The organism is Pseudomonas sp. LD120 (genome assembly GCF_009861525.1).
GTDB lineage: Bacteria > Pseudomonadota > Gammaproteobacteria > Pseudomonadales > Pseudomonadaceae > Aquipseudomonas.
The window spans coordinates 1,881,819-1,997,161 of the sequence record NZ_WVHL01000005.1 but is presented as its reverse complement, the minus strand read 5'-3'; the positions used below and the strand labels follow the sequence as shown (position 1 = coordinate 1,997,161).

Sequence of the window (115,343 nt, the reverse complement as noted above, 5' to 3'; positions counted from 1 at the left end):
TAACAGGACATTCTTGCCCTTGTCGCGAAAATATTCGGCGATCCGCGTGCAGTACATGGCCGCCCGCAGACGCATCAGCGGCGCATCGTCCGCAGGCGACGCGACCACCACCGATCGCTTGAGCCCCTCTTCACCCAGAATATGTTCGATGAACTCCTTGACCTCGCGGCCCCGTTCACCGATCAGCCCAACCACGATGATGTCGGCCTCAGTGAAGCGCGTCATCATGCCCAGCAGCACACTCTTACCCACGCCGGTACCAGCGAACAGGCCAAGCCGCTGACCACGCCCCACCGTCAACAAACCGTTGATGCTGCGGATTCCCACATCCAGCGGCCGGCTGATGGGGTCGCGCTTAAGGGGGTTGATGGTGGGGCCGTCCATCGGCACCCAGTCTTCGGCGCGCATGCTGCCCTTACCGTCCAATGCCCGCCCGGCGCCATCCAGTACTCGTCCGAGCATGCCCATGCCCATGGGCAAGCGCCCGGTGTCCGCCAGCGGTACTACGCGAGCACCGGGGGCAATCCCGGCCACACTGCCCACTGGCATCAGGAACACCTTGCTTCCGGAGAAGCCCATGACTTCCGCCTCAACCTGGACTGGGTGGTAGCTGTCGTCGTTGATCACCATGCAGCGAGTGCCCATGGCGGCCCGCAATCCCTCAGCCTCAAGGGTCAGGCCGACCATGCGCAACAGGCGACCTTCAAGAATCGGCTGATTAGCCAATTTGACGGCCTCGGCATAACCGCCGAGGCGCTTGCCGAAACTGGTGCGTTCAAGGCGCATCGCTGGGGTCCAGAAGCTCGTCGGTCGACGCGCCCGAAGGGGCAGCAGGATCAGCCGCAGCCGTTTCCGAGGCTGGGGTGCGCGGACCAAGATCCAGATTCAAGTCCGCAGCGGCCGGGTGCAGCGACTGTTCGTGCAATTGCTCAAAAAGCTGGTCCATGGCCTGGGTAATCCGGGTTTCCATACTGGCGTCAATGCGACTGTGCTCAGTTTCGACCCGACACCCCCCTGGCAGCAGCGCTTCATCCTCGACGATGCGCCAGCTTTCCTCATGACGGTCGCGCAGGCTCTTAACCTGCTGGAAATCCTGCGGATTGATGTACAAACGCACATTGCCGACCCCTAAAGGGAGCAGCTTGAGCGCTTCACGCATGACGTGTTCGATCTGGCTGGAATCCATCACCAGCTCACGCTGGACCACTTGGCGAGTGATATGCTTGACCAGGTCCACCAGGGTCTTTTCAATCTCGCTGTCCTGCTCGGCAATCGGTTCGAACAGGTTGCCCATCAGCGACTCCAGCGCCTGCAACTTGGCACTCAGAGCAACTTCTGCTTCCTGGCGGACCTTGAGCGTAGTGCTGTGAAAGCCTTCCTTCTCACCGGTGGCGAAACCTTCGTTATAGGCTTCCTGACGAATGCTCTCGAGCTCCTCAAGGGTCAGCGGCTGGACTTCCTCCAGCGGCACCTCCTCGATTTCTTCCGGCACGCCTTCCGGCTCGGGCTCAGGTTCAGGCTCAGGCGGCGCGGGATCAAAGCTGGGCAGAGTCCAGACATCAAACTCCTCAACGTCCCGAGCGCGAATCACTTCGCCTTGGGACTCATCACTGCTGGACGACATAAAGCGACCTTAGATCATTTCTTCGCCGCCCTTCCCGCCGAGAACGATTTCTCCGGCTTCGGCCATACGGCGGGCAATGGTGAGGATTTCCTTCTGCGCGGTTTCCACGTCGCTGACGCGCACCGGGCCCTTGGCTTCCAGATCGTCGCGCAACAGCTCCGCCGCACGCTTGGACATGTTCTTGAAAATCTTTTCCTTGACCCCTTCGTCCGAGCCTTTAAGGGCCAGAACCAGTACGTCGGAAGACACTTCGCGCAACAGGGCCTGGATACCACGATCATCGACATCGGCCAGGTTATTGAAGACGAACATCAAGTCTTCGATCTGACCGGACAGGTCCTCGTCGACTTCGCGGATCGAGTCCATCAACTGGCCTTCGATCGAACTGTCGAGGAAGTTCATGATGTCGGCCGCGCGCTTGATACCGCCCAGGGTGGTACGGGAAGCGTTGGAGTTGCCGGAGAATTGCTTCTCGAGAATCTGGTTCAGCTCTTTCAGGGCCGCCGGCTGCACGGTATTGAGCGAGGACACCCGCAAAATGATGTCCAGACGCGCCTTGTGGTCGAAGTTACCCAACACTTCACCGGCCTGATCCGGATCGAGATACGCCACCACGATGGCCTGGATCTGCGGGTGCTCATAGCGAATCACGTCGGCCACGGCCCGCGGCTCCATCCACTTCAGGCTGTCGAGGCCACTGGTGTTGCCACCCAGCAGGATACGGTCGATCAGGCCATTGGCCTTGTCTTCGCCCAGCGCCTGAGTGAGCATTTTGCGCACGTAATCGTCAGACCCTACGCCCAGGCTGGTCTGGTCGCCGACGATGTCAACGAACTCGCTCATGACCTGCTCGACCTGCTCACGATGCACGTTGCCCATTTGCGCCATGGCCACACCCACACGCTGAACCTCTTTAGGCCCCATGTGGCGCAACACTTGCGCAGCGTCGGTGGAACCCAGGGACAGCAGCAGAATTGCGGCTTTGTCGACCCGGGTCAGTTTGGCGGTAGCGGCTCGGTTATCACTCATCTGCGTTAATCCACTCTTTCACGACCTGAGCCACACGACCCGGGTCTTCAGCCACCAGACTCTTGATTGCGTTCAACTGAGCGTCATAACCCTCGCTCGGGCTCGGCAGCAGAATGCTTTGCGGACCACCGAGACTGACCCGATCATTGCCCAACTCACCATCCAGACCGCCCATGCCACCCAACTCGACATCGCTGCCAAGCCCCGCCAACTGCTTGTCCTTACCGCCGCCGGTGATGTTATTGAGCACCGGACGCAGAACGCCAAACACCAGCACCAGGATGAACAGCACACCCAGAACTTGCTTGACGATGTCCCAGAACCAGGGCTGCGAGTAGAACGGGATGTCGGCGATCACGTCCCCACGCTCAGCAGAGAACGGCACGTTGATCACACTGACGCTGTCACCGCGGCTGGCATCGAAACCCACCGCGTCCTGTACCAAGCGGGTGAAACGCGCCAGCTCGTCGGCGCTCCATGGAGCCCGGCTGGTTTCACCATTGGCCGGGTTGATCTTGACCTGATCGTCCACCACCACCGCGACAGACAGGCGATTCAGACGCCCTTGTTGCTGCTTGGTATGGCTGATGGAACGATCCAGCTCGAAATTCTTGGTGGATTGTTGACGCTTGTCCGCCGGGTAAGGCGCCAACATCGGCTGACCGGTAGCCGGATCCATGACCTGTTGACCGTTGGCGTCAAGCAAGGGCTGCCCCGGTTGCACCATGCCCGCAGCGGCGGTAGCACCACCGGTGGTTTGTGGCGCCGAAGCCGGCGATGGCGGCTGATTGCTCAAGGCCCCCGGCACGCCTTGCGGCCCGTTGCTGCTGGAACGCTGCTCATTGACCGACTGCTCGCTGCGCAGCGCTGGCTGATCAGGGTTGAACTGCTCGGAAGTGGACTCCACCGCACTGAAGTCGACATCCGCCGAAACTTCGGCCTTGTAGCGGTCGTTACCCAGCACCGGTTGCAGAATGTTGTGCACCCGCTGAGTCAGCATGCTTTCCAGACGACGGCTGTAATCAAATTGCTTGCCCGCCATGGTCAGCGCAGAGTTTTCCGCCTGATCGGAGAGCAGATTGCCTTTCTGGTCGACCACGGTGACCTGGGACTTGCTCAACTCAGGAACGCTGGTTGCCACCAGATTGACGATGGCCATGACCTGGCCTGGTTCCAGGGAGCGGCCGGAGTACAGTTCCACCAAGACCGAGGCGCTGGGCTTGCGCTCGTCACGGACAAATACCGAGCTTTTCGGAATGGCCAGGTGCACTCGGGCGCCCTTGACGTTGTTCAGGCTGGAGATAGTCCGCGCCAGTTCGCCTTCCAGGCCACGACGGTAACGGGTCGCCTCCATGAACTGACTGGTGCCCAGCCCCTGCTCTTTATCGAGAATTTCGAAACCGACGTTGCCGTCACTCGGCGCCACGCCCGCGGCCGCCAACTTCATGCGGGCACGGGACAAGTCATCTGCCTTGACCAACAAAGCTCCGGAGTTGGGCTCAACGGTGTAAGGAATATCCGCAGCCGCGAGAGTTTCCATGACCTGCTTGGCATCCATCCCTGCCAGGCTGCCATACAGCGGCCGGTAATCAGGTTGCTGGGACCACAGCACCACGGCAAAACCTATCGCCACGCTAGCGGCCAGCCCCACCAGCAGGCCGACCTGACGCAGCATGGTCATCTGGGACAGGTTTTCCAGGAAGGACAAACCGAACAGCGGCGGTTTACCGTCTATCGGGGTGGCCTTGGCCGGTACGTTATCGGCGACTGCTTCTGCCATGACTCAATCTCGTCCTTAAACCGGCATCTGCATGATGTCTTGATACGCTTGGACCAGTTTGTTACGCACCTGGGTCAAGGCTTGAAAAGACACGCTGGCCTTTTGCGAGGAAATCATTACATCCGTCAGATCGACACCGCTTTTGCCGATCTCGAAGGCGCTGGCCAACTGATTGGACGCTTGCTGAGTGTCACTGACCTTATTCACCGCCTGACCAAGCATGTCAGCGAAGCTGCTGCCGCTGACTTGCGCCGCTGGGGCGGATTTGGGTTGCGACATGGCCTCCATTTGCATGGCTCGCATGTCCAGCATCAACCGATTGAATTCAACACCTTGGCTCATGGTCTACTCTCTCTGACGACCCGCATTTTTTTGACACTCACTCCGCGGTTAGTGAGGTGTTAGCAACAAGGGTGCCAGCTCCATGGCCCAACTCGACAAAAGCCCCTCCCGGGCTTCGCGAACGATCAATCAAGTAGCAAATAGATAAGCCTCAACGTCCATCCCCGCATCGCGCATCTGCGCCAACTTGTAGCGCAAAGTACGCGGACTGATCCCCAAACGCTCCGCGGCCTCCTTACGCCGGCCGCGCTCGGCGCGCAAGGTATCGATAATCATCTGGAACTCCCTACGCCGCAGATCGTCGCCCAGACCGCCGGTCTCTTGGGCGCCCGAGTCAACTTCAGCCTGCGCGCCACGAGGCACCGCCAGCGCCGGCAGAGGCGCGCAGGCCACAGGCCCGGCCAGACAGAAATCTTCCGGCCGAATCAAACCACCCTGCTGCAGGATCAGCGCTCGCTGCAACGCGTTATCCAACTCGCGAACATTACCCGGCCAGGGATAAGCCAACAGGCACGCCTGAGCCTCCGCCGACAGTCTGGCGGCAGCATGCTTCATTTTATTGACGTGTTTGGCCAGCAAGCGCTCAGCCAGCGGCAGAATATCGGCGGTGCGCTCGCGCAGCGGACGCCATGCCAACGGGAACACCGACAGCCGGTAATACAAATCCTCGCGAAAACGCCCTGCCGCCACTTCCGCCGCCAGATCGCGGTTGGTGGTAGCCACCACTCGGATGTCCAAAGCGATCGGCTTGCGCGCGCCCACCCGCTCAACCTCACGCTCCTGCAAGACCCGCAACAACTTTGCCTGCAAGCCCAAGGGCATCTCGGAAATCTCGTCCAGCAAAATGGTGCCGCCATCGGCCTGTTCGAATTTGCCAGGCTGCGCGGCAATGGCGCCAGTAAAAGCCCCCTTCTCATGGCCAAACAGGGTGGCCTCGAGCATGTTGTCAGGAATCGCCGCACAATTGATGGCGATAAACGGCTGGCTGGTTCGATGGGAATGCTGATGAATGTAACGGGCGAGCACTTCCTTGCCGGTACCGGACTCACCAGAAATCAACACCGTGGAATCACTGCGAGCCACCCGCGCCGCCAACTCCAGCAACTGCGCACTGGCCGGCTCGAAAGCCACCGGCCCTTCATTCTCTTGCGCCCCCAAAGACCCCAGGGCATGACGCGCCACCAACTCAAGCAAGGCCTTGGGCTCAAAAGGCTTGACCAGGTAATCGGCCGCACCTTGACGCATGGCATCAACAGCCCGCTCGACCGCGCCATGGGCAGTCATCAACAACACCGGCAACTGCGGCTGACGAGCGCGCAACAGGCACAGCAACTGATGACCGTCCATGCCCGGCATATTGACGTCACTGACCACCAGGCTGAATGACTCACCGGCCACCGCCTCCAGCGCATCTTCCGCACTAGCGACAGCCTTGTAGTCATGACCCGCCAACAGCAGGGTATCCGCCAGGGCCTCACGCAATGCGCGATCGTCTTCGACCAGTAGAACCTTGATTGCCATGCCCCTCATTCCTCCCCAGTAGCACTGGAGAACAACGGCAAGCTCACCAGCGCACAAGTACCGCGCCCAGGACGCGAGCGCAGCGACAATTCTCCCTGATGGGCACGCGCCACCGCCTTGACCACTGCCAGGCCGAGCCCGGTTCCATTGGCCTTGGTGGTGAAAAATGGCTCGCCAAGACGCTCCAGGAGCGCAGCATCGATTCCGCCACCACTGTCGCTCACACAAAGCCGCAGGGTATCGCCCCGGGTGTAGAGATGGATCTTCAGGCGCGCCGCCCCAGAACTGGCCTGGACAGCGTTCTCGATCAGATTGAGCAAGGCGCCAACCAGGGTGTCGCGGTTACACAACAACTCCCCCTGATGGCTATCGCACTGCCAGCGCACGGCAACATCCTGGACATGGGTCAGGGCAGCGGCCTGCAACGATTGCAGAAGGGATTTAGGCGTCAGACGATCGGTCAGTGGCAATTCGCCGCGTGCGAACACCAGCATGTCCCGCACCTGATGCTCAAGCTCATGCAGACGCTCCTTGAGTCGCCCAGCAAATCGTTGATGAGTGGCCGCCGGCAATTCTTGCTCGGTGAGATGGCTGGCATAGAGCAACGCTGCCGACAAAGGCGTACGAATCTGATGCGCCAGGGAAGCGACCATCTTGCCCAGAGACGACAGCCGCTCATGACGGGCCAGTTGGTCTTGCAGGTGACGGGTTTCCGTCAAATCATTGAGCAGCACCAACTGCCCAGGCTCGGCGTCCAGCGAACGAGTGGAGATCGACAGACGCCGACCATCACGCAAGGAGACTTCATGACCGTCATCTTCACGGGGAGCAAAGCTTCGGGCAATGATGTTGCGCCACAGTTCACCTTCCAGCGGCAACCCCAGCAACTCGCAGGCCGCCGGGTTGGCTTCAATGACAATGCCTTGACCATCAATCACGATCACCCCACCTGGCAGCAGGTCGAGCAGGTTTTGCAGACGATTGGCCAGACGCTCTTTTTCAGCTAGCTCCTGCATCCGCTGGGCGCTGACCACCGCCAACTCGCCCTTGAGCTCGGTGACTCGGGCTTCAAGCATGCTGTAGGAGTCAGTAAGTTGGCTCGACATCTGGTTGAACAAGGCAAAGGCCTGCTCAAGGCCTAGCCGACTTGCCTGCTCTACGGACGGCGATTGCCCCTGAACAACAGGGGCAGGAGACATCTGGGCGGCTTGGGGCATTGTGCTCTCTCGCTTGGCTGACCGTCAGTTAAACGGAACGTTACAAGAGCCAAAGCAATACCCGTGCCTAAAAAAAACACTTTTTTTTTCAAAGCCTTGAAAAACCGGCGTCAATCCTCCGCCTGCTCATCCCCTTCACGGCGGCTCATGCCGTACTTGCGCATCTTCTCCACCAGAGTGGTGCGACGAATCCGCAAACGCTCGGCAGCCCGCGCCACGATGCCATTGGCATCATCCAGCGCCTGCTGGATCAGACCCTGCTCAAGACTACCAAGGTAGTCTTTCAAATCCAGGCCTTCCGGCGGCAGCATGGCAGTAGCGGCGAAGTCCGGCGCATGACCATTGATCGCGACGCGCTCTTCCAGATCACTGCGCAGACTGTCTACCAACTGCTCATCTTCATCATCGACGTAGCGGAATTTCTTCGGCAGCTCGACCACGCCAATAACCCCGTAGGGATGCATGATCGCCATGCGCTCGACCAAATTGGCCAGCTCACGGACGTTACCCGGCCAGCCGTGCCGGCACAGCGACATGATCGCAGCGGAGTTGAAACGGATCGAACCACGCTTCTCGTGTTCCATTCGCGAAATAAGCTCATTCATCAGCAGCGGAATGTCTTCCACCCGCTCACGCAACGGTGCCATCTCGATAGGGAACACGTTTAGGCGGTAGTACAAATCCTCACGGAAACTGCCCACCTCAATCATGCTCTCCAGGTTTTTGTGGGTCGCTGCGATGATGCGCACGTCAACCCCCTGGGTCTTGTTACTGCCCACGCGCTCAAAGGTGCGCTCCTGCAGCACACGCAGCAACTTGACCTGCATCGGCAGCGGCATATCACCAATTTCGTCGAGAAACAGGGTGCCGCCATTGGCCAGCTCGAAGCGCCCGGCGCGACTGGTGATGGCCCCGGTGAAGGCGCCCTTTTCGTGACCGAACAGTTCACTCTCTAGCAACTCGGCAGGAATTGCCCCGCAATTGACCGGAACAAAAGGCGCGTCGCGGCGCTTGGAGTGGTAGTGCAGGTTACGTGCGACGACTTCCTTACCAGTCCCCGACTCCCCGAGAATCAGCACGCTCGCATCGGTATCTGCCACCTGCTGCATCATCTGCCGCACATGCTGAATTGCGCGACTGGTGCCTACCAGGCTACGAAATAGATTGGGCTCGCGGTGACGGCCACGCTCGCGAGCCTGATCGTACATTTCACGATAGACCTGAGCACGGTGCAGAGAATCAAGCAGCTTGCTGTAGCTAGGCGGCATTTCCAGCGTGGAAAGCACGCGCCGCCGCTGATCTTCAGGCAGGTCAATGGAAGAATTTTCGCCCATTAACAAAACCGGAAGGAACTCATCCCAGGTTGAGAGTGTCTTTAACAAGCCCAGAAGCGTACTAGGAGCACTTACCGTCCCGATGAGGACGCAAATCACTTCACGACTTGACGACAAAGAGCCGACAGCCTGCTGCCAGTCATGGCTGCCGCAGGGTAAATTTTCCTCGCCGAGAAAATTTAAAATCACCGCCAAGTCGCGGCGGCGGACGCTATCGTCATCGATCAGCAGAATTTTGGTTTCACGCCACATGCAATAGCAACTTCCCTAGTCAACTCAAATGCCCAGAATGAGGGGCAAGCTAGACGCGCTTGTAGGCATTTTCTACCTTTTAGACGCCTGAAATCTGAAAACAGCCACTAGTTAAGTCAAAAAAGCGTGCACAGTCAAATTTATGGCGCGCAAGGTTCGGATTAACTCAACATTAACCGAACAGATGGTAAACCTTTGCTGCGTTCTGTGCCTGCTGGATCTGCGACATCTCGTCGACTATTGCCTGACGCTCGCCTGTCGCCACCTCAAGCAGCTGCCGATAAACCCCCAACAACCCCTCAAGATTGTCCCGCAACGCAACCTCGTCCACCTGCGCCTCGCTGAGCACATCCTCCATGCATGAACGGCACGCCAGATCCAACTCACCAATGGCTTGCCAGTTGCGCTCGGCCAAAGCACCCACCAAAGCCTCGCGAGTTTCTTCAATGCGTTGCAGGACTGCACTCATGGTGTTCCTCCTTAAAACTGTGGACCTGGAGCAGCAATGGCGTCCCAGCCCTCTTTGACCGTACGCAACAGATCAGAAACCTCATCGAGAATCTTCGGATCCGTCTTGATATTAGCCTCGGCCAGACGCTTCATCATGTAGGTATACAGGCCGTCCAGATCCCCTAGGGTATCCGGAGAGTTTTCAAGATCCAGTCCCTCACGCAAGCCGCCGACAATGCCAATGGCCTTGCTGATAAAGACGCCTTTGTTGGCGACATCCTTGCGCTCCATCGCGCCCTTGGCCTGAGCGATACGATCCAGGCCACCCTCCATCAGCATCTGCACCAGGCGATGAGGACTGGCTTCGGAGGTCTGCGCCTGCGCACCGATCTTCTGGTACTGCCGAAGGGCTAACATCGGATTCATGTGATACCTCTTCAAAACTCAAGGGTTCGTATATGCAATGTATCGACGTAACGTCAAAAAACTTTAGATCAAATGCAAAAGCCCGGAGCGCTTGAAAACACTGCCGGGCTTTTGGCGCAGGCTGGATGTTAGCCTTTTTTCTGTGCGTTCAACGCTTCGAACATCGACGTGATATTACTGGCGGTGGCCTTTAACTTACCCACCAGACTATCCATATCGTTGTACTTCTTGGTCAGCACGGCAGTCAGAGTGGCCACTCGACGATCAAGAGCCTCCTGCTGATCACTAAGCTTTTTCTTGGTGATGTCCAGAGCCTTGGTCCGAGTGGTCAGAATCCCCTCGGTCATCGAACCTACGCCCTGGGTAAATGGCTTGATGGCGGAAGTCATGCGCTCCAACAGCCCAGGATTGACGCCATCGCCGGTAAACAACTTCTGAACTTCGCCACCGAGCTTTTTATCGGTCATGGCCGCCGTAAACTTCTTGTCGTCGAAATCCAGCGCACCGGTCTTCTGGTTGGTGGTGATCCCCAACTGAGCCAAAACAGTCAACTTGTCGCCAGCCCCCACTTCCGACAACGGCGCACGAATGGCCGCCAAGATCGAGCGAGGCAGTGCGTCACCGGTTAATTGAGCCGGAATCGTAGGGTTGCCACTGTCATCCAAAGAAGGCTTGGTCAGCGCCGAAACACCGTTGGCCACAGCGTTATAAGCATCGACGAACTTCTGGATCGACGTTTTAAGGCCTTCGGTGTTGGTAGCGACAGTCACAGTGATCGGCTTGTCGGTCACAGCCACCAAGTTGAGCTTAAGACCGGAAATTGCCTGCGTAACGGTATTGGTTTTACTCGTCAGCCCCATACCATCGACTTTGAACTCCGCATCCTGGGCCAAGCCACCGATGTTGCCCGATGCCGCCGCACCGCTTCCCATCGTTTGAGAGCCATCAATCTCCAACCCGGCAATACCGCTGACAGAGATATCAGAACCCGCACCAGTCTTCTCCGAACCGATCACCAGCCGCGCCCCAAAGGAGTCGGTCACGATGTTGGCACTGATACCGGACATGGCCATCTTGGAGTCGGCATTGATCGCATCGCGCACCGACTGCAGCGTCGCATTGGCGCCAACAGTCAGCGGATAATTAATGCCATTTTGAGTGATGTTCAACGTACCACTCGGAATGGCACTGGTATTTCCCCCGGCAAAAGCCGCACTGGCCACTTTTGACGAAGTTGCAAGCTTAGTGACCTCAATAGAGTACTTGCCGGCCACCGCATAGTTGTCTGCCGTGGCGTCGACGACCTTACTGTCACTGGAGGTGGCAGAAAAGCCGGAAAAGGACGGATTGACAGCACTTCCCAGCCCAGCAGCCGACATAGTGCTCTGAAAGGTCGACAACAGCGATTGCAAGGTTCCGATCCCGGAGATACTCGCGCTGTTGTTGGTGGTTGCACGGTCGATCTGACCCTGCTTGGCCGCTTTGTCAGCCGCAACCAACGCCTTGACGATAGCACCGGTATCGAGGCCGGAACCCAGACCAGTACCCGGTAGAATTGGACTTGCCATGTGTCTCTCCCTTCAGTGTGCCGCCAGTCTTTTGACCGCTAGAGCGCCCAAAACAACACAGCAACAATTTTCATGCCAGGTATCAGACCTTGGCACTGAACAGCAAACTGCTAGCGTCATTCAAACTGTTAGCCAATCTCAGCACTTCTTCGTTGGGGATCTGCCGAACCACCTCTCCCGAATCACTGGCAATCACTTTGACCACAACCTGACCGGAAGGCTCGTCAATCGAGAACTCCAGATTGCGCTTGACCGATTGGACAAACTTCTCTATCTCCTGCACGGCCATCTTCAGCTTTTCCTGCTCGGTATGCGTTTCTTTCTTTTCTTCCGGCCTGGCCGAGTTCGAAACAGCAGGAACCACCTCTCGAGGCTTCTCCGCAGGCTTATCGGCAACAGGCGTCGCTGACTTGGCCGCTGGATAAGACAAGTTCAGCTTCACGCTCATATCCATGTCCATCACCTCTTAAAGTAAAAAAGCGAGAGAGCACGACCAGCGCACTCCCCCGCCAAAGCTTAGCCAGCTATTACTGAAGCAGTTTCAGTACAGCGGATGGCAGTTGGTTGGCCTGGGCCAGAACTGCGGTCGAAGCCTGTTGCAGAGTCTGCTGCTTGGTCAGCTGGGCAGTTTCAGCAGCGAAGTCGGTATCTTGTACACGACCCAGTGCAGCACTGGCGTTTTCGTTGATGTTCTGCAGGTTGGAGATGGTGCTGGTCAGACGGTTCTGGGCAGCACCGAGGTCGGCACGGCTGGAGTTGATGGTCTGCAGCGCTTTGTCGATCGCGTCGATCGCAGCTTTGCTGTTGGTTTCCGACATGGCGCTGTCGGTGGCGCTGATGCTGATGGTAGCAGAACCCACGCTCAGGGTCGCAGCATCGAAGCCACTAGCCAGGGTGATGGTGATCTGGTTGGTAGCACCAGTATTGGAACCAACCTGGAAGGTCATGGTGCCAGCGGTACCGTCGATCAGGTTCTTGCCGTTCAGGTTGGTCGACTTGGCGATACGAGTCAGCTCGTCGGACATCTGAGCGAATTCTTTGTCCAGAGCGGTGCGGTCAGCAGTACCGTTGGAGTCGTTTCGCGACTGAACGGCCAGTTCACGCATACGCTGCAGGATGTTGGTGGATTCTTGCATCGCGCCTTCAGCGGTCTGGGCGATGGAGATACCGTCGTTGGCGTTCTTGATCGCCATGGTCTGACCACGGATCTGCGAAGTCATACGGGTAGCGATCTGCAGGCCGGCGGCGTCGTCTTTTGCACTGTTGATTTTCAGGCCGGAAGACAGGCGAGTCATCGAAGTCGACAGAGCGTCGGAAGCGCGGTTCAGGTTCTTCTGAACGTTCAACGACGTGACGTTAGTGTTTACTGTTAAAGCCATGACGAATTCCTCGTTGGTTGGGTACTGCGGCTTCCGGCCCTGGCAACCGCCGGGTAATGGCCTAGAGAACCTTCGTAATAGTTATCGTCGCCAATGCAAGTTGCTTTAGGGCTTTTTCAAAAATATTTGCCATCACCCTGCCACCCCTTGGAAAACAAGGGCTTAAACCCTTGCCCAACTAAAAAATGACGCCAGAAAAACCCCACCAGAATCCGCTAGATGTGCCTGTTCCTCAATCTCCAACTACCATGGACAGCCACTCCACCAGCTCATACTCCAGGTAGTCGGCCAGGCCCAGCCAGTCCTGCGCCTCCTGACATTTGAGCATCAGACTCAGCAACCCAGCCCAGTCCTGCTGAACCGCCAGAGGGGCAGCATCGACCAGGCCTTGCACCGGGCCGAACAGCTCGATCATGTTCACCGCCGCCTCGACATCCCGTCCCAGGCGGAACAGATCGGCAACCTCCCGGGCACGTGCAATCAAAGACTCAAGCCGGCTCATTGAACAAAATCCTCATGAAAGGTAGTCCCTGCGATCATTGCGCCGCTGCGACTGGTATTGAAAAACCTGACCTCGGGCTGACTCTGGATGTAGCGCTCCAACTCGCACAGGTAGCTGCGGAAATTGAGCTGGGTCTTGACTCGCTGCCCATTGCCATCCAACACCCAATGCTTGGCGGCCTTGAGTTGCGGCCCCAGGTCGCCGTCTTGCCAGCCGGCATGGGTTCGATCCATCGGAAACGCAAAATCCGCACCGAACAACGTGATCCGCCGCCCTCCCATCTTCACCGCCAGGTCCACCGCGGGATGGATTACGCTACCTCCTGCATGCAACTGCGCCTTAGGCCATCGCTGACGCATAGGCGCAAACACCGGGCTGGCCGAGTAAGCGACGTAACGCGGCCCTTGCCAGCCTTCAAGCACCAGCGGGTCCGCCAGAGGCATATACACCAGGATCGTGTTGGCACTTCCCTGAGCCGGAAGATGCCGACTGGAAATACGCTGATCGACACTCACCACCACATCAGGTTGAATACCGTGGCGCTGCAGGGGCTGATAAGCGGTGTCGACACAGATCAGCAACGGTCGTTGCGGGCGCTCGCGTAACGCCCGCAAGGTTGCAAAATGCGGCTCCAGGCTCGGACCGGTCGCGATCACAAAAACCTCGCGCCCGCTATCGCGGCCAAACAACTCGGCGACATCGGCATCAGCCCGCACCCAAGGCTCAACGGCAGCCAGGCGCTCGGCGACACTCGCCTCCTCGGTGAACAGGCGGTTGTTGAACGACACATGAGTCTCACTGACCAATCGATCGCGGATCTTCGCGTTGTAGTCATCGGCCAGCACCAACTCGGCCGGCAGGGCAAAGAACGGCAGCTGAATCTCCGACAGGTCGCCGGCATAGAGCAGCTCGACCCGCGGATCGACCAGCCAGAACTGCTGATCGAGCAACTGCAGCACCAGCTTGAACAGCGCGCCATTGAGGATGTGCACGTACAGGCGCTTCAGCCCCGGCCGCTGGAGCAACACCCGTTGCAGATCCCCCAAGCCACAGCCGTAAAGATGCAGGACCGGCGCCTCAGGCAGGCTGGCGGCCTGGGTATGCGCCTCACGGGTACGATCATGACGACTGGTGAGCTGAATACCTGCAATGCTCAGGGTCGAGCCCAGCCCCTCAACCAGATCGGCCTGCAGCGCACCACTGTCCTCAGCCAACAGCCGCTCCAGCAGCACCGGCCAGCGCTCGCCCAAGATCCGGGCATTGTGTTCCAAGCTTTCGCTCATGCTGCCTCGCTTATCACTCGCGCAAAAAAATAGCGCTCAAGATTACACCTTGAGCGCTATGTGTGTTGCCGCAGCAGAAACTCAGGCGCGATAGATAATCGCCGACCCCCAGGACAAACCGACCCCGAAACCGCTCACGGCGACGCGCTTCCAGCTGGAGTCAAACATGTGTTTTTCCAGCAGCAACGGAATACTCGACGAAACAGTATTACCGGTTTCCACCATGTCCTTGATGAACTTGTCCGGATCCCCCTCGAAACGCCGGGCCACGGCATCGACAATCGCCGCACTGCCCTGGTGAATGCAGAACGCATCGATATCGTCAGGTTGCAAATCTGACTCGGCGAGCAATTCGTGCAGATGCGCTGGCACCTTGAGCAGAGCGAAATTGAATACCTGGCGACCGTTCATGAAAAACACACCATCGGTGACTTTCAAGTGCGGCGCACCGGAGCCATCTGTACCGAATTTGGCCTTGCCCAACTGCCAGGTGGCGTCCTCGCCCAGCCAGGTGGCAGTGGCGGCATCGCCGAACAGCATGGTGGTGTTGCGGTCTTCGGGATCGACGATCTTCGAGTAGGGATCGGCGGTGACCAACAGGCCGTTCTTCAGGCCCGCAGCTTCCATGAAGCCCTTGATCGCATAGATTCCGTAGACATACCCGGAACAGCCCAGGGAGATATCGAAAGCAGCGACGGTGGTTGGCAGGCCCAATTTGTCCTGCACGATCGCGGCGGTGTGGGGCAACCCTTCCTCGTCACCGTTCTGGGTGACCACGATCAATACGTCGATGGCTTCGCGCTTGAGATCCGGGTTACTGGCGAACAGGGCATTGACTGCTTCGACACACAGATCGGAAGTCTCTTGCCCGGCGTCTTTGCGCGGCAGAAAAGCAGAACCGATCTTGCCCAGGATGAATTCTTCATCCTTGGCGAATTTTGCACCTTGTGCGTAATTGTCCACGCCGGCTACAGGCACGTAGCTCGCAATGCTTTTTATGCCAATCATTACGGCTTCCCAATAATAAACAGCTCAATACCCCCGCCCAGTCACTGAGCAGGGGCTGCCGAAAAACACAGATACTTGCGCCAATGCAGCGACAACGGGAAGAACCAAGGGCTATCACTGGACCTGTCACGCAGGGCTGGCGCCATCTTCCCGGGCAATACAATACAGTGAAGATGCACGTTATGACTCACAGGTCACGCCATTTTGCCGAATGAGTCCAACAAAGACCTATTCGACGAATGCCCAATTCAATGGCGTACCACGCTTCAGCGGCCGCCGCGCACGACGCCCAATCAGCGCGTCGTAGTGCTTGGGGGCCAAACCCAACCCGGGGCGAATGGCCCGCACGTTGTCGGCGCTGAACAGCTCTCCGGCCTGCATGTCACAGGTGACATACAAGGATCGGCGGTAGACCAACGACGCGTGTTCAGCCTGGGTGGCGCCATAATGCACCTGCCCCATGGCCTGCCAGGCCCGCTCGGTCTCCACCACCAGGCTGGCCAATTCCTCCGGTTCCAGGGAGAAACTGGCGTCGACCCCACCCGCTGAGCGATCCAGGGTGAAGTGTTTCTCGATCACGCTAGCTCCCAGCGCCACCGCGGCGACCGAAACGCCCACTCCCATGCTGTGATCAGACAACCCCACTTCACAGCCAAACAACTGACGCATGTGAGGAATGGTCATTAGATTGCTGTTGGCCGGCGACGCCGGATAAGTGCTGGTGCATTTGAGCAGCACCAGATCCCGGCAGCCGGCCTGCCTGGCAGCCTGCACGCTTTCATCGAGCTCGGCGATGCTGGCCATGCCGGTGGAGATGATCAGCGGCTTGCCGGTGGCGGCGACCCGGCGAATCAGCGGCAGGTCGGTGTTTTCAAAACTGGCGATCTTGTAGGCCGGAACGTCGAGGCTCTCGAGAAAGTCCACCGCGCTCTCGTCGAACGGCGTGGAAAACGCCAGCATGCCCAGCTCCCTCGCCCGAGCGAAGATCGGCTCGTGCCACTCCCATGGCGTATGGGCACGCTGGTACAGGTCATACAAAGACGACCCGGCCCAGAGACTGCCTGGGTCCTTGATGAAAAACTCCCCCTGATCCAGGTCCAGGGTCATGGTGTCGGCGGTGTAGGTCTGTAACTTCAGGGCATGGGCACCGGCCCTGGCTGCGGCCTCGACAATCTGCAGGGCCACATCCAGCGACTGATTATGGTTGCCGCTCATCTCGGCGATGATCAACGGCGCCGCACCCGCGCCCACGCAGCGCGAGCCGATCTTGAAACTAGTCATCCAGATGTTCCTTCAACACACGGGTGAATTCACAGGGTGCCTGGCAATAGCCGGCCCGGCGAAACAATGTCAGCGAAACCTGATTCTCTGCCAGCACCCGAGCCCCCAGGCGCTGCACATCGGGCCAATGGCGCATCAGCCAAGCCTCGCCCTGCTCCAGCAATGCCCGCCCCCAACCTAGCCCCAAGTGTTCGGCAAACAGGTAGATCGACACATCCGCCTGAATGCCTTGGCGGTCATAGCGCAGCCCCCCCACGGCACCTGCGGCTGTTTCCGCTATCAGCAACAGCCGCTGCGGATCATTCACAGCGGCCTCCAGCCAGCGCACATGGTCCGGCCACTCAAGCGCCTCAGGCTGCTGGGACCAACGCCTGACAGGCTCAGCATTGCGCCCCTCGAACAGCAGCCGGGCATCCTCCACAGTCGCCGGACGCAAGCGCAGTACCGCAGTGAACAACGCCGCCGCCACTCGCTGCACGCCCCGACCATCCACCAACTCGCGGGCCCGGCGAGACAGGCTATGCCGCAGCCCCGGATTGCCCAGCAACAGGCTCAGGGCCTGGCGCACCTGCTCCACGCTGGCCTGCTCACAGGCCCCCAGGTACAAGTGGGCACCCGCCTCGGCCAGCAACCGGGCATTGGCCTCCTGGTTAGCGGCCACGGTGATGCACAGCGTAGGCACGCCCAATACCGCCCGCTCCCAGCTGGTGCCGCCTCCCGCGCCCAGGCACAGGTCGGCCTCGGCCAACAGCCCGGCAAAATCCTTCACATAGCTGTGCAGTCGCCAGTGCGGCCGTTCGGCAGCCAGGGCCTGCATGGCCTGCCAGTCCGGGTTGCCGCTGCCGGCGACGAAGTCCACCTGCAGATCGTGAAAATCCAGCAGTGCCAACATGGCCTTGTGGGTCTGACCGGCGGCATCGAAGCCGCCGAAGTTCACTAGCACCCGCCGCGGCTGGGGGCGAATCGGCACTGCGGGGCGTCGGAACTCTTCACGCAGCAGGGCAAAATGCGGGCCGAACAGGGTCCGGCAGCGCTCGTCGTACAACCCGGCATAGGCCTGGGCGCCGCCGCTGAAATTCTGGTCCAGCAACAGGTCCACGGCGTGCCTGCGGTTGGCCAGGTCGTCGATGGCGGCGATCCTGGGCGCCCACTGCCGAGCCGCACTCTGCCATTGATGATCAAGGCCGTAATGGTCCACCAGCACCCAATCGAAGGCTGCTTGAGTGGCCAGTGCCAGCTGCAACGCGGCGATGTCCGCCTGCCAGGGCAAGGGCGCCTCGATCCCCAATTCGGGATGCTCGCCGGCATAGCGTTCCGGCAATTCGAAAGTCTGGAACCCCTCGGCCTGCAACGCCTCCAGGCGATGCCCGGACAGACGTCGACAAGCAAATGCCACTTCAGCGCCCTGGCGGCGCAGTTCCTGGGCCAGAGTCAGGCAGCGAGCCACATGGCCACTGCCGATGGCCGGCGAAGCGTCGGCGCGGATCAGCACCCTCACTCCAGCTCCCCCCCGGCCTTGAGCGCGGCATACAGGTATTCGGCGCGCCGCCAGTCCTCTTCGGTATCGATGTCCTGCACCAGATGCCGGGGCAGGATCACTGGCAGGCTGCGAGGCGAGAACAGCACCTCGCCCTCCAGCCAGGCCTGGCTCCGGCCCCAATAGAACTGCGCCGCATCCTGATAGGCAGGCGGCAGATCCTGGGAGCGACTTTGACAAAATTGCGGATACAGTGCATCGAGCGCCCCTTGCTCATCGAGGATCAAAGCCCGCTGCACGGGAAAGCCGAAACCGCACACTGAAAAGGCAAAGCTCTTGTCCGGGTGTTGCATCAACATCTCCAGCCCCTGACGCAAGTAACGCTCCTGCAGCAAGGGCGCAGTTGCATAGATGCAACAGGCGTACTGGTATTCCCGCCCCTGTTGTCGCAACGCCTGCAAGGCATGGACAATCACCGCCGCGGTGCCGGTAAAGTCATCGGCCAGAGAGGGAGGTCGGATAAAAGGCACCTCAGCACCACAGGCGACAGCCAACTCCGCGATTTCATGATCGTCGGTACTGACCACCACTCGCTGGAACAACCCTGAACTCAGCGCCTTGTCGATGGAACGGGCGAGCATGGGTACGCCCTCGAACGGCTTGAGATTCTTGCGTGGCAGACGTTTGCTGCCACCACGGGCGGGGATGATCGCAACACAACTCACACACCAGACTCCAAACCATCTACCCAGATTTTGGGTAGAAAGTAGGCACATACTGCAGAAGTTTCGCTGCATCGCCCGTAATACCCGGCAGGAGCTTTCATGAACAACTCTCAGCCCAAAATTCGTTGTAAATGTGCCACCACTTCATCCTGTAGCTCATCAGTCAGTTCTGGAAAAAGTGGCAAACTGATGGCTTCCAGGAAATAGCGCTCGGCCTCAGGAAAGTCACCCTCGGCAAACCCTTGCTCTTTGTAGTAAGGCTGTAAATGCACCGGAATGTAGTGCAGGTTCACCCCTAATCCCGCCGAACGCAGCGCATCGAAAACTTGCTTCTGCGTCAGCTTTATGCAGGTCAAATCGAGACGCACCACATACAAATGCCAAGCTGATTCAGCCCCGCTCTGCACCACCGGCAAGGTCAGCGGCAGGTCCATCAGCAAGCCCTGATAACGCGCCGCCAACTCTCGACGCCGCGCCACAAACTCATCCAGCCTAGCGACCTGCGAAAGCCCAAGTGCCGCATGCAGGTCGGTCATCCGATAATTGAAGCCCAGCTCCAGTTGCTGGTAATACCACAGGCCTTTATCCGAGACCTGCATCAGTGCCGGATCGCCGGTAATGCCATGACTGCGCAAACGTCGCAGTCGTTCGGCGAACTCCGGTCGGTTGGTAAGCACCATCCCGCCTTCGCCACTGGTGATGATTTTCACCGGATGAAAACTAAAGATGGTCATCGCGGCATGAGCACCGCAACCTACTGGGCGCCCAAGATAGGAAGCGCCTACGGCATGCGCCGCATCTTCGATCAAGACAAAACCATAGCGCTCGGAAAGCTGAGCAATAAATTGCAAATCGGCACTCTGTCCAGCGAATGCGACAACTACAACCACCTTCGGCAAAGTACCGCTCAACTCAGCTGCTGCCAGCTTCTGCTCCAACAAGTCTGCATCCATATTCCAGGTATGGGGATTGATATCGACAAAGTCCACGCTCGCACCGCAGTAACGGGCACAGTTGGCCGAGGCGACAAAAGTATTGGGACTCGTCCACAGAGAGTCCCCTTGCCCCAGACCGGCAGTCAGGCAAGCAATATGCAGTGCCGCCGTTGCGTTGCACACTGCAACCGCATACTCGGCCTGACAGTAGTCGGCCAAAGCCTGCTCGAAGCGCTCAATGGTTGGCCCCTGGGTCAACCAGGGAGACTTAAGCACTTCCACCACTGCGTCAATGTCAGACTGATTGATGCTTTGACACCCATACGGAATACGATAAGGAGTCATTGCAACGCCCCTCCGCACACAGATGAGCTCAAGCGGCGAAACGCAAAGCAGACAATCAGTTGACTGTTGAGCATGCTTATATCCCTTAAGACAGCGATCAGTTAGCGAGCATCTGCAACCAATCCACCCTTTGCCCCGCACTGAGAGCAAAGCCCTTACCGCTCAACGCCAGGTTCTGGTTATAGGCAATATCCTGGGCAAAGCGCGCCGCCCATTTGTCTTGCAGCGCCGCAGCCGCCTGTGGATGTTGCGGCAACGTCCCCGGATGCTGCACCTGGGCCTGGGGCGTCAATACTGTGAGGTAGCCGGCATCAGCCACTTTCAGGCACAGGTCGACATCGGCGAAGGCCTGGTCGAAATGCTCTTCGTCCAGCCCGCCCACCGCCTCGAACAGCGCTTTGCCGATCATCAGACAGGCACCGGACACCGCTGAATAATTCTTCTCCACCCACAGGCTGTTCATGTAGCCCGCTGCATCCTTGGCTTCACCCGCAAAGGCCGAACCCAGGTGGCCGTCGAAGCCCAGGATCAGCCCGGCCTGGGTGGTCACACCGTTTTCGTTCACCAGTTTGGCACCGACGATCCCGACTTCCGGACGCTGGGCCTGGTTGAGCAGGCTCTCGATCCAATTGGCGTTGACCACCTCAGCATCGGCCGCAAGCAGCACCAGGTACTCGCCCCGTGCTTCCCGGCAAGCCATGTTGAACAAGGCCGAAGCGCTCAGGCGTTGGCCGCTGCGCAACACACGAAAGCGCTCGCCGCGACCTTCAAGGCTGGTCAGCCAGCTGTCGAGCTCGGCACTCTGGTTGTGGTTTTCGGCGATCAGCACTTCATAGCGCTGGTAGCGGGTGCGCTGCAGGACGCTGACCAGGCAGCGTTGTAACTCGGCGAAATTGTCCTCACTGGGCAGAATGATCGACACCAGCGGCCGCTCGGCGTGCTGATACTCGATCTGGTAGGTGCCCGGTTGCGCCGAGCCTACCTGAGCGCGATAGCCTCGTGCGGCCAGGTGCCGGGTCAGCACCTGCCGCTCTTCGGTCTCCGCCTTGTCTCCAGGGGCCTGACAAATCAGCAGGGGCTCGGCCAGGTGGGCCAGGCCGGCCAGGCCGCCGTCCTGGATCAGGCGCAGCAGCAGGTCCAGCTCCAGCGCCTGCTTGAGTTCACGGGAGAAACCACCGACCCGCAGCACCGTCTCGCGGTCCAGCAGCCAATGCCGGGCCATCAGCGCCGGCGTGCCTTGCAATTGATCGAGGTTGACCCCGGGGCGGAACACTGAAGTCAAGGTGGCATCGGCACGGCGCTGGATCTCGTCCATGGCCACGGCCCGAATGCCTTCGGCACCGAGCAATTCCAGGCTCGCCCGCAGCAGGCCGCTGGCGGTGAACTGATCACCGGACTCGGCCAACAGCACCCAGTCGGCGCGAGACTGGGCCATGGCCTGATTGATGCGCTCGACGTAGTTGTTTTCCGTGACCTTGACGAAGTGCAAGGTGTCCTGGGCCGTGGTGGTGGCCGGCAGCTCGCCCGTGGTGAACACCACCAGCTTGAACGCCTTGTAATGACCGGCCAGCAGACTGTCGAGCGTGGCCTGCAACTTGACCAGGTCAGCGTCCAGGTCCAGCAACAGGATCTGCACCTGCGGACCACCGGCATGACGGGCCAGGTGCGCAGCGATGGCACTCAACTGTGCCGGCTCCGGAGCACGGGCCTCGAGCCATTTGAGCAAGCGTCCCGACTCGGTCGCATCGAACAGGGCACGACTGTCTGCCCCCGGTACCGACGCCAGGCGCTCGGCCCAGGCCTGCAGCTTGCGCGCTTCCTCGGGCTCGTCGCTGCCCAGCATCGACTCGGCCAGGCGCTTGACCACCTCGCGGTTGAACAGGTTCAGGGTCAACGCTTCCCACAACCGGGCGCGCAGGCTCTCTGGCGTGTCGTTGGGATGGACCCGCATCAACTCTTCCTGACGCAGCAACACGCCCTCCAGCTCTTTGAGCTGCAGGCGCCCAGTGGGCATGGCGTGCATGAGGAATTCCAACTCGGTCAGCAGATCGAACATCGGCTGGTTGTAGAAGGGCATCTCGACGAACTGCTCGGGACCGAAGGAGCGCACCGGCGCGGCCCCGACCTCGACCCAGGCCGAACGGAAGATCGCCGTGCCCTTGAGGGAACGTCCGCTGAGCAGGCAGTCGGCCATGGCAGTGAAACTGTCCAGGGCGATCTGCTTCACCTGCTCGGGGTCCCGACCACTGAAACCGGTGGGCAGCGAGGCGAGGAACTCGGCGAACGCCTCACGCTGGGCCACCGATTGCGCGTCCTTGTAGGTCAGCACCGTCAGCACATTGGTGTTGTGCTCCGAGGCCCCGTAGTTGGCCTCACGCACGGCAAACGGAATCGGCAGGATCCGCGCCTTGGCACAGGCCAGCAGGAAGAAGGAGTGACCGATTTCCTGCCATTCGAAACTCACTCCCGGCGGCAGCAGCTCATACCACTGGCGCAGCAGGTCGGTGCGGGTTACCGCATAGAACGGCGGCAGGAAATGCCCCATGAAGTTCATCACCCGATCCTGGGCATCATCGGCGTCATAGTCCTCCATGACCCGGCGATCACGGCGGTAGTAATTGGTTTCCGAAGCCCGGGCCAGATACATCATCCCGTAGCCATGGCACAGCCCGTAGTCGGGACGGGCCTCAAGAAACTCCAGGGAGCTGGTCAGCGCATCATGGAGGAGAAAATCGTCATCGGCAGCGAACGCCATGTAGGGCGTGGTCACCAGGCTCATGCCATAGGTCAGCTTGTCCTGCAGGCCCTTGTAGCTGAACTGCGGCAGATGCCGGTAGTCGACCTGGGGATAGAGCTGCGCCAGTGACTCATCCGCCTCCAGCGACGAATCCAGTACCAGGATCGAGCACGGATAGGTGCTGTAATACTGCAAGGTGCGCCGCATGAACGCTTTGCGATTGTGGGACAACAGCACCAGGGTGAACCGCTCACTCAACGCTGCTTTGTCATTCATTGCTTTGTCTCCAACCCACATAGGTACTTCCCCACAACCGGCCAAACGCCTTGAACCTGCAACCATTGATTATTAACGAACCCGACGCAGGTAACCGTCCGGCGCCACGGTGATCAGCAGCTTGTTCTGCATCTGGTAGTCGATCTCGAAATCGCGGTTCTCCTCCAGATAGGCCCAGACTGCGGTTTTCGGGTTGTCACCCGGGCCCCAGGGACGATCCGGGAAGAAGCTTTCCGGCATGTCCTCGACCACGGTGTCCATGACCACGCAGTAGCTGTCCACCGACACCAGCGGCGCATACAGACGCAGCTCTTCGAGCACGTGCTCGTGGGTATGGTTGGAGTCCAGGACCAGGATCACCTTCTTGCCGGCAGCGGCGGCCCGTACCTGCTCGGCGATGGCCGGGTCGATGCTCGAACCTTCGATCATGCGGATCCGCTTGCTCATCGGATGCTGCTCGATGGCTTCGCGGTTGTGCGGGCGGATATCCAGGTCGATGCCCAGCACTTCGCCATGGCCCTGCAACTCCAGCAGCGAGGCGTAGTAGATGATCGAGCCGCCGTGGGCGATGCCGCATTCGATCACCAGGTCCGGCTTGACCTGCCAGATGATCTCCTGCATCGCCATCATGTCCTGGGGCAGCTGGATGATCGGCCGGCCCATCCAGGAAAAGTGATAGCTGTATTTGTGGGTCGCGGACTCGTTGAAAAAGTCACGGGCCAGGCCCTTGAGTTTCTCATCCTGGCCCTGGGCGCTGATCTGCGCCTGGCATTCTTGTTCAAAGGCTTGAATGACGTTGTGCTCGGTCATGTTCGGTTCTCAATGGCAAATTAGCTGAACGAAGCGCTGTCGACGGCGTGATAGACATAACGGCCGTCGGTCATGCGCTTGATTTCTTCGAGGTAGTTGGAATTCATCACAAACAGGTTGGCGCCTGCCGGCAGTGCCTCCATGGCTTCTTGTGGCGATGACACACGCATGCCACTGAGCGGCAGGTACCGGCCCTGTTTGGCCGGGTTGATATCGACGACCTGATCCACCGCCACACCCGCGCGTTGCAGGAACAGCGAATAGATCACGCCCTTGGACGACGCGCCCCAGATCCCGGCAGCGGTGTGCGGCGCCGAGCCGATGATGCGTTTGGCGCACTCGATGCTGGCGGTGAAATCCGCCGGCATCTGCAAGGGCTGGATCGGCGCCGGCAACGACGACGTCAAGCTGCCCAGGTCCGCCACCACATACAGGTACTGGCCGCCAAACAGGTGCCCGGCCTCATGCACGGTGCCGAACATGCGCTGCAGGTCCTCGAGGCGGAAGTAGTTGACGTGCTCATAGAACACGTCGAACCAGGCGCGATGCTCGAGAATCCAGTCGAAACACGGCACTTCGATATAGATCTGCCCGCCCTGGTTGGCATCGGCAATCTCTGCCAGAAAGGCCAGCGGATCGGCAATATGCTCCAGCACATGACGCAGCACGATGGCCTCGGCAGCCAGCCCCAGGCCACGGGTGAAAGGCGCCTTGATCACCTCGGGGTTGGTGCCCTCGTAGGCCGGGTCGATCCCAGTGATGGCATAGCCCTCACTGCGCAGCAATTCAAGGAAATAGCCCTTGCCGCAACCGACCTCGATCAGCTCACGCCCCTTGAAGTGCTGGGCGATGATGCCCTCCACATCCATCAGGTGCTGCTGGAACTGCACCGAATGGGCCTGTTCGTTCTGGTAGTCGCTGTCGTAGCTGAGCTTGTCGGCATCGAAGGCCTGATTGAAGATCAACCCGCTCTTGAGATCCTGCACCAGCACGATGTCCGCTGCAGCCGAGGCGCGAGCACTCTGGGCATCGGCGAAGGTACGGTTCTGCAACACCGGCAAGTCGGCGACCCGATACAACTCATGCGCCATGTTCGGCTCCTGTTATTTGCAACAAGCGCTGGTTCAAGCCCCAGAACGCCATGGGTTCGTAGTCCGGGTACGGGTAGTGCCCCAGGTTCAGGCGCATCGCCGAACCGCGCTGGGCGATGCGCTGCTCCACCAGGGAACGCACGGCGATCGGCCGGCCGCTGGAGCAATTGACCACCCCGGAAAACGTCCGCTGGCGCAGCAGTGCCGCGAGGTAGCCGGCCGCTTCCTCGATGGCCAGGTAGTCCCGCAACTGCTCGCCGCCGGACATGTCGAACACTTCATCACCGGCGTCGATGGCCCGATCCAGTGCCGCCAGCAGGCTCTTGGGATTCTGTCCTGGGCCATGCAGGTAGAACAGCCGCGCCCATTGCAAGCTGAAGGGCAACTGCTGCTGCAGGGCTTGTAGAAACAAATGCAGGCTGTGCTTGGCCAAGCCGTAGGGATTGCCTGGACGAGCCTCGGTCTGCTCTGTCAAAGGTCCGCTCTGCATGCCGTACTCGAAGCAGGTGCCGGTGACCAGCACCTGGCTCACCCCCGCCTCGACCACCGCCTTGATAAAGCGATAATCGGCCATCAGGTTGTGCTCCAGGTGAAACAGCGCCTGGTAGTTCGGCAATCCGGGCCAGGCCAGGTGGGCCAAGGCATCGACCCCGTCCACCAGGGCCGCGACATCCAGCTGCGGGTCATGCACATCCAGCGCGCGAAACTCCACCGCGTCGAACCAGGGCATCTGCCGCGCCTTGTCCGCATCCCGCGCCACCGCACGTACGCGGCATCCCCTGGACAACAACGCCGCGACCAGATGCCGGCCGACAAACCCCGTGGCGCCGGTAACCAGGAGTGTCATGCCGCTCAAAGGAGCGTCAACTCGGGCACGGCGATCACGAAACGCCCGCCCCATTGCCGCACCTGGGCCAGTTGCTCGCTGACTTCGCCCAACAGGTTCCAGGGCAACACCAGCACATAGTCCGGCTGCTCCTGGTCGATGCGCTCGGGTGCCACCACCGGGATGCGACTGCCAGGCAGGAACTTGCCCTGCTTGTGCGGGCTGGCGTCGGCGACCCAGGCCAGCAAGTCGGCCTTGACCCCAGCGTAGTTGAGCAAGGTATTGCCCTTGGCTGCCGCGCCGTAGCCCACCACGCGCTTGCCTTCGGCCTTGGCCTGAAGCAGGAAGCGCAGCAACTCGTGCTTGATCCGCTGCGCGGCTGGCGCCAGGGTCTGGTAGTACTCGGGCGTGTTCACCCCGGCTTGCTGTTCCAACAGCAACTGCTGCGCCACGCCGTCTTGCACCGGCCGGCGCAAGCCGTCGATGCGCTGCACGAAGACCCGCAGAGAACCGCCATGGGTGGCCAGGGTCTGGACGTCAAAGACTTCCAGGCCGTTGCGCTGGCACAGGCTCAGGACCGCGGTCAGCGACAGGTAGGAATAGTGTTCGTGGTACAGGGTGTCGAACTGCTGTCCCGCCATCAGGGTCAGCAATTGGGGAAACTCGAAAGTCGCCACCCCTGTCGGTTTGAGCAACGTAGCGAAACCGCAGAGGAAATCGTTGATGTCCGGCACATGAGCCAGCACATTGTTGGCCGCCATCAAGTCCGCGGCCCAGCCCTCCTCCAGCAATTGCGCGGCGGTGCCACGGCCGAAGAACAGCTCGCGGATCTGCAAGCCCTTGTCCCGCGCCGCCTGGGCGGTGCTGCGGGTCGGCTCGACCCCCAGGCAAGGGATGTCACGCTGGGCCACGTACTGCAACAGGTAGCCGTCGTTGGCCGCCACTTCCACCACCCGACTGCGGGCATCCAGGCCGAAACGCTCGACCATCTGCGCCACGTAGTCCCGGGCATGCTGCAACCAGGTGCTGGAGAACGAGCTGAAATAAGCGTAGTCGGCGTCGAACAGGTGATCAGCGCGAGTGTAATCCTCGGTCTGCACCAGCCAGCATTGCTGACAGACCTGGACCTTGAGCGGCACCCATTGCTCAGCCTGATCCAACTGCCCTGCACGCAGGTAGGCATTGGATGGCGGCGAGGTGCCCAGGTCGATCAGGGGCAGACTCAGGCCAGCGCCACAACCGCGGCAATTCATAGAGAAACTCCAGCGAATGCGTCATCGAGCAAGGGATGGCTGGCATCCCGGGTCGACAGATTATTGACAGGCAACGGCCAGTTGATCGCCAGCCGCGGGTCCAGCACCGACAACCCGGCCTCGTGCTCCGGGGCATAGTCGGCGCTGTGCAGGTAGAGCAACTCGGCGTCGTCGCTCAGGGCCTGGAAGCCATGGGCGAAACCCGCCGGCAGCAACAGGCTGCGCCCATCGCCGCCACGCAGGTGCTCGGCATGCCAATGCAAAAAGGTCGGCGACTCGGGGCGCAGGTCCACCGCGACATCCCAGACTTCACCGCGCAAGCAACTGATGAGTTTGGCCTCGGGCCGCGCTGCGGTCTGATAGTGCAGGCCGCGCACACTGCCACGCTCGCGCGTGCAGGAATGATTGATCTGACGGATGTGAAAGGGCTGGCCAAAGGCACTCAGGCTGCCTTCGCAGAACAACCGGGAGAAATGCCCGCGCTGATCTTCGAAGCGTTTATGGCGTACCTCATACAACCCGGGCATCGGCAGAGCCAGGACCTGGAACTCGCTCACAGCGCCCCCCGATACAGGTTCAACTGCCCAAGGGTCACGGCACGCATGTCGGCACCGCTTTTCCAAGCCAAGTGCCAGTCCAGGGTTTGCGCCAGGCATTGCTGCAAAGTCCAGCGAGGCTTCCAGCCGAGCGTCTGGCGAGCACGACTGCTGTCCAGCCGCAACAGACCCGCTTCATGCAGTTCACTGGGCTCGATCCGCAGGCCCGGGGCCTCGGGCCAGTGCCGGGCCAGCAGCTCCACTACCTCACCGACGCTGCACATGTCTTGCTCGCCGGGACCGAAGTTCCAGGCCCCGGCGTATTGCGGGCCGCTCACGTACAGGCCGGCCGCCAGTTGCAGGTAACCGGCCAGAGGCTCCAGGGCGTGCTGCCAGGGACGTACCGCCTGGGGATAACGCAAGGTCACCGGCTCGTCGGCCGACCAGGCCTTGAGCACGTCAGGGATCAGGCGCTCGGGGGCGAAATCGCCACCGCCCAGCACGTTGCCGGCCCGGGCCGTGGCCAGGGCCAGGCCGTGCTCGGCATAACGCTCGGCAGCAAAGAAGGATGAGGCATAGGACTGGGCCAGCAACTCGCAACATGCCTTGCTGCTACTGTAGGGATCATGCCCCCCCAAGGGTTCATTCTCCCGATAGGGCCACAGCCACTCCTGATTGGCGTAGACCTTGTCGGTGGTCACCAGGACACAGGCACGTACCCCACCGACCTGACGAATCGCCTCCAACAGGTTCAGGGTGCCCATGACATTGCTCGAGTAGGTCCCCAACGGATCACGATAGCCCTCACGCACCAGCGGCTGGGCCGCCAGGTGCAGGACGATTTCCGGCTGTACCTGGGCGATCAGCTCCAGCAGGCGGCCCAAATCCCGCAGGTCGCCACGATGATCGTCGACGCCTTCGGCCACCCGGGCCAGTTCGAACAGGCTCGGCTCGGTCTCAGGATCCAGGGCGAATCCGCTGACCTGGGCCCCCAGGCTTTGCAGCCACAGGCTCAGCCAACTGCCCTTGAAACCGGTATGGCCGGTCAGCAGGACCCGCTTGCCACGCCAGAATTCCTGGCTCAGTCCCATTGCTTCCACGGGGCCTCCCCGCTTTGCCAAAGCTGCTCCAAATGATTCTTGTCCCGCAGGGTATCCATGGACTGCCAGAATCCCGAATGCTCGTAGGCGCTCAGTTGCTGATCCTTGGCCAACTGGATCAGCGGCTCGGCCTCCCAGGTGGTGCTATCGTCATCGATGTAGGACAGCACCTTAGGCGACAACACGAAGAACCCGCCGTTGATCCAGCCACCGTCGCCACGGGGTTTCTCGGTGAAGCCCAGGACCTGGTCGCCATCGCGATCCAGGGCGCCATAGCGGCCCGGGGGCTGCACGGCCGTGACCGTGGCCAGCTTGCCGTGGGACCTGTGGAAATCCACCAATGCACCGATATCCAGATCGGAGACGCCATCGCCATAGGTGAAGCAGAAGGCCTCGTCTTCCTGCAGGTAACGTCCGGCCCGGCGCAACCGTCCGCCGGTCATGGTTTCCTCGCCGGTGTCGATCAGCGTCACGCTCCACGGCTCGCTGTAATTCTGATGCACGTCCATGCGATTGTTGCGCATGTCGAAGGTCACATCCGAAGTGTGCAGAAAATAGTTGGCGAAGAAATCCTTGATCGCGTAGCCCTTGTAGCCCAGGCAAATCACGAAGTCATGAATTCCGTGGGCGGAATACTGCTTCATGATGTGCCAAAGAATTGGCTTGCCACCGATCTCGATCATGGGCTTGGGCTTGAGGTGGGACTCTTCGCTGATTCGCGTACCCAGTCCACCTGCCAGAATTACTGCCTTCATCGCTGTCCTCTTGCTCTTCGTGGGCCAGGCCAGCCCTTTCAGGACCGACGCGGCGCCAGATGCAGATCATTCATCGCAACCAAAGGGTCCCTTGCACCGCGCCGCAGTGAAGGATTTATGGCGATTTGCCGAGGACTTGCAGGAAGTGCGCCAATTGCGTGCGCGGCGCCCGCAGGCGCCACGCAAGACAGCAAGAGCCCCCCCCCGGACGGAGGGTCGCCCAACGTACCGGCCAACGACGATGGCAGTCGCCGGCCCGGGGAACGATCAGTCCGCCAACCACCCCCACATCCAGTGGCGCAGGTTGTCGTCGCGCAGCATGAAGTCGCGATGCACCGCCTCTCGCAACTCATCCCCCATGCGGTAGCTGGCTGCCGGGTCGGACAGGTGCATGCGGATCGCCTGCAACCATTCCTCGGTGCTGTTGCTGCGGACCTTGGTGCAAGGCAGGAAACCGCGATAGGCCTCGGTGTCGGTGCAGATCACCGGGTAACCGCAGGCACCGTATTCCAGGAGCCGCAGGTTGCTCTTGCAGTCGTTGAAGATATGAAACTCCAGCGGCGCCAGCGCCAGATCCAGGTTCAGGCTGGCCAGCTTGAATGGATAGTTTTGCAGGCTGGTGACCGAGTGGAACTCGTGCACGTAGGGACGCAGAGCATCGGGGCACATGCCGAAGAACACCCAATCGACCTCACTGGCCAACTCGCGCACCACCTCGGCGATGATTTCCAGGTCGCCGGTATGGCTGGTGCCTCCACCCCAACCCACGCGCGGCTTGTTGGAGGTCCCGCGACGGCTGGCCAGGTTAACCCAGGGCTCCATCGGCAGCATGTTGGGCACCACGCGAATGTCGCTGTGCATGCTCGACAGGGCATCGGCCAGGGGCTGGGTGGTCACCACCACGCGATCGCACAAACCGATGCCTTCGCGCAGCATCTGCTCGGTGTTCACCGGTTTGTTCCGGGCGTGGGTATTTTTCTTCGGCGCACTGACGATGTAGTCGTCGAGCTCGAAGACCCGCAGGGCGCTGGAATATTTTTTCATCCGCAGAATGTCACCGGCCGCCCCTTCACTGTAGCGGCACTGCAGGATGATGGTATCCGGCGACAAGCGCTCGATGTCCACCGTGGACGGCGACTCGTAGGCCACCCGGGCAATCGCCCTCCCCGCCTCCTCCAGTGCCGCCAGGGGACCTGTCACCCGGTAATGCCCGACCGCGGAACTGTTGACCGGCAAGCCGAGGATCAAGGGCAAGGCGCGACTGCAGAACGGATTCCAGTTGTTGCGCAAGGACGGCTCCAGACTGAAGCTGGAGTAGCCCAGACTCAGGGCCGGGTTATAGGCCGGATCACGAGCGATCTTCGCCATCCACTGCTGGTAGAAGCGCTCCTGCTCGGCCTCTCGGGCCAACTGCCGCTCACCGTCGTCAGCGGCTGGCGACGCTGGCCGCAGCATCAGGGTGGCGTGAGGCGTCCAGACCACCAGATAGCCATTGCGGTCGACCCGCAGGCACAGGTCAGTCGCACCCAACTCGTCGGCGAAGGCCCGCTCATCCAGGCCTCCCAGGCTGTCGAAGACCTCCTTGCGCACCATCAGGCAATCGTCACTGACCGCACTCCAGTTCTGCACCACTTGCAGGCGCTGCATGTAGCCCCGGGCGTCCATGGCTTCGCCGACAAAGGGCGAACTCACGGGCCCGGCCATGCCCAGCACCTGGCCGGCGTGGAGAATGGAGCCATCGGCGGCCAAAATCCGCGCGCCCACCACCCCCACCTCCGGACGCTGGGCCTGATTGAGCAATTCATCCAGCCAGTCGCCGCTACAGATCAGCGCCCCCGGGCTGAGCAGTAACAGGTAGTCGCCATGTGCCTGGCGCGCCGCGCTATTGATCAGCGCAGCCTGGCTGTGAGGACCGGCATAAGGCAGAACCCGCAGCATCGCCCCCCCCAACTGGGCCATGGCCCTCAGCCAGTCAGCCATGGCCGGGTCGCGACTGCCAGCATCCACCAGCACAATTTCGTAGTGGTTGTAGGCCGTCTGCTCGATCAGGCTTTCAACGCAGCGCTGCAGGGTCGCCAGGGAGTCTCCGCACGGCAGGATGATCGACACCAACGGCCGGCTGCCATGCAGGTAGTCGATGCGATTGAGCAGCGGCAGGTCATCGTGAACAATCCGGTGTTCCACACCGATCCGCTGCAGATGCGCCGTCACCAGCCCTTCACTGGCCTCGATCACCTGGGGGCGGGACAACCACTGGGCGAAGCTGAACTCGGACTCCAACTGGATATCGGCAATGTGCTCGATGGTCCCGGGCCCGGCCGCCTCCACCATCCGCCAGAGAAGATCATGGGGCGCCAGTTCGCCATGGAGCGGATCGAACCCGCCTTCGGCCATGAAACGCTCGCGAGAAAAAGCCAGGGCACGGCCGACATAGGGATAGGAACGCATCAGGTCGAGGTTGAAGTCAGGCTTGAACACCGGCTCCGACGACTCACCCTCTACCAGCGCGCCTTCATCGCTGTAGGCACAGAGCATGGCCGGGGTATTGGCAATGCGCTCGGCAAGGATCAACAGTGCCGACGCCTGCAGGCGATCACCAGCCTGCAGCAGATAGAACCAGTCGCCACCTTCCAACTGCGGCAGCAGCTCATTGAGCTGCTGCACCCAGTCGCCTCGCAGAGACTGATGCAGAACCCGATCACGCACCGACTCTTCGCCTACCGACAACACCAGCACTGCGGCAGGCGCGAACAACTGCCCCTCAATGCTGTCCAGAGTCCGGGCAAGCGCCTCGCCATCGCCCTCAAAGTCAAGGACCACCGGCACCAGCTGCACCCGCCGCGGCCAGCTGTCGATGCGCTGAGACATCAGCCGCCGCTCCACTGCTGAGAACTTGCGTACCGACAGCCACTCCCGATAGAAATCCTCGTAACTGATGCTCTCGCCACCGACCCGGCCATCGACCACGGTACTGCGGTTGCCCAGCACCCGAGTCACGCACAGCTCCTGCCAGTTGCGCGGCTGCTCGGCCTCCCGGGCCATATCGACATACCGTACCCAGCCTGCCGCTGGCGCCGACTCGCCGCTGCGGGCGGCCAGCATCTGCACCAGCCACTCCCACTCACTGCGTGCCTGCTTGAGCATTTCCGGGGTAGCGCTCAGGCGCCCAGGGTACAGGCGTTCGCAACTGAGCACTGTCACCAGCGCCGCGAGATTGCCACGGCGCATCAGACAGATGAACAGAGCGAAATCCAGCAGCGCGACAAAACCCGCGCCCTCCTGGATCAATGCCGGCAGCAGTTCCAGCACATCAGCACGACGCATCAGCGCCGAGCTGAAGTTGCCAAGGAAATTGCGCGGCGTGCTCTCGAAGATCGCCAGCATGTCCTCGCCCTTGAGCACGGCATCGTTGTAGGTGAAACGGCAGTTGTCGAGCCGTGGCGGCAGGATGAAGTTCCCAGCGTCACTGAATACCCGTAGCGCGCACACCAGATTGATATCCGGGTTGTCGATCAACACCGGCGCCTGTAGGGCGATGCAGGGTGCAAACAGCCGATCGTCGTCGCACAACACCTTGATCAGTTCGCCACGCGCCTCTTCGACACAGCGCAGAACGTTCTTCTGCAACCCCAGGCGTTGTGGGTTGCGCAGATAACGCACAGGGTGCGCAGGCTCGGCGACGGCTTCAACGATACGCTGGATCTGATCGTCGGCGCTGTCGTCGCAAACGACGATTTCCAGTGGCTGATAGGTCTGTGCCAAGGCACTGTCCAGGGCCTGGCTGAAGAAACGCGGGTTGAAGGCGGGGATGACGATACTGACTAGGGGCGCTGGGTTCACGACTGGAAACTCTCGAGCGGCGAGCCCCGACCTGGGAGGCCGGGGCTGCGAAACCGCTTAGAAAAAGACGGTTGGTTGCTCGACGCGAGGTTCGAACGCCACGCAATCAGACCTTATTGAACAGGCCCAACTGGGCAATCTTGCTGAAGGCCAACTGCGAGGCCTGCAACATGGTCTGTTGCAGGGTCAGACGGGTCATGACTTCGGCCGGATCGGAGTCACTGATGGCAGAGCGAGTGGTGACGTTGGCCGCCGCCAGGCTTTCGTTGATTTCGTTCTGGGTCGCCAAAGCCGAACCACGACCACCGATGGAGCTGATGCCGATGGACAGCTGATCAATACCACTGGCCAGGTTGGCCATCCCCGAAGCGAGGTCGGCCACCTGCTTCTGGGTCGCCAGCACGTTTCCGTCAGTGGGTGTGTTCAACGCGTTTTTCAACTGGTTCACGGTGTCCAGGATGTTCTGGGTTTCGTGAGTGTTGACCGCCACACTGAACTGATCATTAGCGCCAGGCGTGCCATTGAGGGTGAAGCTCACGCCCGCCGCGGTGGCAACGTTGCCCGCCAGCGTCCCCGAAGACACCGGCTTGCTGTCTGCCGTCAGCGGCGCAGCATACAGATCAAAATCGGTGGCACTGGTGAACTTGAGGATCGCCGAGCCGCTAGGGAAGGTCGAGTTGTAAGCCACCGGATCCGTCACGCTGGTGTTGCTGACCAGCGTGGTCGTCGGGTTGCCCGGGCTACGCGCAACGTTGAACGAGTCTGGCTTGGACGCCAGGCTAAAGGCATGCCCAGGCAGCACAACGTTAGGATCCTCGCCGGCCGCCAGGTTGATATTCAAGTTCAGATCGACGCCCCGAAAGCTCACGGTCTGATTCGGCGTGGTTCCGAACACGCCACCTTGACTGGCCTCGGCTGTCACGTCGTTACCGCCGGCATCGGTGATCTTCAACTGAGTGCCTGTGACGAACGACACGGTGTAGGGCTCACCGCTACGGAACTGGCTGTTATAGCTGCCACTGTTGCTCATCTGCCCGTTGGACAGGGAAACCCGCCCGTCGTCCACCGCCGGCGCAGTCAGGGTGACTTCACTGCGGCTGGTGTTGAGCGCCTGCTGGAACACATCCCAACCGGTGCTGTTGGCCGCCATCATCATGGTGTCGCCCACCGGCAGCTTCAGGCTGCTCTGGTCTCCGTTGTAGCTGTAGGTGCCATCAGAGTTGCGGCTAAATGGTGGAACGTCATCCTTGGAGCCGCCGAAGAGGTACTTGCCGTTTTCGTCCTGAGAGTTCATCAGGCTCAGCAACTGCTCTTCGATCTGCCCCAGTTCGGCCGCATTGGCCTGCCGGTCGGCATCGGTGTAACCGGCGCTGCCGGCGCCGACGGCCAATTGCTTGGCCCGATCCAGGACGTTGTTGATGCTGGTCATCACCGACTCGGCCTGCCCCAGAGAAGCCTTGATCGAGTTGCTGTTGGCCTTGTACTGATCAAGCAAAGAAGCCTGCTGACCCAATTGCAGCAGGCGGGCAGCGCCCACCGGATCGTCGGCGGCAGTCTTGACCCGGACCAGACTGCTGGCCTCTTCGCTGCTCTTGACCACGTTAGCGAAGTTTTTCTGGTAGTTGGCAGCCGAAGACTCGTAAAACTGGGCGGTGGAAATGCGCATGGGTTACGACTCCTTAAAGGCTGTTGATCAGCGTGCTGAAAGTTTCCTGCGCAGCCTTGATGATCTGCGAAGACGCGGTGTAGTACTGCTGGAACTTGACTAGGTTGCCGGTTTCTTCATCCAGGTCGACACCGGAAAGTGAGTCACGGGCCCCCTTGGCATTGGCCAGGATGGCGCCGTTGGCGGCACTGTCGAGTCCCGACTGGCTGGCCTTGGCACCGACGTTCTCGATCAGCTTGCCGTAGGCGTCCACCAAGGTGATGCCCTTGCTGGCAGAGCCGGTATCGACCGTTTGCTTGGTCTGCAGACCCGACAGGACCAGGCCGTTGCGGTTATCCGAGGAGCCGGCGCCATTCACTGAAATATTCATGCTGTCACCTGCGTTAGGCGATCCGGCAATGGTCATTTCTACAGCGAAGGTTTTGTTCACCGGCGGGGTGCCGCCATCGGTAATCGGGTTACCGCTGGCGTCGAGCATGTTGATCTGCAAGTTCAGGGTATTGCTCTGCCCCGGCACGATCGCGCCACTGCCCATTTTGACGCCCTTGGCGTCGTAGTAATCGTAGGTCTGGCTGCCACCGGATGCGGCGTTGAACACCACTTTGACTGGACCGGAGTTTTTGATCGCCGTCTGCATCTCCAACTTGCCCGCAGCGTCGGTGTTATCAATCGGCACACTCAGCGATGGCTGAGCCGAAATGCTCAGGGAACTCTTGACCCCGGCACCGATCTCGGCCTTCAACGGCGCGGCCAGCGCCAGACGCTTGGCGTCGGTCATCTCGGTCTGAATGGTGGTTGCGGCATTACGGGTCGGGATGATCTTGAAACTGTCACCGGCGGCCACCGTACCATTGAGGTTCAGCGAAAAGCCGTCGACCACTGGCGCCGGGCTGGTCGTGGTGCTGAAAGTGCCCATGTCCTTGCCGTCGGAACGCTTGATGCTGTAGTCCGTGGCACTGCTGAACGTCACCGTGTAATCGTTGGTGCTCAGCTTGCCAGTGTCCTTGATGGTCACATCGAAGTTGCCCGAGCCCGCGCTGTTGGCGGTACTGGCCAGACTGCGCTGACTGATCATCCTGAGGCTGTTGATGTCGTTGAACAGGTTGCCGCCGAACTCACCATTCTTGTCGATGCCTTGGGCCATCTGACTGTTCATTTGATCGGCAACTACCAGGGCCACGCGCCCCAGCTCATTCATCGCGGGGTCCAGCACTTCGCTGCGATAGCGCAGCAAGCCGCCGATCTCGCCCCCAGTGGTGACATTGGTGATATCAACGGTGGTGGCACCGCGATTGAGCTGCAACATGGAGCGGGTCGGATCGTTCTTGCCCTGCACCACTTCCAGGCTATTGGCGGAGTTACCCATCACCAGCGGCTGACCACTGCCCAAGTACAAATCTAGGCTAGAGCCACGCTCCGAGACCTGAACCCCGATAAAGGTCGACAGCTGACGCACGGTTTCGTTACGCGCATCCAGCAAATCGTTGGGCATGCCGTTGCCGTTGGTCGACAGCTCGGAAATCTTCTGGTTGAGCTGGGCCACGGTATTGGCCAGCTTGTTGACCTGCTCGGCCATACTCGCCAGGTTGCCATTGATGTCGGTGTTCTGCTGGTTGAGCTGGCTGGACACCGAGTTGAAACGGTTGCTCAGGGCCTGAGTATCACTGAGCAGCAACTGCCGAGAGGCTTCGTCGGTGGGTTTGGCGTTAAGGTTCTGCAACGAGGCAAAAAACTTGGTCAGGGCCCCGGTCATGCCGGTGCCGCTGTCCGACAGCAACTTGTCGACTGGGGTGATCTGCCCTTTATAGGCCGCTACGTCGCTGTTGAGCGAGGTGGCGGTGCGCAACTGGGCATCAAGGAAACTGTTGTACACCCGACGCACGTCCGCCAGGGTGGTACCGGTGCCGATGAAGACATTGCCGAACTGGCTGGAAGCCTTGGTGCCCTGCACGGTCTGCTGGCGTGAATACCCAGAGGTGTCGGCGTTGGCAATGTTGTTGCCCGTGGTCACCAACGACGTTTGGCTGGCGGCCAGCCCCGACATCCCGATATTGAGCAAACTCATGATTCAGACCTTATAAATTCGTGGAAACGCTCGCCGCAGCGTAGTTCTGGTAACTCTTCATCTGCTTGGCTATCTGCGAAATCTTGCTAGCGTAATCCGGATCTGTTGCATACCCGGCTTTTTGCAACTCGCGAACAAACTGTTCTGGTTTATCGGCCACTTTCAGCACTTCTTGATAGCGATTATTGCTCTGCAGCAAGGTCACCAAATCGTGGAAGCTGTCCTGATAGGAGTCGTAGGAACGGAACGCCGCCGTCTCCTTGACCATTTGCCCATTGCGGAACTCGCTGGTAATCGCCCGGGCCTGCGCACCCTGCCAATTCCTGCTGGCCTTGATGCCGAACAGGTTGTGACTGCTGCTGCCGTCCTGCTGGCGCATGACCGACTTGCCCCAGCCGGTCTCCAAGGCGGCCTGAGCCACCAGGTAGCGCGGATCGATACCAATACGCTCAGCCGCCTGCCGCGCCATCGGCAGCATAGTGGCCACAAAATCATCAGCAGAACTGAAGGCTCGCTTGGGCGGCGCCAGGGGGGGCTGAGCCACCGCGCGGCCATGGATCTGCAGCTTGTCTTGAGCAGCGGCATAACCCTGGTTGACTCGCCACTCACCACGCAGCACGGCATCGGCGGCGGGCGTGTTACGAGTCGGCGCGACATTCTGGGTGGAAGCGTCAACCCCCAAGGCGGCCGATGGCACGATGCCGGTCAACAGGCGATCGGTGAGTTTGCTCGGCAATGACAGGCGCCGCTGATTGAGCAGCGCCATATCGTTGTGGGCTAGCGTGGTGCGCAACGGGTCCGGGGCACGGGAAGCCCACATCGGTCGCTGGCCATTGAGACGACTCAAAGGGCCGTCCTGGGCAGCAGTGCCGGCGGCAATCGGCGTCGGCACTGGCGCTGGCGCTGGCGCTGGCGCCGGCTCAGACGCTGCAGCACCCGGGTGAGCCGGCTTGTTCTTCATCATCTGGCGCATCAGCACATTGGCCAGGCCGATACCACCACCTTCACGAGACAGGGATACCGCAAGCTGCTGATCGTACATGTCTTGGTACTGCTTGGCGGCCGGGGTATTGAGCGGGTTGTCCTGGCCGATGACATCGGTGGCCTTGCGCATGGACTTGAGCATCTCATTGAGGAACAGCGACTCGAACTCCTGCGCCACCTTGCGCACATTGGCCTCGCCATTCTTGTCGCCGACTTTAAGCTGCTGCAGACGGTTGAGGTCGGAGTAGGCCCCGGAGTCAGCGCTACCGATCAAACCGCTCTTATGAATATCCATCGCCGCTACCTCAGATCACGATCAGGTCGGCTTGCAAAGCGCCGGCCTGTTTCAAGGCTTCGAGAATCGCCATCAAGTCGCCTGGCGCGGCCCCCACCTGATTCACCGCACGAACAATTTCATCCAAGGTGGTGCCCGGCCCGAACTTGAACATCGGCTTGGCTTCCTGCTGAGCGTTGACACGCGAACGAGGCACCACTGCCGTCTGCCCGTTGGACAGAGGACCAGGCTGGCTGACGATCGGGTCTTCGGTGATGGTCACGGTCAAGCTGCCGTGAGTGACCGCTGCAGGCGACACCTTGACGTTCTGGCCGATGACGATGGTGCCGGTCCGCGAGTTGATGATGACCTTGGCCACTGCCTGCCCCGGATCGACTTCCAGATTCTCCAGGATCGACAAGTAATCCACACGCTGGCTTGGGTCCAGGGGCGCAGTCACTCGAATCGACCCACCGTCGATGGCCTGAGCCACGCCCGGGCCAAGCATGTCGTTGATCTTGTCGACGATGCGCTTGGCCGTAGTGAAGTCGGAACGGTTGAGGTTCAGGGTCAGGCTGTTGCCTTGATTGAAGCCACTGGGCACGGCCCGCTCCACCGAGGCGCCGCCGGGAATACGCCCAGCCGAGGGCACGTTGACGGTAATTTTCGAACCGTCGCGCCCTTCGGCATCGAACCCCCCCACCACCAGGTTGCCCTGGGCAATGGCGTAGACGTTGCCGTCGATCCCCTTGAGCGGAGTCAACAGCAAAGTACCGCCACGCAGACTCTTGGAGTTACCAATAGAGGAAACCGTGATGTCCACTACCTGCCCCGGCTTGGCAAAGGCCGGCAGGTCAGCACTCACCGACACCGCTGCCACGTTTTTCAACTGTACGTTGCCAGAGCCGGCCGGCACCTTGATACCGAACTGCGACAGCATGTTGTTGAAGGTCTGCAAGGTGAACGGTGTCTGAGTGGTCTGGTCACCGGTGCCATTGAGCCCCACCACCAGGCCGTAGCCGATCAGCTGGTTGGAACGCACGCCGGAAATACTGGCAATGTCCTTCAACCGCTCGGCCTGTACGCCGAGGGAAGTGGACAGCAACAACGCGGCCGCCATCAGGTGCTTGAAGTTAAACATGAGGCTTCTCATCACCTAGAAAGGGAACAGCGGACTGAGGAAGAAACGATCGAACCAGCCAGGCTGGTTGGCATCGGCAAAGGTGCCGGTGCCCGAATAGGTGATGCGCGCATCCGCCACCCGGGTCGAGGACACGGTGTTGTCAGTAGCGATATCGTCCGCCCTGACCAGACCGGCAATTCGCACCAGTTCATCGCCGGTATTGAGGGTCATCCACTTCTCGCCACGCACCGCGATGATGCCGTTGGGCAGCACATCGGCCACGGTCACGGTAATCGAGCCAGTCAAACTGTTGCTCTGAGCGGCCTTGCTGTCGCCCTTGGTGGCGCGGTTGCCACTGTAGCCGGCATTCAACGTCAGGTCGCCATCGCTCAACGGATTGTTGGTGTTGGGCACAGCACCAAACAGCGAGGTCAGGCCGATGCTGTTGGAGCTGGTCTTGGTCAGCGCCGAGTTGGCACCTTTACTGGCCGCGGTACGCTCGTTCAGGGTGATGGTAATGATGTCACCGACCCGGAATGCCTTGCGGTCGCTGTACAGGTTCTGCTCAAAACCCGCCTGATAGATCGAGCCGTTGTTGGACGCGGAAGGCAGCGGCGTGCGCGGCAACACTGGCGCGTAGTAAGGGTCATTGGGCTTGGGCGGCGGGGCGACACAGCCTGCCAGCACGGCACTCCCACTCAGCGCTAAAACACACATAAACCGATTCATGACCCTTCCTCACGATGTTGCAGGCGCGCCATTTGAACAGCGCGACGCCCTCAAGACTTGTTTACAGCTTCTGCGTTATGAACGAGAGCATCTGATCGGCGGTGGAGATCACCTTGGAGTTCATCTCGTACGCACGCTGAGTGGTGATCATGTTGACCATTTCCTCAACAGTGCTGACGTTGGACGCTTCCAGGGTGTTCTGCAGCGTGGTGCCGAAGCCGTTAAGGCCCGGAGTGCCGATTTGCGGCGCGCCACTGGCGGCGGTTTCCAGGAACAGGTTATTGCCCTGGGACTGCAGGCCTGCCGGGTTGATGAAATCGGCGGTTTGCAGGTTGCCAATCACCTGGGAGGCCGGGTTGCCGGCGATGGTGATGGAGACGGTGCCGTCCTGCCCCACGGTGAAGGTCTGGGCGTCGTTGGGCACGACCACCGCAGGTTCCAAGGCAAAACCGCTGGCGGTGACCACCTGGCCATCGGCATTGAGGTGGAAAGTACCGTCACGGGTGTAGGCGGTGGTGCCGTCAGGCTGCAGAATCTGGAAGAAGCCGCGACCATTGATCGCCAGATCCAGGGGCTGCTCGGTGGTTTGCAGGCTCCCGGCCGTGAAGTTTTTCTGCGTGCCGACAATGCGCACACCGGTACCCACCTGCAGGCCAGTAGGCAATTCACTGTCCTGGGTCGACTGGGCACCCGGCTGACGCTTGATCTGGTACAGCAAGTCCTGGAACTCGGCACGATCACGCTTGAAACCCGTGGTCGATACGTTCGCCAGGTTGTTGGAAATCACACTCAGGTTGGTGTCCTGGGCGGACAGACCGGTTTTGGCAACCCATAGAGCCGGAAGCATTCGATTCTCCTCTTGCGCCTGTTTTACGGCGCCAGGTACTGGTAATTAGCTGATCTGCAAGACCCGAGCCATGGCTTGGTCATCTTCTTTGGCGCTGTTCATCATCTTGACGTGCAATTCGAACTGCCTGGACAAGGCCAGCACCGCGGTCATCTCTTCCACGGCATTGACGTTGCTCGACTCCAAGAACCCAGACACCAGCTGCACATTGGCATCCGCTGGCGCTGGCTGACCGTCTTTGGTCTTGATCGAACCGTCGAGCCCCTTGGTCAGGTTCTTGATGTCCGGATTGACCAGCTTGATACGGTCGACCTCAGCCATCACCCGAGGACCTTCGCCCATGGCGCGGATGCTGATGGTGCCATCCTGCCCCACTTCGATTTTCTGCTCCGGCGGCACTGCGATCGGACCACCGTTGCCCATCACTGGCATGCCGTTGCCTGCACGCAGCACGCCCAGCGCATCGACATTCAAACTGCCGGTGCGCACATAACTTTCACTGCCATCGGGACTTTGCACGGCGATCCAGCCCTTGCCGCTGACCGCCACGTCCAGATCACGACCGGTTTCCACCATCGAGCCTGGGCTGAAGTCCGTCGCCGGACGCTCCGACATCGCAAAGGCCCGCGCCGGAAAACTGTCACCAAACACTGGCATCGCACGGGCCTGTTCCAGGTCGCGCTGAAAACCGTTGGTGGAGATGTTCGCCAAATTGTTGGCATGAGCCTTTTGCGCCAGAGCATTCTGGCTGGCGCCGGTCATTGCCACATAAAGGTACTTGTCCACAATCGTTCCTCATCTGCCGGACGTTTGCCGCCCTCGCTGCACTGATGCATGGCGAAAGCAATTTCTACACCAACTTTTGCTTTCGACAGCGCACCCCATACAGGCCGGGGCTTTGCCGCAAACAAGGGGATTTCCAGCCTGGAATGAAAGACGAAAAAACGGCGGACTTATGCCGCTGACGGCAAGTACCGGTCACACAGCTTGGGCAACCCCGAGCGCCGCGCCGAGACTTTTGTGAACGGATCTTGCTAGGCACAGCGACTGGCGCCAGCAACTTCAGTTTGCAGAGGGGTGGCCGACACCTAAGCCAGTGACCGCCAAGGAGAACCACTTTGAACCTGTACCTCAATCAATTGCGTAGGACAGCTGACTTCAAGGAAGCCATCTATTCCGGAGATATCTTTCTGGACACTGAACTGGCGACTGCAAAAGAACTCTGCCGCCATGCCAAAGACTGTATTACGACGGCGTTCGATGGCGAAACCAACCACCAGGCACTGCACACCATGATGCCGGTGGAAGAGTTCGTCAGCCGAGTCACCCGACTCAAGGGGCAGTTCACCAACAGCCAGTGCGTCAAGGATCTGATTCTCGGTTTCATTCACGAGGTCGACATCGATCCTCGGGAGTACATTTTCGACGTGCCGCGCCTACGGGTCGTGCCCAACTACGACTACCTGCACGCAGGCGTCAGCTATGCCTACAAGCCACATCGCGACAGCTGGTACGGCAGCGTGGACTGCCAGATCAACACCTGGATGCCGGTCTACACCATCACCCCGGACCAGACCATGATGATCAACCCCGGCTACTTCGAAAAACCGATCGCCAACACCTCGAAAGACTGGAGCCTCAACGACTGGATCAGCAACCAGCGCCACAAGGCCAAGGACAACCTGACCGAAGAAGTCCGGGTTCACCCGGTCCCCCTGGAGGAGATCGACAACTCATCGGAAATCCGCATTGCCGGTAATTCCGGCGAGATGCTGGCCTTCTCTGGCTCACACCTGCATGGCACGGTCGTCAATCGCACCGAGCACACACGCTTCAGCGTGGACTTCCGACTGATGCACCTTGAAGACCTTAGACACAACCGTGGAGCCCCCAACGTCGACAGCGCCTGCCCAGACGTCGGCGCAGGCTTCAAAGACTACTTCCACGCCCACGACTTCTCGAATTTCCAAGGATTCCAACGATGACCAAACGCCGCCTTACCCCCGCCGAAGCCGAATACAACGCAACCCGCGCCGGCGTACTCAAGCGGGTCGACGCCGAATACGTTGCCGACGCACCCTTCGTCTTTGCCAACCGCATCAACGTCACCGCCGCACTGTCGCGCATGGAATTGTTCAAGAAAGTCATGGACGTCCCGGGAGCGATCATCGAATGCGGCGTGTACAAGGGCAACTCGCTGATGCTCTACATGCACTTGTCGATGATCCTCGAGCCTTACGCCATCAACCGCTCCATCATCGGCTTCGACACCTTCGAAGGCTTCACCAGCATTAACAAGGACGAAGACCCGGCCGACATCAACGAAACCATGTTCTCTGACACCGATCAGTCGCTGATCCAGGACATGATCGACGCTAACGACCTGCTGCGCCCGGTCAACCGCATTCCACGCTGCGAACTGGTCAAGGGCGACATCTGCAAGACCGCGCCAGAATTCGTCAAGTCGCGCCCGGACCTGGTGGTCGCCATGCTGATCCTCGACACCGACCTGTACGAACCGACCAAGGTGGCCCTGGAAACCTTCCTGCCGTACATGCCCAAGGGCGCCATCGTGGTCCTCGACGAAGTTGCCTATCGCAACTTCCCGGGGGAAACCAAGGCCCTGCGCGAAGTGTTCGACATGAACAAGATTGAGCTAAAGCGCCTGCCCTTTGACTCCTGCGTCGGCTATTTCCATATCTGAAGATAGCCAACCGCCCCCCAAAAAAGCCCCGCTTCATAAGCGTAATGCTGTTCACTTAAGCATTTGAGCTCACGCCGGGCTTCCTCGAAAATCCGATGCCAGACCTCTGGCATCGGATTTTTTATGTCTGTTCTACGGGACCTGCTCGACCTCGGCGACTTCTTCAACTTCTGCGACCTGAGCACCTGCACCCAAAACATTCCCATTGAGTGGGTAGCCTCTGCGTTGGATCTGTCCAGCCTGGCCACCATTCGCCGACGTCGCCCGCCAACAGACCAAGTGCTGTGGCTGGTGCTTGGTATGGCGCTGTTTCGTGACGAGCCGGTTCACGAGGTGGCCAGACGCTTGAACATCTGCGCCCAAGGCTTGGCCTCCGACCACCTGTTGGCCCGTAGCGGTGTGACCGAAGCTCGTAAGCGGCTCGGCGCCGCCCCTGTTGAATGGTTGTTTCGAAAGACGGGAACCCAATGGGGCGCGGAGCGCCATGACGGTGATGCTTGGCACGATCTGCAGGTGTTCGCGGTGGACGGCGCACTCTTGCGCACTGCCGATACGCCCGAACTTCGGGATCACTTCGGCTCCGGAAATACTTCGACCGAGCGCCAGACGCCTTTTCCTATGATGCGCCTGGTGGCGTTAATGAATGTGCGTTCTCACGTGATTCTGGATGCCCAACTGAGCCCTTACCGACGCAGTGAAATGCGCTTGGCCGATGAGTTTCTGCAGCAGATTCCCGACCATTCGTGACGTTATTCGATAAAGGTTTTTTGGGGGCTGAAATGCTATCAAGCGGAGCTTTTCTTATTCCGGAGATTCCTTGCCGACCTCGTACTGGCGCAACTTGTTGGCAATGGTGGTATGGGACACCCCCAGCCGCTTACCCAACTGCCGACTGCTGGGATGCTCGGCGTACAGGCTTTCCAGCACGGCCTTTTCAAAGCGGCCGACAATCTGCTCCAGGCCACCCTCCAGGGAAAAGTTCCCCAGGGGCTGGCGGGCACCGTAATCCGGCAGGCGGATGTGCTCGGCCTTGACCATGCCGCCATCACACAGCGAGACCGCCTGAAACAACACGTTTTCCAGTTGCCGCACGTTGCCCGGCCAGTGGTAGTGACTCAGGCGCTCCATGGCGGCCGGCGCCAGTCGCGGCAGCGGGCAGCCAATCTGCCGGCTGGCCTGATCGAGAAAATGCTCCACCAGCGGGGTCAGGCCATCGAGGCACTCGCGCAGCGGCGGAATATGTAGGGACAACACGTTCAGCCGGTGATAGAGGTCCTGGCGAAACTCGCCCCGGGCACAGAGCTCCGACAGGTCGACCTGGGTCGCGCAAATCACCCGTACATCCAGATACACCTCTTCATCACTGCCCACCCGCCGGAAGCAGCCATCTTGCAGAAAGCGCAGTAACTTGACCTGCAAACGCGGGCTCATCTCCCCTACGCCATCGAGAAACAGGGTGCCACCAGCGGTCAGCTCCAGCAGCCCCAGCTTGCCCTCTGCCCGCGCCCCTTCGAAGGCTCCGGGGCCATAACCAAAGAGCTCGGTTTCGGCCATGGATTCCGGCAACCCGGCGCAGTTCAGGGCCATCAGTGGCGACTGCCCCCGCGGGCTGGCCAGGTGACAGGCACGGGCCAGCAGCTCCTTGCCGGTGCCAGTTTCCCCCTCGATCAGCAGCGGCGCATCCAGCGGCGCCATGCGCCGCGCCTCACGCACCACCGCCGCCATGACTTTTGAACTCTGGAAAATACTGTCGAAACCCCGCAGCTCCTGCTTGCGCACGTTGTAGATGCGCTCACCAACCCGATCCGCCCGATGCAAGGTCAATACCGCGCCAGCCATGGCCTCACTGTCGTCGTGCTCGGATTGCAGCGGGGCGATGTCCGCCAGGAACACATCGCCCTTGACCTTGACCCGCAGTCCGTTGATCCGCGACTGGTTGGCCCGTACCAGTTCCGGCAAGTCGAAGTCCTCGGCATAGCGCGACAGAGGAATCCCCGGCACCTCATCCACCCGCACTCCCAGCAGCTGCGCCGCCGCCCGATTGGCGGCAACGATGGAACCGCCCATGTCGATGGACAGCACCGGGAACTCCAGGGCTCCCAGCAGCGCATTGAGCTCCATATGCCGGCGCTCGCTGGGCATCAGCCCGACACGCTTCACACCAAAGACCCCGGCGATGGATTCGAACTTGGGGCGCAACGCCTGGAACTGCAGATTGATCAGGTTCGGGCAGTGCAGGTAGATGGCGTTGCCATGCTCGCCCCCCACTTCGCCACGGGCCACGTTGATCCCGTACTCCACCAGCAGATTGAGAATGTCGCGCAGGATGCCGATGCGGTTCTGGCAGTGAACTTTGATACGCATAAAAGAAGGCCCGGAGCTGATAATAAAGGGCATAAACGCCGAAAACCGACGCTTTTGACGCCGGCCTTTGCAAACTTTCTGCGGGGTGACGCAGATAATCGTCAAGATTATGTGACAGCAAAGGGCTTTTTCAAAGCTGAAAACCCACAACACGTCGGCCGCCCAGGCAAATACGTAACGATTACTTTACAAATAGCCGTCCAATGCCCGCTCACGTCCACCGAACACCCGCTGCAAAGCGTCGCCCCCTCAGGTATCACTGAAGTCACACATAACAAGAACGCATCCCCTGGCAGGAGAGCAGCATGAAGCAGACGCAGTACGTGGCCCGCGAGCCCGACGCGCAAGGGTTTATCAACTATCCACCCGAGGAACACGCGGTGTGGAACACTTTGATCACACGCCAGCTGAAAGTGATCGAGGGTCGTGCGTGCCAGGAGTACCTGGACGGCATCGAAAAACTTGGGCTGCCACACGATCGCATCCCGCAACTGGGTGAAATCAACCAGGTCCTGGGTGAAACCACTGGCTGGCAAGTGGCCCGGGTGCCGGCCTTGATCCCCTTCCAGACATTCTTCGAACTGCTGGCCAGCAAGCGCTTTCCGGTGGCGACCTTCATTCGCAGCCGTGAAGAACTGGATTACCTGCAAGAGCCGGACATCTTCCATGAGATCTTTGGCCACTGCCCACTGCTGACCAACCCCTGGTTCGCCGAGTTCACCCACACCTACGGCAAGCTCGGCCTGCAAGCCACCAAGGAAGAGCGGGTGTACCTGGCGCGCCTGTACTGGATGACCATCGAATTCGGCCTAGTGGACACTCCGGCCGGTCGACGCATCTATGGCGGCGGCATCCTGTCTTCACCCAAGGAAACCGTCTACAGCCTGTCCGAGGAGCCGGAACACCAGCCCTTCGACGCCCTGGAAGCCATGCGTACCCCCTACCGCATCGACATCCTGCAGCCCATCTATTTTGCCCTGCCCAATCTCAAGCGCCTGTTCGATCTGGCCCAGGAAGACATCATGGCCCTGGTCCACCAAGGCATGCAGTTGGGCCTGCACGCGCCCAAGTTCCCGCCTAAACCCAAGGCGGCTTGAGAGCCTGCACTCGCGAGCCACTCAGAAAAATAGTAACGTCCAACAAGAATTAAACTCAGGAACCCACCATGACCGCTCTGAACCAAGCCCATTGCGAAGCCTGCCGCGCCGATGCCCCACAAGTCAGCGATGAAGAACTGCCGGTACTGATCAAGCAGATCCCTGACTGGAACATCGAAGTTCGCGATGGCGTGATGCAGTTGGAAAAAGTCTTCCTGTTCAAGAACTTCAAATTCGCCCTGGCCTTCACCAACGCCATGGGCGAGATCTCCGAAGCCGAAGGCCATCACCCAGGCCTGCTCACCGAGTGGGGCAAGGTCACCGTGACCTGGTGGAGCCACTCGATCAAAGGCCTGCACCGCAACGACTTCATCATGGCGGCCCGCACCGACGAAGTCGCCAAGACCGCAGAAGGGCGCAAGTAATGCATTTCGACGCCATTGGCCGGGTGCCCGGCGACCCGATTCTAGGCCTGATGGGGGCCTACGCCAGCGATTCAAGCCCGAATAAGTTCGACCTCGGCGTGGGTGTCTATAAAGACGCCCAGGGCCTGACACCGATTCCGCATTCAGTGAAGCTGGCCGAACAGCGCCTGGTGGATCGTCAGGACACCAAGATCTACATCGGCGGCCATGGCAATGCCGACTTCGGCCAGCGCATCAATGAGCTGGTACTGGGCAGCGATTCGCCACTGATCGCCAGCCAGCGCGCCGGCGCCACCCAAACCCCCGGCGGTACCGGTGCCCTGCGCCTGAGCGCGGACTTCATCGCCCATTGCCTGCCAGGCCGTGGTGTGTGGCTGAGCGATCCAACCTGGCCGATCCACGAAACCATCTTCGCTGCCGCCGGAGTCAAGGTCAGTCACTACCCTTACGTGGGCAGCGACAACCGCCTGGACGTCGAGGCGATGCTGGCGACCCTGAACCAGGTGCCCGAGGGCGACGTGGTGCTGCTGCACGCCTGCTGCCACAACCCCACGGGGTTCGACCTTAGCCAGGCCGACTGGCTGCGAGTACTGGAAGTGGTACGCAACCGCAACCTGCTGCCATTGATCGACTTCGCCTATCAGGGCTTTGGCGACGGCCTGGAGCAGGATGCCTGGGCGGTCCGGCTGTTCGCCGCCGAACTGCCTGAGCTACTGATCACCAGTTCCTGCTCGAAGAACTTCGGCCTGTACCGCGACCGCACCGGCGCCTTGATCGTCTGCAGCCAGGACGCCGAAAAGCTGCTGGACGTGCGCAGCCAACTGGCCCATATCGCCCGTAACCTGTGGTCCACGCCACCGGATCACGGCGCCGCGGTGGTTGCCACCATCCTCGGCGATGCCGAGCTCAAGCGCCTGTGGATCGACGAAGTGGAGGCCATGCGCCAGCGCATCGCGCAACTGCGCGCCGGCCTGGTGGAGGCCCTGCAACCCCATGGTCTGGCCGAGCGCTTCGCCCATATCGCTGTGCAGCGCGGGATGTTCTCCTACACCGGCCTGAGCCCGGCTCAGGTGCAGGCGCTGCGCGAACATCACAGCGTGTACATGGTCAGCTCCGGTCGCGCCAACGTGGCCGGAATCGACGCCAGTCGCCTCGACCTGCTGGCCGAAGCCATCGCCAAGGTGGTGTAGACGCGACGCTGCCAAGGGGGAGGGGGCACCAGCAGGCCGCACCCTCCCCCGACAGGCCAGCGCTTGCCTTCCTCCGGATGAAAGCCCTTTCATCTCAAAAAACGCGATAAAAATCTTTTTGTCATTTCCAGTGCTGTATCCTGCCCGAGCTTTTTAAAAAGCGCGGATCTACCCAGCGATTTAAAAAACAGACTTTGCGAGGAGCAACAACATGCATGAGATCCCGAATCTCCCCTTCCCAAGCCTGCACGAAACTGAGCAGACAACCACGCCACAAACCAGTGCCGAAAAGCCGGTAGTGCAAGAAGCCGCCGACAGCCGCAAGGCCGACAGCGAAGATTGAAAATGCTCTAGCCAGACCGTGTGGAAAGCGCTATTCAAGCGCTTTCCACACCGCCTGAAACCTCCTCCCGAGCCCCACCGAACCATGACCGATTCCTTCAGCGAAACCCAAGCCAGCGTGCTGATCGGCACCACTGAAAAAATGATCGAGTTGTGGAACCGCCTCAGCACGGAAAAACAAGCCGCCCTGCTGGCCCGCTTCGGCACCCAGGAAAACGCCCTGGCCGCCCTGCTCACCACGCAACTGCTGGCCGCCAAAGACGCCTGAGCCCAAGCAAAAGCCGCTAAAGATCTGCACAGCGTGCCTATTTCTCCCCCTTCCCTCCTGTCCACATCGGTATCATGAGCAGCCTATCTATTGAGCTGTTGCAGTGGACGTCTCCCCATGCCAGATACCCAGCGCCCCTTGGCGGTCACGCTGCAAGTCATTTCCATCGTTCTGTTCACTTTTATCGGTTACCTGAATATCGGCATTCCCCTGGCAGTGCTGCCGGGCTATGTGCACAGCGACCTGGGTTTCGGTGCGGTGATCGCGGGCCTGGTGATCAGCGTCCAATACCTGGCCACCCTGCTCAGCCGCCCCTATGCCGGTCGCATCATCGACAACCTGGGCTGCAAGCGCGCCGTGATGTATGGCTTGGCCGGTTGCGGCTTGAGCGGGGTTTTCATGCTGCTCTCAGCCTGGTTGCACAACCTGCCGAACCTGAGCCTGATCAGCCTGCTGATTGGTCGCCTGGTGCTGGGCAGCGCGGAAAGCCTGGTGGGATCGGGCTCTATCGGTTGGGGCATCGGCCGAGTCGGCGCGGCCAACACCGCCAAGGTGATCTCCTGGAACGGCATCGCCAGCTATGGCGCCCTAGCCATCGGCGCCCCTCTAGGAGTGCTGCTGGTCAATCGACTGGGACTGTGGAGCATGGGCGCGAGCATCATCTTGCTGGCCGTGATCGGCCTGCTGCTGGCCAGGCCAAAACTCGCCGCGCCCATCGTCGCCGGCGAACGCCTGCCGTTCATCCACGTGCTGGGCAAGGTTTTTCCCCACGGCTGCGGCCTGGCCCTGGGCTCTATCGGCTTTGGCACCATCGCCACCTTCATCACCCTGTACTACGCCACTCAACATTGGGCCAACGCGGTACTGTGCCTGAGTCTGTTCGGCGCCAGCTTCATCGGCGCGCGCCTGCTGTTCGGCAATTTGATCAACCGACTCGGCGGCTTTCGCGTGGCCATTGCCTGCCTGTCGGTGGAGACGCTCGGCCTGTTGCTGCTGTGGCTGGCGCCGGATGCACACTGGGCGCTGGCCGGGGCGGCCTTGAGCGGTTTTGGCTTCTCTCTGGTGTTCCCGGCCCTGGGAGTCGAAGCGGTGAACCTGGTGCCGGCCTCCAGCCGCGGCGCGGCGGTAGGCGCCTACTCACTGTTCATCGACTTGTCGCTGGGCATCACCGGACCGCTGGCCGGGGCCATTGCCGCAGGCTTCGGCTTCGCCTCGATCTTCCTGTTCGCCGCCATTGCCGCCGGTAGCGGCCTGGTGCTGAGCCTGTACCTGTATCGCCAGGCACCGAGACTGCGCAGCACGCGGGCAGCGAGCTAGAAATCCACCTTGCCGCGACCGGCCTTGATGTTGCCGCGCTTGGCCTTGCTCTCCAGACGGCGCTTCTTCGAACCCAGGGTCGGTTTGGTCGGACGGCGCTTTTTCTCCACCTTGATGGCGCTGAGGATCAGCTCGGTGAGGCGCTCAAGGGCATCGGCACGGTTCTGCTCCTGAGTGCGGTACTGCTGGGCCTTGAGGACGATCACGCCGTCACTGGTGATGCGACTGTCTCGCAGCGCCAGCAGCCGCTCCTTATAGAACGGCGGCAGAGAAGAGGCCGGAATGTCGAAACGCAAGTGCACCGCGCTGGACACCTTGTTGACGTTCTGCCCGCCGGCGCCCTGGGCGCGGATGGCGGTCAATTCGATCTCGGCATCCGGCAGATGCACATTGTTGGAAATCACCAGCATGGAACAGGAATCCGTTTTCAGGGCGCACAGGATACCTCCATTCCCCAGGCACCGGCGGGCCTCTTCGCCGGCCAGCACAACGTAGCAGCCGGCCTGCCGGCCAAAGCGATCTGCGCCCGCACAAGAATCACAGGCATGAAAAACCCGGCAGAAGCCGGGTCTGTCATGCTCGGAGCCAAGCTTACTTCAGCGAAGCATTGGCCGCCTGCAGCGCGTGCTGAGCACTGCGCTTGTTCTTGATCAAGTAGCAGACCCACATGAACACCACCCACACCGGGATCGCGTACACCGAGATCTGGATGCCCGGAATCATCAGCATGATGCCCAGGATAAACACCACGAACGCCAGGCAGATGTAGTTGCCGTAGGGATACCACAGGGCCTTGAACAGCGAAGTCTGGCCAGTGCGGTTCATGTGCTGACGGAACTTGAAGTGCGAGTAGCTGATCATCGCCCAATTGATCACCAAAGTTGCCACCACCAGGGACATCAACAGCTCCAGGGCATGCTGCGGAATCAGGTAGTTGAGCAGCACGGCAACAAAGGTTACCGCCGCCGAGGCCAGAATCGACATCACCGGAACGCCACGCTTGTCGATTTTCGCCAAGGCCTTGGGCGCGTCCCCCTGCTCGGCCATGCCCAGCAGCATGCGGCTGTTGCAGTAAGTACCGCTGTTGTACACCGACAGCGCGGCGGTCAAGACCACGAAGTTGAGAATGTGCGCCGCAGTGTTGCTGCCCAGCATCGAGAACACCTGGACGAACGGACTACCGCTGTAAGCGTCGCCAGATGCGTTGAGGGTCTCCAGCAGACTGTCCCACGGGGTCAGCGACAGCAGCACCACCAGGGCACCGATGTAGAAAATCAGGATGCGGTAGATCACCTGATTGATCGCTTTGGGGATCACGGTTTTCGGTTTGTCGGCCTCGGCTGCGGTGAAACCGAGCATTTCCAGGCCGCCGAAGGAGAACATGATGATCGCCATGGCCATTACCAGACCGTTGACGCCATTGGGGAAGAAGCCACCGTGGGACCACAGGTTGCTCACCGATGCCTGCGGGCCTCCGTTACCACTGACCAGCAGGTAGCTGCCCAGGGCAATCATGCCGACAATCGCCACCACCTTAATGATGGCGAACCAGAACTCGGCCTCGCCGAACACCTTGACGTTGGCCAGGTTGATCACGTTGATCATCACGAAGAACACCGCCGCCGAAGCCCAGGTGGGTACGTCCGGCCACCAATAGTGCACGTACTTGCCGACCGCAGTCAGCTCCGACATGCCCACCAGGATGTAGAGGATCCAGCAGTTCCAGCCGGAGAGAAAACCGGCGAAACCGCCCCAGTATTTGTGGGCGAAGTGGCTGAACGAACCGGCCACCGGTTCCTCGACGATCATCTCGCCCAATTGGCGCATGATCATGAAGGCAATGAATCCGCAGATGGCGTAGCCGAGGATCATCGACGGCCCCGCCGACTTGAGCACCCCGGCCGAGCCCAGGAACAAACCGGTACCAATCGCCCCGCCCAGGGCGATCAGTTGAATATGACGATTTTTCAGGCCGCGTTTCAGCTCGCCCGAATGCGAGTTTTGTCCACTCATGAAAAGGTTCTCACGCAAGGTTTGATTATGTTTGCAAGACGTTGCCGCCCGATGAAGGCTTAAGCGGCGCCGATCAAAGCCCAGCGCAGGCACCCGAAATTCAGCGTTTTTCTAACGGTCATGCGTCACCTGTTTGTTTTTATCTGTGACGAAATCGAACCCGCCACGCTCGTGACGCGGCGGAGTGAACAAGGCGGATAACCTTGAATTTATTGGCCCGGCAGCAGTGTTTCCAGCGCCCCCGAGGCAGGCTGAAACGCGCGGCGCAGACGCAAAATGCGCGGGTACGCAGTTGGGTCACAGGTAAAACGCGGGGCATTGTACACCCCTGACCCCCTGCCGCCAGACACCGCTGTATCAGCGTGTCGGTAACCGGGATCCCGCAAGGCCTGCTCGATGCTCGGCATCGGTGGCGCAACATTGGACGGACCGAATGCGGTCGTCGATAAAGGAGCGATGGGCATCGCCCTTCGAAGGGTGTTGGTGAAAGTCGGTTGCGGCGTTCATTGCGCCTCCTTCTTGTTATGCACCTGTACGCAGGCAGGTGTGCATCACACCTGCCTTGGGGCCTTAGAACAAGCGGGCCAGAGCCTTCGCGGAAAGACTATCCTGAACTTATCGGAAGATTTTTCTTACAGCTCAGCGGTAGCGACGAATTCAGTGCCTAAAACCGACTATTTCGTCAATATTTCTTTACAGTGCGTAACGTAAATATGCCAAAACACCTCCACTCGACAAGCGACTGCTAATTGACACCCGCTACTTCAACACACTGTAAACGCCCTAGCCGTTTGTTTTCCCGATGGAAAGCTCCCACCTAAAAATAGAAAATAAAGTTCATTAGAAAATAATCTAGTTATTTTTTTGCACTTCAAAATGCCTTGAACTAGGTTTCCAGCCACTTGCCGGGCGCCTCATCCGGCAAGCCCGAGGAACGGCTGGGTAGCCCTGGCACCCCCTCGTCCACCCCTGTTGATCCGTTCCGCCAATGGACTGCCAAGTGCAATGTCATCTAGGAGAATCACCATGCAAACACTGGAACAAGATCTGGAAACCGAACTGCAACTGGACGATTGGTTCGAAGCCGCCACCCATGATGCAGCCGTGGAAATGATGCAGGCCGACGCAGTGGTTCCGTTCGGCACGGCCATGTGGCCGATGTAAGGCGCCTGGACCGGAGCAGGCCTTGCGCCTGCCTCGGTCACCTTTGTCCTCCAGGGAGGTTTTATGGACCAGACCCGCGCCATCCGCCATTTCCTGTACTACCTCGAACACCATCCAGCCTTGAGCGGCGCCCAAGCATCGAAAGTGGTGATCGGCCACACCGCCGACTACCAGGCCATGGCCAGCTCCATCATTGAGCAATCCCACCTGGCCACGCCGCTGGCGCTCAGCGCGTTGCGCCTGGACCTGGAGCCGGCCGAATGCCTGGCGCAGGCGATCACTGAGTGTGACCTGTACATCCTCTTCTACGACTCCTCGACCCTGCCCCAACCCCGCCCCGATGGCCCGGACTTCCTCCGCCCGCTGCACGGGCTGATGGCCGAATACTGGAAAAAGTCCCTGCTGTTCAAGGACTACGGCGACTATTTCTACGACACCTTCAGCGTCGACCCACAACGCATCGCCGACCTCAATGCCACCCTGATCCGTCGCCTGTCCCAGGCCAGCACCCTGAGCTTCAGCGACTCTCTGGGCTCGTATTTCGAAGCACCGCTGAACAGCGTGAAAAAATGGACCGACATCAACGGCGTAGGCAATTACGACCTGGCGCCAGGGGAAATCGCCACCCATAGCGACGCCATCAATGGTCAGGTGAGGTTTCTTGGCACCTTTCTCAGCACCATTCCCTTCGCCCGCAAGTACGGAGTCCTACAGGCGCCGCTGGAACTGTGGATAGAAAATTCAAGCATTTGCCAGGTGGCCACCGAGGTGCCCGGACTGGCCACAGACTTCAACAAATACCTGGACGCCAACCCGTCGAATCGACGCATCGAGGAGCTGGGAATCGGCACCAACGAAGGCATCAGATCCCTGTACGGGCGTAATTCCGGTTTTGAAGAGCGTCATTGCGGCTTGCACCTGGGGCTCGGAGGCGGCGCCAAGGGCAGCCACCACCTGGACCTGATCTTCAGCGCCGGCGTGCTGGCGGTGGACAACAAACCGGTGTTTGACGGCCAGTTCGCCTTTTAACTTCACCTTGTGTAGGAGCTGGCTTGTGTAAGAGTTGGCTGGCCAGCGAAGGCGATCACAAGCCTTGCCCAGGACTTGAGAGCCTATTCGCCGGCAAGCCGGCTCCTACGAAGCACCTGGCAAAAAAAACGCCAACCTGGAGGTTGGCGTTATTTGTCGGCGGGCCGAGGCTTATTCCGGCTTGCGGCGGCCGAAACCAGGACGCTGGCCGCTACCGGCCGGGGCACCACGGCGCCTGCCGGACGGTGCGTCCTTGTCCAGCACCAGGCTTGGACGCTTGGATTTCGGAGCCGGCTTGGCCGGACGCTTGCTGTCCACCGGACGCTCGGCTACCGGCGTACCGCGGCCACTTGCAGGACGCGGTGCACGCGGCCCGCGCTCGCCATCTTGACGGGGCGCCGGTTTGCGCCCTGGGCGCTCGCCTTCAACATGCGGCTCACGGGGGGCGCGGGACGTGGCTGGCGCACCGTTGGCCGGACGCAGGGTACGCACGCGCTCGCTCTTGCCCACTGGACGCGAGGATTTACGCTGCATGCGCTCCAGCTTGTCCTTGGACTTGGCATTAAGCTGCGGCAGCGCCACCGGAGTCAGGCCGACTTCGGCGCTGAGCACGTCGACTTCGTACTGGCTCATTTCGCGCCAGCGCCCCATCGGCAGGTCGGAGTTGAGGAACACCGGACCGAAACGCACGCGCTTCAAGCGGCTGACCACCAGGCCCTGGGACTCCCAAAGACGACGCACTTCGCGGTTGCGACCTTCCATCACCACGCAGTGGTACCAGTGGTTGAAACCTTCGCCACCGGGCGCCTGCTGGATGTCGGTGAACTTGGCCGGGCCGTCTTCGAGCATGACCCCGGCCTTGAGGCGCTCGATCATCTCGTCGTCGACTTCACCACGCACACGCACCGCGTACTCGCGGTCCATCTCGTAGGACGGATGCATCAGGCGGTTGGCCAGCTCACCGTCGGTGGTGAACATCAGCAAGCCGGTGGTGTTGATGTCCAGACGACCGATGTTGATCCAGCGGCCTTCCTTGGGCCGCGGCAGCTTGTCGAACACGGTCGGACGGCCTTCCGGGTCGTCACGGGTGCAGATCTCGCCGTCGGGCTTGTTGTACATGATCACGCGGCGCACCGATTCAGCGGCCTCTTCGCGCTTGATCACCTTGCCATCGATGGAAATGGCGTCATGCAGGTCGACGCGCAGGCCCAGGGTGGCCTCTTTGCCGTTGACCTTGATCCGGCCCTGGCTGATCCAGGACTCGACGTCGCGGCGCGAGCCGACGCCAATGCGGGCGAGGACTTTCTGCAGTTTCTCGCCGGCTGGACGGATTTCCTGGTCGTTCTGATCGGTATCGCTCATCTGGGCACCTCCCGGTGTAGCGCTTCAGGCTAGAGCGGCCTGAAGACGTGAAAACAGGTTCTGTAGCGAAGGGATCGCCAAAGGGTCGCGAATCATACGCTCATGGCGGCGGTTGCGCATCACAGACTAGTTGATAAGTCGCCGTGCGGGCTTTTTTCCGCCAATCGGTGACGCAAGTTTCCCCACAGCGGCCGGATTGCCGGCGAAGAGGACAGCAAGTCTTGCGCCGAACCGACTGACGCCTTCTCTGGCAAGCCAGCTCTTTGTATTTCGACTATCGCTGCGTAAAGCGCAAAAGCTCTCGACTGATCATCCAGGGAAGTGTCTGGATGCCGCCCAGTGCCTTAGGCTTCTAGCCTGCATGTAGATTGTGCTCCAGCCTTCCAACACTCACTCATCAAGCTCGAACGATATCTACAAGGTCAGTCGTCCAGCAGGCGACGCTCGTTTTCGATGGCTTCGGCCAGGGCCAGGGCTTCGGCCTCCTCTTCGCTCAGTTGCGGTTCCGATGGCTCCAGCGCGGCAACGGCAGCCAGCAACTTGGCCCGGGCCTCGGCAACCCCCAGCGCATCGTCCTCGGCTTCAACCTGCGGCACCTCTTCGGGCCCGACCGCGAACTCATCGGAGCCATCCCAGTCATCACCAGGGATATCAGACTCGGCTTGCACCTCTGCCTGATCGAACACCGGCTCCGAGCGCCCGGGCTCAACCGCGCCGTCACGATGCAGGTCGTCGAAGTCGGTCTTGATCCCCTCCTCCATCGAGTCCAGTTCCAGCAGCAGGGTATGAAAGCTAGTTTCTTCCTCGGCTTCCTCCGGTTCAGCGCTGGCATCGGCCAGTTGCTGCAAGTGCTCGGGAACCGGAGCGTCGTCGAACTCCAGCACCGGCTCGGCCTCCATCTCTCGCAGTTCGGCCAGCGGCGGCAGGTCGTCAAGGTTCTTCAGGTTGAAGTGATCGAGAAAAGCCTTGGTGGTGGCGAACATCGCCGGTTTACCTGGCACATCGCGGTAGCCGACCACGCGGATCCACTCGCGTTCCAGCAGGGTCTTGACGATATGACTGTTGACCGCCACACCCCGCACGTCCTCAATTTCACCCCGAGTAATCGGCTGACGATAGGCGATCAACGCCATGGTTTCCAGCATGGCGCGCGAATAGCGCTGGGGTCGCTCCTCCCACAGGCGGCCTACCCAAGGGGCGAATTTCTCACGAATCTGCAGGCGATAACCGGAAGCCACTTCCTTGAGCTCGAAGGCACGTCCCTCGCAGGACTTGCCGAGCAGGGTCAGGGCTTTCTTGAAAACCGCAGGTTCCGGCCGCTCGGCTTCTTCAAAAAGCTCGAACAGGCGCTCCAGGGACTGGGGCTTTCCCGAGGCCAACAGAAAGGCTTCGAGCAGGGACGCCAGCTCGCGGGGTTCATTCAAATTCATGATTTAAGCTCGTTATTCGGCTCGCGCCCGTACGTGGATGGCCGCAAAGGGCTCATTCTGCACCAGCTCGACCAGGGATTCCTTGACCAGTTCGAGGATCGCCATAAAGGTCACCACCACCCCCAAGCGCCCTTCCTCGGCGGTGAACAGCTCGACAAAGGGCACGAAACCACCGCCCTTGAGCCGCTCCAGCACATCGCTCATGCGCTCGCGGGTAGACAGGGCCTCGCGGCTGACCTGGTGGTTTTCGAACATGTCGCCCCGGCGTAGCACCTCGGCCATGGACATCAGCAACTCTTCCAGCGCCACATCCGGAAGCAGCTTGCGCGCCCGGGCCTCAGGAGCATCAAGCTTGGGCACCACCACGTCGCGACCAACCCGGCTCAGGCCATCGATGCCTTCGGCGGCGGCCTTGAAGCGCTCATATTCCTGCAGGCGGCGGATCAGTTCAGCTCTCGGGTCGTCCTCTTCTTCCTCGACCTCGGCGGAGCGCGGAAGGAGCATCCGTGACTTGATCTCGGCCAGCATGGCCGCCATCACCAGGTATTCGGCAGCCAACTCCAGGCGCACCGACTGCATCAACTCCACATACCCCATGTACTGACGGGTGATTTCCGCCACCGGGATGTCAAGGATGTTGATGTTCTGTTTGCGGATCAGGTACAGCAACAAGTCCAACGGGCCTTCGAAGGCTTCAAGGAAGACCTCCAGGGCATCCGGGGGGATGTACAGGTCCAGGGGCATTTCCATGACCGCCTGGCCGTAGACCATGGCGAATGGCAGCTCCTGTTGGGCACCAGCCTGCTCGTCAACGGTTTCCACTGCAGACATCTAGGCCTCGGCCATGAACGGCGCGGGGTCGCCGCAACCGACGCGGATCACTTCCGGCTCGCCATCAGCCAGGCTGATCACCGTGGAGGACTCGGTGCTGCCAAAGCCGCCGTCGATGATCAGGTCCACCTGATGCTCCAACAACTGGCGCATCTCATAGGGATCGCTCAAGGCTTCGGTATCACCGGGCATGATCAGGCTCACGCTCATCAGCGGTTCGCCCAGCTCAGCCAGCAGCGCCAGGGCAATCGGGTTGCTCGGTACCCGCAGGCCGATGGTGCGACGTTTCGGGTGCAGCAACAGGCGTGGCACTTCGCGGGTAGCATTGAGGATGAAGGTGTAAGGCCCCGGCACATGAGCCTTGAGCAGGCGGAAGGTGCCGGTGTCGATCTTGGCGAACAACCCCAACTGCGACAAATCGCTGCAGATCAGCGCGAAGTTGTGCTTGTCGTCCAGCTGACGCAAGCGCCGGACCCGCTCGATCGCGCCCTTGTCGCCCATTTGGCAGGCAACGGCGTAGGAGGAGTCGGTGGGATAAATCACCACGCCACCGCCGCGAATGATCTCGACGGCCTGTTTGATCAGGCGTGGCTGGGGGTTTTCCGGGTGGATCTGGAAAAATTGACTCACTGTCTCTACCTGTTCAGGCGGCAATAATTGGCTCATGTTTGAAGCGACACCATAGCGGCGGCAGATCCTCGGGGACCGGACGATACTCACCGATCTCGGACCAGCCACCTGGACCATGAAAGTCACTGCCAGCGCTGACCAGCAGTCCGAATTCACGGGCAAGGATTGCCAGACTGCCCACTTGCTCCGCAGGTTGATGGCCATTGACCACTTCAATTGCATGGCCACCGGCTTGAATATAGTCGGCAATCAAACGGCGACGCTTACTGCGGGTGAAATCATAATGCCAGGGATGAGCCAGACTGACCCAAGCCCCCGATTCACGCAGCGTGCCAACGGTTTCTTCCAGGGTCGGCCAGTGCTGTTTGACGTCACCCAGCTTCCCCGCCCCCAACCATTTACGGAAGGCCTCGGCGCGGTCCTTGACGAAACCGGCACGCACCAGAAAGTCGGCAAAGTGCGGCCGCGCCGGAGCATTGCCACTGTCACCCAATTCCTGCTGGATCGCCCGCGCGCCTTGCAGCGCCCCGGGCATGCCTTTAAGGGCGAGTTTGCGACTGATTTCTTCGGCGCGTAGCCAGCGTCCGTCGTGCAATTGATTGATGGCCGCCACCAGCGCCGGCGCATGAGTGTCGAACCCGTAGCCCAGTACATGAATGGTGGCGCCGCCCCAGGTACAGGACAACTCAACGCCATTGACCAACTGCATCCCCAACGACTGCGCGGCCTGACGAGCCTCCGCCAAGCCTTCGAGGGTGTCGTGGTCGGTCAGGGACAGGATTCGCACGCCTCTCTCGTACGCACGCGCAACCAGAACCGCAGGCGCCAGGGCGCCGTCGGAGGCCGTGCTATGGCAGTGCAAATCGACATTCACAGGATGATAAAACCTCAAGTCAGCTGGCGCTTTCGCGACCAAGGATGTTTGTTATTATGCCGCCACATCCTGCTTCTGGCTGCCACTGTGAAACAATTCATCGACTTCATCCCGCTGTTCCTGTTTTTCATCGTCTACAAAATTGATCCTCGCGTCGTCGACCTTGCCGGTCACGAAGTCACCTTGGGTGGCATCTACAGCGCCACCGCGGTGCTGATCATCAGTTCCCTGGTGGTGTACGGTGCACTGTTCATCTCCCAGCGCAGATTGGAAAAAAGCCAATGGCTGACCCTGATTGCCTGCCTGGTCTTTGGTAGCCTGACCCTGGCCTTCCATAGCGAAACCTTCCTTAAGTGGAAAGCCCCGGTGGTCAACTGGCTATTCGCCCTGGCCTTCATCGGCAGCCATTTCATCGGTGACCGCCTGCTGATCAAGCGCATCATGGGCCATGCCCTGACCCTGCCAGCCCCGGTGTGGACCCGCTTGAACATCGCCTGGATCGCCTTTTTCCTGTTCTGTGGCGCAGCCAACCTGTTCGTTGCCTTCACCTTCCAGAGCATTTGGGTCGACTTCAAGGTCTTCGGCAGCCTGGGCATGACCGTACTGTTCCTGGTGGGCCAGGGCATCTACCTGTCGCGCCACCTGCATGACACCGATCCCACTACCCCGAAAACCGAGGACTGACATGCTTTACGCAATCATTGCCACAGACGTCGCCAACTCCCTGGAAAAACGCCTGGCCGCACGCCCGGCGCACCTGGAGCGGCTGCAAGTACTCAAGGATGAAGGGCGTGTGGTGCTGGCCGGCCCGCACCCGGCGATCGACAGCAATGACCCCGGCGACGCCGGTTTCAGCGGCAGCTTGATCGTGGCCCAGTTCGAGTCCCTGGGCGCCGCCCAAGCCTGGGCCGAGGCCGATCCCTTCGTGACCGCTGGCGTCTACGCCAATGTTGTGGTCAAGCCGTTCAGGCAGTCGATGCCGTAATTGCTCCCTGACGCGATGAACCTTCCTGGCTCATCGCGTTCTCAATCGCTCATTATTCTCGTTCGCCGGCCGACAACCTGCCCAACACTCGATTGGAATCAGGAGTTTCGATGCGACAAGGTCCGCTGTGTCTACTGTTGGTCATGTTATCGATCGGGGCTCCGGCCCTTGCCGAGGAACCCCAGGAAACCGGCCATTCGACGCCGCTGTCCCTGAGCGCCGGCAGTCAGATCACCGAGTTGCAGCAACGCTTGAAAGAGAGCGAGCGCCTGCGTGACCAACTGAGCAAACAATTGCAAAGCGCCGATAGCGAACGCGAAAGCCCGCAACTGATCCGCTTGCGCCAGGAGAATCAGCGCCTCAAGCTGCAACTCAAAGAAACCCAGGCTCACCCGACACCGCGGCTCCTGACCGATCAGCAGCAATGGTTCGTCATCGGCGGCGGAGTGGCCTTGCTGGCCCTGCTCTGCGGTATCTTTGCCAGTGGCGGGCACCGCAAGCGTCGACAATGGCTAAATTGAGTGATTCATGAGCGACCTGTTACTGATTGATGATGATCAGGAGTTGTGTGAACTTCTGAGCAGTTGGCTGGCCCAGGAAGGGTTCCAGGTGCGCGCCTGCCACGATGGCCTGAGCGCACGCAGGGCCTTGGCCGAAACCGCGCCGGCGGCAGTGGTGCTGGATGTGATGCTGCCCGACGGCAGCGGCCTGGAATTGCTCAAGCAACTGCGTAACGATCACCCCGATCTGCCGGTACTGATGCTTTCGGCCCGTGGCGAACCCCTGGACCGGATCCTCGGCCTGGAACTGGGCGCCGACGATTACCTGGCCAAACCCTGCGACCCCCGTGAACTCACCGCCCGCCTGCGCGCCGTATTGCGCCGCAGCCACCCGGTGGCGGCTTCCAGCCAGATGGAGCTGGGCGACCTGTGCTTCAGCACGATCCGTGGCGTGGTCACCCTGGATGATCAGGACATCAGCCTGACGGTTTCCGAAAGCCGTCTGCTGGAAGCCCTGCTCAAGCAGCCTGGCGAACCCTTGGACAAACAGGAACTGGCGCAGATCGCCCTAGGCCGCAAACTGACTCTGTACGACCGCAGCCTGGACATGCACGTCAGCAACCTGCGCAAAAAGATCGGCCCACACCCTGACGGTCGCCCACGCATCGTTGCCCTGCGCAGCCGCGGCTACTACTACAGCCTGTAGCCCTGCAACTGCGGTTACAGGGTTTTGTCAGGGCGACGGATAAACGTCTTTACCCAAGCTTTACCCTCCCCTGACCGCCGCTGACCTTGATTTGCGTAGCCTGAGCTCATCCGGAACTGACCGGGAATGAGACAAGGAGATACACCATGCGCAAGACCCTGATCGCTCTGATGCTCGCCGCCGCCCTGCCAACCGTGGCCATGGCCATGCCGGAAGGCAACGGCCCAATGGGCCCAATGGACGGCCATCGGCACAGTGAACACATGCGCGGCAAAGGCCCCTTCAGCCAACTGGACCTAAGCCGCGAACAGCGCCAGCAGATCGGCAAGCTGATGGGGGAGCAGATGCACCAACGCAAGGCCGTCATGGCCAAGTATCTGGAAAAACTCTCCCCAGCCGACCAGAAAGCCATGAAGGACGAACTGGCCGCCAAGCAGCAGAAAACCCAGGCCGAGATCCGTGGTTTGCTCAAGCCTGAGCAGCAGAAAGAATTCGACGCCATGCTGAAGAAACAACAGGAACGCCGCGCCGAATGGGCCCAATTCAAGGCCTGGAAAGCGCAACAACCGCAAACAGCGCAATAATGCGTTAGCGTTCAACCCCAGCCCAGTGCCCCCCCACTGGGCTTTCTGCGTTCAAGGAGTTGCTGTGCGTTCACTGTTCTGGCGCATCCTGGCCAGTTTCTGGCTAGCCATCAGCCTGGTTGCAGGGCTGTCGATCCTGCTCGGGCACATGCTCAATCAGGACGCGTGGATTCTCAGTCGGCATCCGGGGCTCAGCAGCCTCGCCGAGGAATGGACGCACACCTACGAAACTCAAGGCGCAGATGCCGCCCAAAACATTCTTCGCCAACGCAAGCGTCAGTTTCACATTGACGTTCAAGTGCTCAACGAAAGCGGCGATCCGGTGGTCAGTGGAACTTTCCCCAGGCGTGCTGCCGCCTTCGAGGCCCGACGGCACAACGACGACCGGCAACTGCCCTGGCGCCGCCTGACGGCGGAATACACCAGCCCGAACACTGGTGACACTTACCTGTTCATCTATCGCATTCCCCACCCGGAATTGGACGCCTGGCACCGCGACAGTCTGACCTGGCCACTCAGCGCCCTGGCCATCGCCCTGGTGGTCCTGACCCTGCTCAGTCTGCTCGTGACACTGTCCATCACCCGCCCCTTAAGTCGTCTACGCGGCGCGGTACACGACCTGGGCCAAGCCACTTACCAGCAAAACAGCCTGGCGCGCCTGGCCAACCGCCGAGATGAATTCGGCGTGCTGGCCCGGGACTTCAACCGCATGGGCTCGCGCCTGCAAGGTTTGATCGGCAGCCAGCGCCAACTGCTTCGGGATGTCTCCCATGAACTGCGCTCGCCCTTGGCGCGCCTACGTATTGCCCTGGCGCTGGCGGAACGGGCAGCCCCGCAGGAGCGGGAAAGACTCTGGCCGCGCCTGACCCGCGAGTGTGATCGCCTGGAAGCATTGATCAGCGAAATTCTGGTGCTGGCTCGGGTCGACGCGGACAATGCCAGTGCCGAAGAGGTGGACCTCAACGCCTTGCTACTGGCCTTGCAGAAAGACGCACAGTTGGCCTGTCCCGAGCAACGGGTACAAATCGATGCCCAAGGGCATCTGAGCCTGCGCGGCTGGCCAACGATGCTCGAACGCGCCCTGGATAACCTGCTGCGTAACGCCCAGCGTTTCAATCCGGCCGGCCGCCCCATCGAAGTACAAGCCCAGCGCCAGGGCGACAAGGTCCTGATCAGCGTGCGCGATCATGGCCCCGGAGTGGAGGCACAGCACCTGAGCCAACTGGGGGAGCCCTTCTTCCGCGCCCCAGGACAAAGCGCTCCAGGCCATGGACTGGGACTGGCCATCGCCCGCCGCGCCGCAGAACGTCATGGCGGCTGCCTGATACTGGCCAATCATCCTCAGGGCGGATTCGTCGCCACCCTGGAGTTGCCCCTGGTTCCGGGCGCGCCGGGGCCGGCCTGAATGCAACGCGGGCCAGTCGCTACTGCCATGATCAGCAGAAGCAGCTGGCCCGCGATGTAGCCACAAGCGTGAGAGCAAAGATCAGGCTTTGGCGGTCCAGGCGCTGACGAACTCGGCTGTATCGACTTTCGGTGCAACCCGTGGCTCGTTCAGCGGCGTACCCAGGTACAGGAAGGCAATGATCTCTTCCCCCTCTGCCAGCCCCAACCCCTTGGCCACATGGGACGAGTAGGACAACTCGCCCGTGCGCCACACGGCACCGACGCCCTGGGCGTAAGCAGCCAACAGAATGCCATGAGCCGCGCAGCCAGCCGCCAGCCGTTGCTCGGACTTGGGCACCTTGAAATGCTCCTGCAAGCGGGCCACTACCACAACCACCAGGGGCGCTCGCAGAGGCATGGCGCGCGCCTTGTCCAAGGCTGCCTGGGTGACCTCGCCGCCCTCCAGTTGCACCGCTTCCACCAACAGCGCCCCCAACTGATCACGTGCTTCACCCTCAACGGTCAGAAACCGCCAGGGGCGCAACTGTCCATGATCGGGTGCCCGCAAGGCGGCGGCGAACAGTGCTTCGCGTTGTGCCACAGTGGGAGCAGGTTCCACCAGACGTGGCACGGAAACACGGTTGAGCAAAGCGTCGAGAGCCTCCATCGGCCACCTCCTGAAAAAAATGTCCGCCTATTCTAGCGGCATCTGCCAGAGGGGTGCCGGTTTACATGCCCCGCCCCGTAGGTAGAATGGGCGCCCTTCTCACTCCTGCCCGAGCGGAACACATGGCGCTGCCGACCCTAAGGATCATTGGTTTCATCATCGGCATCTTCCTCATCACCCTGGCCATCGCCATGGTAGTGCCGATGGCAACACTGGTGATCTTCGAGCGCACTGGCGATCTGCCGTCCTTTCTCTGGGCCAGCATGATCACCTTCATTGCCGGCCTGGCACTGGTCATTCCCGGGCGTCCCGAACACATCCACCTGCGCCCCCGGGACATGTACCTGCTAACGGTGTCCAGTTGGGTGGTGGTGTGCATCTTCGCCGCCTTGCCGTTCCTGCTGACCCAGCACATCAGTTACACCGACTCGTTCTTCGAAAGCATGTCCGGCATTACCGCAACCGGTGCCACCGTGCTCAGCGGCCTGGACAGCATGTCTCCAGGGATTCTGATCTGGCGTTCGATGCTGCACTGGCTGGGAGGCATCGGCTTTATCGGCATGGCAGTGGCAATTCTGCCGCTGTTGCGCATTGGCGGTATGCGCCTGTTCCAGACCGAGTCCTCGGACCGATCAGAAAAGGTCATGCCACGCTCGCACATGGTGGCGCGGCTGATTGTTGCCACTTATGTCGGCATCACCATCCTCGGCAGCCTGGCGTTTTGGTGGGCCGGGATGAATATCTTCGATGCCATCAACCACGCAATGTCGGCGATCTCCACTGGCGGATTTTCCACTTCTGACGACTCCCTGGCCCACTGGAAACAACCGGCAGTGCATTGGGTCGCGGTGGTGGTGATGATCCTCGGCAGCCTGCCCTTCACCTTGTACGTGGCGACGCTGCGCGGCAACCGTCGGGCACTGATCAAGGATCAGCAGGTTCAGGGACTGCTCGGACTGCTGCTGGTGACCTGGATAGTGCTCGCCACCTGGTACTGGTGGACCACCAACCTGCACTGGCTGGAAGCTCTGCGCCATGTAGCGCTAAACGTTACCTCGGTGGTCACCACCACCGGCTTTGCCCTGGGTGACTACAGCCTGTGGGGTAATTTCTCACTCATGCTGTTCTTTTATCTAGGATTCGTCGGCGGCTGCTCGGGCTCCACAGCCGGCGGGATCAAGATATTCCGCTTCCAGGTCGCCTACATCCTGCTCAAGGCCAACCTCAATCAGTTGATCCACCCGCGCGCGGTGATCAAGCAGAAGTACAATGGCCACCGTCTGGACGAAGAAATCGTCCGCTCGATCCTGACCTTTTCATTCTTCTTCGCCATCACCATTTGCATGATCGCCCTGGCCCTGTCACTGCTGGGCCTGGACTGGATGACCGCCCTGACCGGCGCCGCCAGCACCGTGTCCGGCGTAGGCCCGGGCCTGGGAGAAACCATTGGCCCGGCGGGCAACTTCTCGACCCTGCCGGACGCTGCCAAGTGGATTCTGTCACTGGGCATGCTCCTGGGCCGCCTGGAGATCATCACCGTGTTCGTGTTGTGCATTCCTGCGTTCTGGCGTCATTGACCGAGCTCGTCAGTTGCAAGAGACGCGCCCGGTACTCACCGGGCGTGGCGTCGAACCAACGACGGAAGGCTCGGAAGAAGTTGCTCGGATCGGCAAACCCCAGCAGATAAGCGATCTCCAGCAAGGTCATGCTCGGCTGCGCCAAGTACTGCTCGGCCAGCTCCCGGCGAGTGTCATCGAGCAGAGCCTGGAAGCTGGTGCCCTCCTCTTGCAAGCGGCGTTGCAACGTACGCTGAGACAGGTGCAGGGTTTGTGCCACGCTCTCGCGCTTGGGTTCGCCCTGGGGCAGCAGACGACACAGCACCTGCCGCGCCTTGTGGGTCACCCGGCTTTCGGAGAAGCGCGCCAGGTATTCACCGGCAAACCGATCATGCAGCAACGCCATCGCCTCGTTGGCGGTGGGCAGCGGCGCCTCCATGTCGGCGCGCTCAAAGATCAAGGCGTCAAACGCCGCGGCAAACACCAGCGGCGCATGAAATACGTCTTTATAAGGCTGCACATCCTGCGGCTGCTCCCCTTGCAGCATGACCTTACGCGGCTGCAGAACACGCCCCGTCAACCAACCGCACAATGCCAGCGCGCACGCCAGTGAGGCCTCAACGCTTTGCCGGGTAGGTGGCAGATGGTCGCCATGCACCGTCAGGATCAGCGCATAACCCTCAGGTAGAAGTCGGAAACTCAGGTCAGCGCTTTCAGCGATGATCCGCTGATAACGCACCAAACGTTGAAAGCCCTCTGCCAGCGTACGACTCGACATCAGCGCATAACCGGCCACATGAAAGGACGCAGGACGCACCACCTTCCCCATGTTCAGACCAATTGCCGGATTGCCGGACAGCTCGACGGCCCGCTGCCAGAGCCGGGTCATCGAGTCCTGAGTAAAGCGCGCATCGGGATCTTCCAGAGCGCCATAGTCGAGCCCCAATTGCTGAAACAGGACTCGGCAATCCAGACCATCCATTTCCAGGGCTTTGACAATTCCCTGAGTCCAACTTGCGGAAGTCGTACGTTCGCTCATGAGGGCTTCTTACATGATGAGCCGCATGCTACGGCCAATTTCCCAAGGATACTAAAGTGGCGCCCATTGTCACTGGCCAGCACAGCCCTGGACTCTAGACTCAAATAAGCTGGCGCAGAACAACCAACACAGAGACCGCGGCCATGGAAAATTTTCGACCGTTCAACAGCTTCGCCGAGTTCTACCCCTACTACCTGAGCGAACACAGCGACAGCACTTGCCGTCGCCTGCACTTTATCGGCACCAGTCTGGTGATCTTCCTCCTTGCCCTGGCCATCGGCAAAGGCGCCTGGCTATTGCTGCTGGCCTTGCCGGTGGCCGGTTACGGCTTTGCCTGGGTGGGGCACTTCTTTTTCGAGAAAAACCGCCCTGCCACCTTCCAACATCCCCTGTACAGCCTACTGGGGGATTTTGTGATGTACCGCGACATGATCAGGGGCAAGGTGCCGTTTTAGATCCGGTCAGATACCCAACCGGCCAGCACCGCGAGACTCAAGGTCAGGCACGGGCACAGCCCCCCCTCACCACAGGACAACAAGAGGATGGCGGATGAGCGCTCTAGCGCGTTTCACCCATATGCGGGACGGCACTCAAGAAGACTGGGCGATCATCGCGGCGGACTTCAGCGCCTATGCCAGGCAACTGCCGGCGCGTATCCTGACCCACCTGCAATTGCTCGAAGGCGACTTCGGCGGTTTTCCGGTGGATCGACTGACCCATTCATTGCAGACCGCCAGCCGCGCCTGGCGTGACGGACGCGACGAAGAATACGTGGTCTGCGCCCTGCTCCACGATATCGGCGACACACTGGGTGCCTATAACCACTCGGATATCGCAGCAGCCATTCTTAAACCCTTTGTCAGCCCCGAGAATCTTTGGATGGTTGAGCAACACGGGATCTTCCAGGGCTACTACTTCTTTCATCATCTGGGCATGGACCGCCATCTGCGGGAGCAATTCAAGGAGCACCCGCTGTTCCAGCGCACCGCCGAGTTCTGTGCCCGGTACGACGCCGCTGCCTTCGACCCCACCTACGAAAGCCTGCCCCTGAGCTTCTTCGAGCCTATGCTGCAACGACTGTTCGCCCAGCCGCGGCAATCGCTGTACAAGGCCGCACTGGAAACCTCAACCCCGAGCGGGGCCTGAAATTGGCAAGCTGGTCGATCGCTCAGGCCGGCTCCGCCATCTTCATGCGCTCGGCCTTGAGCTGGGCCTCCCGGGCCTGGGCCTCGGCCAGACGATAGAGCTCGATGGAGCCGTCCCAATGCTCGATCAAGGCAGTGCAAGACTCCACCCAATCGCCGCAATTGAGGTAGTCAACCTCGCCGACCTTGCGGATCTCGGCGTGATGAATATGCCCGCAGACCACCCCGTGCAGCTCGCGCTTGAGGCATTCGTGGGCAATCGCCTCCTCAAAGTCGCTGATGAAACTCACCGCGGTTTTCACCTTGCGCTTGAGGTAGGCCGACAGCGACCAGTAACCGTAGCCATAACGCGCCCGCCAGTGGTTGAGCCAGCGGTTGAGGGTCAGGGTGAACTCGTAGGCCGAATCGCCAAGAAAGGCCAGCCAGCGATGGTAGCGAGTGATGACGTCGAACTGATCACCATGAATCACCAGCAAGTGGCGGCCGTCCGCGGTGACATGCACCGCCTCGTCCACCAGTTGGATATTGCCCAGGATCAGCTTGGAATAACGACGCAGGAACTCATCGTGATTGCCGGTCACGTAGATCACCTCAGTGCCACGCTTACTCATGGTCAACAAGCGCCGGATCACATTGGTGTGGGCTTGAGGCCAATACATGCCACCGCGCAATTTCCAACCGTCGATGATGTCACCCACCAGGTAGATACGGTCGGCGTGATACCCCTTGAGAAACTGCGCCAAGTGTTCGGCCTGACAGTCCCGAGTCCCCAGGTGCACATCTGAAATCCACAAAGTCCGCACCCGTTGCTTGCGACTGGGTTTGGCAAGTTCGGCATGAGTCATGGGCGCTCTCCAGGATTTTTTGCGAGCTTGCGCTCCAGCGATTAATAGCCCATGACATAAATACGGCAGTGCGATGACAGCGCGAAACGCCCGACTGCCGGTGTAGACTGGCGCTCTGCCAAGGAGACCGTGATGGGATCTATCCTCACCCTGCGCCATTACAGCCACGACCTGATCGCCCACAGTCATGAGCACGCACAACTGGTGTTCGGGCTCTCGGGCCTGCTCGACTTTGAAATCGAAGGCCGGGGCAGCCAGGTACAACAACAGAGCTTTGTCGTCGTGCCTGCCGGTACACGGCATATCTGCGGCAGCCCCAAGGGCAGCCACTGCCTGGTCCTGAACGTACCCGACGAACATTGGTTGCAAGATGCACTGGGCCCCCATGCCGCTGCCAGCCGGCAACTGCTGGACAGTCCCCAGCGGCGCATCCTTGAGCCGATCCAGAGCCGTCTGGTCAACTGGCTGGCAGAAAGCCCAGTGGATGATCCCTTGATTGCCCGGCAAGGTGCGGCGCTGCTATTGGCCAGCCTCAACCATTCGCCATGCCGCCCTACCGATCAGCGTCGCCTGCCCTATGTCGCCTTGCACGCCTATATTGATCGGCATGTGGCACATCCACTGCAAGTGGCCGATCTGGCACGGATCGCCGGCATTTCCAGCGCCCGCCTGCATGCCCGATTCGTCGCCGAGTGCGGTCGTACCCCCATGGATTATGTGCGTTATCGACGCCTGGAAATGGCTGTACAGCTCCTGCGCGGATCCAGCCTGCCCATCGGCGAGATTGCCAGCCGCGTCGGCTACAGCTCCCAAAGTGCCTTTGCCGCGGCGATACTCCGGGAGTTCGGCCTCTCGCCACGTCGGCTCAGGCAGGCAGCAAACGCTAATCTCTCGACAAAAAACGCCAGGATCGCGACAGACGACTGTGCAGCGCCCCTCATAAACTGAGCCGGTAGCCGTTCAAGACCATCACTGGTCGTCTTATTGTTAAGGATAGAAATGACTCCGCGTACCGCCCTTGGCGCCCTGCATATTGGCGCTCTGATGTTCGGCCTGACCGGTGTATTGGGTAAGCTAGCGACCGCCTCGCCGACTGTTATCGTCTTCGGTCGCGCCACTTTTGCCGTACTCGCCCTGAGCTTCTTTGCCCGACTGGCCAGTAATGCGCGCTGGCAAAAACTGGCGGCCAGTGACTGGCGCCGTCTGTTGCTCAGCGGACTGCTGCTGGCCGGTCACTGGGTTAGTTTTTTTGTCGCGGTGAAAGTGGCCGGGGTGGCCATCGCCACCTTGGGCTTCGCCAGTTTCCCGGCCTTCACGGTGATACTCGAGGGATTGATCTTCCGCGAGCGGATTCGCTTCAACGAGATACTGCTGGTGATCCTGGTGAGCATCGGACTGGTGCTAGTCACTCCAGATTTCGATCTGGCCAGCCAAGCCACTGCGGGGCTGATCTGGGCCGTAGCGTCGGGGCTGCTCTTTGCCTTGCTGTCATTGAACAACCGCGCCAGCTCCTCACGGATTCCGGCAGTCCAGGCCGCGTTGTGTCAGAACGTCGTAGTTGCCCTGTGCCTACTGCCAGTGGCGGCACCGGAACTTGGCCAAGTGCGGGCCATGGACTGGCTGTGGATCAGCCTGCTGGGCATCTTCTGCACAGGCCTGGCCCACAGCCTGTTTGTCGCCAGCCTGGCGGTGATCAAGGCACGCACCGCAGCGATGGTCTTCGCCCTGGAACCGGTCTACGGGATTACCGTGGCCTGGCTGCTGTTCGGCGAAAATCCGACGCTGCGCATGCTGATGGGCGGAGCCTTGATCATCGTTGCCATCATGGTTTCAAGCCTCCTGTCGACGGGGGCTGGCGGCAAGACAGCCACGGCCGAAGCCAGCTCTCACTGAGGACGATCGTTGTGGCCGAGGTCTCGCTGCGGGTCAATTTGATCGCGAACCCGCTGCTTCAGCACCTTGGCCTCCGGAAAGCCGCCATCGGCCTTACGCTCCCAAATCTGCACATCATCACAAGTGATGCGAAAAGTCCCCCCGGTGGCGGGCTCCAGGGATACCTTGCGCAAATCATCACTGAATGTACTCAACAACTCCTGAGCCAGCCAGGCGGCGCGCAGCAGCCACTGGCATTGGGTGCAGTAGGTAATGACGATTTCGGGTTTACGTTCAGTCATGGAACGGCTGACTCCTGAGTTCAAGGGCGTCGCTATAATAGCCGGCTTTATCGCCCGTCCCCCGAGAACCACGATGCGCCGCCTGCTGTCCTGCCTGCTCCTCTGTCTGCTGCCCCTGCTCGCTCAATCCACTGAAGCGCCGCGACCGAAAATCGGCCTGGTGCTGTCCGGAGGCGCCGCCCGCGGCCTGGCGCATATTGGCGTGCTCAAGGCCCTGGAGGAACAAGGCATCCGCATCGATGCGATCGCGGGCACCAGCATGGGTGCGGTGATCGGCGGGCTCTACGCTTCAGGCTACAAGATTGACGAGTTGGAGAAGCTCGCGCTGAACATCGACTGGAAGCAGGCTTTGTCGGATGCGCCGCCGCGCGAAGACGTGCCCTTTCGACGCAAGCAAGATGATCGGGACTTTCTGGTCAAACAGAAGCTCAGTTTCCGTGACGATGGCAGCTTGGGCCTGCCCCTTGGGGTGATCCAGGGCCAGAACCTGGCGCTGCTGCTAGAGAGCAAACTCGCCCACGCCAGCGACACCCGCGACTTTGACAAATTACCAATCCCGTTTCGCGCCGTGGCCACCGACATCGCCAGTGGCGAAAAGGTGGTATTTCGCAAAGGCCATCTGCCCCAGGTAATTCGCGCCAGCATGTCGATCCCCGCTGTGTTCGCGCCGGTGGAGTTAGATGGCCGGCTCCTGGTGGATGGCGGCATGACCGACAACATCCCTCTGGATGTCGCCCGGGAGATGGGCGTCGACATTGCCATCGTCGTCGACATCGGCACCCCATTGCGCTCGCGCAAACAACTCAAGACCGTGGTGGACGTGCTCAACCAATCCATCACCCTGATGACCCGGCGCAACTCAGAGGCGCAACTGGCGACGCTGCACCCGAGCGATGTGCTGATTCAGCCGCCCTTGTCGAGTTTCGGTGTTACCGACTTCGGTCGAGCCCAGGAGATGATCGACGCCGGCTATCGCGCCACCCGCATTCTCGATGCGCGCCTGGCGCACTTGCGTAGGGCACAACCGCTGGATGGCGAACTGAACGCCGCGCGCCAACCCAGCCAGCGCACGCCGATCATCAACGCGATCAAGGTCGAAAACAACTCCAAGGTCAGCGACGAGGTGATCCGCTACTACATCCGCCAGCACATCGGCGAGCCGCTGGACCTGGGTCGCCTGGAAACCGACATGGGCACGCTGTACGGCCTGGACTTCTTTGAACAAGTGCAATATCGCGTGGTGCACAAAGGCAAAGACAACACGTTGGTGATCAGCGCCCGGGGCAAGCGCAGCGGCACCGACTACCTGCGTCTGGGCCTGAATCTATCCGATGACATGCGTGGCGACAGCGCCTTCAATATCGGCGCCAGCTACCGCATGAATGGCATCAACAGCCTCGGCGCGGAGTGGCTGACGCGGATGCAGATCGGCGACCAACAAGAGATCTACAGCGAGTTCTACCAACCTCTTGACGCTGGCTCGCGCTACTTCATCGCACCGTTTATCGTGGCCGAAGCGCAGAATGTCGAAGCGGTGCTGGAGAACGACCCGATCGCCGAGTACCGCCTGGAACGCTACGGCCTGGGCCTCAATCTGGGGCGACAGATCGGCAACAGCGGCGAAGTGCGTTTCGGTATCGGCGAAGCCTGGGGCAAGGCTGACGTACGTATTGGTGACCATAATCTGCCCAGCGAGCACTTCAACGAGGGGTACTACCAATTGCAGTACTCCTTCGACTCTTTAGACAACGTCTACTTTCCCCACTCAGGTGAAGACATCGGCCTGACCTTGCGCCAATTCGAACCCAGCCTGGGCTCGGACAACCGCTACCGGCAGTGGGAGTTCAAGTTGGACAAGGCCCTAAGCAGCGGCCCCAATACCTTGGTCCTGGGCGGGCGTTATGGCCGGACCCTGGACGACGCCGAAGTGGTGACCTCAAGCTTCTTGCTCGGCGGCGCCCGACAGTTGTCCGGCTTCCGCCAAAATGCCCTGTCCGGGCAAAACCTTACCCTGGCTCGCGCGGTGTATTTCCGACGGTTGACGCCTCGTTCCTACCTGCCACTGGACTTCCCACTGTACCTGGGAGGATCGCTGGAACGCGGGCGGGTATGGAACAACGACAATGCCTTCGACAGTGGCTTTATCAACGCTGCGAGTATTTTCCTCGGCTTCGACACCCCGTTGGGTCCGTTGAACTTCAGCTACGGCTTCAACGACGATAACCAAAAGGCCCTGTCGCTGAACCTGGGCCAGACCTTCTGACAGACGCGCAAGTGCCGCACCGGGTGGCGCAATCAGCAACATTCAGGGATAGGCAAAAACAGGACGAACCGGGGTCCGGCAACCCCGGTTGAAGGCTTCAAGACTTTTCCAGATTGGCCAGGATGCGCCCATGAACGCGCATACAGACCCTCAGGTCTTCGTCGTCGACCCCCACGAACAGCTCATGGCGCAACGCGGTGGCGATGGTTTCGATCTGCTCGATCAAGGGCCGGGCGGAAGGACAGAGGACGATTTTCTTCGCTCGACGATCTTCCAGCACCGACTGGCGCTGAACCAAGCCTTGGGTTTCCAGGCTGTCCAGCAACCGGGCCAGGGTCGGCCCTTCTACACCGACGCTTTGCGCCAGCTCGCGCTGGGTTGGCGCGTCTTCGAAGCGGGCCAGGTGCAGTAACACCAGCCAACGGGCCTGGGACAGGCCGAGTCCGGCCAGACGGCGATCCAGTTCGGCACGCCAGCCGCGAGACATATGCGCCAGCTGCATACCAAAACGGTGTTCATCGGTTAACGGCATAAAACACTCATGATTAGACTGAAAATAAAGAAAACCTAATTATTAGTCAGCTAAGCATGCCCCTTGCCATGAGGCAAGGCCCGCAAGGGACTGAATCGTTACAACATTGACGCACCCCCCTCAAATTTCAAACTCCGACTGCAACGCCGCACGTACGCAATACAAAACGCCTTCAGGCACTCGTCCGGCGAACAGCTCACTGATCTCGGCCACCGGCGGTAATTCGCCTTCGCCGTCGAGGAAGGCGTCCTGGATTTCTCCCAGCAGGTCTTCCGGTAAGTCCAACGCCTGTTCGAGGGACAACTGCTGTTTGCCAATGGCTTCGGCCAGCAGGGTATAGACGTTCTTTTCCGTGCATTGCAACTGGCCAGCGATCTGTACCGGGGTCATCCCGGCGCGGGCCAGGGTAATCAACTCATGGCGAATGTCGGCGACCACTTTTGGCGCCTCGACACCGCCTCCTAACACGTCGAGGAAGGCAGCACCATAACGCTCCAACTTGCGTGCACCGACCCCGCTGACCTCGGCCATTTCCGCCATGGAGCCCGGCTGGCTGCGGAGCATTTCCAGCAAGGTGGAGTCGGGGAAAATGACATAAGGCGGAACACCATGCTCTTCCGCCAACTTGCGCCGCAGAGCACGCAGCGCCTCCCATTGCTCGCGCTCCTCGCCCCGCACCAACTGGCTGGCCTGACTGGTGCTGCTCTTGGGACTGCTCTGCGGCTTGAGGTCGCGACGCAGTTCCAGGGTAACTTCGCCCTTGAGCAAGGGCCGACAACTGTCGCTCAGGCGCAGGCCGCCGTAACCTTCCAGGTCAATGTCGGCCAGCCCGCGGGCCACCAGTTGCCGGAACAGCGAACGCCATTCACCCTCGCTACGAGCTTTGCCAACACCAAATACCGAGAGGTGCTGATGGCCGAAACTGCGGACTTTTTCCGTGTCCTTACCCAGCAACACATCCACCAGATGCCCGACCCCATAACGCTGGCCTGTACGATAAATCGCTGACAGCGCCTGACGCGCCGGCTCAGTGGCATCCCAGGTCTGCACCCCATCAACGCAGTTATCGCAGTGACCGCAAGGTTGCGGCATGTCTTCATCGAAATAGGCCAGCAGGGTCTGGCGCCGACAGCGGGTTTCTTCGCACAGCGCCAGCATTGCATCGAGCTTGTGTTGTTCAAGACGCTTGTGGCGCTCGTCGCCTTCGGAGTTCTGCAGCATCTGCTTGAGCATCAACACGTCCTGCAGCCCATAAGCCATCCAGGCATCCGCCGGCAGACCATCACGACCAGCACGACCAGTCTCCTGGTAGTACGCCTCCAATGATTTGGGCAGGTCCAGGTGCGCCACAAAGCGCACGTTGGGCTTGTCGATCCCCATGCCAAAGGCAATGGTCGCCACCATGATCAGGCCTTCCTCATTGAGGAAACGCTTCTGGTGATAGGCACGCAACTCATTGGGCAGCCCGGCGTGATACGGCAATGCAGTGAAGCCTTGCTCACAGAGGAAAGCCGCCACTTCGTCGACCTTCTTGCGCGACAGGCAGTAGACGATCCCGGCATCGCTGCGCCGCTCATTGAGGAACGCCTGCAACTGCTTGCGCGGCTGCTCCTTGGGGACAATGCGATAGAAGATGTTCGGCCGATCGAAGCTGGACAAAAAGCGTTCGGCATCCTGCAGGTGCAGACGATTGACGATCTCTTCGCGGGTGCGCTTGTCGGCGGTGGCGGTCAGTGCAATACGCGGCACAAGGGGGAACATTTCCGCCAACTGCCCCAGTTGCAGGTACTCGGGACGGAAGTCATGCCCCCACTGGGACACACAGTGAGCTTCATCAATGGCAAACAGGGCGATGTCCAGACTTTGCAGGAAGGCCAGCATGCGCGGCTGAACCAGACGCTCGGGGGCCAGGTAGAGCATCTTCACTTCGCCGCGACGGATCCGCGCCGCCAGGTCACGCTGCTGCTCGGCGCTCAGGGTTGAGTTCAAGGCTGCCGCCGCGACGCCAAGCTCTTCAAGGGTAGCCACTTGATCGTCCATCAACGCGATCAGCGGCGACACCACCACCGCCAAGCCCTCACGCAGCAGGGCTGGCACTTGGAAACACAGCGACTTGCCGCCGCCGGTGGGCATCAACACCAGGGCATCGCCGCCGCTGGCCACGCGCTCAATGATCGCACCTTGGCGACCGCGGAAGCTGTCGTAGCCGAAGATGTCCTTGAGGACGCGTTGAGCCTGCTCGAGCATGAAAAACTCCAAAAATCGCTGAATTCCCAACACTCAGACTGGCCGAAAAGTCGGCACGCTTCACCGATCCAAGCGTTAGCCGACTTGTCCGCACTCGCCCTCGGGCCTGTTGGGCATCACAAAACGCGCGAGTATACCCGAGGCCTTCCCGCCACAGGGCACCGACAATGGACCGCTGGTAATCTTTAGAACCGTTCATATCTGCCCCGTGGCTGGCTTGAGCGCTCAAGAAAGCCTAGAATTCAGCATCGTTTATTCCCCAAGGTAGCCCGTCAATGTCCTTCGCTGAGCAACTAACCCGCCTGCAAGTCTTCCTCGACGCAGATGATCTGCACGACGAGGCGCTGGACTACGTGGCCGCTCACGGCTACCTGACCGCACTGTCGATCTGCTCGGAAAACGTTCCTGACCGTGAGTGGATCGATGCCCTGTTCGCCGAAGAACCGCACTACAGCGACGATGCCGAGCGCGAAGTGATCGAGTCGACCCTGCTGGCCCTCAAGGCGCATATCGCGCGCCAACTGGCTTCCGACGAAGAATTCGAGCTGCCGTGCGAGCTCGACCTGGGTGACGACCCGGACGACTCCGACCTGCGCGGCTGGTGCATCGGTTTCATGGAGGGCGTGTTCCTGCGCGAAGCCGCCTGGTTCGAAACCGCAGAGGAAGAAGTCAGCGAGATGCTACTGCCGATCATGGTGGGATCCGGCCTGTTCGACGAACAACCCGAGTTCTCCGACATCGCGACCGATGCCAACCTGATGGACGACATGATCGTACAGATCCCCGAAGCCCTGACCGCTCTGTACCTGCTGTGCAACGCGCCCGACGAAAAACCAGCACTGCTCAAGCCTCGTCACCACTGAGTCGTCGCCTATGGCCACGCCCATAGGCCAACGTTCCCTGCTGTTGCGTTACGTTCTGTTGGCCATCGGCTGGCTGAGCGTAGCGCTAGGGGTACTCGGCATCTTCCTTCCAGTATTGCCCACCACGCCCTTTCTACTGCTGGCGGCCGCATGCTTTGCCCGCAGTTCGCCGCGCTTCTATCAATGGCTGGTGCAACACCCGCACCTGGGCCCATGGATTCGCGATTACCTGGAAGGTAATGGCATTCCGCTCAAGGGCAAGGTCTATGCGATCGGCCTGATGTGGCTGAGTATCGGTTTCTCCTGCTACCTGGTGCCCCTGCCCTGGGCTCGAGGATTCATGCTGACCAGCGCAGTGCTGGTCAGCCTCTATATCCTGCGGCAGAAAACCTTGCACCGCCCCTGACAACAGCACCAACGGCCACAAGGTCAGTACCTGCCGCTCACGTATTCAGACCGTATCCACCTTCAACGAATGGTCGTTGAGCATGCCATTGATGATGGTGGCGGTATCCGCGCCACCGGCAATCACACCTCCCGCTCCCGGGGTGACCCCATAATGCGTCGCCAGGTCGACCCCCGCCAGATCGATGGTCTGAGTCGGCGTGGCCCCTGCCACCGCACTGACATCAATGCTGGTGACCAAACTGGCGCCGCTGCCGGTGACCTTGAAATGCAGGTAATCATCCAGGGACGCGGAGGTAGCGTTTTCCCCCTGAAGCAGTTGTGACAGGTCCAATTTGTCGGTGCCCGGCGTGAAGTCGGTCACCACATCGTGACCGCTGTTGCCCTGCAGCCACTGGAAGGTGTCGCTGCCGCCGCCCCCGGTCAAGGTGTTGTTACCCATACCGCCAATCAGCAGATCGTCGCCACTGCCACCATTGAGCACATCGTCGCCCAGGCCACCGGTGATGACGTTGGCATTGCCATCCCCGGTCAGGGTGTCGTTGTAATTCGAACCCACCAGGTTCTCGATGCCGGTCAAGGTGTCGGTTCCGGCCCCGAGGGTATTTTGCGCCCCCAGCAGGCCGAGACTGACCGTCACCCCAGCCGTTGCATGGGCATAACTGGCGGTATCAGTGCCTGGACCACCATCCAGCAAGTCGTTGCCCGGCCCGCTGAACAATAGGTCATTGCCATCGCCGCCCTGCAGGGTGTTGTTGCCCGAGCCCGCTGTCAGCACATCGTTGCCGTCACCGCCATTGAGGGTGTTGTCGCCGCTGCCCGCTACCAGCACGTCGTCACCGGAAGTGCCGGTCAAGGTGTGTCCATCCTGATAGGAGATACTCACCGCCGCTACATCGCTGCCGCCGTGGCTATCGCTGGCCGTGTAGGTGCCGTTGTAGTCCGGCGTGACGCTCTGCGCCCCGGAGTAATCGACGGTCATGGTCAGTTGATAGTATTCCGCAGCATTAGTGTTGCCACCGCTGGTGTTGGTGATGTTGACGAGATGGATCTGGTAAACCCCATCCGCCGCCGCGGTGAAGGTGCCACCATCGGCGATGGCGGTGTAGGCACCACCGTTGAAGGCGTACTCCATGGTGACGTGCCCTGCCGCAAGGTTGTGGTTCAGATTCAGGGTTTCTCCCTGTTTGAGGTTTACGGTGATGACATCTTCATCGTTGGCGTTGGAGTTAGTGACCGCCCCCAGATAACCACTGACCAGCACCACCGCGGTCATGGTCGCGGTGGTGGCGTTAAACGAGGCCCGGTCAACAGTAATGGCCCGGTTGGCCGGTGAGTTGCTCGTGCCGGTGAAGGGGATGGTCTGCTGGTTGGGGGAAATGAAATCCGCCCCCTTGGCTACCCAACCGGTATTAAAGGTAGTCGGCGCAGCACTGAGCGGATCACCGTTGGCATCGCTGTCGTTGGCCAGCAACACATCCCCGGGAATCGCCACGCTGCTCGACAGCACATTGGTGATGATGTGGTCATCAACCGCCACCGGTGGCGTATTGGGATTGACCTTGATTACCAGGTTCGAGGTGGCCAGGTCACCATCGTTGTCGCTCACGGTGTAACCGAAAGTCTCAGTGATCACGCTGCCGGTGACCTTCTGCGAGGTGTAGCTGAAGTCACCGGTGTCGAGGTTCACCACCAAAGTGCCGCTATTGCTGGTGGTGATGCTGACGCTGTTGTTAACGGTATTGAAAGTGCCATTGTTGGTGGTGCCACTGAATGTCAGCGAGCCTTGGTTACTGTTGCCTTTGGGGTCATAGGTGTAGGTACCGCCATCGACCACGATCGATTTGATAAAACCACCGTCGGCACCAAAGCTGCCGCCATCAACCAGCAGGCTGCCGGTAACCGGGTAGCCTTGCACTGTACCGGCCAGCACCGAGTTGAGCTGACTCAAATCAGTGACCACCACCGCGTTGGTATTGATGTGGGTACTGCCATCGTAAGCCAGAGGGTCGAGGTTGGCGTTGCTGACCCCGGTCCCCAGGCCAATTGCATAGTTCTTGATGCTATTGGCATCGAGGAAGGCTTTCCAGGCCGTCTCGTCTGCAGTGCCGATTTCCTGGCCCGAGGTGGGTGCGCCATCGGAGAAAAAGTAACCAACGTTCTGCGCCCCGGTCAGTTGGCCACTGGTGACAAAGGCCAGTTTCGCTGCGGCCACTGCGGCGTCATAGTTGGTTCCGCCACCGGCGGTCAGTGTGGCGACAATCGACTTGGCAGTGGCCACGTCGACCCAGACGGGCGTTCTGTCAGTGGCTGTGCTGCTGAACGTGACAAGTTGGACTTTGACATCGCCCATATTGTCGTACTTGTCGAGCAGGGCACTGATGGCCTGCTTGGCCAGATCCAGGCGCGACAGCCCCACTACCCCCGACGGATCGGCCATGCTGCCGGACACGTCAATCACCAACAGCAAGTTGGAGTCCACCTCCACCGCAGTCACCGAGCGCTCGCTGGCCACGGCCTTAGGCACGTCATCGACAATGCTCACCAAGATGCTGCCGGTGGTGCTATTACCCAGGGCATCGGTGGCCTTGTAGGTGAAGCTCTCGCTGAGCGTGTTGCTGCCATCGTTGGCATTGGGGGTGGTTTTCGGCGCCGAGGTCAAGGTGTAGGTGTAGGTGCCATTGGGGTTGAGCAGAATCTGTCCATAACTTCCGGTGGCGCTGCCCACCAGGCTGAACGTGATGCCTCCCGAACCACCGGTAACCGAGCCGACCAAGGTGCCGCTGGCGGTTTCCGCAGTGGAGCCTGGATCGCTACCGATCACGGTGCCGGCAGCCAGGTCCTGACCGTCTTTGTTCAGATCCAAGGCCTTTTCATAGACGGTGACATCTTGATCAGTCACCGCCTTGAGGCCGCTGTCAGTGACATTGATGGTCAAGGTGGTGGTGCTTTCGTCGCCATCGCTGTCACGAATGGTGTAGGTAAAGACGTCACTGGCACCAGGCGGGTTCACCGAGTTCGGATTGCTGTGGTACACCGCATTACCGGCGGCATCCAGGGTCAGGGTGCCGTAGGTGCCATTGATGGTGCTGCCCAACCCGCCGATCGCCGAAGTCGCGGTGTTGCCGCCGGCGCGCACACCGACCACTGCCCCACCGACTGCCGCACCATCCGCGCCCAGCAGGTCATTGCCAAGCACACTGACATTGACCGTCGCGCCTTCCACCGCAGTGGTGCTATCGGCAGTAGCGATGGGCAAATCATCGACGATGTTGACGTCGATCACCCCGGCGGCCGTGCTGCCGTCGCCGTCGGTGGCCAGCACACTGAAGTGCTCGGCAATGCTGTTGGCCCCGAGTGCAGTCGGGTGGGTTTCATTATCCAGCAGCGTGTAGCTGTAGCTGACCTCACCGGTGCTGGCGTTATAGCCGGTGATACTCAGGGTGTTGCCCAGAGCAGTGGTGGCGGTCTGCGGGAACCCCGCCGCCACGCCACCTGCAACCACATTGATGCCCCCCACCGTCAGGCTTTGCAGGCCATCCGGCGCGGTGACCGTGAACGTACCGCTTTGGGTCAGCGCTGGTGCGTCTGGGTTGCTGCCGGTGCCGAGATTTTTTTCATAGACGGTGAGCTCGCCACCGTTCACATCCAGACCGTTCAAGGTCACCGGATCGTCGTTGTTGTGCACCTGCAGCACCAGGTTAGCGGTGCTGGTGTCGCCGTCCGAGTCGGTAATGGTGTAGGCGAAGTTCTCAGTACCATTGCCGTTACCGTGCAAGGCTTTGAAGTCGGCATCTGAGGGGTTTAGCGTGTAGGTGTAAGAACCATTGGCATTGAGTACCAGGGTGCCGTAGGTGCCGGTGAAAGTGCCGGCGGTAACCGGACCACTTGGCACTCGGTCCGCCCCTTGGGTGTCGTTGGTCAGCACATTGCCCGTCAGGGTCAATTGGCTTTCAGAGGCGGTGTCGGCGTTGCTGTCGTTGACCGCTGTGGGCACATCGTCCACCACGTTGACGTCCAGCGAGCCCGTGGCGCTGCTGCCGTCCACATCGGTAGCCACGACGTTGAACTGCTCGCTCAAACTGTTGGCGCCGTTGGCGGTCGGGTGTCCATCGTTACCGTTGAGGGTGTAGCTGTAGCTGACCTCACCGGTGGCCGCATTGAAGCCAGTGATGCTCAGGGTGTTGCCCAAGGCGGTGGTGATGGCTTGAGGAAAACCGGCCGCCACGCCACCGCTGACCACGGCAATACCGCCAACACTCAAGGTCTGCAGACCGTCCACAGCGGTGACCGTGAACGTGCCGCTTTGGGTCAGCGCTGGTGCGTCTGGGTTGCTGCCGGTGCCGAGATTTTTTTCGTAGACAGTGAGCTCGCCACCGTTCACATCCAGGCCGTTCAAGGTCACCGGATCGTCGTTGTTGTGCACCTGCAGCACCAGATTGGCGGTGCTGGTATCGCCGTCCGAGTCGGTAATGGTGTAGGCGAAGTTCTCAGTACCATTGCCGTTACCGTGCAAGGCTTTGAAGTCGGCATCTGAGGGGTTTAGCGTGTAGGTGTAAGAACCATTGGCATTGAGTACCAGGGTGCCGTAGGTGCCGGTGAAAGTGCCGGCGGTAACCGGACCACTTGGCACTCGGTCCGCCCCTTGGGTGTCGTTGGTCAGCACATTGCCCGTCAGGGTCAATTGGCTTTCAGAGGCAGTGCTCAGGTTGCTGTCGTTGACCGCTGTGGGCACATCGTCCACCACGTTGGCGTCCAGCGAGCCCGTGGCGCTGCTGCCGTCCACATCGGTAGCCACGACGCTGAACTGCTCGCTCAAACTGTTGGCGCCGTTGGCGGTCGGGTGTCCATCGTTACCGTTGAGGGTGTAGCTGTAGCTGACCTCACCGGTGCTGGCGTTATAGCCGGTGATGCTCAGGGTGTTGCCCAAGGCGGTGGTGATGGCTTGAGGAAAACCGGCCGCCACGCCACCGCTGACCACGGCAATACCGCCAACACTCAAGGTCTGCAGACCGTCCACAGCGGTAACCGTGAACGTACCGCTTTGGGTCAGCGCTGGTGCGTCTGGGTTGCTGCCGGTGCCGAGATTTTTTTCGTAGACAGTGAGCTCGCCACCGTTCACATCCAGGCCGTTCAAGGTCACCGGATCGTCGTTGTTGTGCACCTGCAGCACCAGGTTAGCGGTGCTGGTATCGCCGTCCGAGTCGGTAATGGTGTAGGCGAAAGTTTCACTACCGTCGCCGCCGCCCTTGAGTGCCAAGAAGGCCGGATCGGTCGGATGCACGGTGTAGGTATAACTGCCATCCGCCGCCAGTACCAGGGTGCCGTAGGTGCCGGTGAAAGTGCCGGCGGTAACGGGGCCGGAAGCCACCCGATCGGCGCCTTGCACATCGTTGGTCAGCACATTGCCCGTCAAGGTCAATTGGCTTTCAGAGGCGGTGTCGGCGTTGCTGTCGTTGACCGCTGTGGGCACATCGTCCACCACGTTGACGTCCAGCGAGCCCGTGGCGCTGCTGCCGTCCACATCGGTAGCCACGACGCTGAACTGCTCGCTCAAATTGTTGGCGCCGTTGGCGGTCGGGTGTCCATCGTTGCCGTTGAGGGTGTAGCTGTAGCTGACCTCACCGGTGCTGGCGTTATAGCCGGTGATGCTCAGGGTGTTACCCAGAGCAGTGGTGGCGGTCTGCGGGAACCCCGCCGCCACGCCGCCTGCAACCACATTGATGCCCCCCACCGTCAGGGTTTGCAGGCCATCCGGCGCGGTGACCGTGAACGTACCGCTTTGGGTCAGCGCTGGTGCGTCTGGGTTGCTGCCGGTGCCGAGATTTTTTTCGTAGACGGTGAGCTCGCCACCGTTCACATCCAGGCCGTTCAAGGTCACCGGATCGTCGTTGTTGTGCACCTGCAGCACCAGATTGGCGGTGCTGGTATCGCCGTCCGAGTCGGTAATGGTGTAGGCGAAAGTTTCACTACCGTCGCCGCCGCCCTTGAGTGCCAAGAAGGCCGGATCGGTCGGATGCACGGTGTAGGTATAACTGCCGTCCGCCGCCAGTACCAGGGTGCCGTAGGTGCCGGTGAAGGTACCGGCGGTAACGGGGCCGGAAGCCACCCGATCGGCGCCTTGCACATCGTTGGTCAGCACATTGCCCGTCAGGGTCAATTGGCTTTCAGAGGCGGTGTCGGCGTTGCTGTCGTTGACCGCTGTGGGCACATCGTCCACCACGTTGACGTCCAGCGAGCCCGTGGCGCTGCTGCCGTCCACATCGGTAGCCACGACGTTGAACTGCTCGCTCAAACTGTTGGCGCCGTTGGCGGTCGGGTGCCCATCATTGCCATTGAGGGTGTAGCTGTAGCTGACCTCACCGGTGGCCGCATTGAAGCCAGTGATGCTCAGGGTGTTGCCCAAGGCGGTGGTGATGGCTTGAGGAAAACCGGCCGCCACGCCACCGCTGACCACGGCAATACCGCCAACACTCAAGGTCTGCAGACCGTCCACAGCGGTGACCGTGAACGTGCCGCTTTGGGTCAGCGCTGGTGCGTCTGGGTTGCTGCCGGTGCCGAGATTTTTTTCGTAGACGGTGAGCTCGCCACCGTTCACATCCAGGCCGTTCAAGGTCACCGGATCGTCGTTGTTGTGCACCTGCAGCACCAGGTTAGCGGTGCTGGTATCGCCGTCCGAGTCGGTAATGGTGTAGGCGAAAGTTTCACTACCGTCGCCGCCGCCCTTGAGTGCCAAGAAGGCCGGATCGGTCGGATGCACGGTGTAGGTATAACTGCCATCCGCCGCCAGTACCAGGGTGCCGTAGGTGCCGGTGAAAGTGCCGGCGGTAACGGGGCCGGAAGCCACCCGATCGGCGCCTTGCACATCGTTGGTCAGCACATTGCCCGTCAAGGTCAATTGGCTTTCAGAGGCGGTGTCGGCGTTGCTGTCGTTGACCGCTGTGGGCACATCGTCCACCACGTTGACGTCCAGCGAGCCCGTGGCGCTGCTGCCGTCCACATCGGTAGCCACGACGCTGAACTGCTCGCTCAAATTGTTGGCGCCGTTGGCGGTCGGATGCCCATCGTTGCCATTGAGGGTGTAGCTGTAGCTGACCTCACCGGTGCTGGCGTTATAGCCGGTGATGCTCAGGGTGTTGCCCAGAGCAGTGGTGGCGGTCTGCGGGAACCCCGCCGCCACGCCACCTGCAACCACATTGATGCCCCCCACCGTCAGGGTCTGCAGACCGTCCACAGCGGTAACCGTGAACGTGCCGCTTTGGGTCAGCGCTGGTGCGTCTGGGTTGCTGCCGGTGCCGAGATTTTTTTCGTAGACGGTGAGCTCGCCACCGTTCACATCCAGGCCGTTCAAGGTCACCGGATCGTCGTTGTTGTGCACCTGCAGCACCAGATTGGCGGTGCTGGTATCGCCGTCCGAGTCGGTAATGGTGTAGGCGAAAGTCTCACTACCGTCGCCGCCGCCCTTGAGTGCCAAGAAGGCCGGATCGGTCGGATGCACGGTGTAGGTATAACTGCCGTCCGCCGCCAGTACCAGGGTGCCGTAGGTGCCGGTGAAGGTACCGGCGGTAACCGGACCACTTGGCACTCGGTCCGCCCCTTGGGTGTCGTTGGTCAGCACATTGCCCGTCAGGGTCAATTGGCTTTCAGAGGCGGTGTCGGCGTTGCTGTCGTTGACCGCTGTGGGCACATCGTCCACCACGTTGACGTCCAGCGAGCCCGTGGCGCTGCTGCCGTCCACATCGGTAGCCACGACGCTGAACTGCTCGCTCAAATTGTTGGCGCCGTTGGCGGTCGGATGCCCATCGTTGCCATTGAGGGTGTAGCTGTAGCTGACCTCACCGGTGCTGGCGTTATAGCCGGTGATGCTCAGGGTGTTGCCCAGAGCAGTGGTCATCGACTGCGGGAAGGTGCTGGCACTGCCATCACTGACCACGGCAATACCGGCAACACTGAGGTTTTTCAGGCCGTCCAGCGCCGTAACGGTAAACGTGCCGCTTTGAGTCAGAACGCTGGCATCCGGACTGCTGCCGGCGCTCAGGTTCTTCTCATAGACATTCAGCTCGCCGCCCTCGATATCCAGACCGCGCAGCAGCACCGGATCGTCGTTGTTGTGCACCTGCAGCACCAGATTGGCGGTGCTGGTGTCGCCGTCCGAGTCGGTAATGGTGTAGGCGAAAGTTTCACTACCGTCGCCGCCGCCCTTGAGTGCCAAGAAGGCCGGATCGGTCGGATGCATGGTGTAGGTATAACTGCCATCCGCCGCCAGTACCAGGGTGCCGTAGGTGCCGGTGAAAGTGCCGGCGGTGACGGGGCCGGAAGCCACCCGATCGGCGCCTTGCACATCGTTGGTCAGCACATTGCCCGTCAGGGTCAATTGGCTTTCAGAGGCGGTGTCGGCGTTGCTGTCATTAACGGCTGTGGGCACATCGTCGATGATATTGACGTCCAGAGTGCCACTCGCCGAATCGCCGTTGCTGTCGCTGGCGATGACACTAAATTGCTCGCTCAGGCTGTTGACTCCATCGCCCGCCGAGTGTGGATCATTGCCATTGAGGGTGTAGCTGTAACTGACCACGCCGGTAGCCGCGTTGTAGCCCGTAATGGTCAGGGTATTACCCAGGCCGGTGACGATGGACTGCGGGAACGCTGTCGCGACCCCGGCGCTGACCACACTGATTCCGCCGACATTCAGGCTGGCCAGGCCGTCCGGGGCCGAAACGCCGAAAGTGCCATTCTGGATCAGCGCCAAGGGATTGCTCGCCGACCCCAGTTCCAGATTGGCCTCGTTGACGGTCAGTTCACCACCGTCCACTGAAAGTCCACTCAAGCTCACCGGGTTATCAGGTCCTGCGCCATTAAGAGGCAACAGGCCATCCAGGCGTTCAGGGATGAACTCGGGAATTCCGTTAAAACCGGCAGTTGGAAAACCAATGACCGGATCGACACGCCCCCCCACCTCAGTGAGCAAAACGAAGCTGTGCCCGCCACCCAGGCCACCCGGAGCGCCGCCAGTGCCGGTAGGGCCCGCGGCAGTCGCTTCAGCGCTTTGGGTCGGGTCATCGCCGGCGGCAATGGCTTTTTGCAGTTGCTCGACATCGCTTAACTGCGCTTCGCTGGGGGTCAGCACTTGCGGGGTATCAACATGGGAGGCCTGATGATCCAGCAATTGCGCCGTCAGTTGCTGACTGCTATCGCGGCCCATGGTCAGTTCCTGACCGTTTTGCAAGCGAACCGCCACCGCGCCTTCGGCTCCGGTCACCAGTTGCTCGCCGACAAACAGCCGATCACCTTCCACCAGAGCTCGTCGGGCCCCATTGGCAGCCACTGCATAAGCTTGGCCGATCACCTGGGTCACGATGCCGATTAACGTTGCCATGTGCACTCCTCCAATGCCGAGAACAATCGGCATCCGCTTGCTTGCGGCAGTGCTGACGGTGTTAACCCATGGTTGAACAGACGCTGCGGCCGCCGACTCCGCCCTCTTGACGAAGCATGCCAGCCTCGACGTCTGGCCTTCCTTTGCACGCAATCGGATGGCGAGACCACCAGCTCCTGAAAAAACTGCACGCTCCAGGCCTGGAACCACTCAACGACTGCGGTGCGCAAAACAGGTCAAAAATAAGTCGACAAAAAAATGTCACTTCAGCCTGATCCACGCACCCTTCCTTGCAACCACTTCCCCGCCCTGAACTACCTGAAATATAAACGTCCCCAGAACCTTCAGGAACTAATGCAATGCCTGAAGAACCCGGGCTTTCGCTTCGAACAATGTATTGCTTTGACGAACATGCATAAGTTTTTTTTGGCATAAAACTTATGAGTTTTTTTTCTTAGCTATTCTTCTGAATGTTCTTAGCTCTGTTGTAAACAAGATGAGACGGCTAAATTTCAAATTTTTAGTCATTTTTTTGACGAAAACATTGTTTCACTGGATCAGGGAGAGACACCCCATGCGCGTTTTCACCCCTCTCAGCAGCGCGGTTTTATTGGCCACACTTTGTGCCAACCCGGCTCAAGCCATGTCGTTAACCGAAGCGATCCAGAGCACTCTGGACAACCACCCAGAACTGCGCGCCAGCCAAAACAACCGCCTGTCGGCGGATGAGGACGTGAAAGTGGCCAAGGGGGGGTTCTATCCGAGCCTAGACCTGAACGCGGGCTACGGCCGCGGCTACAGCGACAACACCACCACCCGTGGTTATGGCGTGACCCGCGGCACCGGTAACCACAACACCGAAACCCTGAACTACACCCAGTCGGAGTTGCGCCTGCGGCAGATGCTGTTTGACGGCTTCAATACTGCCAACGAAGTCGGGCGCACCCAGTCGGTGGTCAACTCCCGCGCCTACTACACCCGTGGTACCGCCGAAAGCCTGGCCTTGCGCACCATTGAGGTGTACCTGGAAGTGCTCAAGCGGCGCGAACTGGTGACCCTGGCCAAGAACAACCTGCAGGCCCACCTGCGGGTCAACGATCAGATCGGCCTGCGCAGCCAGCAGGGCGTCGGCAGCACCGCCGACCTCGACCAGTCCAGGGCGCGGCGCGCGCTGGCGGAGAACAACTACGACACTGCCCAGGTCGACCTGGCCGATGCCGAAGCCAACTTCTACAGCGCAGTGGGTCGCATGCCAGATGAGCTGGAAAGCCTGCCCTCGATCCGCGGCGAAGTACCGGAAAACCTCACTGACGCCAAGTTGAGCATGCTGCAGAACAACCCCTACCTGAAGTCCGCTCAGGCCGACATTCAGGCGGCAGAGAGCCAGTATGAGGTGGCCAAGTCGCCGTTCTATCCACGCTTCGATGCCGAAGCCGCGGTCAACGCCAACGACAATGTGCGCGGTGACCTTGGCCATGACAACGAATGGCGGGTCGGTGTGGTCATGAACTACAACCTGTTTCGCGGCGGCAGCGACAAAGCCCGCCTGCAATCCGACGCGCACAAAATCAACCAGGCCATGGATATCCGCAACAACGCCCTGCGCATGCTCAACGAAAACATCACCCTGGCCTGGAACGCCATGCTCAACGCCAAGAAACAAACCCCCACCGCTCGGGAATATGCCGAAACCACCACCCGGGTTCGGGCGGCCTACCAAGACCAGTTCGGCCTCGGTCAGCGCACCCTGCTCGATGTGCTGGACAGCGAGAACGAGCTGTACAACGCCAACCGTCGCTACACCGAAGTGCGCTACACCGAAGAGTTCTCCATGTACCGGGTACTGGCCAACATGGGCGAACTGCTGAGCAAGGAAAAAGTGATAGTGCCCGCCGAAGCCATTGCTCAAAGCGAAGTGAAAAGCGAGGCGCGCCTGCCAGACATGAAGTAGTCCCGTGGAGGACTCAATTTGACCAGCCTCGAAACCGGTAGCGTGCACGCCGATCCTCGTGCCAGCTTTGATGACCCGCTGTTGGACGGATTGCTCATCCTGTGCAGGCTCCACGACTGCAACGTCAGCCGCGGCAGCCTGAGCGCCGGCCTGCCGCTGGACAGACAACGCCTGAGCCTCGACCTGCTGCCCCGTGCCGCGGCCCGGGCCAGCCTCCAGGCCCGCCTGCTGCGTCGGCAGTTGGGGGCGATATCCGCCCTCAACCTGCCAGTGCTATTGATTCTGCGCGGCGGGCGCTGCGCGGTGCTGCGGCGTTGGGGCGAAGACGACCGGGCGCTGATCCTGCCCAGCGAAGCTGAAGGAGGTGAACAATGGGTCAGCCGTAAAGAGCTGGAGGATGAATACAGCGGCCAAGCGCTGTTCGCCCGCCCCCGGCATGACCTGGAAGACCTGCGCAGCCCCCTCGTACCACGGGTGAACGCCTGGTTTCGCGACACCTTGAAACTTTCCCGCTGGCTGTACAGCGACGCCATTCTCGCCAGTTTGCTGATCAACCTGCTGGGCCTGATGGTGCCGCTATTCGTGATGCAGACCTACGACCGCGTGGTACCCAACCAGGCAACCTCGACCCTCTGGGTTCTGGCCCTGGGACTGCTGATCGGCACCGGCTTCGAGCTGGTGCTGCGAGTGGTGCGGGCACATCTTTTGGATCAGGCCGGAAAAAAGACCGATGTGATCCTTTCCGCCACCCTGTTCGAACGCATCACCGGGATGGACATGAAAGCCCGTCCGGCCACCATTGGCGGCTTTGCCCAAAGCATTCATGACTTCCAGGGCCTGCGGGAATTTCTCACGGCCGTGACCCTGACCAGCCTGATCGACCTGCCCTTCGCCCTGCTGATGCTGGTGGTCATCGGCCTCCTTGGCGGCTGGCTGGTGGTCATCCCGGTGCTGGCGTTCCCCATCACCATCATCTTCGCAATGCTGATTCAGACACGCCTGCGGGACACCGTGCAAAAAAGCCTGGCCCTGGGCGCTGAACGCCAGGCCCTTTTGATCGAAACCCTTGGAGGCCTGGAAACCCTCAAGGCCTGCAGCGCCGAGAGCGAGCGCCAACACAAGTGGGAAAGCACCCACGGCGCCCTGACCCGCCTCGACAGTCACGCCCGCAACCTCTCGGCGCTGGCCACCAACGGCACCTTGTTCATCCAGCAAATGTCGGGCATGGCCACCATCGTCGCCGGGGTTTACAGCATCATCGCCGGCAACCTCAGCGTGGGCGCACTGGTGGCCACCTACATGCTCGGCAGCCGGGTACTGGCACCGCTGGGGCAAATCGCTGGGCTGATCACCCGTTATCAGCAAGCACAACTGACCATGCGCAGCACCGACGCGCTGATGGCCCTGCCCCAGGAGCGCGACGCCCGCCAACGGCCTCTGGAGCGCACCCAACTGCGTGGTGCCCTGGACATCAGCCGTGTGAGCTTTAGCTACCCCGGGCAAAGTAGCCCTGCCCTGAACAACGTCAGCTTCAGCCTCAAACCCGGTGAGCGGGTGGGCATCATCGGTCGCAGCGGGTCGGGGAAAAGCACCCTGGCCCGCCTGGTGATGGGCTTTCTGACACCGCACGAAGGCCAGTTGCTGCTGGACGGGCTGGACCTGCGACAACTGGACGTGGCCGACCTGCGCCAGCAGATCGGCTACGTCGCCCATGACCTGCCACTGCTGGCCGGTAGCTTGCGCGACAACCTGACCCTGGGCGCGCGCTACATCAGCGATTCGCGGATGCTTGAAGTCGCCGAACTGACCGCTGTCACCGAGCTGGCCCGCCAGCACCCCCAAGGCTTCGACCGGCCAGTGGGCGAACGCGGGCAACTGCTCTCGGGAGGCCAGCGTCAGGCGGTTCTGCTGGCCCGGGCACTGCTGCTCGACCCACCGATCCTGCTGCTGGACGAACCCACCAGCGCCATGGACAACAGCAGCGAGGACACCCTGCGCCAACGCCTGCACGCCAAGGTTCAGGGCAAGACGCTGTTGTTGGTGACTCACCGCACCTCGATGCTCAGCCTGGTGGATCGCCTGGTGGTGCTGGAAGAAGGAAGAATCGTCGCCGATGGACCCAAAGACGCGGTTATCGATGCACTGCGCAAGGGCCGCGTCGGCTCTGCGGCTGTCTAGGAGTGCTGAACATGCCTACGCCATCGACATTGCGGGGTTATCTGGGCAGTTGGCGCAAAAGCGCGGAAAGCGAGTTCATGCCGGAAACCGCCGGCGCTTCGTTGCAGGATTCGCCACGCGGCTCGCGACTAACGGTGTGGATTGCCGCCGCCCTGATCATCAGCGCCCTGGTCTGGGCCAAGTTTGCCGTGCTTCAGGAAGTCACCATGGGCGAAGGCAAGGCCATTCCCTCGAGCAAGATCCAGGTGATCCAGAACCTGGAAGGCGGCATCGTCACCGAAATTTTCGTCCGCGAAGGGCAAATGGTGGACAAGGGCCAGACCCTGCTGCGCCTGGACGACACCCGCTACCGTTCGAACAAGGGTGAAAGCGAAGCCGATCGCTTTGCCCTGATGGCCCAGGTCGAACGTCTGTCCGCCGAGGCCGAGGGCACGCCGTTCATACCCTCTGCCGAAGTGGTCAACAAGGCGCCGCAAGTGGCGGAGGATGAACGCTCGCTGTACGAACAGCGCCAACGACAACTGGCCAGTGAACAACGCACTCTCACCGAACAGCTGCGCCAGAAGACTCAGGAGTTAGCGGAGTTTCGCTCCAAGCAGGGGCAATACAGCTCCAGCCTGGCGCTGCTCAATCAAGAGATGAACATGTCGACGCCGCTGGTGAGCACTGGTGCAGTGTCACCGGTGGAGATCCTGCGGCTCAAGCGCAGCGCCGTGGAAATCCGCGGTTCGCTGAATGCCACCACGCTGGCCATTCCACGGGCCGAATCGGCGATCAACGAGATCAAGAGCAAAATCGACGAATCGGTACAGACCTTCCGCTCCGAGGCCGCCAAGGAACTCAATGAAAAACGCACTGACCTGTCGAAAATCACCGCCTCGGGCATCGCCATCGATGACCGGGTCAAGCGCACGACCGTGGTGTCGCCCGTCCATGGGGTGGTCAAGCAACTCAAGGTCAACACCATCGGCGGGGTGGTGCAGCCCGGCAGCGACATGGTGGAGATCGTGCCCATGGAGGACAACTTGCTGATCGAAGCCAAGGTCCGGCCCCAGGACGTGGCGTTCCTTCATCCCGGACAGAAAGCCATGGTCAAGTTCAGCGCCTACGACTACACCATCTACGGTGGCCTGAGCGCCAAGCTGGAGCTGATCAGCGCCGACACCATCACCGACGACAAGGGCAACAGTTTCTACCTGATCCAGGTACGCACCGACAAGAACCACCTGGGAGGCGACGCCCACCCGCTGCTGATCATCCCCGGCATGGTGGCCACGGTGGACATCATTACCGGCGAGAAGAGCGTGCTCGACTACCTGCTCAAACCAGTGCTCAAGGCCCGTACCGAAGCCATGCGCGAACGCTGAACGCAGCGCACGCAGGGACCGGCTGGCCGATGAAGAGGCCCTCTGATCTTGCTGCAGACTTGAGCCTTCGCGGGCGGTCCCGCGCCTACAGGCAAGGCCTCAGGGCTTGGTGCCGTGGTTGCGTTGGTAGGTGTCTTCGCCCATCGCGGCGATCTGTCCTTCGATCAGGGCCTCGAAGGGGCGCAACAAAGGCTCGAAGGAGGCAGGCGCTTCCAGTACCTGCAACGCCTGGACAACCGCCTCGATGGTCGACAATGCACCCGGTCCGGGAGCCTTGCGCAGGCGATAGCGTGAGGGCGCCGCAGCCGCCAGGGTCACCCGGGGCAAGGCGGCCAACAGCGGATTGAGGTGCAGCAATTTGCGCGCCTTGCGCCAGGTGCCGTCGGGTACCACCAGCAGCATGGGTTCATCCGTCGCACCATAGGCTTGCAACGGCTGGGCATCGTCCGCCGGGAACAACAAGCGTGCCCGGTAACCCGGGCGATTGAGCAGAGTCGGCAAATCTTCGAACACTTCACCGACAATCAACTGGGCATGGCTCAACCCCAACGCCGCCAAGCGCGCCGTGTTCAAGGCGTGGTTGACCTCGCTGGGATGCTGCAACAACAGCACCCGGGTGCGGCTGGGCAACACCGGGATCAGCGGGCACAAACAATGATCGGCGGGGCGCAGACAACGCCCGCAGCGCGCTCTGGACATGGGCACTCCTTATGACTGGTTGAGCTGCGCCTTAAGCAGGTCGCGGAAGGTCTGGATCAACGGCTCACGACCACGGCCACGGCGCATGATCATGGAGAACGGCGCCTGATAACCAAAGGTCGCCGGCAGCAGTACCCGCAGATCACCCTTGTCGGCCCAGGCCTGGGCGTAGTGTTCCGGCAGGTAGCCGATGTAGGCACCGGACAGCACCAGAATCAACTGCGCTTCCATGCTTTCCACCGTCGCCGCGCTGTGTTTGAAACCGTGCCGCGCCAATTCCGCCTGACTCCAGTAACCCCGCCCCACCATGCGCTGTTGGGTGATCACCTGCTCGGGAATACGCCGCTCGCTGTACAACGGATGCCGGTTGCTGCAATACAGCCAGTGCTGCTCGCGGTACAGCGGCATGTACACCAGGCCGCTCATGCGCGTGGAAAAGGCGCCAATGGCCAAATCCAGACGGTTGTCCTGCACCCCCAGTTGCAGCTCGTGGGGGCTCATCACCGACAGGTGCAAATGCACCGCTGGGTGTTCCTGGCTATAGGCGCCAATGGCCTCGGCGAACGGCAGGGCCTTGTCACTGACGGTGGAGTCGATCACCCCCAGATTCAGGGTGCCGCGCAACTCACCCTTGAGGGCTGCGGCGTACTGCTCGAAGCCTTCAAGCTCGCCTAAAAGACGCAGGGTTTCCTGATGAAACAGCTCGCCCTTGCTGGTCAGACTGAAACCGCCACGGCCCCGGTGACAGAGCACCAACCCTAGGGAAGCCTCCAACTGGCTCATGTAGGTGCTGATGGCCGAGGTCGAGAGGTTGAGCTCGTGTTGGGCATTGGCGAACCCCTGATGTCGCACCACACTGACGAAGATGCGCAATAGTTTCAGATCAGGTAAAGCGTTGGCCATGGCAGGCTCCAATAACAGGTGAACAGACCCCTCCCTGTAGCGAGGTGGCTCGCTCCCGCCGGGCGCCGAAGCAGCCCCGTGACATCCATGCACACATGCAAACTACCCCAGCAACCCAGAGAACGCTGGCTACGCTACCGAACTGGAGCACACGCTCTGGCCGCCAAGGGCCTTGAAGGCAGCGCCGGAGTCTAGCGCGCCCGCCGCCATTAGTTTAGAAAAACATGAACTAAGTATTTGTTCGTAGCGATTCTTTCCCCGTACTACATTTCGCAGAATCGGCCCTACTCGGTTGAACGGGCAGCGCCTGCTGCGCCGTCAATCCCATAAATATAAAACAACGATGAGGCCTATCCCGTGGACAAGATTCTCCACCAACCACTGGGCGGCAACGAAATGCCGCGCTTCGGCGGCATCGCCACCATGATGCGTCTTCCCCATCTGCAATCCGCCGCCGGCCTAGACGCGGCCTTCGTCGGCGTACCCCTGGACATCGGCACCTCGCTGCGCGCCGGCACCCGTTTCGGCCCGCGGGAAATCCGCGCTGAATCGGTGATGATCCGCCCTTACAACATGGCCACCGGCGCCGCCCCGTTCGACTCGCTGTCGGTGGCCGACATCGGCGACGTGGCGATCAACACCTTCAACCTGCTGGACGCGGTGCGCATCATCGAAGAAGCCTACGATGGCATCCTCGAACACAACGTCATTCCCCTGACCCTGGGTGGCGACCACACCATCACCCTGCCGATCCTACGGGCCATCCACAAGAAACACGGCAAGGTCGGGCTGGTGCACATCGATGCCCACGCCGACGTCAACGACCATATGTTCGGCGAGAAGATCGCCCACGGCACCACCTTCCGCCGCGCCGTGGAAGAAGGCTTGCTGGACTGCGACCGCGTGGTACAGATCGGCCTGCGTGCCCAGGGCTATACCGCCGAAGACTTCAACTGGAGCCGCAAGCAGGGCTTTCGCGTGGTCCAGGCCGAAGAGTGCTGGCACAAGTCGCTGGAACCGTTGATGGCCGAAGTCCGCGAAAAAGTCGGCGACGGCCCGGTGTACCTGAGTTTTGACATCGACGGCATCGACCCGGCCTGGGCACCTGGCACAGGCACACCGGAAATCGGCGGTTTGACCACCATCCAGGCCATCGAGATCGTGCGTGGCTGCCAGGGCCTGGAGCTGGTGGGTTGTGACCTGGTGGAGGTCTCGCCGCCTTACGACACCACCGGCAACACCTCGCTGCTGGGCGCCAACCTGCTGTACGAAATGCTCTGCGTGCTGCCTGGCGTGGCCCACCGCTGAGTCCCGTCTTTCGGGGTGCTGTTGCCGCGCTCAAGCATGAGCGCGGCCATTGAGTCACACATGCAAGGGAGAGCAACACCTTAGCCAACGTGATCGGAGCAGATCATGAATAACAACAAAGAACACCGCCTCAACGGCATTAACCACGCCAGGGGCGCACGACTCCCCGACCTGCAACGTATCGCCGCGCCCGAACCTTCCGGACGCGGCCACACCTTGGCCTGAAACACCCAGTAACCGCAGCCCCCTCCGGCAGACCGGCCTCCACCGGTACGCCGGCTGACCGCCCGCATCAGCGGACGGCAACAACAATAACAACTTGCTTGTGAGGACCCGAACATGGGCTTGGATATTCTCGTAGTACTGATTTATGCCACAGGCATGATCGCCCTGGGCTGGTACGGCATGCGCCGGGCCAAGACCCGTGATGACTATCTGGTGGCCGGCCGCAACCTCGGGCCAGGCTTCTACCTGGGTACCATGGCCGCCACCGTGCTGGGCGGCGCCTCGACGATCGGTACCGTGCGCCTGGGCTACGTTCACGGCATCTCCGGCTTCTGGCTCTGCGGCGCCATCGGCCTGGGTATCGTCGGCCTTAGCCTGTTTCTGGCCAAACCCTTGCTGAAACTGAAAATCTACACCGTCACCCAAGTGCTTGAGCGTCGTTACAACCCCGCGGCACGCCATGCCAGCGGGCTGATCATGCTGGTCTACGCGCTGATGATCGGCGCCACCTCGACCATCGCCATCGGCACGGTGATGCAAGTGCTGTTCGGCCTGCAGTTCTGGATGTCGATTCTGATTGGCGGCGGCGTGGTGGTTCTGTACTCCACCATCGGCGGCATGTGGTCACTGACCCTGACGGACATCATGCAGTTCCTGATCATGACCATCGGCCTGGTCTTCCTGCTGATGCCGCTGTCCATCGCCGACGCTGGCGGCTGGAACACCCTGGTAGCCAAACTGCCGGCCAGCTATTTCGACTTCACCGCCATCGGCTGGGACACCATCCTCACCTACTTCCTGATCTACTTCTTCGGCATCTTCATCGGCCAAGACATCTGGCAACGGGTGTTCACCGCCCGCAGTGAAGGCATCGCCAAGGTTGCAGGCACCGCTGCCGGGATCTACTGCGTGCTTTACGGCCTGGCTGGCGCGCTCATCGGCATGGCTGCCAAAGTGCTGCTGCCGGACCTGGACAACGTCAACAATGCCTTCGCCAGCATTGTCCAGACCAGCTTGCCCAACGGCATTCGCGGCCTGGTGATCGCGGCGGCCCTGGCGGCCCTGATGTCCACTGCCAGTGCCGGTCTGCTGGCCGCCTCCACCACCGTGACCCAGGATCTCTTGCCGCGCATGCGTGGTGGCCGTGAAAGCAGCAACAGCGATGTACACGAAAACCGCATCGCGACCCTGTTGCTGGGGATCGTGGTCCTGGGCATCGCGCTGCTGGTCAGTGATGTGATCAGCGCCCTGACCCTGGCTTACAACCTGCTGGTGGGCGGTATGTTGATTCCCCTGATCGGGGCTATCTACTGGAAGCGCGCCACCACCGCCGGCGCCATTACCAGCATGTCCCTAGGCTTTATCACGGCATTGTTCTTCATGTTCAAGGACGGCCTGGACGCCAACACGCCGATCTATTACAGCCTGGCCGTGGGCTTGGTGAGCTTCGTAGTGGTGAGCCTGCTCTCTCGGCGCCCGGCGCCGCTGGCCAACGCAATCTGACCTGAAGTCGGACGCCTGAAGCTTTTCTTCGACGGGTGCGGCGTCGGTGGCCGCACCCGTTTTTTTCGCCCACAAAAAAGTGCCCAGGCGCTGGGTGGGCAAAGCGCTTGAATACTGCAGGAGCGAGGCAGCGGACCAGAGCTGTAAGGGGTTGCACGAACACCTCGGGATCAGGCCCAGAGTCTCGCGGTGGGAAAAACCAGGCGCGAGACGGAGTCTGCACTCCGCACTCGCGGCAAGCTCAACGGCGACGTTGCTGACGGCGCCGCAGCTCTTCGTCGGTAGGAATCGGCACCGGTTGCAGCGGTGGCTCGATCAGGCCCAGTGCGACGCCAAGGTCGTGCAGCCAGCTTTGCAGTTTGTCTTTCATAGTGCCCCCTCAGGGTCGTGCCGAGCGGCGATACTGCGCCGCCTCAAGCAGATAATAGTCCTATCTTTTCCAGCGCGCTGCTGCGCAATAGCAATGAACTGTTACTGGATTAAAGCCAATCGCCACTGCGGGCTCAGCCATAGGCCCGTGCCTGCTGCGCAAGCTGAACCCCAGAGCTTTGTTGCAGCTCGATCCAGGCATTGAGGTTGGCGCCGACCATGCCCTTGCGCCACATCAACCAAGTCGTGGCCTGGGCGAAAGGCTCGGCCAGGGCATGCACCGCCACACTTTCGCGCCCCGGCAGGCTGTCGAGCATCGACTGAGCCATCAGCGCCACCCCGGAACCGGCAATCACACAGGCCAGCATGCCCTGATAGGACTCGATCTCCATGGCCCGCCCCATCGCGGCGTGGTAGTGGGCAAACCAGGATTCCAGGCGCATGCGATAGGAGCAGCCCTGGCGAAAGGTGAACACCGCACGGCCCTCCACATCCCGGGCCGTACGCACCGGCGGGTGGTCGGCTTCGCTGATCAGTACCAGGGTCTCGTCGCACAAGGGCACGCCATCCAGGCCTGCCAGCTCCAGCGGCCCGTCCACCAGGGCCGCATCCAGGCGCCCGTTGAGCAAGCCTTCGAGCAACTCGCCGCTCGGCCCGGACTGCACCTGCAGGTTCACCGCCGGATAGGCCCGGTGATAACGCGCCAACAACGCCGGCAAATGAATCGCTGCCGTGCTGTACATGGTTCCCAGGACAAACTCTCCCGCCGGCTGACCGCCCTGCACCGCGGCATGGGCCTCGTCGTGCAAGGCGAACAGGCGCGCAGTGTAGTCCAGCAGCACCTTGCCCGCCGGCGACAACTGCAAGCGCTGGCGCTCGCGCAGGAACAACTCGACCCCCAACTGCGCCTCCAGTTGCTTGAGCCGGGTCGAGAGGTTCGACGGCACCCGATGCAGGCGCTCGGCGGCGCGAGTGATGGAGCCTTCCTCGGCCACGGCCTGGAAGATGCGCAATTGGCTGAACTCCACAACCTTCTCCAAAATTGAACAAGCTGCTCAATATTATTCATTTTTAAAGAAAGTCAATCGACCCTAGCCTGGCGGTCATTGCTCCCATCAATGGAACGCCGACCATGTCTCCCCTGCTCCGCCTGCTCGCCAGCTTCATTGCCCTGATGATGGCCATGGGCATTGGCCGCTTTGCCCTGACCCCGCAACTGCCGCACCTGATCAGTGAAGGCCAGGTCAACCTGACCGCCGCCGGGCTGATTGCCGCGGCCAACTACCTGGGCTATTTCCTCGGCGCTCTGGACGCCATGTTCGCCCGGCGCCCAGTCCAGGTGCGCCTGCGCCTATTGGGCGGCCTGTGGCTGTGCGTGTTGCTGACCCTGGCCTCGTTCTGGGCCCAGGGCTTCTGGCCGCACCTGCTGCTGCGCTTCGGCACCGGGGTGTCCAGCGCCTGGGTGCTGGTGATGATCACTGCCCTGAGCCAGCCCCTGGCCCAGGCAGCGGGCTGGCCGCGGCTAGGCACCCTGGTATTTGCCGGCCCAGGACTGGGGATCATGCTGACCGGGCTGCTGGCCCTGGGCGCCAATCTTTTGGGACAGAGCTCGGCCAACCTGTGGCTGCTGTATGCCGCCGTCGCCTTGTTGATGCTGCTTGCGATCCTGCCGATCCTGCCTCCGGCCTCGGCACGCCCGAGTGGCGTTCCGCAGAGCCGAGCTGCCAGCGAACACAGCGTGGCGCGCCTGGGGCTGGTCTACGCCCTGTATGGCGTGGGCTACATCATTCCTGCGACGTTCCTCTCACAAATGGCCAATGTGCGCTTTCAGGGCCAGTGGCAGGCTGACCTGTTCTGGCCTGGCTTCGGCCTGGCCGCAGCCCTCGGAGTGGCCTTGGTCAGCCTGCGGCGGCATCGCCCGGACAGTACCCGCCAATGGCTGATGGCGACCTTGTGGCTGCAAGCCGTCGGAGTCTTCGCCTGCCTGCTGGGCAGCGGCCTGGGGTTGGTACTGGGGGTACTGCTATGCGGAACACCGTTCCTGGCCTGCATGCAACTGGTGATGCAACGCTCCCGGGAACTGGCACCACAGTCGGCACAGCGCAACGCCGGCCTGCTCACCGCGTGCTTCGCCGTCGGTCAGTTGAGCGGCCCGTTGCTGGCCGCCCTGAGCAGCCACTTCAACGGCAACCTGCACCTGGCGCTGATAGTGGCTGGTTCCGGCCTGCTGATCGGTGCCAGCCTACTCTGGCAACAACGGCCAGCGGCGCCACGCTGTGCGGCGGCGTCCTAGACGACGGCTATAGAAAGCGCTTGAGCCGTCGCCGCAGCCACTGCTCGGCACTGACAAAAGTGATGCCCAACAGCACCAGCATTGCCCCCAGCACGAAGTTGAGGCTCAAGGGCTCACCCAGCAACAGCACGCCGAAGGTTACGCCGAACATCGGGGTCATGAAGGAAAACACCGCCAGATTCGCTGCCAGATAACGCCGCAGCAGCCAGAACCAGGTCAGGTAGCTGAAAAACGACACCACCAGCCCCTGGAACAACACGCTGGCCACCGCCACCGGCGTCAGGCTGACCTGGGTGACCTGGCCGCTGAGCACAGCAATCAGCAACAGGCCGACAAAACCGACGATCAATTGATAGAACAGAGTCAGGGTCGCCGGCGCCTCGGACAATCGCGAGGCCCGCACCACCACCGTGGTCGCGCCCCAGGCCAGCCCCGCCAACAAGCCCAGCACATCCCCCAAGAGCATGCGCCGGTCGAGATTGTCCAACGAGACACCTGCGGCAAAGGCGATGCTGATGCCAATGAATGCGAGGACAATCCCCAGCCACTGCAAAGGCCGCAAGCGCTCACTGGGCAACAGCCAATTGACCCCCAGGGCGGTGAAGATCGGCGCGGTGTAGAGAAACACCGACATGTGTGCAGCACTGGTGAGCTTCAGCCCTTCGGCAATGAACAGGAATTCCAGGCCAAACAGGGCACCGGCCAGCAAGCCGCCGCGCCAAGTGCTGGAAACCTGGGACCAACCGCCCTTCCAGCACATCAGCAGGGCCACCAGCAGCGCCGAGATACCAGAGCGGGCGGCCGCCTGCATCACCGGGGCAATGTCCGCCGCAGCCCACTTGATCATCACCTGCTGCACGCCCCAGATCAGGCACAACCCCAACATTACCTGCAGGGCAAAGCCGTCGGCGCTGCGCCGTTCGGTGCTCACCGCAGTTCCTCACAGTATTTGAATGACATGACACCTACCCAAGATAAAGAGTTACGCCCCAGCGGGCTGAACAGCGGTGCAAAACCCAGTAGCAAACCCGCTCAGACTTGCGGCCCGCGGCCAACACCCGGTGCCCAACGGCAGGCACAGAAGACGCCGAAACCACTGGCCAAGGCACTGACCAGCACGCCCCAGGCCATATCCAGCAGCGCCAGGGATGCCGGCCAGGCCTGCAAGGTCGCCCAATTGCTCAGATCATAAGTGCCATAGGACACCAGCCCGAGCAGTGCTCCCAGTCGTGCAGCCCGACGCCAGCCACCCTGTTGCAAGGCGGGACGTACCGCGAACAGCAGGCAACCCGTAACGTAGAGGAGATAGAACAGCGCTGTCGGCAATAGCCGTGGCTGCTCCAGCAGCAGCGAACCCAGCAGGGCCCGGTAGGTGGGGCTCATCATCAGCCCCAGCCAAAGCGCGTCGAGCAGCAGGAACGCCAGCAAGGTGGCGAGCCAGGCAACCAGGGTGGTTTTCATGAGCCTCGCCTGCAGCGTGAAGTGAGTCTCAGCTTAGCTCGATGCGATCCGCGTGGATGACAATCTGACCCTGCTTATAGAGGGCGCCAATGGCCTTTTTGAAGTTGCCCTTGCTGACCCCGAACAGACTGCTGATCAAGGCCGGATCACTCTTGTCACTGACGGCCAGAGTGCCATTGTTTTCCCGCAACTTGGCGAGGATCTTGGAGTTCAGGCCAGTGGCAGCCTCTTCACCCACCGGCTGCAGACTCAGGCTGATCTTGCCATCGGCCCGTACTTCTTTGATGAAGCCTTTCTCTTGCATGCCAGAGCGCAGGAACTTGAACACTTCGTTCTTGTGAATCAGGCCCCAGTGCTTGTTGTTGATGATCGCCTTGAACCCCATATCAGTGGACTCGGCCACCAACAAATCCACTTCCTGACCCGCCTTGTAGTTGGCCGGCGTCTTGTCCAGATAGCGATCCAGGCGAGCCGTGGCGGTAATTCGACGGGTATGTTTGTCCAGGTAGACATGCACCACGCAGTATTCGCCAGCATTCATCTGGCGCTTTTCCTCGGAGTACGGCAACAACAGATCCTTGGGTAATCCCCAATCCAGGAACACTCCGATGCTGTTAACTTCGACGACTTTAAGACTGGCGAACTCGCCAACTTGAACTTTTGGCTTTTCGGTCGTTGCGATTAACTTGTCGGCACTGTCCAAGTAGACAAAAACATTCAGCCAGTCTTCATCTTCACTGGGAATATCCTTGGGAATATAACGATTGGGCAGCAATATCTCGCCGTCCGCTCCACCGTCCAGATACAAACCAAAGTTAGTGTGTTTAACCACTTGTAAACTGTTGTAGCGCCCGACTAAAGCCATTTCCAATACCCTCATTGCGTGGGCGGCATTCTACCTGTTTTCCAGGCTGGCGTTGACGCTCCTGAATCGCTGGCCACGAAACCCTTGATTTTTCTGGCTTTCCCGGCGTGCAACCAGCCGCTCGTCAGGCAAACAGGTGTGCTTCGAGCCTTTTTGGAGCGCTGCGAGAGGGTATTTTTGCCGATAGGTATTTAGTTAAAACAGCGACTTAGGAAAATATCCGGAAAATAAACTTAGGAAAAACAGCAGAAAGCGCCTTTCTGTTTCAGGGGATATTTACCAAGCAATTGTCAAGTATTTCTGATAAGATGCCTGGCCAAATTAATTTTCCCGAAAGGTTAAATGGCCGCCATGCGAGTAAAAGCCTCCAACAGCAAAGCAAAACCAGCTCCCGCCGTTGAAACCAGTGAATCGATCAACGAACAGATCGCAGCGTTCCTGAAATCGGGCGGCGAAATCCAGCAAATCGCCAAAGGCGTCAGCGGTCAGACTTTCGGCCCTTCCAAACAAATCAGCCTCGGCAAAAAGTAACGCCCTCCTGCAACACCCTGGTCCCTTAGCGCTTTGGTCTCAAAGCGCTAGGACTGGCACCTCCCCCTCCTGCTTCTCTCCAAAAATCGACGAACGGCCCTCATCCCCAGGCATTCGCCGGTATCCTTGCAGCCTTCTAGATCAATAGTTTCAGCCAACTTTCAGGTTGTCACTCCACGTCGTTCAGTGAGTGCTGCATGCTCAAATCATCAGTACTGGCCTCCAGCCTGCTGCTGGCCTGCCCCCTGGCCCACGGACAAATCTTCCAGCGTGAACTGGGCGACTTTGACCTCAAGTTAGGTACCAGCCCCAGCCGCAGCATGGCCCAGGGCTTGGTCAAACCCTCATCCAGCGGCTCCTTCCACGGAGGCCTCGACTTGAGCCACGACAGCGGCTGGTACTTCGGGCAATGGACTCCCAGCATGGGGCTAAGCCCTTCCAGCAACCTGGAAGTCGACTCTTACCTGGGCTTCAAGCAACCTTTCGACCAAACCCTGGGCTACGAAGTAGGGTTGATCCGCTACAACTACCCCCAACTGCGCACCCAGGACAGCCAGGAATTCTATGGCGGCCTGACCGTGCTGGGCAGTCGCTTCGGCGCGGCCTTCAGCAATGACCCAGACAAACGCAATAGCACCCTGTTCGCCGACCTCGGTGGCAATCCGCCGTTCGGCATCGGTGTCAGCGTCAAATACACCACCCATCAATTGAACACCGCCGTCGCGCTCGCCAATGGCAGATACGTGGCCGACTTCAATGACTGGTCAATCAAACTCTCGCGCCCCTGGCTGGGGATCGACCTCAACCTGATCTACAGTGATTCCAGCCTCAGCGGCAATGAATGCTCGGCCTACTCCGGGCACAACACCGAATGCGACGGCCTGCTCACCTTCAAGGCTGAACGCGCGTTCTACTGAACGGCTGGACCGCCGGAAGCCTTCCAGATTTAGAGGTGAGCACCTTAACTGGCAAGGACTCGAACATGTCGCGGCGCTGGTTCCTGATTATCCCGTTGTTGATCCTCTGCCTGCTGCTCGGTGCCTGCAGCCGGATCGGCCTGGTTTATCGCAATCTGGACGTGATCATTCCGTGGACCCTCAACGATTACCTGGACATGAGCAGCGAACAGAGCAGCGGGTTCAAGCAACGCCTGCGGCAACACCTGAGCTGGCATTGCAACACCCAATTGCCGCGCTACCTGGACTGGCTCGATCACCTGCATCTGATGGTGCAGAACAACCAGGTCAGCGACGCAGCGCTGCAGGCCAGCATCGATCAAGCCAAACAGGCCATTACCGAGATCGCGCAGCAGATCACACCCTCCACCGTGGAACTGCTCCAAAGCCTGGACGATCAGCAAGTCACCTCGATGAAGAACGCGTTCACCAAAGACCAGCAGAAACAACGGGAGCGATACCTCACAGCACCGTTGGCGCAACAGATCGAGCTGCGCAGCCAGCGCATGGGCAAGCGCCTGAATGCCTGGCTCGGTCCATTGAGCCCGAGCCAGCAGCAACGCGTCCAGCAGTGGGCCGCGTCGCTGGGCGAACAGAACCGACAATGGATTACCCACCGCAGCCAATGGCAGACGCAGTTCAGCAAGGCATTGGAACAACGCCAGAACAACGATTTCCCACAGCGCATCGAGCAATTGCTGGTCAGTCGAGAAGCTTCAGAGAGCGCCGACTACCGCCAGGCTTACGCCCACGCCGAACACGCCACGCGCAGCCTGTTGGTGGACCTGATGGCCACAAGCTCGGCAAGCCAACGTCAGCACCTGCTGAAAAAGATCGGCCGTGTGCGCAACGATCTCGCCGCCTTGAAATGCCCGCCAGAGCCAGCTCCGGACTAAGCGATCTGCCCCTTGGAGGCCAACTCGTCAAATGTTTCAGGGGCCAAGGCGTCAACCTGCTCATCCAGTACCTGTCGCGGGTGATCGTTGCCCGGAATGCTGCTGTCGATCAGGCTCAGCAGACTGGAGCCGCGGAGTGTGAGCACAAAGTTTGCACCGTTACCGCCCTCTTCCTCAGGCCTGGTTTCGATAAAGCCTCTGTCCAACAACAGTTTTTCGTACTCGGTAGCGGTGACTTTCAGGTCATCCAGGTTACCGGTCGGCTCACCTTCCGCCGCCTTGGTCGCCGCAAGCTGCTCGGCATAAGGGCGGGGAGTGAAACGCTGGCCAGCGCCGTTCTGCACCTCGTGCAGCAATCGTTCAATCAGATCCCAGTTATAAGTCGTCATCCTGATCCAGCCTCCATACATGAGAATGAAATGCCTTTCACAGGTTGTGACCGGCACGCTTTTCAGCCGTTCAGCCAATACACCTCAGGCCATTGACCCCTGATCGGAAAAGCACTGCTCAGACCGTCGAGCCAAGGATTGAATGGCCGCTCACCAACCGGCGCCAGCGTCCGAACGTCCCCCCGCGGCGAAAACGCCTCCCAAATGCCACAAATCTGCCGCAGACTGTGAGAGGCTCCACCACCGCCGACTAGGCTGCAATCATGACCGTCGCCTATCACAGCCTCCACGAATACACCCTGCGCATGAACCGGGTGCTGGAGCACATCGACCAACACCTGGACCAGCCCCTGGCGTTGGCAGACTTGGCGCGGGTGGCGCATTTTTCGCCCTATCACTTTCATCGTCTGTTCAGTGCCTGGGTCGGCGAGCCCCTGGGCGCCTACCTGCGCCGCCGGCGCCTGGCCTGTGGCGCTTACCTCCTAGCCAGCCGGGCCGAAGCCTCGGTGCTGGAAATTGCCCTGGAAGTCGGTTTCAGCTCGGGAGAGGCTTTTTCCCGCGCCTTCAAGCAACACTTCTCGGTGTCCCCCAGCACCTGGCGCGACACCGAACCCAAACGCTGGCACCGCCGACTCGACGACATCCGCGAACGCCGCCTGCGCGAATTAAGCAATCCTGATCAGACCCACATTCCGGCTTTCGACGACCCTGACGCCTTCATTCACCTGAAGGAAACAGCGATGCACATCACCCTGCAGCAACTGCCCGCCACCCGCGTGGCCTACCTGCGCTACATCGGCGCCTACGGACCCGGCATAGGCTTGTTCTGGCGCGCCACCGTCATGCCATGGATGCTCGAACACCAACTGTTCAACCCCGTGCGCTACGGCATCGGCCACGACGACCCGGACCTCACCCCCGCCGACAAATGCCGCTACGACGCCTGCGTCGAAGTACCCGAAGACTTCAAGGCCAGCCCTCCCGCCGTGATGACCACCCTGCCCGGCGGCCTGTACGCCGTGGCCCACTACCGTGGCCTGGGCCCAGCCATCGCCGACGCCTGGATCGAGCTGTGCCGCGACTGGCTGCCCAAGAGCGGCCTGCAGTTCGACCCGCGTCCGGCGTTCGAACGCTATCCGGCGGATGCGTACTACGACGTCAAGACAGGAGAACTGGAGTGTGAGATTTGTATTCCGGTGAAGGCGCTGTAATTTCGTCGCGGGTATCACATGAAAGAGGGAACGGCCGCTCCCCCTTTCTTGCCGCCCTCAGAGACTATCGCTGGTAGAAAAGCCACCGCCGGTGCTGCGCGACGGTGAAGCGTTCGATGAACTGGCAGAGCTCGATGCCCGCCAGGAGCTGCTGCTGGAGCGGCTGGATTGACTCCCAAGACTTGAGGACGACGACCCGGCATGACTGCTGCGGCTCACCTCACTCGCCACCTGAGCCAGTGAAAACGCGCCTTTCATGAAGCCCGCCAACAGCGGGTCCAGGCGGTCCTTACTGGAAGAGGCCTGAAGCGCGAGACTCTGCTGGTTCGACAGCAATTCACGCTCCAGTTGTTTGGCTCTTTGGTAATCACTCTCGGCCTGTTCACACTTGCTCTGCAGAAACGGCACGCGAACCTGTAACTCATCCAATTCGGCCCGCATGTCTCGGACCTCCTTGACCAGTTCGTCATCTTGCGCATCGCTGGTTTCACCTGCCAAGCGCTCCAGCTTCTGGTTACTCATGCCGGCCAATTGGCCAGTCAGCAGCACCGAGGCCTTGGCGAAGTAGGGATCACGCCGGAAAACATACACCTCAAGACTGGCCTGCACGGCATTGGCCTGTGCCTTGGCCGTCTGCACAGCCCGTTGAGTCAGGGCCAAACGCTCCTGCAATGCGGCCAGATCGCTGCTGGCAACAGCCTGCTGCTGCAGCTGCGACAGCCGGGCTTGCTGCGCCACCTGATCCGCCTCAAGTCGCCGCGCGGCCTCCTCATTGGCGGCCTGGATAGCCAATAGGGTGTGTTCACTGGCACGGTTTTCTGGGTAATTGCACAGCCGGGAAATCCATTGGTCCAAATGGCGCAATGGCGTCCGGCGTGGGTACTGATCGGTCCCGAACTGACGTTTCTTGAGATAGCGATAAAGTGGATCGACCTGGAAGCCCTGCAACTTGCTCCAGCACTCCTGGCGCAACTCTGCATAGGAGGACGCCGATGCCGAACGCAGCGCCTCAACCTCGCTCACGGACTGAAGCTGCTGCTGATACTGAGGATCTTCCGCCAGTTGCCGATCAATTCCGGTATGCACCGACTCGATCTCCTCCGCGAGCCGGATCGACGTCTGCAGGTGCTGCTGCACGCTGGCCTCGACAGCGGCCAGATCGCGCCGCAGCACCGCCTCGGCCTCGCTGCGTTGACCCAACAGCGCTTTGACCTCCTGAGACGGCTGCAGACCATCCTCCAACTGATAACCGGCCAACTGCTCGTAGATGCTGCTGATTTGCTGCTGCAGTTGCAGCTCCCGCTCGTGAGCCTTGGACAGTTCCTGCTGCAGCTTGCGTAACTCGTACTCATAGCCGCGGGAATGATCACTCAGGGTCGCCATCATTTTGCTTGAGCTCATCACCACTCCAGGATGTAGTCGGGTTTAGCGCTTGCACGCCCTTTGAGGAACTTCAACGTCAGCGAATTGGCGTCTTTGGAGCCCATGCGCCGATTATCGACATGACCATCCGCCAGCTTGTCGTTCTTGACCTCCTGATAGGTGGCCCGACTCACGCGCACGCCAAATATCGGGGCATAACGCTTCTCTCCAGTTTCGCGACTGGTAATTGGCACCGGCACCACGTTACCGGCAGCATCAGTCGCTTCGGTCAGCAAGTACCAAGTCTTGCCACCCGTGGGGTCATAGTTGCGCTCGACCATGGACTTCTCCCCCGTGCGACTGACCACATTCAAGGTCAAAGACGTCGCGGCAAAAGCCTTGAGCCGCTCAATGTCCTTCAATCCGCGGGCCGCCGAGGTAGCATCCGCAGCGTCGATAGCCTGCTGTACCGAGGAAAACAACACCTTGAACGCCGGCTGATCCGCCTGGCTCAAGTTCATCTTGCGCACCGCCTCACGGGCGTCGTCCAACGCCAACTGGTAGCTGGGACTCAGGCTGTTCTGTTCGATCAACTCATCCAACTGGGCCACCGCCGTCACGCCGGCAGCGACGCCCAGAGTATCGGCCTGATCCAGCGCCGCGCGGGCCTTGGCAGCCGCCACCGTCACCTCAGGCGAGGTACGGCTGACGGTGCGCCAGGATTGCCCGCTCATTAGTGCGACACGTTTCTGATCAGCCGCCAACAGCCGAGACACATCGTCCAAGCGAGCCTGCACCGCCTCAAGCGCTGCCGCGTCCTTCTTCAGGCTGCGTTTGGCGGCCAGGACCCGATCAAGATCCTGACTACGGCTTTGCACGGTAACCGTGTGCGGGGACAGTTTGATCGGAGTCAGTCGGCTAGCCTTCTCCAACATCCTCCTGGCCTGCTCCAGCATCCGGCTCGCAGAACCGAGCTGCGTCGCAGCGATCTCGCCCGCAAGGACGTCGATCTGCTGCTGCAACCGCAACACCTGTTGTGGCTGAGTCTCGGCAAGAACCAGGGCATTGTTCAGCTCGGACTGAGCATAATGCAGCTGCGCTTCGCCGAAGGACTCAAACACCTGCCCCCAGGCGTAGAACGACCACAGCATGATGGGCGTCCAGATCAGCGTCTGCTTCAGCAGACCGTTGCGGTTGATATAGAGCGGCGCCAAGAGTCTGTCGCGCCAATTCAAAACCGGCGCCTCATAGGTCAGACGCGTGGCAAAGTAATTGCGCACCCCTTGCTCCACCAAGGTGTCCTCGACCTCCACGCCCCGAGCCTTGTAGAACTCGCGAATACGCTCGGCCACCGCCTTGCGGTGCTTGGGCAGATCCAAGTGCTTCTGGATCTCGGTCTGACTGTGGCGCAGCTCATCGATCAGCGCCATGGCGCCCATCTGTTCGCTGATAGAAACCCCGCTCACCTCACACCCCCTTCTGCAGGAGCGCGGTGAAGCGGCGCTTGCTGTCCTCGGTCACCGACTCGATCTCGGCCGCGGCCTGAGCCGATTCCTTGCGCAGCTCCTGGATCAGGCTCAGGCTGCTGGCCTGGAACTCCACCACCGCATCGGCCAAGGCCTTCACCGAACTGGCCTTGAGGCTGGAACCGTAGCCGGCCTTGAGGGCCGCGTTGAGCTGATCGCCACCGACCCGCGCCTGCACTTCAAGGCTGGTATTGATGCCGTCGGTCATGGCGTTCAGGGTCTGGGTGGTTTCCGCCAAACCGCCGGAAGAAGTGAAACCCGCCGCCAGCCCGGTGAGCACAATCTCGTTGGTGGCGAAGAAACTCACCGCCCGCTGATACAGGCGCTCCTTCACCGCGTGGTACTGATTGAGCCGGGCAAACACCAGCTCAGCCGCGCCATAAGCAGCCTTCAACTGATCGGCAATATCGGTGATGATCTGAAAGCGCTTGTCTTCATCCTGCAGATTGCGCAGGGCCACATCCCGCTCAAGCTCCAGCTTGGGCTGATCCGCCGCCGCCAGCCCTGCCACTTCCAGGGCGGCACTGGCATCGGCCAGGGCCTTGCGTGCGGCGTCCATCTGCGCCTGGGCAATCTTCTGCACTTCACAAGCATCCACCTCGGCCGACTTCATGGCCAGGCGGTAATCCTGGTACGCCTCGAGGATCAGAGTTTCCAGCTGGATCTGCTCATTGGCCGACTTGGCCACGGCCAGGTAATTCTCGCGGATGCTCTCGAAGCGATCCGGAATCGAGCCGCGACGCATGTTCAGCCAGGCCAGTTGAATGCGCTCGGAGAACTGCAACTTGCCGTCGGCCATCCACTCCATCATCTGCTGGGCATCGTTGCGGATCGAATCGAAGCTGGTGGCGATATCCGCATAGCGGGTGCTGATGTCCATGCCCTGTAACTTGTCACGCACTGCGGCGTTGAACACCGTGGCCTGCTGCAGGGTGGCAGCGATCTGGGTCACCCGCTCGACGTCGTACACCGCCACCTTGTCCAGCAGCGCCAGGACCGGCATCTCCTGTTTGGGAAAGGTGATACCGATGGAGCGCAAGGCCGACATGGAGCGTTCGAGGTAATTCATGAGCATGGGCATATTCCCGGGGTGGAGCCACAACGCCGAGGCTCCATCATCCATTGACAGGTGAATAGGCGAAGGGGGCTTCCACCCCCCACTTTAAAATCGGTTGCAACGTTGCCGGCAGCCTCTACGCAACGGCCGGAATCACCCGGAGGCCCTCATCGAACGGGGCCCAATACATCCGTGGCAGATAGCCAGCAACCTGGCGTGCGCGAGCATAACACCCGAGTTAGACAGAGAGAATTCATCATCCCCAGCCCCCTCTCAACGAGAAGGAATGGCCGTGATATCACGAATGATGAACTTCGGCAGAGCGCGAATGTAGAAGTTCTCCACATCCGAATTACCGCTGTTGGTGATCGCCCCCAACATGGTCTTCATATTGCGCAACCGGCCCATGGCCCCGGCCGGCTGCAACCCATTGCGCTCCTGGGCGAAATGCAACACCTCGGTGCCGTCGCGCTTGACCTGGACCTTATAGCCGAAATCGACACTGGCGAGGATCGTATTGTCATCGGCGACCATCGACACCAGCCCGCCCTTGGAATCACTGAGGCGGCGCTTGTACACCGCATCCACATCCAGCAGGTAGTCGGCGCTGTCCTTGCTGGCGGCATAGCGATTGGCATTGCCCAATTGGCGGATCAACTCCATGCCCAGTTGCTGACGCAACTTGTCCTCGGGCAGAAAGCGCTCGCTCTCACCAACCAGTTGCAGGTTGAAGGTGTCGATCCAATAAGTGGCGTTGGCGGGAATCTGCACCGGTTTGGGCGAGATGTAATAGTCCGGGGTGGAAGCACAACCGGCGAGCAGAACGAGAGTAAACAGCAACGACAAAAGACGCATGACGGATCTTCCTTGAGAAGGCTTTCAACAACGCACCGCCATCTGAAAACCACCGGTGGCATGGCCATAAGCGGCGGCATTGTAAGCCAGGAAAATCGCAGCGGACCGGCTCGAAAAATACTCTCGGCAAATTAGGAATTGCCTTACGGCAGAAGCAGACGATCCAGTAGGAATGGGGCTTTAAGGACAGGGGGAGCGCTGGATATAGTCGAGGGGTCGTTGAAAGGACGACCGGGTTTGGCGACCTGATCTACAGAGTCCTCAGTCAAACTAAAGAGGCTCAATAAATGACGCGTTATCAAGCTATAACCGGCCACGACTGCAACATTCCCTCACTGCTGATCGATACCCAAGCCCCCATTGACGTCCTGCACGATGCAGCGGCGTATCGCATTCGCGCCGTGACTCAACTACTGGAAAACTTCGCGATTTGTGATGACGCGCCCAAAGGTGCAGTGGTTCTGCAGGAACTGTCGCTGGTGTGTAGCATTTTGCTGCGCGATGGGTGTGATTTGATGGATGTGGCAGGGCGACAGCAGCAAGAAAAATTGTCAATCTAAATCACAGTGGGCGGTGTTAAGCCGCCCAGTCTTTGTGTATTCAGCAATCTAAAACCTCCTGAAATTTCTGCCCTATCGTTCCGCAACCACTTTCAAATGACTGAGCAGCTAAATAAAAAGTTTAGCGATCTAGGGATGGTCTGAAGTAGCCATGCGTTTCTGACTGATTTCGGCCACCGCCGATTTTGAAAGTGGCGAGTCGATCCAAAACGCTGAGATCACTCACCCATCCCTGTTTTTTAGCCGCCGCGAGCACCTCGCGGCGGCAACTTCCCACATTACAGGTGCACCTCTCCTGCATGGCTCAGTAAATGTCGGCGAGCCATCCACAGATTCGACAGCGCAAACAGCGTCACCAACTGTGCCGTGTTCTTGGTCAGGCCACGGAAACGTGTCTTCACATAACCGAACTGGCGCTTGATCACCCGGAACGGGTGCTCGACCTTCGCTCTGACCTGCGCCTTGGCTTTTTCGATCTTGCGCTTGGCTTTGTACAGGACGCTGCGCTTGCCCAGTTTCTGGTAGGTGCTGCGCCGGGCGGCAATCTGCCAGATGACCTGGCGACCTTCATGCTCGGGGCGTTTTTCCACTCCGGTATAACCGGCATCGGCACAGACTACGTTTTCGTCGCCGTGCAGCAGCTTATCGACCTGCGTGACATCTGCCACATTGGCCGCCGTGCCCACCACGCTATGCACCAGGCCCGACTCGTCATCCACACCGATATGGGCCTTCATGCCGAAGTACCATTGATTGCCTTTCTTGGCCTGGTGCATTTCCGGGTCGCGTTTGCCGTCCTGGTTCTTGGTCGAACTCGGCGCATGAATCAGCGTGGCATCGACGATAGTGCCCTGGCGCAACGACAGGCCGCGATCACCCAGATAGCCATTGATCACGCCCAGAATTCCTGCCGCCAGTTCGTACTTTTCCAGCAGGCGACGGAAGTTGAGGATGGTGGTTTCGTCGGGAATGCGCTCCAGGCTCAGCCCCGCAAACTGACGCAGAATCGTAGTCTCGTACAGTGCTTCTTCCATCGTTGGATCGCTGTAGCCGAACCAGTTTTGCATCAGATGGACACGTAGCATCGCCATCAGCGGATAGGCCGGACGACCACCATCACCCTTCGGGTAGTGCCGCTCGATCAGAGCAATCAAACCCTTCCACGGCACCACCCGATCCATCTCGATCAGGAACAACTCTTTACGGGTCTGCTTGCGTTTGCCGGCGTACTCGGCATCGGCGAAAGTCATTTGCTTCATCGGGAAACTCGGCGGGTGGAATCTGGGTATTTTGCCTAAGGATTCTCCGAACAAGTTACCCACCAGCCGCAAATGGACGGCTTGGAGATGCCGAAACCCCGATTTTCAGCCGCTGATTATTGGAAAACCAAGGCATAGCCTTGGTTTTCTGCCCTCACGGGCGCACCTCTCCCGCAGCAGGCAATAATTGCCGGCGCACCATCCACAGATTCGACAGCGCGAACAGTGTGGTCAATTGCGCCGTATTCTTGGCCAGGCCACGGAAGCGGGTCTTCACATAACCGAACTGACGCTTGATCACCCGAAACGGATGCTCGTATGCGCCCCATAAAGCCCACATTCCAAGTTGAAATCTGATGCTCGAAGCTGTGCTCCTCAACTCTTTCAGGAGCCAGTACCTCATGATGCGACCCGATGCAAAAGTGGAAAAAGTCTACCTCTACCCCAAGCCCGTAGACTTTCGAAAATCCATAGACGGTCTGACCGCGCTGGTAGAGCTGGACATCAAAGTCGCCGTGTTCGATCCGGTACTTTTTGTCTTCCTCAACAAAGCCCGTAACCGCATCAAAGTGTTGTATTGGGAGCGCAACGGCTTCTGTCTTTGGCTCAAACGCCTTGAATCCGAACGGTTCAAAACCTCCCCTGACGACACGAATGAAGCCATTGTCCTGACGGTTCAGGAACTGAACTGGTTACTCGACGGTTTTGATCTGTGGTGCAACCGGCCACATCAGGTTTTGACGCCGCGATTTGTCGCATAGTTGGATATAATCCGGGCCATGATTTCCATGCCCGACGACCTCCCTGATGATCCGGTTCTGCTCAAGCAAATGCTTGTGCAGATGCTCAGTGAGCGTCAGGTGGACAAAGACCAGATTGTTGACCTGAAAGAGCAGATCAAACTATGGCGTAAACGTTTTTTCGGGCGTAAGTCAGAGCAAACCGTCGATCCGCAGACGCCGCAGCTCGTGCTCTTTAATGAACCCGAAAGCTTTGCGGTTCCGGTCTCCGGCACCTCTGACGAAGAAGTCGTTGCCCCGACTAAACGCCGAGGTAAACGTAAACCACTATCAGCCGATCTGCCTCGGATCGAGGTCATCCACGAACTACCCGAACACGAACTGACTTGCGGCTGCGGTTGCCGCAAACACGCCATCGGCGAAGAAACCAGCGAACAGCTAGAGATCGTGCCGATGCAGATCCGCGTGATCAAACATATCCGCAAAGTCTACGGCTGCCGGGGCTGCGAAGCAGCCCCGGTCACGGCTGACAAACCTACGCAACTGATCGAAAAGAGCATGGCCAGTCCGAATGTGTTGGCGATGCTGCTGACCACCAAGTACGTCGATGGTCTGCCGCTGCACCGCTTCGAAAAAGTCCTCGCTCGCCACGGTGTCGAGATCCCTCGGCAAACTCTGGCTCGCTGGGTGATCCAGTGCAGCGAACACTTCCAGCCACTGCTGAATTTGATGCGTGACCGCCTGCTGGAAAGTCCGGTCATCCACTGCGATGAAACCCGTGTCCAGGTGTTGAAAGAGCCGGATCGAGATCCGACCAGCCAATCCTGGATGTGGGTGCAAGCCAGCGGCCCGCCAGATCGTAAAGTCGTGTTGTTTGACTACACGTCCAGTCGTGCGCAGGAGGTGCCGTTACGGCTGCTGGAAAGTTATCGCGGTTATGTCATGACCGACGACTACGCCGGCTATAACGCGTTGGCGTTGCAATCGGGTGTGGAGCGCTTGGCGTGCATGGCCCATGCACGACGCAAGTTCGTGGACGCGCAAAAAGTGCAGCCCAAGGGTAAAACCGGACGGGCCGATATCGCACTGACGATGATCAACAAGCTGTACGGGATCGAGCGTGAACTTAAGGAAGCCGATGATGAACAGCGGTTTATCGTTCGCCAGGAAAAGAGC

General features: G+C 60.4%; 102 protein-coding genes and 2 pseudogenes (2 of these 104 cut by a window edge). 39 read left to right on the top strand and 65 right to left on the bottom strand.

The genetic code is table 11. The features are described from left to right. The 36 genes from fliI to PLD_RS23250 form a co-directional block, all read right to left on the bottom strand. On the bottom strand, positions 1 to 786 hold the 5' portion of the coding sequence (fliI, locus tag PLD_RS23425; RefSeq protein WP_159896986.1) for a flagellar protein export ATPase FliI. 573 nt of this gene lie to the left of the window's left edge; only the first 786 of its 1,359 coding nucleotides appear in the window; it begins with the start codon at positions 784 to 786; the stop codon falls past the left edge of the window. Further along, the gene (fliH, locus tag PLD_RS23420) at positions 776 to 1,624 is read right to left on the bottom strand and encodes a flagellar assembly protein FliH (protein ID WP_159896984.1); all 849 of its coding nucleotides are present in this window, start codon (positions 1,622 to 1,624) and stop codon (positions 776 to 778) included. The genes fliI and fliH overlap by 11 nt, the downstream gene beginning before the upstream one ends. A gap of 9 nt (positions 1,625 to 1,633) precedes the next feature. Beyond that, on the bottom strand, positions 1,634 to 2,653 hold the full coding sequence (fliG, locus tag PLD_RS23415; protein ID WP_011059975.1) for a flagellar motor switch protein FliG: 1,020 nt from the start codon (positions 2,651 to 2,653) through the stop codon (positions 1,634 to 1,636). Further along, positions 2,646 to 4,433, bottom strand: coding sequence for a flagellar basal-body MS-ring/collar protein FliF (gene fliF / locus PLD_RS23410; protein ID WP_159896982.1), 1,788 nt, complete (start codon positions 4,431 to 4,433; stop codon positions 2,646 to 2,648). Before fliF ends, fliG begins: the two co-directional genes overlap by 8 nt. Before the next feature lie 15 nt (positions 4,434 to 4,448). Next, the gene (gene fliE, locus PLD_RS23405) at positions 4,449 to 4,775 is read right to left on the bottom strand and encodes a flagellar hook-basal body complex protein FliE (RefSeq protein WP_159896980.1); all 327 of its coding nucleotides are present in this window, start codon (positions 4,773 to 4,775) and stop codon (positions 4,449 to 4,451) included. A gap of 129 nt (positions 4,776 to 4,904) precedes the next feature. Then, positions 4,905 to 6,296: a sigma-54 dependent transcriptional regulator gene (locus tag PLD_RS23400; RefSeq protein WP_159896978.1), complete on the bottom strand. Its 1,392-nt coding sequence runs from the start codon at positions 6,294 to 6,296 to the stop codon at positions 4,905 to 4,907. A 5-nt stretch (positions 6,297 to 6,301) separates the two neighbouring features. Beyond that, the gene (locus PLD_RS23395; protein WP_159896976.1) at positions 6,302 to 7,513 is read right to left on the bottom strand and encodes a PAS domain-containing sensor histidine kinase; all 1,212 of its coding nucleotides are present in this window, start codon (positions 7,511 to 7,513) and stop codon (positions 6,302 to 6,304) included. Positions 7,514 to 7,623: 110 nt separating this feature from the next. Continuing rightward, on the bottom strand, positions 7,624 to 9,099 hold the full coding sequence (locus PLD_RS23390) for a sigma-54 dependent transcriptional regulator (protein ID WP_159896974.1): 1,476 nt from the start codon (positions 9,097 to 9,099) through the stop codon (positions 7,624 to 7,626). A 172-nt stretch (positions 9,100 to 9,271) separates the two neighbouring features. Further along, positions 9,272 to 9,568 carry a flagellar protein FliT gene (locus PLD_RS23385; protein WP_159896972.1) on the bottom strand — a complete coding sequence of 99 codons (297 nt, stop codon included), beginning with the start codon at positions 9,566 to 9,568 and terminating at the stop codon, positions 9,272 to 9,274. Positions 9,569 to 9,579: 11 nt separating this feature from the next. Then, entirely contained in the window at positions 9,580 to 9,975 is a 396-nt protein-coding gene (gene fliS, locus PLD_RS23380) for a flagellar export chaperone FliS (RefSeq protein ID WP_159896970.1), read from the bottom strand. Between the two features lie 128 nt (positions 9,976 to 10,103). Then, positions 10,104 to 11,543: a flagellar filament capping protein FliD gene (fliD, locus tag PLD_RS23375; protein WP_159896968.1), complete on the bottom strand. Its 1,440-nt coding sequence runs from the start codon at positions 11,541 to 11,543 to the stop codon at positions 10,104 to 10,106. Positions 11,544 to 11,625: 82 nt separating this feature from the next. Further along, positions 11,626 to 11,997, bottom strand: a complete 372-nt coding sequence (locus PLD_RS23370; protein WP_159896966.1) for a flagellar protein FlaG — start codon at positions 11,995 to 11,997, stop codon at positions 11,626 to 11,628. Between the two features lie 73 nt (positions 11,998 to 12,070). Next, positions 12,071 to 12,922 (bottom strand): flagellin domain-containing protein, encoded by an 852-nt coding sequence (locus PLD_RS23365; RefSeq protein WP_159896964.1) that lies wholly within the window; start codon positions 12,920 to 12,922, stop codon positions 12,071 to 12,073. A 232-nt stretch (positions 12,923 to 13,154) separates the two neighbouring features. Then, the gene (locus PLD_RS23360; RefSeq protein WP_159896962.1) at positions 13,155 to 13,424 is read right to left on the bottom strand and encodes a hypothetical protein; all 270 of its coding nucleotides are present in this window, start codon (positions 13,422 to 13,424) and stop codon (positions 13,155 to 13,157) included. Continuing rightward, positions 13,421 to 14,707: a motility associated factor glycosyltransferase family protein gene (locus tag PLD_RS23355; protein WP_159896960.1), complete on the bottom strand. Its 1,287-nt coding sequence runs from the start codon at positions 14,705 to 14,707 to the stop codon at positions 13,421 to 13,423. Before PLD_RS23355 ends, PLD_RS23360 begins: the two co-directional genes overlap by 4 nt. A gap of 81 nt (positions 14,708 to 14,788) precedes the next feature. Beyond that, positions 14,789 to 15,715 carry a ketoacyl-ACP synthase III gene (locus PLD_RS23350; RefSeq protein ID WP_159896958.1) on the bottom strand — a complete coding sequence of 309 codons (927 nt, stop codon included), beginning with the start codon at positions 15,713 to 15,715 and terminating at the stop codon, positions 14,789 to 14,791. Between the two features lie 228 nt (positions 15,716 to 15,943). After that, positions 15,944 to 16,996, bottom strand: coding sequence for a pseudaminic acid synthase (gene pseI / locus PLD_RS23345; protein WP_159896956.1), 1,053 nt, complete (start codon positions 16,994 to 16,996; stop codon positions 15,944 to 15,946). Further along, positions 16,989 to 18,494 carry a UDP-2,4-diacetamido-2,4,6-trideoxy-beta-L-altropyranose hydrolase gene (gene pseG / locus PLD_RS23340; RefSeq protein ID WP_159896954.1) on the bottom strand — a complete coding sequence of 502 codons (1,506 nt, stop codon included), beginning with the start codon at positions 18,492 to 18,494 and terminating at the stop codon, positions 16,989 to 16,991. The genes pseI and pseG overlap by 8 nt, the downstream gene beginning before the upstream one ends. Next, on the bottom strand, positions 18,491 to 19,198 hold the full coding sequence (gene pseF / locus PLD_RS23335; RefSeq protein WP_159896952.1) for a pseudaminic acid cytidylyltransferase: 708 nt from the start codon (positions 19,196 to 19,198) through the stop codon (positions 18,491 to 18,493). The genes pseG and pseF overlap by 4 nt, the downstream gene beginning before the upstream one ends. 110 nt (positions 19,199 to 19,308) lie before the next feature. Beyond that, positions 19,309 to 20,478 (bottom strand): UDP-4-amino-4,6-dideoxy-N-acetyl-beta-L-altrosamine transaminase, encoded by a 1,170-nt coding sequence (gene pseC / locus PLD_RS23330; protein ID WP_159896950.1) that lies wholly within the window; start codon positions 20,476 to 20,478, stop codon positions 19,309 to 19,311. 97 nt (positions 20,479 to 20,575) lie between these two features. Then, positions 20,576 to 23,512 carry a TIGR00180 family glycosyltransferase gene (locus PLD_RS23325; protein WP_159896948.1) on the bottom strand — a complete coding sequence of 979 codons (2,937 nt, stop codon included), beginning with the start codon at positions 23,510 to 23,512 and terminating at the stop codon, positions 20,576 to 20,578. 51 nt (positions 23,513 to 23,563) lie between these two features. Further along, the gene (locus PLD_RS23320; protein ID WP_102878847.1) at positions 23,564 to 24,301 is read right to left on the bottom strand and encodes a cephalosporin hydroxylase family protein; all 738 of its coding nucleotides are present in this window, start codon (positions 24,299 to 24,301) and stop codon (positions 23,564 to 23,566) included. A 20-nt stretch (positions 24,302 to 24,321) separates the two neighbouring features. Continuing rightward, a complete protein-coding gene (locus tag PLD_RS23315; protein WP_159896946.1) occupies positions 24,322 to 25,392 on the bottom strand; it encodes a class I SAM-dependent methyltransferase in 1,071 nt (356 codons plus the stop codon). Then, positions 25,382 to 26,239 (bottom strand): NAD(P)-dependent oxidoreductase, encoded by an 858-nt coding sequence (locus PLD_RS23310; protein ID WP_159896944.1) that lies wholly within the window; start codon positions 26,237 to 26,239, stop codon positions 25,382 to 25,384. Before PLD_RS23310 ends, PLD_RS23315 begins: the two co-directional genes overlap by 11 nt. 5 nt (positions 26,240 to 26,244) lie before the next feature. Further along, positions 26,245 to 27,471, bottom strand: a complete 1,227-nt coding sequence (locus PLD_RS23305) for a class I SAM-dependent methyltransferase (protein WP_159896942.1) — start codon at positions 27,469 to 27,471, stop codon at positions 26,245 to 26,247. Continuing rightward, entirely contained in the window at positions 27,468 to 28,028 is a 561-nt protein-coding gene (locus PLD_RS23300) for a dTDP-4-dehydrorhamnose 3,5-epimerase family protein (protein ID WP_159896940.1), read from the bottom strand. The genes PLD_RS23305 and PLD_RS23300 overlap by 4 nt, the downstream gene beginning before the upstream one ends. After that, positions 28,025 to 29,107, bottom strand: a complete 1,083-nt coding sequence (gene rfbG, locus PLD_RS23295; protein WP_159896938.1) for a CDP-glucose 4,6-dehydratase — start codon at positions 29,105 to 29,107, stop codon at positions 28,025 to 28,027. Before rfbG ends, PLD_RS23300 begins: the two co-directional genes overlap by 4 nt. Beyond that, on the bottom strand, positions 29,089 to 29,862 hold the full coding sequence (rfbF, locus tag PLD_RS23290) for a glucose-1-phosphate cytidylyltransferase (protein WP_159896937.1): 774 nt from the start codon (positions 29,860 to 29,862) through the stop codon (positions 29,089 to 29,091). Before rfbF ends, rfbG begins: the two co-directional genes overlap by 19 nt. Positions 29,863 to 30,129: 267 nt before the next feature. Next, positions 30,130 to 33,702 (bottom strand): glycosyltransferase, encoded by a 3,573-nt coding sequence (locus PLD_RS23285; RefSeq protein WP_159896935.1) that lies wholly within the window; start codon positions 33,700 to 33,702, stop codon positions 30,130 to 30,132. A 106-nt stretch (positions 33,703 to 33,808) separates the two neighbouring features. After that, a complete protein-coding gene (locus PLD_RS23280; protein ID WP_159896933.1) occupies positions 33,809 to 35,368 on the bottom strand; it encodes a flagellar hook-associated protein 3 in 1,560 nt (519 codons plus the stop codon). Positions 35,369 to 35,381: 13 nt separating this feature from the next. Next, on the bottom strand, positions 35,382 to 37,433 hold the full coding sequence (gene flgK, locus PLD_RS23275; RefSeq protein WP_159896931.1) for a flagellar hook-associated protein FlgK: 2,052 nt from the start codon (positions 37,431 to 37,433) through the stop codon (positions 35,382 to 35,384). A gap of 10 nt (positions 37,434 to 37,443) precedes the next feature. Continuing rightward, a complete protein-coding gene (gene flgJ / locus PLD_RS23270; RefSeq protein ID WP_159896929.1) occupies positions 37,444 to 38,712 on the bottom strand; it encodes a flagellar assembly peptidoglycan hydrolase FlgJ in 1,269 nt (422 codons plus the stop codon). Positions 38,713 to 38,722: 10 nt separating this feature from the next. Next, positions 38,723 to 39,832: a flagellar basal body P-ring protein FlgI gene (locus PLD_RS23265; RefSeq protein WP_159896927.1), complete on the bottom strand. Its 1,110-nt coding sequence runs from the start codon at positions 39,830 to 39,832 to the stop codon at positions 38,723 to 38,725. Between the two features lie 15 nt (positions 39,833 to 39,847). Beyond that, the gene (gene flgH / locus PLD_RS23260; protein WP_159896925.1) at positions 39,848 to 40,543 is read right to left on the bottom strand and encodes a flagellar basal body L-ring protein FlgH; all 696 of its coding nucleotides are present in this window, start codon (positions 40,541 to 40,543) and stop codon (positions 39,848 to 39,850) included. 61 nt (positions 40,544 to 40,604) lie between these two features. After that, positions 40,605 to 41,390, bottom strand: coding sequence for a flagellar basal-body rod protein FlgG (gene flgG / locus PLD_RS23255; RefSeq protein ID WP_159896923.1), 786 nt, complete (start codon positions 41,388 to 41,390; stop codon positions 40,605 to 40,607). 45 nt (positions 41,391 to 41,435) lie between these two features. Next, on the bottom strand, positions 41,436 to 42,176 hold the full coding sequence (locus PLD_RS23250; protein WP_159896921.1) for a flagellar basal body rod protein FlgF: 741 nt from the start codon (positions 42,174 to 42,176) through the stop codon (positions 41,436 to 41,438). A 332-nt stretch (positions 42,177 to 42,508) separates the two neighbouring features. Here PLD_RS23250 and PLD_RS23245 point away from each other — a divergent pair, with 332 nt between their 5' ends. The 3 genes and pseudogenes from PLD_RS23245 to PLD_RS23235 form a co-directional block, all read left to right on the top strand. Beyond that, positions 42,509 to 43,375, top strand: coding sequence for a hypothetical protein (locus PLD_RS23245; RefSeq protein WP_159896919.1), 867 nt, complete (start codon positions 42,509 to 42,511; stop codon positions 43,373 to 43,375). Further along, positions 43,372 to 44,094 (top strand): TylF/MycF/NovP-related O-methyltransferase, encoded by a 723-nt coding sequence (locus PLD_RS23240; protein ID WP_159896917.1) that lies wholly within the window; start codon positions 43,372 to 43,374, stop codon positions 44,092 to 44,094. Before PLD_RS23245 ends, PLD_RS23240 begins: the two co-directional genes overlap by 4 nt. Positions 44,095 to 44,217: 123 nt before the next feature. Further along, a pseudogene (locus PLD_RS23235) lies at positions 44,218 to 44,885 on the top strand (IS4 family transposase); the annotation flags it as partial. Between the two features lie 10 nt (positions 44,886 to 44,895). Here the strand turns inward: PLD_RS23235 and PLD_RS23230 are convergent. Continuing rightward, a complete protein-coding gene (locus PLD_RS23230; RefSeq protein ID WP_159896915.1) occupies positions 44,896 to 46,458 on the bottom strand; it encodes a sigma-54-dependent transcriptional regulator in 1,563 nt (520 codons plus the stop codon). Positions 46,459 to 46,763: 305 nt separating this feature from the next. Here PLD_RS23230 and phhA point away from each other — a divergent pair, with 305 nt between their 5' ends. The 6 genes from phhA (at position 46,764) to PLD_RS23205 (ending at position 51,097) form a co-directional block, all read left to right on the top strand. Continuing rightward, on the top strand, positions 46,764 to 47,555 hold the full coding sequence (gene phhA, locus PLD_RS23225; protein ID WP_159896913.1) for a phenylalanine 4-monooxygenase: 792 nt from the start codon (positions 46,764 to 46,766) through the stop codon (positions 47,553 to 47,555). Positions 47,556 to 47,623: 68 nt separating this feature from the next. Then, positions 47,624 to 47,980: a 4a-hydroxytetrahydrobiopterin dehydratase gene (locus tag PLD_RS23220; RefSeq protein WP_007930096.1), complete on the top strand. Its 357-nt coding sequence runs from the start codon at positions 47,624 to 47,626 to the stop codon at positions 47,978 to 47,980. After that, entirely contained in the window at positions 47,980 to 49,170 is a 1,191-nt protein-coding gene (locus PLD_RS23215; RefSeq protein ID WP_159896911.1) for an amino acid aminotransferase, read from the top strand. The genes PLD_RS23220 and PLD_RS23215 overlap by 1 nt, the downstream gene beginning before the upstream one ends. A 211-nt stretch (positions 49,171 to 49,381) precedes the next feature. Next, positions 49,382 to 49,513: a hypothetical protein gene (locus PLD_RS30785; protein ID WP_256674731.1), complete on the top strand. Its 132-nt coding sequence runs from the start codon at positions 49,382 to 49,384 to the stop codon at positions 49,511 to 49,513. An 84-nt stretch (positions 49,514 to 49,597) separates the two neighbouring features. After that, the gene (locus tag PLD_RS23210) at positions 49,598 to 49,780 is read left to right on the top strand and encodes a hypothetical protein (protein WP_159896909.1); all 183 of its coding nucleotides are present in this window, start codon (positions 49,598 to 49,600) and stop codon (positions 49,778 to 49,780) included. A gap of 117 nt (positions 49,781 to 49,897) precedes the next feature. Then, a complete protein-coding gene (locus tag PLD_RS23205) occupies positions 49,898 to 51,097 on the top strand; it encodes an MFS transporter (protein ID WP_159896907.1) in 1,200 nt (399 codons plus the stop codon). Here the strand turns inward: PLD_RS23205 and arfB are convergent. Beyond that, on the bottom strand, positions 51,094 to 51,507 hold the full coding sequence (arfB, locus tag PLD_RS23200) for an alternative ribosome rescue aminoacyl-tRNA hydrolase ArfB (protein WP_159896905.1): 414 nt from the start codon (positions 51,505 to 51,507) through the stop codon (positions 51,094 to 51,096). The genes PLD_RS23205 and arfB overlap by 4 nt on opposite strands. Positions 51,508 to 51,688: 181 nt before the next feature. After that, positions 51,689 to 53,110, bottom strand: a complete 1,422-nt coding sequence (locus PLD_RS23195; RefSeq protein WP_159896903.1) for an amino acid permease — start codon at positions 53,108 to 53,110, stop codon at positions 51,689 to 51,691. A gap of 396 nt (positions 53,111 to 53,506) precedes the next feature. Here PLD_RS23195 and PLD_RS23190 point away from each other — a divergent pair, with 396 nt between their 5' ends. The 3 genes from PLD_RS23190 to PLD_RS23185 all read left to right on the top strand — a co-directional run bounded on the left by PLD_RS23190 (position 53,507) and on the right by PLD_RS23185 (position 55,303). Further along, positions 53,507 to 53,821 carry a hypothetical protein gene (locus PLD_RS23190; protein ID WP_159896901.1) on the top strand — a complete coding sequence of 105 codons (315 nt, stop codon included), beginning with the start codon at positions 53,507 to 53,509 and terminating at the stop codon, positions 53,819 to 53,821. Between the two features lie 315 nt (positions 53,822 to 54,136). Next, complete coding sequence (locus PLD_RS30490; protein WP_178116200.1) at positions 54,137 to 54,274, top strand: hypothetical protein; 138 nt, start codon at positions 54,137 to 54,139, stop codon at positions 54,272 to 54,274. A gap of 63 nt (positions 54,275 to 54,337) precedes the next feature. Continuing rightward, positions 54,338 to 55,303 carry a leucyl aminopeptidase gene (locus PLD_RS23185; RefSeq protein ID WP_159896899.1) on the top strand — a complete coding sequence of 322 codons (966 nt, stop codon included), beginning with the start codon at positions 54,338 to 54,340 and terminating at the stop codon, positions 55,301 to 55,303. A 171-nt stretch (positions 55,304 to 55,474) separates the two neighbouring features. Here PLD_RS23185 and rluB read toward each other — a convergent pair whose 3' ends face one another. The 5 genes from rluB to PLD_RS23160 form a co-directional block, all read right to left on the bottom strand. Next, positions 55,475 to 56,665, bottom strand: coding sequence for a 23S rRNA pseudouridine(2605) synthase RluB (rluB, locus tag PLD_RS23180; RefSeq protein ID WP_159896897.1), 1,191 nt, complete (start codon positions 56,663 to 56,665; stop codon positions 55,475 to 55,477). A gap of 422 nt (positions 56,666 to 57,087) precedes the next feature. Beyond that, positions 57,088 to 58,095 carry an SMC-Scp complex subunit ScpB gene (gene scpB / locus PLD_RS23175; RefSeq protein WP_159896895.1) on the bottom strand — a complete coding sequence of 336 codons (1,008 nt, stop codon included), beginning with the start codon at positions 58,093 to 58,095 and terminating at the stop codon, positions 57,088 to 57,090. 12 nt (positions 58,096 to 58,107) lie between these two features. Further along, positions 58,108 to 58,806, bottom strand: a complete 699-nt coding sequence (locus PLD_RS23170) for a ScpA family protein (protein WP_178116243.1) — start codon at positions 58,804 to 58,806, stop codon at positions 58,108 to 58,110. 120 nt (positions 58,807 to 58,926) lie between these two features. After that, complete coding sequence (locus tag PLD_RS23165) at positions 58,927 to 59,556, bottom strand: L-threonylcarbamoyladenylate synthase (protein WP_102864113.1); 630 nt, start codon at positions 59,554 to 59,556, stop codon at positions 58,927 to 58,929. 13 nt (positions 59,557 to 59,569) lie between these two features. After that, on the bottom strand, positions 59,570 to 60,430 hold the full coding sequence (locus PLD_RS23160) for a PHP domain-containing protein (protein ID WP_159896891.1): 861 nt from the start codon (positions 60,428 to 60,430) through the stop codon (positions 59,570 to 59,572). An 87-nt stretch (positions 60,431 to 60,517) separates the two neighbouring features. On the opposite strand from PLD_RS23160, the gene PLD_RS23155 reads away from it, so the two are divergent. The 6 genes from PLD_RS23155 to PLD_RS23130 all read left to right on the top strand — a co-directional run bounded on the left by PLD_RS23155 (position 60,518) and on the right by PLD_RS23130 (position 64,610). Continuing rightward, positions 60,518 to 61,114 carry a septation protein A gene (locus tag PLD_RS23155; RefSeq protein ID WP_159896889.1) on the top strand — a complete coding sequence of 199 codons (597 nt, stop codon included), beginning with the start codon at positions 60,518 to 60,520 and terminating at the stop codon, positions 61,112 to 61,114. Between the two features lies 1 nt (position 61,115). After that, positions 61,116 to 61,415, top strand: coding sequence for a YciI family protein (locus PLD_RS23150; protein ID WP_159896887.1), 300 nt, complete (start codon positions 61,116 to 61,118; stop codon positions 61,413 to 61,415). A gap of 110 nt (positions 61,416 to 61,525) precedes the next feature. After that, positions 61,526 to 61,936: a translation initiation factor 2 gene (locus PLD_RS23145; RefSeq protein WP_159896885.1), complete on the top strand. Its 411-nt coding sequence runs from the start codon at positions 61,526 to 61,528 to the stop codon at positions 61,934 to 61,936. A 7-nt stretch (positions 61,937 to 61,943) separates the two neighbouring features. Continuing rightward, positions 61,944 to 62,621, top strand: a complete 678-nt coding sequence (locus PLD_RS23140; RefSeq protein WP_159896883.1) for a response regulator transcription factor — start codon at positions 61,944 to 61,946, stop codon at positions 62,619 to 62,621. Between the two features lie 146 nt (positions 62,622 to 62,767). Continuing rightward, the gene (locus tag PLD_RS23135) at positions 62,768 to 63,205 is read left to right on the top strand and encodes an LTXXQ domain protein (protein WP_159896881.1); all 438 of its coding nucleotides are present in this window, start codon (positions 62,768 to 62,770) and stop codon (positions 63,203 to 63,205) included. A gap of 64 nt (positions 63,206 to 63,269) precedes the next feature. Then, positions 63,270 to 64,610: a HAMP domain-containing sensor histidine kinase gene (locus PLD_RS23130; RefSeq protein ID WP_159896879.1), complete on the top strand. Its 1,341-nt coding sequence runs from the start codon at positions 63,270 to 63,272 to the stop codon at positions 64,608 to 64,610. An 81-nt stretch (positions 64,611 to 64,691) separates the two neighbouring features. On the opposite strand, the gene PLD_RS23125 is transcribed toward PLD_RS23130, so the two are convergent. Then, entirely contained in the window at positions 64,692 to 65,258 is a 567-nt protein-coding gene (locus tag PLD_RS23125; RefSeq protein ID WP_159896877.1) for a nitroreductase family protein, read from the bottom strand. Positions 65,259 to 65,380: 122 nt separating this feature from the next. Here PLD_RS23125 and PLD_RS23120 point away from each other — a divergent pair, with 122 nt between their 5' ends. Then, positions 65,381 to 66,835, top strand: a complete 1,455-nt coding sequence (locus PLD_RS23120) for a TrkH family potassium uptake protein (RefSeq protein ID WP_159896875.1) — start codon at positions 65,381 to 65,383, stop codon at positions 66,833 to 66,835. Here PLD_RS23120 and PLD_RS23115 read toward each other — a convergent pair. Then, positions 66,792 to 67,853 carry an AraC family transcriptional regulator gene (locus PLD_RS23115; RefSeq protein WP_159896873.1) on the bottom strand — a complete coding sequence of 354 codons (1,062 nt, stop codon included), beginning with the start codon at positions 67,851 to 67,853 and terminating at the stop codon, positions 66,792 to 66,794. The two genes, PLD_RS23120 and PLD_RS23115, sit on opposite strands and share 44 nt — an antisense overlap. A gap of 143 nt (positions 67,854 to 67,996) precedes the next feature. Between PLD_RS23115 and PLD_RS23110 the strand changes: the two genes are divergently transcribed. Both PLD_RS23110 and PLD_RS23105 read left to right on the top strand, forming a co-directional pair. Then, positions 67,997 to 68,308 carry a DUF962 domain-containing protein gene (locus PLD_RS23110; protein ID WP_159896871.1) on the top strand — a complete coding sequence of 104 codons (312 nt, stop codon included), beginning with the start codon at positions 67,997 to 67,999 and terminating at the stop codon, positions 68,306 to 68,308. Between the two features lie 94 nt (positions 68,309 to 68,402). After that, positions 68,403 to 68,999 (top strand): HD domain-containing protein, encoded by a 597-nt coding sequence (locus PLD_RS23105; RefSeq protein ID WP_159896869.1) that lies wholly within the window; start codon positions 68,403 to 68,405, stop codon positions 68,997 to 68,999. Between the two features lie 22 nt (positions 69,000 to 69,021). Here PLD_RS23105 and PLD_RS23100 read toward each other — a convergent pair whose 3' ends face one another. Next, positions 69,022 to 69,843, bottom strand: a complete 822-nt coding sequence (locus PLD_RS23100; protein ID WP_159896867.1) for a UDP-2,3-diacylglucosamine diphosphatase — start codon at positions 69,841 to 69,843, stop codon at positions 69,022 to 69,024. A gap of 132 nt (positions 69,844 to 69,975) precedes the next feature. Here PLD_RS23100 and PLD_RS23095 point away from each other — a divergent pair, with 132 nt between their 5' ends. Together PLD_RS23095 and PLD_RS23090 are read left to right on the top strand one after the other, a co-directional pair. Then, a complete protein-coding gene (locus PLD_RS23095) occupies positions 69,976 to 70,791 on the top strand; it encodes an AraC family transcriptional regulator (RefSeq protein WP_159896865.1) in 816 nt (271 codons plus the stop codon). 51 nt (positions 70,792 to 70,842) lie between these two features. Beyond that, a complete protein-coding gene (locus PLD_RS23090; protein WP_159896863.1) occupies positions 70,843 to 71,736 on the top strand; it encodes a DMT family transporter in 894 nt (297 codons plus the stop codon). Here PLD_RS23090 and PLD_RS23085 read toward each other — a convergent pair. Beyond that, the gene (locus PLD_RS23085; RefSeq protein ID WP_159896861.1) at positions 71,730 to 72,017 is read right to left on the bottom strand and encodes a SelT/SelW/SelH family protein; all 288 of its coding nucleotides are present in this window, start codon (positions 72,015 to 72,017) and stop codon (positions 71,730 to 71,732) included. The two genes, PLD_RS23090 and PLD_RS23085, sit on opposite strands and share 7 nt — an antisense overlap. Before the next feature lie 73 nt (positions 72,018 to 72,090). On the opposite strand from PLD_RS23085, the gene PLD_RS23080 reads away from it, so the two are divergent. Further along, the gene (locus tag PLD_RS23080) at positions 72,091 to 74,280 is read left to right on the top strand and encodes a patatin-like phospholipase family protein (protein ID WP_159896859.1); all 2,190 of its coding nucleotides are present in this window, start codon (positions 72,091 to 72,093) and stop codon (positions 74,278 to 74,280) included. Between the two features lie 97 nt (positions 74,281 to 74,377). Here PLD_RS23080 and PLD_RS23075 read toward each other — a convergent pair whose 3' ends face one another. Further along, on the bottom strand, positions 74,378 to 74,812 hold the full coding sequence (locus tag PLD_RS23075) for a MarR family transcriptional regulator (protein ID WP_159896857.1): 435 nt from the start codon (positions 74,810 to 74,812) through the stop codon (positions 74,378 to 74,380). Between the two features lie 120 nt (positions 74,813 to 74,932). Continuing rightward, positions 74,933 to 77,059 (bottom strand): DNA helicase RecQ, encoded by a 2,127-nt coding sequence (recQ, locus tag PLD_RS23070; RefSeq protein ID WP_159896855.1) that lies wholly within the window; start codon positions 77,057 to 77,059, stop codon positions 74,933 to 74,935. A 275-nt stretch (positions 77,060 to 77,334) separates the two neighbouring features. Here recQ and PLD_RS23065 point away from each other — a divergent pair, with 275 nt between their 5' ends. After that, complete coding sequence (locus PLD_RS23065) at positions 77,335 to 77,922, top strand: YecA family protein (protein ID WP_159896853.1); 588 nt, start codon at positions 77,335 to 77,337, stop codon at positions 77,920 to 77,922. A gap of 10 nt (positions 77,923 to 77,932) precedes the next feature. Further along, entirely contained in the window at positions 77,933 to 78,328 is a 396-nt protein-coding gene (locus PLD_RS23060; protein ID WP_159896851.1) for a YbaN family protein, read from the top strand. Between the two features lie 45 nt (positions 78,329 to 78,373). On the opposite strand, the gene PLD_RS23055 is transcribed toward PLD_RS23060, so the two are convergent. After that, a complete protein-coding gene (locus tag PLD_RS23055) occupies positions 78,374 to 87,703 on the bottom strand; it encodes a retention module-containing protein (protein ID WP_159896849.1) in 9,330 nt (3,109 codons plus the stop codon). A 574-nt stretch (positions 87,704 to 88,277) separates the two neighbouring features. Here PLD_RS23055 and PLD_RS23050 point away from each other — a divergent pair. Genes PLD_RS23050 through PLD_RS23040 form a run of 3 tightly spaced genes read left to right on the top strand, consistent with a single transcriptional unit; the run spans position 88,278 to position 93,199 of the window. Then, positions 88,278 to 89,654: a TolC family outer membrane protein gene (locus PLD_RS23050; protein ID WP_159896847.1), complete on the top strand. Its 1,377-nt coding sequence runs from the start codon at positions 88,278 to 88,280 to the stop codon at positions 89,652 to 89,654. A gap of 18 nt (positions 89,655 to 89,672) precedes the next feature. After that, complete coding sequence (locus PLD_RS23045) at positions 89,673 to 91,832, top strand: type I secretion system permease/ATPase (protein WP_159896845.1); 2,160 nt, start codon at positions 89,673 to 89,675, stop codon at positions 91,830 to 91,832. Between the two features lie 11 nt (positions 91,833 to 91,843). Further along, a complete protein-coding gene (locus tag PLD_RS23040) occupies positions 91,844 to 93,199 on the top strand; it encodes an HlyD family type I secretion periplasmic adaptor subunit (protein ID WP_159896843.1) in 1,356 nt (451 codons plus the stop codon). 99 nt (positions 93,200 to 93,298) lie between these two features. Here the strand turns inward: PLD_RS23040 and PLD_RS23035 are convergent, their stop codons facing one another. Together PLD_RS23035 and PLD_RS23030 are read right to left on the bottom strand one after the other, a co-directional pair. Further along, the gene (locus PLD_RS23035) at positions 93,299 to 93,898 is read right to left on the bottom strand and encodes a tRNA-uridine aminocarboxypropyltransferase (protein WP_159896841.1); all 600 of its coding nucleotides are present in this window, start codon (positions 93,896 to 93,898) and stop codon (positions 93,299 to 93,301) included. Between the two features lie 9 nt (positions 93,899 to 93,907). Next, a complete protein-coding gene (locus tag PLD_RS23030) occupies positions 93,908 to 94,801 on the bottom strand; it encodes a LysR family transcriptional regulator (protein ID WP_011059913.1) in 894 nt (297 codons plus the stop codon). Between the two features lie 357 nt (positions 94,802 to 95,158). Here PLD_RS23030 and speB point away from each other — a divergent pair, with 357 nt between their 5' ends. Next, on the top strand, positions 95,159 to 96,109 hold the full coding sequence (gene speB, locus PLD_RS23025) for an agmatinase (RefSeq protein WP_159896839.1): 951 nt from the start codon (positions 95,159 to 95,161) through the stop codon (positions 96,107 to 96,109). Between the two features lie 339 nt (positions 96,110 to 96,448). Continuing rightward, on the top strand, positions 96,449 to 97,837 hold the full coding sequence (locus PLD_RS23020) for a sodium:solute symporter (protein WP_159896837.1): 1,389 nt from the start codon (positions 96,449 to 96,451) through the stop codon (positions 97,835 to 97,837). A 241-nt stretch (positions 97,838 to 98,078) separates the two neighbouring features. Here the strand turns inward: PLD_RS23020 and PLD_RS30780 are convergent, their stop codons facing one another. Then, the gene (locus tag PLD_RS30780) at positions 98,079 to 98,207 is read right to left on the bottom strand and encodes a PA1414 family protein (protein WP_011059908.1); all 129 of its coding nucleotides are present in this window, start codon (positions 98,205 to 98,207) and stop codon (positions 98,079 to 98,081) included. A gap of 133 nt (positions 98,208 to 98,340) precedes the next feature. After that, positions 98,341 to 99,234, bottom strand: a complete 894-nt coding sequence (locus PLD_RS23015) for a LysR family transcriptional regulator (protein WP_159896835.1) — start codon at positions 99,232 to 99,234, stop codon at positions 98,341 to 98,343. Between the two features lie 104 nt (positions 99,235 to 99,338). Between PLD_RS23015 and PLD_RS23010 the strand changes: the two genes are divergently transcribed. Continuing rightward, on the top strand, positions 99,339 to 100,499 hold the full coding sequence (locus PLD_RS23010; RefSeq protein ID WP_159896833.1) for a YbfB/YjiJ family MFS transporter: 1,161 nt from the start codon (positions 99,339 to 99,341) through the stop codon (positions 100,497 to 100,499). A gap of 7 nt (positions 100,500 to 100,506) precedes the next feature. Here the strand turns inward: PLD_RS23010 and PLD_RS23005 are convergent, their stop codons facing one another. The 3 genes from PLD_RS23005 to PLD_RS22995 form a co-directional block, all read right to left on the bottom strand. Further along, positions 100,507 to 101,430, bottom strand: coding sequence for a DMT family transporter (locus tag PLD_RS23005; protein ID WP_159896831.1), 924 nt, complete (start codon positions 101,428 to 101,430; stop codon positions 100,507 to 100,509). Between the two features lie 101 nt (positions 101,431 to 101,531). Beyond that, on the bottom strand, positions 101,532 to 101,960 hold the full coding sequence (locus tag PLD_RS23000; RefSeq protein WP_159896829.1) for a DUF2177 family protein: 429 nt from the start codon (positions 101,958 to 101,960) through the stop codon (positions 101,532 to 101,534). Positions 101,961 to 101,988: 28 nt separating this feature from the next. Beyond that, positions 101,989 to 102,825 carry a S1 RNA-binding domain-containing protein gene (locus PLD_RS22995; RefSeq protein ID WP_159896827.1) on the bottom strand — a complete coding sequence of 279 codons (837 nt, stop codon included), beginning with the start codon at positions 102,823 to 102,825 and terminating at the stop codon, positions 101,989 to 101,991. Positions 102,826 to 103,167: 342 nt separating this feature from the next. Here PLD_RS22995 and PLD_RS22990 point away from each other — a divergent pair, with 342 nt between their 5' ends. The 3 genes from PLD_RS22990 (at position 103,168) to PLD_RS22980 (ending at position 105,208) form a co-directional block, all read left to right on the top strand. Beyond that, complete coding sequence (locus tag PLD_RS22990) at positions 103,168 to 103,356, top strand: hypothetical protein (protein ID WP_016962619.1); 189 nt, start codon at positions 103,168 to 103,170, stop codon at positions 103,354 to 103,356. Positions 103,357 to 103,553: 197 nt separating this feature from the next. Next, positions 103,554 to 104,273 (top strand): TorF family putative porin, encoded by a 720-nt coding sequence (locus PLD_RS22985; RefSeq protein ID WP_159896825.1) that lies wholly within the window; start codon positions 103,554 to 103,556, stop codon positions 104,271 to 104,273. Positions 104,274 to 104,338: 65 nt separating this feature from the next. Beyond that, complete coding sequence (locus PLD_RS22980) at positions 104,339 to 105,208, top strand: DUF6279 family lipoprotein (protein ID WP_159898195.1); 870 nt, start codon at positions 104,339 to 104,341, stop codon at positions 105,206 to 105,208. On the opposite strand, the gene PLD_RS22975 is transcribed toward PLD_RS22980, so the two are convergent. Continuing rightward, entirely contained in the window at positions 105,205 to 105,597 is a 393-nt protein-coding gene (locus PLD_RS22975; protein WP_159898194.1) for a transcriptional regulator, read from the bottom strand. The two genes, PLD_RS22980 and PLD_RS22975, sit on opposite strands and share 4 nt — an antisense overlap. A gap of 263 nt (positions 105,598 to 105,860) precedes the next feature. Between PLD_RS22975 and PLD_RS22970 the strand changes: the two genes are divergently transcribed. Further along, positions 105,861 to 106,808, top strand: coding sequence for a GyrI-like domain-containing protein (locus tag PLD_RS22970; protein WP_159896823.1), 948 nt, complete (start codon positions 105,861 to 105,863; stop codon positions 106,806 to 106,808). A gap of 57 nt (positions 106,809 to 106,865) precedes the next feature. Here the strand turns inward: PLD_RS22970 and PLD_RS22965 are convergent, their stop codons facing one another. The 4 genes from PLD_RS22965 to PLD_RS22950 form a co-directional block, all read right to left on the bottom strand. Continuing rightward, positions 106,866 to 108,209 (bottom strand): hypothetical protein, encoded by a 1,344-nt coding sequence (locus PLD_RS22965; RefSeq protein WP_159896821.1) that lies wholly within the window; start codon positions 108,207 to 108,209, stop codon positions 106,866 to 106,868. Next, entirely contained in the window at positions 108,209 to 109,636 is a 1,428-nt protein-coding gene (locus PLD_RS22960) for a DUF6384 family protein (RefSeq protein WP_159896819.1), read from the bottom strand. Before PLD_RS22960 ends, PLD_RS22965 begins: the two co-directional genes overlap by 1 nt. A 1-nt stretch (position 109,637) precedes the next feature. Then, entirely contained in the window at positions 109,638 to 110,765 is a 1,128-nt protein-coding gene (locus tag PLD_RS22955; protein WP_110595246.1) for a merozoite surface protein 3b, read from the bottom strand. Between the two features lie 261 nt (positions 110,766 to 111,026). After that, entirely contained in the window at positions 111,027 to 111,608 is a 582-nt protein-coding gene (locus tag PLD_RS22950) for a hypothetical protein (protein WP_159896818.1), read from the bottom strand. Between the two features lie 287 nt (positions 111,609 to 111,895). Here PLD_RS22950 and PLD_RS22945 point away from each other — a divergent pair, with 287 nt between their 5' ends. After that, complete coding sequence (locus PLD_RS22945; protein ID WP_159896816.1) at positions 111,896 to 112,168, top strand: hypothetical protein; 273 nt, start codon at positions 111,896 to 111,898, stop codon at positions 112,166 to 112,168. Between the two features lie 278 nt (positions 112,169 to 112,446). On the opposite strand, the gene PLD_RS22940 is transcribed toward PLD_RS22945, so the two are convergent. Next, positions 112,447 to 113,427, bottom strand: coding sequence for an IS5 family transposase (locus tag PLD_RS22940; RefSeq protein ID WP_159896814.1), 981 nt, complete (start codon positions 113,425 to 113,427; stop codon positions 112,447 to 112,449). A 154-nt stretch (positions 113,428 to 113,581) separates the two neighbouring features. After that, positions 113,582 to 113,743: pseudogene (locus PLD_RS22935) on the bottom strand (transposase); the annotation flags it as partial. Positions 113,744 to 113,828: 85 nt separating this feature from the next. Between PLD_RS22935 and tnpB the strand changes: the two are divergent. Together tnpB and PLD_RS22925 are read left to right on the top strand one after the other, a co-directional pair. Beyond that, complete coding sequence (tnpB, locus tag PLD_RS22930) at positions 113,829 to 114,188, top strand: IS66 family insertion sequence element accessory protein TnpB (protein WP_256674727.1); 360 nt, start codon at positions 113,829 to 113,831, stop codon at positions 114,186 to 114,188. Positions 114,189 to 114,206: 18 nt separating this feature from the next. Further along, positions 114,207 to 115,343, top strand: the 5' portion of a protein-coding gene (locus PLD_RS22925; RefSeq protein WP_159896812.1) for an IS66 family transposase. 396 nt of this gene lie beyond the right edge of the window; only the first 1,137 of its 1,533 coding nucleotides appear in the window; it begins with the start codon at positions 114,207 to 114,209; its stop codon lies beyond the right edge, outside the window.

Bases quoted from the DNA above. Each gene is read 5' to 3' on its own strand.
- PLD_RS23365 (WP_159896964.1), bottom strand. From the start codon at position 12,922: ATGGCTTTAACAGTAAACACTAACGTCACGTCGTTGAACGTTCAGAAG.
- PLD_RS23090 (WP_159896863.1), top strand. From the start codon at position 70,843: ATGACTCCGCGTACCGCCCTTGGCGCCCTGCATATTGGCGCTCTGATG.
- flgG (WP_159896923.1), bottom strand. From the start codon at position 41,390: ATGCTTCCGGCTCTATGGGTTGCCAAAACCGGTCTGTCCGCCCAGGAC.
- PLD_RS23000 (WP_159896829.1), bottom strand. From the start codon at position 101,960: ATGAAAACCACCCTGGTTGCCTGGCTCGCCACCTTGCTGGCGTTCCTG.
- PLD_RS23050 (WP_159896847.1), top strand. From the start codon at position 88,278: ATGCGCGTTTTCACCCCTCTCAGCAGCGCGGTTTTATTGGCCACACTT.
- PLD_RS22985 (WP_159896825.1), top strand. From the start codon at position 103,554: ATGCTCAAATCATCAGTACTGGCCTCCAGCCTGCTGCTGGCCTGCCCC.
- PLD_RS23125 (WP_159896877.1), bottom strand. From the start codon at position 65,258: ATGGAGGCTCTCGACGCTTTGCTCAACCGTGTTTCCGTGCCACGTCTG.
- PLD_RS23185 (WP_159896899.1), top strand. From the start codon at position 54,338: ATGGACCAGACCCGCGCCATCCGCCATTTCCTGTACTACCTCGAACAC.
- PLD_RS22970 (WP_159896823.1), top strand. From the start codon at position 105,861: ATGACCGTCGCCTATCACAGCCTCCACGAATACACCCTGCGCATGAAC.
- PLD_RS23055 (WP_159896849.1), bottom strand. From the start codon at position 87,703: ATGGCAACGTTAATCGGCATCGTGACCCAGGTGATCGGCCAAGCTTAT.
- pseC (WP_159896950.1), bottom strand. From the start codon at position 20,478: ATGACTCCTTATCGTATTCCGTATGGGTGTCAAAGCATCAATCAGTCT.
- PLD_RS22945 (WP_159896816.1), top strand. From the start codon at position 111,896: ATGACGCGTTATCAAGCTATAACCGGCCACGACTGCAACATTCCCTCA.
- flgH (WP_159896925.1), bottom strand. From the start codon at position 40,543: ATGAATCGGTTTATGTGTGTTTTAGCGCTGAGTGGGAGTGCCGTGCTG.
- PLD_RS23305 (WP_159896942.1), bottom strand. From the start codon at position 27,471: ATGAATTGCCGCGGTTGTGGCGCTGGCCTGAGTCTGCCCCTGATCGAC.
- PLD_RS22955 (WP_110595246.1), bottom strand. From the start codon at position 110,765: ATGAATTACCTCGAACGCTCCATGTCGGCCTTGCGCTCCATCGGTATC.
- PLD_RS23320 (WP_102878847.1), bottom strand. From the start codon at position 24,301: ATGACCGAGCACAACGTCATTCAAGCCTTTGAACAAGAATGCCAGGCG.
- PLD_RS23350 (WP_159896958.1), bottom strand. From the start codon at position 15,715: ATGATTGGCATAAAAAGCATTGCGAGCTACGTGCCTGTAGCCGGCGTG.
- PLD_RS23095 (WP_159896865.1), top strand. From the start codon at position 69,976: ATGGGATCTATCCTCACCCTGCGCCATTACAGCCACGACCTGATCGCC.
- PLD_RS23390 (WP_159896974.1), bottom strand. From the start codon at position 9,099: ATGTGGCGTGAAACCAAAATTCTGCTGATCGATGACGATAGCGTCCGC.
- PLD_RS22990 (WP_016962619.1), top strand. From the start codon at position 103,168: ATGGCCGCCATGCGAGTAAAAGCCTCCAACAGCAAAGCAAAACCAGCT.
- PLD_RS23120 (WP_159896875.1), top strand. From the start codon at position 65,381: ATGGCGCTGCCGACCCTAAGGATCATTGGTTTCATCATCGGCATCTTC.
- pseI (WP_159896956.1), bottom strand. From the start codon at position 16,996: ATGACTAGTTTCAAGATCGGCTCGCGCTGCGTGGGCGCGGGTGCGGCG.
- PLD_RS23145 (WP_159896885.1), top strand. From the start codon at position 61,526: ATGCGACAAGGTCCGCTGTGTCTACTGTTGGTCATGTTATCGATCGGG.
- PLD_RS23385 (WP_159896972.1), bottom strand. From the start codon at position 9,568: ATGAGTGCAGTCCTGCAACGCATTGAAGAAACTCGCGAGGCTTTGGTG.
- PLD_RS23110 (WP_159896871.1), top strand. From the start codon at position 67,997: ATGGAAAATTTTCGACCGTTCAACAGCTTCGCCGAGTTCTACCCCTAC.
- PLD_RS23310 (WP_159896944.1), bottom strand. From the start codon at position 26,239: ATGACACTCCTGGTTACCGGCGCCACGGGGTTTGTCGGCCGGCATCTG.
- flgJ (WP_159896929.1), bottom strand. From the start codon at position 38,712: ATGGATATTCATAAGAGCGGTTTGATCGGTAGCGCTGACTCCGGGGCC.
- fliG (WP_011059975.1), bottom strand. From the start codon at position 2,653: ATGAGTGATAACCGAGCCGCTACCGCCAAACTGACCCGGGTCGACAAA.
- PLD_RS23230 (WP_159896915.1), bottom strand. From the start codon at position 46,458: ATGCGTATCAAAGTTCACTGCCAGAACCGCATCGGCATCCTGCGCGAC.
- PLD_RS23135 (WP_159896881.1), top strand. From the start codon at position 62,768: ATGCGCAAGACCCTGATCGCTCTGATGCTCGCCGCCGCCCTGCCAACC.
- PLD_RS23205 (WP_159896907.1), top strand. From the start codon at position 49,898: ATGCCAGATACCCAGCGCCCCTTGGCGGTCACGCTGCAAGTCATTTCC.
- PLD_RS22965 (WP_159896821.1), bottom strand. From the start codon at position 108,209: ATGAGCTCAAGCAAAATGATGGCGACCCTGAGTGATCATTCCCGCGGC.
- PLD_RS23140 (WP_159896883.1), top strand. From the start codon at position 61,944: ATGAGCGACCTGTTACTGATTGATGATGATCAGGAGTTGTGTGAACTT.
- PLD_RS23100 (WP_159896867.1), bottom strand. From the start codon at position 69,843: ATGACTCATGCCGAACTTGCCAAACCCAGTCGCAAGCAACGGGTGCGG.
- PLD_RS23065 (WP_159896853.1), top strand. From the start codon at position 77,335: ATGTCCTTCGCTGAGCAACTAACCCGCCTGCAAGTCTTCCTCGACGCA.
- PLD_RS22995 (WP_159896827.1), bottom strand. From the start codon at position 102,825: ATGGCTTTAGTCGGGCGCTACAACAGTTTACAAGTGGTTAAACACACT.
- tnpB (WP_256674727.1), top strand. From the start codon at position 113,829: ATGATGCGACCCGATGCAAAAGTGGAAAAAGTCTACCTCTACCCCAAG.
- PLD_RS23360 (WP_159896962.1), bottom strand. From the start codon at position 13,424: ATGAGCCGGCTTGAGTCTTTGATTGCACGTGCCCGGGAGGTTGCCGAT.
- PLD_RS23215 (WP_159896911.1), top strand. From the start codon at position 47,980: ATGCATTTCGACGCCATTGGCCGGGTGCCCGGCGACCCGATTCTAGGC.
- PLD_RS30785 (WP_256674731.1), top strand. From the start codon at position 49,382: ATGCATGAGATCCCGAATCTCCCCTTCCCAAGCCTGCACGAAACTGAG.
- PLD_RS23030 (WP_011059913.1), bottom strand. From the start codon at position 94,801: ATGGCCAACGCTTTACCTGATCTGAAACTATTGCGCATCTTCGTCAGT.
- PLD_RS23195 (WP_159896903.1), bottom strand. From the start codon at position 53,110: ATGAGTGGACAAAACTCGCATTCGGGCGAGCTGAAACGCGGCCTGAAA.
- PLD_RS23150 (WP_159896887.1), top strand. From the start codon at position 61,116: ATGCTTTACGCAATCATTGCCACAGACGTCGCCAACTCCCTGGAAAAA.
- PLD_RS23325 (WP_159896948.1), bottom strand. From the start codon at position 23,512: ATGTGGGTTGGAGACAAAGCAATGAATGACAAAGCAGCGTTGAGTGAG.
- PLD_RS23280 (WP_159896933.1), bottom strand. From the start codon at position 35,368: ATGCGCATTTCCACCGCCCAGTTTTACGAGTCTTCGGCTGCCAACTAC.
- PLD_RS23085 (WP_159896861.1), bottom strand. From the start codon at position 72,017: ATGACTGAACGTAAACCCGAAATCGTCATTACCTACTGCACCCAATGC.
- PLD_RS23040 (WP_159896843.1), top strand. From the start codon at position 91,844: ATGCCTACGCCATCGACATTGCGGGGTTATCTGGGCAGTTGGCGCAAA.
- PLD_RS23020 (WP_159896837.1), top strand. From the start codon at position 96,449: ATGGGCTTGGATATTCTCGTAGTACTGATTTATGCCACAGGCATGATC.
- scpB (WP_159896895.1), bottom strand. From the start codon at position 58,095: ATGAATTTGAATGAACCCCGCGAGCTGGCGTCCCTGCTCGAAGCCTTT.
- PLD_RS23355 (WP_159896960.1), bottom strand. From the start codon at position 14,707: ATGAGCGAAAGCTTGGAACACAATGCCCGGATCTTGGGCGAGCGCTGG.
- PLD_RS22950 (WP_159896818.1), bottom strand. From the start codon at position 111,608: ATGCGTCTTTTGTCGTTGCTGTTTACTCTCGTTCTGCTCGCCGGTTGT.
- PLD_RS23220 (WP_007930096.1), top strand. From the start codon at position 47,624: ATGACCGCTCTGAACCAAGCCCATTGCGAAGCCTGCCGCGCCGATGCC.
- fliS (WP_159896970.1), bottom strand. From the start codon at position 9,975: ATGAATCCGATGTTAGCCCTTCGGCAGTACCAGAAGATCGGTGCGCAG.
- fliH (WP_159896984.1), bottom strand. From the start codon at position 1,624: ATGTCGTCCAGCAGTGATGAGTCCCAAGGCGAAGTGATTCGCGCTCGG.
- rluB (WP_159896897.1), bottom strand. From the start codon at position 56,665: ATGAGCGATACCGATCAGAACGACCAGGAAATCCGTCCAGCCGGCGAG.
- fliD (WP_159896968.1), bottom strand. From the start codon at position 11,543: ATGGCAAGTCCAATTCTACCGGGTACTGGTCTGGGTTCCGGCCTCGAT.
- PLD_RS30780 (WP_011059908.1), bottom strand. From the start codon at position 98,207: ATGAAAGACAAACTGCAAAGCTGGCTGCACGACCTTGGCGTCGCACTG.
- PLD_RS30490 (WP_178116200.1), top strand. From the start codon at position 54,137: ATGCAAACACTGGAACAAGATCTGGAAACCGAACTGCAACTGGACGAT.
- rfbF (WP_159896937.1), bottom strand. From the start codon at position 29,862: ATGAAGGCAGTAATTCTGGCAGGTGGACTGGGTACGCGAATCAGCGAA.
- phhA (WP_159896913.1), top strand. From the start codon at position 46,764: ATGAAGCAGACGCAGTACGTGGCCCGCGAGCCCGACGCGCAAGGGTTT.
- PLD_RS23080 (WP_159896859.1), top strand. From the start codon at position 72,091: ATGCGCCGCCTGCTGTCCTGCCTGCTCCTCTGTCTGCTGCCCCTGCTC.
- PLD_RS23265 (WP_159896927.1), bottom strand. From the start codon at position 39,832: ATGTTTAACTTCAAGCACCTGATGGCGGCCGCGTTGTTGCTGTCCACT.
- PLD_RS23105 (WP_159896869.1), top strand. From the start codon at position 68,403: ATGAGCGCTCTAGCGCGTTTCACCCATATGCGGGACGGCACTCAAGAA.
- PLD_RS23190 (WP_159896901.1), top strand. From the start codon at position 53,507: ATGCTCGGCATCGGTGGCGCAACATTGGACGGACCGAATGCGGTCGTC.
- fliE (WP_159896980.1), bottom strand. From the start codon at position 4,775: ATGAGCCAAGGTGTTGAATTCAATCGGTTGATGCTGGACATGCGAGCC.
- PLD_RS23075 (WP_159896857.1), bottom strand. From the start codon at position 74,812: ATGCCGTTAACCGATGAACACCGTTTTGGTATGCAGCTGGCGCATATG.
- PLD_RS23240 (WP_159896917.1), top strand. From the start codon at position 43,372: ATGACCAAACGCCGCCTTACCCCCGCCGAAGCCGAATACAACGCAACC.
- recQ (WP_159896855.1), bottom strand. From the start codon at position 77,059: ATGCTCGAGCAGGCTCAACGCGTCCTCAAGGACATCTTCGGCTACGAC.
- PLD_RS22940 (WP_159896814.1), bottom strand. From the start codon at position 113,427: ATGAAGCAAATGACTTTCGCCGATGCCGAGTACGCCGGCAAACGCAAG.
- PLD_RS23115 (WP_159896873.1), bottom strand. From the start codon at position 67,853: ATGAGCGAACGTACGACTTCCGCAAGTTGGACTCAGGGAATTGTCAAA.
- arfB (WP_159896905.1), bottom strand. From the start codon at position 51,507: ATGCTGGTGATTTCCAACAATGTGCATCTGCCGGATGCCGAGATCGAA.
- flgK (WP_159896931.1), bottom strand. From the start codon at position 37,433: ATGAGTTTGCTCAATATCGGGATGTCGGGGCTGGCCGCCAGCCAAACG.
- fliF (WP_159896982.1), bottom strand. From the start codon at position 4,433: ATGGCAGAAGCAGTCGCCGATAACGTACCGGCCAAGGCCACCCCGATA.
- PLD_RS23370 (WP_159896966.1), bottom strand. From the start codon at position 11,997: ATGGATATGAGCGTGAAGCTGAACTTGTCTTATCCAGCGGCCAAGTCA.
- PLD_RS23400 (WP_159896978.1), bottom strand. From the start codon at position 6,296: ATGGCAATCAAGGTTCTACTGGTCGAAGACGATCGCGCATTGCGTGAG.
- PLD_RS23010 (WP_159896833.1), top strand. From the start codon at position 99,339: ATGTCTCCCCTGCTCCGCCTGCTCGCCAGCTTCATTGCCCTGATGATG.
- PLD_RS22975 (WP_159898194.1), bottom strand. From the start codon at position 105,597: ATGACGACTTATAACTGGGATCTGATTGAACGATTGCTGCACGAGGTG.
- PLD_RS23035 (WP_159896841.1), bottom strand. From the start codon at position 93,898: ATGTCCAGAGCGCGCTGCGGGCGTTGTCTGCGCCCCGCCGATCATTGT.
- PLD_RS23060 (WP_159896851.1), top strand. From the start codon at position 77,933: ATGGCCACGCCCATAGGCCAACGTTCCCTGCTGTTGCGTTACGTTCTG.
- PLD_RS22980 (WP_159898195.1), top strand. From the start codon at position 104,339: ATGTCGCGGCGCTGGTTCCTGATTATCCCGTTGTTGATCCTCTGCCTG.
- PLD_RS23315 (WP_159896946.1), bottom strand. From the start codon at position 25,392: ATGGCGCATGAGTTGTATCGGGTCGCCGACTTGCCGGTGTTGCAGAAC.
- PLD_RS23395 (WP_159896976.1), bottom strand. From the start codon at position 7,513: ATGCCCCAAGCCGCCCAGATGTCTCCTGCCCCTGTTGTTCAGGGGCAA.
- PLD_RS23210 (WP_159896909.1), top strand. From the start codon at position 49,598: ATGACCGATTCCTTCAGCGAAACCCAAGCCAGCGTGCTGATCGGCACC.